Source organism: Olivibacter sitiensis DSM 17696 (assembly GCF_000427965.1).
Lineage (GTDB): Bacteria > Bacteroidota > Bacteroidia > Sphingobacteriales > Sphingobacteriaceae > Olivibacter > Olivibacter sitiensis.
The window spans coordinates 1-115343 of record NZ_ATZA01000008.1; the positions used below are offsets into that span (position 1 = coordinate 1).

The 115343-nt window shown below is 45.9% G+C and carries 101 protein-coding genes, 1 tRNA gene and 3 pseudogenes (1 of these 105 running past the window's edge); 63 read left to right on the forward strand and 42 right to left on the reverse strand.

Translation table 11 applies throughout. The annotated features are described in order from the left end of the window. From A37S_RS0105910 to A37S_RS0105940, 7 genes and pseudogenes are all read right to left on the reverse strand, one after another. Nucleotides 1–220 (reverse strand): annotated as a pseudogene (locus A37S_RS0105910) (IS256 family transposase); the annotation flags it as partial. A gap of 53 nt (nucleotides 221–273) precedes the next feature. Continuing rightward, nucleotides 274–546, reverse strand: a complete 273-nt coding sequence (locus tag A37S_RS0105915) for a trypsin-like serine protease (protein ID WP_028296187.1) — start codon at nucleotides 544–546, stop codon at nucleotides 274–276. Beyond that, on the reverse strand, nucleotides 536–1606 hold the full coding sequence (locus tag A37S_RS0105920) for a ComEC/Rec2 family competence protein (protein ID WP_028296188.1): 1071 nt from the start codon (nucleotides 1604–1606) through the stop codon (nucleotides 536–538). Before A37S_RS0105920 ends, A37S_RS0105915 begins: the two co-directional genes overlap by 11 nt. A gap of 263 nt (nucleotides 1607–1869) precedes the next feature. Beyond that, entirely contained in the window at nucleotides 1870–2469 is a 600-nt protein-coding gene (locus tag A37S_RS0105925) for an ORF6N domain-containing protein (RefSeq protein WP_036601568.1), read from the reverse strand. A 188-nt stretch (nucleotides 2470–2657) separates the two neighbouring features. Then, nucleotides 2658–3224: an ORF6N domain-containing protein gene (locus A37S_RS0105930; RefSeq protein ID WP_036601571.1), complete on the reverse strand. Its 567-nt coding sequence runs from the start codon at nucleotides 3222–3224 to the stop codon at nucleotides 2658–2660. A gap of 112 nt (nucleotides 3225–3336) precedes the next feature. Then, complete coding sequence (locus A37S_RS0105935) at nucleotides 3337–3588, reverse strand: helix-turn-helix domain-containing protein (protein ID WP_028296191.1); 252 nt, start codon at nucleotides 3586–3588, stop codon at nucleotides 3337–3339. Nucleotides 3589–3635: 47 nt separating this feature from the next. Then, nucleotides 3636–4085 carry a helix-turn-helix domain-containing protein gene (locus A37S_RS0105940; RefSeq protein WP_028296192.1) on the reverse strand — a complete coding sequence of 150 codons (450 nt, stop codon included), beginning with the start codon at nucleotides 4083–4085 and terminating at the stop codon, nucleotides 3636–3638. Between the two features lie 730 nt (nucleotides 4086–4815). Between A37S_RS0105940 and A37S_RS26130 the strand changes: the two genes are divergently transcribed. Genes A37S_RS26130 through A37S_RS0105955 form a run of 3 tightly spaced genes read left to right on the forward strand, consistent with a single transcriptional unit; the run spans nucleotide 4816 to nucleotide 10913 of the window. After that, the gene (locus A37S_RS26130; RefSeq protein WP_028296193.1) at nucleotides 4816–6312 is read left to right on the forward strand and encodes a TlpA family protein disulfide reductase; all 1497 of its coding nucleotides are present in this window, start codon (nucleotides 4816–4818) and stop codon (nucleotides 6310–6312) included. Nucleotides 6313–6335: 23 nt separating this feature from the next. Next, entirely contained in the window at nucleotides 6336–9527 is a 3192-nt protein-coding gene (locus A37S_RS0105950) for a SusC/RagA family TonB-linked outer membrane protein (RefSeq protein WP_051292768.1), read from the forward strand. 12 nt (nucleotides 9528–9539) lie between these two features. Beyond that, nucleotides 9540–10913, forward strand: coding sequence for a RagB/SusD family nutrient uptake outer membrane protein (locus A37S_RS0105955; protein ID WP_169719447.1), 1374 nt, complete (start codon nucleotides 9540–9542; stop codon nucleotides 10911–10913). A 57-nt stretch (nucleotides 10914–10970) separates the two neighbouring features. On the opposite strand, the gene A37S_RS0105960 is transcribed toward A37S_RS0105955, so the two are convergent. From A37S_RS0105960 to A37S_RS27430, 4 genes are read right to left on the reverse strand one after another with little or no spacing between them, the layout of a single operon-like run. Continuing rightward, nucleotides 10971–11303 (reverse strand): hypothetical protein, encoded by a 333-nt coding sequence (locus A37S_RS0105960; RefSeq protein WP_157278447.1) that lies wholly within the window; start codon nucleotides 11301–11303, stop codon nucleotides 10971–10973. After that, entirely contained in the window at nucleotides 11284–11466 is a 183-nt protein-coding gene (locus A37S_RS27425) for a hypothetical protein (protein WP_028296197.1), read from the reverse strand. The genes A37S_RS0105960 and A37S_RS27425 overlap by 20 nt, the downstream gene beginning before the upstream one ends. Then, on the reverse strand, nucleotides 11466–11972 hold the full coding sequence (locus A37S_RS26570) for a MauE/DoxX family redox-associated membrane protein (RefSeq protein ID WP_028296198.1): 507 nt from the start codon (nucleotides 11970–11972) through the stop codon (nucleotides 11466–11468). The genes A37S_RS27425 and A37S_RS26570 overlap by 1 nt, the downstream gene beginning before the upstream one ends. 58 nt (nucleotides 11973–12030) lie before the next feature. After that, a complete protein-coding gene (locus tag A37S_RS27430) occupies nucleotides 12031–12435 on the reverse strand; it encodes a hypothetical protein (protein WP_028296199.1) in 405 nt (134 codons plus the stop codon). Between the two features lie 185 nt (nucleotides 12436–12620). Between A37S_RS27430 and A37S_RS0105980 the strand changes: the two genes are divergently transcribed. From A37S_RS0105980 to A37S_RS0106010, 6 genes are all read left to right on the forward strand, one after another. Further along, nucleotides 12621–12851 carry a hypothetical protein gene (locus A37S_RS0105980; protein ID WP_157278450.1) on the forward strand — a complete coding sequence of 77 codons (231 nt, stop codon included), beginning with the start codon at nucleotides 12621–12623 and terminating at the stop codon, nucleotides 12849–12851. A 939-nt stretch (nucleotides 12852–13790) separates the two neighbouring features. Next, nucleotides 13791–13994 carry a hypothetical protein gene (locus A37S_RS27025; protein WP_157278456.1) on the forward strand — a complete coding sequence of 68 codons (204 nt, stop codon included), beginning with the start codon at nucleotides 13791–13793 and terminating at the stop codon, nucleotides 13992–13994. Between the two features lie 225 nt (nucleotides 13995–14219). Then, nucleotides 14220–14393: a hypothetical protein gene (locus tag A37S_RS27030; protein ID WP_157278459.1), complete on the forward strand. Its 174-nt coding sequence runs from the start codon at nucleotides 14220–14222 to the stop codon at nucleotides 14391–14393. A 326-nt stretch (nucleotides 14394–14719) separates the two neighbouring features. Continuing rightward, a complete protein-coding gene (gene floA / locus A37S_RS0106000) occupies nucleotides 14720–15715 on the forward strand; it encodes a flotillin-like protein FloA (protein ID WP_028296203.1) in 996 nt (331 codons plus the stop codon). A 14-nt stretch (nucleotides 15716–15729) separates the two neighbouring features. Next, a complete protein-coding gene (locus A37S_RS0106005; protein ID WP_425414396.1) occupies nucleotides 15730–16437 on the forward strand; it encodes an RluA family pseudouridine synthase in 708 nt (235 codons plus the stop codon). Between the two features lie 51 nt (nucleotides 16438–16488). Next, nucleotides 16489–16950: an ABC transporter ATPase gene (locus A37S_RS0106010; protein WP_028296205.1), complete on the forward strand. Its 462-nt coding sequence runs from the start codon at nucleotides 16489–16491 to the stop codon at nucleotides 16948–16950. Nucleotides 16951–16963: 13 nt separating this feature from the next. On the opposite strand, the gene mtgA is transcribed toward A37S_RS0106010, so the two are convergent. The 4 genes from mtgA to rpsF all read right to left on the reverse strand — a co-directional run bounded on the left by mtgA (nucleotide 16964) and on the right by rpsF (nucleotide 19002). Next, a complete protein-coding gene (mtgA, locus tag A37S_RS0106015) occupies nucleotides 16964–17758 on the reverse strand; it encodes a monofunctional biosynthetic peptidoglycan transglycosylase (RefSeq protein WP_028296206.1) in 795 nt (264 codons plus the stop codon). A gap of 149 nt (nucleotides 17759–17907) precedes the next feature. Beyond that, nucleotides 17908–18351, reverse strand: a complete 444-nt coding sequence (gene rplI, locus A37S_RS0106020) for a 50S ribosomal protein L9 (protein WP_028296207.1) — start codon at nucleotides 18349–18351, stop codon at nucleotides 17908–17910. A 19-nt stretch (nucleotides 18352–18370) separates the two neighbouring features. Further along, nucleotides 18371–18634, reverse strand: coding sequence for a 30S ribosomal protein S18 (rpsR, locus tag A37S_RS0106025; protein ID WP_028296208.1), 264 nt, complete (start codon nucleotides 18632–18634; stop codon nucleotides 18371–18373). Beyond that, complete coding sequence (rpsF, locus tag A37S_RS0106030; protein ID WP_028296209.1) at nucleotides 18634–19002, reverse strand: 30S ribosomal protein S6; 369 nt, start codon at nucleotides 19000–19002, stop codon at nucleotides 18634–18636. The genes rpsR and rpsF overlap by 1 nt, the downstream gene beginning before the upstream one ends. 196 nt (nucleotides 19003–19198) lie before the next feature. Here rpsF and A37S_RS0106035 point away from each other — a divergent pair, with 196 nt between their 5' ends. Continuing rightward, nucleotides 19199–20998 (forward strand): DNA polymerase III subunit gamma/tau, encoded by a 1800-nt coding sequence (locus A37S_RS0106035; RefSeq protein ID WP_028296210.1) that lies wholly within the window; start codon nucleotides 19199–19201, stop codon nucleotides 20996–20998. Nucleotides 20999–21078: 80 nt separating this feature from the next. On the opposite strand, the gene A37S_RS0106040 is transcribed toward A37S_RS0106035, so the two are convergent. Next, the gene (locus A37S_RS0106040) at nucleotides 21079–21507 is read right to left on the reverse strand and encodes a hypothetical protein (RefSeq protein WP_028296211.1); all 429 of its coding nucleotides are present in this window, start codon (nucleotides 21505–21507) and stop codon (nucleotides 21079–21081) included. Nucleotides 21508–21595: 88 nt separating this feature from the next. Here A37S_RS0106040 and A37S_RS0106045 point away from each other — a divergent pair, with 88 nt between their 5' ends. From A37S_RS0106045 to A37S_RS23750, 7 genes are all read left to right on the forward strand, one after another. After that, complete coding sequence (locus A37S_RS0106045) at nucleotides 21596–23482, forward strand: 7TM diverse intracellular signaling domain-containing protein (RefSeq protein WP_036601543.1); 1887 nt, start codon at nucleotides 21596–21598, stop codon at nucleotides 23480–23482. A 343-nt stretch (nucleotides 23483–23825) separates the two neighbouring features. After that, nucleotides 23826–26753 (forward strand): SusC/RagA family TonB-linked outer membrane protein, encoded by a 2928-nt coding sequence (locus tag A37S_RS0106050; RefSeq protein WP_028296213.1) that lies wholly within the window; start codon nucleotides 23826–23828, stop codon nucleotides 26751–26753. 11 nt (nucleotides 26754–26764) lie between these two features. Beyond that, nucleotides 26765–28243, forward strand: coding sequence for a RagB/SusD family nutrient uptake outer membrane protein (locus tag A37S_RS0106055; protein ID WP_028296214.1), 1479 nt, complete (start codon nucleotides 26765–26767; stop codon nucleotides 28241–28243). Between the two features lie 40 nt (nucleotides 28244–28283). Then, nucleotides 28284–29729, forward strand: coding sequence for a glycoside hydrolase family 30 protein (locus tag A37S_RS0106060; protein ID WP_036601578.1), 1446 nt, complete (start codon nucleotides 28284–28286; stop codon nucleotides 29727–29729). Between the two features lie 21 nt (nucleotides 29730–29750). Further along, nucleotides 29751–31481 carry a SusE domain-containing protein gene (locus A37S_RS0106065; RefSeq protein ID WP_028296216.1) on the forward strand — a complete coding sequence of 577 codons (1731 nt, stop codon included), beginning with the start codon at nucleotides 29751–29753 and terminating at the stop codon, nucleotides 31479–31481. 71 nt (nucleotides 31482–31552) lie between these two features. Then, entirely contained in the window at nucleotides 31553–32950 is a 1398-nt protein-coding gene (locus A37S_RS0106070; RefSeq protein ID WP_028296217.1) for a glycoside hydrolase family 30 protein, read from the forward strand. Nucleotides 32951–32970: 20 nt separating this feature from the next. Then, nucleotides 32971–34434 carry a glycoside hydrolase family 30 protein gene (locus tag A37S_RS23750; RefSeq protein WP_051292770.1) on the forward strand — a complete coding sequence of 488 codons (1464 nt, stop codon included), beginning with the start codon at nucleotides 32971–32973 and terminating at the stop codon, nucleotides 34432–34434. A 27-nt stretch (nucleotides 34435–34461) separates the two neighbouring features. On the opposite strand, the gene A37S_RS0106080 is transcribed toward A37S_RS23750, so the two are convergent. Further along, nucleotides 34462–35556 (reverse strand): XAC2610-related protein, encoded by a 1095-nt coding sequence (locus A37S_RS0106080; RefSeq protein ID WP_028296218.1) that lies wholly within the window; start codon nucleotides 35554–35556, stop codon nucleotides 34462–34464. Between the two features lie 77 nt (nucleotides 35557–35633). Further along, nucleotides 35634–36656 carry a GlxA family transcriptional regulator gene (locus A37S_RS0106085; RefSeq protein ID WP_425414399.1) on the reverse strand — a complete coding sequence of 341 codons (1023 nt, stop codon included), beginning with the start codon at nucleotides 36654–36656 and terminating at the stop codon, nucleotides 35634–35636. 94 nt (nucleotides 36657–36750) lie between these two features. On the opposite strand from A37S_RS0106085, the gene A37S_RS0106090 reads away from it, so the two are divergent. The 4 genes from A37S_RS0106090 to A37S_RS0106105 all read left to right on the forward strand — a co-directional run bounded on the left by A37S_RS0106090 (nucleotide 36751) and on the right by A37S_RS0106105 (nucleotide 38484). Next, nucleotides 36751–37176 carry an SRPBCC family protein gene (locus A37S_RS0106090; RefSeq protein WP_028296220.1) on the forward strand — a complete coding sequence of 142 codons (426 nt, stop codon included), beginning with the start codon at nucleotides 36751–36753 and terminating at the stop codon, nucleotides 37174–37176. Between the two features lie 92 nt (nucleotides 37177–37268). Continuing rightward, nucleotides 37269–37643, forward strand: coding sequence for a DoxX family protein (locus A37S_RS0106095; RefSeq protein ID WP_028296221.1), 375 nt, complete (start codon nucleotides 37269–37271; stop codon nucleotides 37641–37643). After that, complete coding sequence (locus A37S_RS0106100) at nucleotides 37636–38004, forward strand: iron chaperone (RefSeq protein ID WP_028296222.1); 369 nt, start codon at nucleotides 37636–37638, stop codon at nucleotides 38002–38004. The genes A37S_RS0106095 and A37S_RS0106100 overlap by 8 nt, the downstream gene beginning before the upstream one ends. Before the next feature lie 78 nt (nucleotides 38005–38082). Then, the gene (locus A37S_RS0106105; protein ID WP_028296223.1) at nucleotides 38083–38484 is read left to right on the forward strand and encodes a VOC family protein; all 402 of its coding nucleotides are present in this window, start codon (nucleotides 38083–38085) and stop codon (nucleotides 38482–38484) included. A 197-nt stretch (nucleotides 38485–38681) separates the two neighbouring features. On the opposite strand, the gene A37S_RS0106110 is transcribed toward A37S_RS0106105, so the two are convergent. From A37S_RS0106110 to A37S_RS0106125, 4 genes are all read right to left on the reverse strand, one after another. After that, nucleotides 38682–38996, reverse strand: a complete 315-nt coding sequence (locus tag A37S_RS0106110) for a helix-turn-helix domain-containing protein (protein WP_028296224.1) — start codon at nucleotides 38994–38996, stop codon at nucleotides 38682–38684. Between the two features lie 42 nt (nucleotides 38997–39038). Further along, nucleotides 39039–39413 carry a type II toxin-antitoxin system RelE/ParE family toxin gene (locus A37S_RS0106115; protein ID WP_245586326.1) on the reverse strand — a complete coding sequence of 125 codons (375 nt, stop codon included), beginning with the start codon at nucleotides 39411–39413 and terminating at the stop codon, nucleotides 39039–39041. Between the two features lie 373 nt (nucleotides 39414–39786). After that, a tRNA-Ser gene (locus tag A37S_RS0106120) sits at nucleotides 39787–39874 on the reverse strand. A 110-nt stretch (nucleotides 39875–39984) separates the two neighbouring features. Further along, complete coding sequence (locus A37S_RS0106125; RefSeq protein ID WP_084163773.1) at nucleotides 39985–42753, reverse strand: substrate-binding domain-containing protein; 2769 nt, start codon at nucleotides 42751–42753, stop codon at nucleotides 39985–39987. Nucleotides 42754–43050: 297 nt separating this feature from the next. Between A37S_RS0106125 and A37S_RS0106130 the strand changes: the two genes are divergently transcribed. Genes A37S_RS0106130 through A37S_RS0106155 form a run of 8 tightly spaced genes read left to right on the forward strand, consistent with a single transcriptional unit; the run spans nucleotide 43051 to nucleotide 53798 of the window. Beyond that, entirely contained in the window at nucleotides 43051–44397 is a 1347-nt protein-coding gene (locus A37S_RS0106130; RefSeq protein WP_084163774.1) for a sugar porter family MFS transporter, read from the forward strand. Between the two features lie 56 nt (nucleotides 44398–44453). Beyond that, nucleotides 44454–45686 carry a TonB-dependent receptor plug domain-containing protein gene (locus A37S_RS27950; RefSeq protein WP_245586327.1) on the forward strand — a complete coding sequence of 411 codons (1233 nt, stop codon included), beginning with the start codon at nucleotides 44454–44456 and terminating at the stop codon, nucleotides 45684–45686. Beyond that, nucleotides 45674–47524: a SusC/RagA family TonB-linked outer membrane protein gene (locus A37S_RS27955; protein WP_245586328.1), complete on the forward strand. Its 1851-nt coding sequence runs from the start codon at nucleotides 45674–45676 to the stop codon at nucleotides 47522–47524. The genes A37S_RS27950 and A37S_RS27955 overlap by 13 nt, the downstream gene beginning before the upstream one ends. Nucleotides 47525–47552: 28 nt before the next feature. Continuing rightward, nucleotides 47553–49289 (forward strand): RagB/SusD family nutrient uptake outer membrane protein, encoded by a 1737-nt coding sequence (locus A37S_RS0106140; protein WP_028296228.1) that lies wholly within the window; start codon nucleotides 47553–47555, stop codon nucleotides 49287–49289. Nucleotides 49290–49303: 14 nt separating this feature from the next. Further along, complete coding sequence (locus A37S_RS27715) at nucleotides 49304–49618, forward strand: hypothetical protein (RefSeq protein WP_211229731.1); 315 nt, start codon at nucleotides 49304–49306, stop codon at nucleotides 49616–49618. Next, entirely contained in the window at nucleotides 49572–50684 is a 1113-nt protein-coding gene (locus A37S_RS0106145; RefSeq protein WP_051292773.1) for a DUF4960 domain-containing protein, read from the forward strand. Before A37S_RS27715 ends, A37S_RS0106145 begins: the two co-directional genes overlap by 47 nt. Before the next feature lie 20 nt (nucleotides 50685–50704). Next, nucleotides 50705–52234 (forward strand): glycoside hydrolase family 32 protein, encoded by a 1530-nt coding sequence (locus tag A37S_RS0106150; RefSeq protein ID WP_084163776.1) that lies wholly within the window; start codon nucleotides 50705–50707, stop codon nucleotides 52232–52234. Nucleotides 52235–52277: 43 nt separating this feature from the next. Next, the gene (locus tag A37S_RS0106155) at nucleotides 52278–53798 is read left to right on the forward strand and encodes a glycoside hydrolase family 32 protein (protein WP_028296231.1); all 1521 of its coding nucleotides are present in this window, start codon (nucleotides 52278–52280) and stop codon (nucleotides 53796–53798) included. Between the two features lie 54 nt (nucleotides 53799–53852). On the opposite strand, the gene A37S_RS0106160 is transcribed toward A37S_RS0106155, so the two are convergent. Continuing rightward, the gene (locus A37S_RS0106160) at nucleotides 53853–54749 is read right to left on the reverse strand and encodes a LysR substrate-binding domain-containing protein (RefSeq protein WP_028296232.1); all 897 of its coding nucleotides are present in this window, start codon (nucleotides 54747–54749) and stop codon (nucleotides 53853–53855) included. 165 nt (nucleotides 54750–54914) lie between these two features. On the opposite strand from A37S_RS0106160, the gene prpB reads away from it, so the two are divergent. From prpB to A37S_RS0106190, 6 genes are all read left to right on the forward strand, one after another. Then, the gene (prpB, locus tag A37S_RS0106165; RefSeq protein WP_028296233.1) at nucleotides 54915–55802 is read left to right on the forward strand and encodes a methylisocitrate lyase; all 888 of its coding nucleotides are present in this window, start codon (nucleotides 54915–54917) and stop codon (nucleotides 55800–55802) included. Between the two features lie 45 nt (nucleotides 55803–55847). Then, nucleotides 55848–56996 (forward strand): bifunctional 2-methylcitrate synthase/citrate synthase, encoded by a 1149-nt coding sequence (prpC, locus tag A37S_RS0106170; protein WP_028296234.1) that lies wholly within the window; start codon nucleotides 55848–55850, stop codon nucleotides 56994–56996. Nucleotides 56997–57032: 36 nt separating this feature from the next. Continuing rightward, entirely contained in the window at nucleotides 57033–58487 is a 1455-nt protein-coding gene (locus tag A37S_RS0106175) for a bifunctional 2-methylcitrate dehydratase/aconitate hydratase (RefSeq protein ID WP_028296235.1), read from the forward strand. A 346-nt stretch (nucleotides 58488–58833) separates the two neighbouring features. Beyond that, nucleotides 58834–60408 carry a phosphoenolpyruvate carboxykinase (ATP) gene (pckA, locus tag A37S_RS0106180; protein WP_028296236.1) on the forward strand — a complete coding sequence of 525 codons (1575 nt, stop codon included), beginning with the start codon at nucleotides 58834–58836 and terminating at the stop codon, nucleotides 60406–60408. 61 nt (nucleotides 60409–60469) lie between these two features. Then, entirely contained in the window at nucleotides 60470–62392 is a 1923-nt protein-coding gene (acs, locus tag A37S_RS0106185) for an acetate--CoA ligase (protein ID WP_028296237.1), read from the forward strand. A 44-nt stretch (nucleotides 62393–62436) separates the two neighbouring features. Then, nucleotides 62437–65880 (forward strand): pyruvate carboxylase, encoded by a 3444-nt coding sequence (locus A37S_RS0106190; protein ID WP_028296238.1) that lies wholly within the window; start codon nucleotides 62437–62439, stop codon nucleotides 65878–65880. Nucleotides 65881–65948: 68 nt separating this feature from the next. On the opposite strand, the gene A37S_RS0106195 is transcribed toward A37S_RS0106190, so the two are convergent. The 7 genes from A37S_RS0106195 to rpmB form a co-directional block, all read right to left on the reverse strand. Further along, nucleotides 65949–67199, reverse strand: coding sequence for an MFS transporter (locus A37S_RS0106195; protein WP_028296239.1), 1251 nt, complete (start codon nucleotides 67197–67199; stop codon nucleotides 65949–65951). Between the two features lie 246 nt (nucleotides 67200–67445). Then, nucleotides 67446–69041, reverse strand: a complete 1596-nt coding sequence (gene bshC, locus A37S_RS0106200) for a bacillithiol biosynthesis cysteine-adding enzyme BshC (protein ID WP_028296240.1) — start codon at nucleotides 69039–69041, stop codon at nucleotides 67446–67448. A 70-nt stretch (nucleotides 69042–69111) separates the two neighbouring features. Further along, a complete protein-coding gene (rimO, locus tag A37S_RS0106205) occupies nucleotides 69112–70443 on the reverse strand; it encodes a 30S ribosomal protein S12 methylthiotransferase RimO (protein ID WP_028296241.1) in 1332 nt (443 codons plus the stop codon). Between the two features lie 36 nt (nucleotides 70444–70479). Then, nucleotides 70480–71454 carry a signal recognition particle-docking protein FtsY gene (gene ftsY / locus A37S_RS0106210; RefSeq protein WP_028296242.1) on the reverse strand — a complete coding sequence of 325 codons (975 nt, stop codon included), beginning with the start codon at nucleotides 71452–71454 and terminating at the stop codon, nucleotides 70480–70482. A gap of 230 nt (nucleotides 71455–71684) precedes the next feature. Next, a complete protein-coding gene (locus A37S_RS0106215) occupies nucleotides 71685–71864 on the reverse strand; it encodes a DUF4295 domain-containing protein (RefSeq protein WP_028296243.1) in 180 nt (59 codons plus the stop codon). Nucleotides 71865–71911: 47 nt separating this feature from the next. Beyond that, nucleotides 71912–72094, reverse strand: coding sequence for a 50S ribosomal protein L33 (gene rpmG / locus A37S_RS26575; protein ID WP_002998409.1), 183 nt, complete (start codon nucleotides 72092–72094; stop codon nucleotides 71912–71914). Nucleotides 72095–72183: 89 nt separating this feature from the next. Next, entirely contained in the window at nucleotides 72184–72417 is a 234-nt protein-coding gene (gene rpmB / locus A37S_RS0106220; RefSeq protein WP_028296244.1) for a 50S ribosomal protein L28, read from the reverse strand. 252 nt (nucleotides 72418–72669) lie between these two features. Here rpmB and A37S_RS0106225 point away from each other — a divergent pair, with 252 nt between their 5' ends. The 8 genes from A37S_RS0106225 to acs (A37S_RS0106260) all read left to right on the forward strand — a co-directional run bounded on the left by A37S_RS0106225 (nucleotide 72670) and on the right by acs (A37S_RS0106260) (nucleotide 82105). Beyond that, nucleotides 72670–73089: a transposase-like zinc-binding domain-containing protein gene (locus A37S_RS0106225; RefSeq protein ID WP_028296245.1), complete on the forward strand. Its 420-nt coding sequence runs from the start codon at nucleotides 72670–72672 to the stop codon at nucleotides 73087–73089. Nucleotides 73090–73304: 215 nt separating this feature from the next. Further along, the gene (locus A37S_RS0106230) at nucleotides 73305–74702 is read left to right on the forward strand and encodes a hypothetical protein (RefSeq protein ID WP_028296246.1); all 1398 of its coding nucleotides are present in this window, start codon (nucleotides 73305–73307) and stop codon (nucleotides 74700–74702) included. Between the two features lie 112 nt (nucleotides 74703–74814). Then, nucleotides 74815–76392 (forward strand): MFS transporter, encoded by a 1578-nt coding sequence (locus A37S_RS0106235; protein ID WP_036601549.1) that lies wholly within the window; start codon nucleotides 74815–74817, stop codon nucleotides 76390–76392. A gap of 135 nt (nucleotides 76393–76527) precedes the next feature. Then, nucleotides 76528–76761, forward strand: coding sequence for a DUF6814 family protein (locus A37S_RS0106240; protein ID WP_028296248.1), 234 nt, complete (start codon nucleotides 76528–76530; stop codon nucleotides 76759–76761). A gap of 6 nt (nucleotides 76762–76767) precedes the next feature. Further along, nucleotides 76768–76971 carry a hypothetical protein gene (locus A37S_RS0106245; protein WP_028296249.1) on the forward strand — a complete coding sequence of 68 codons (204 nt, stop codon included), beginning with the start codon at nucleotides 76768–76770 and terminating at the stop codon, nucleotides 76969–76971. Beyond that, nucleotides 76968–79712: a sensor histidine kinase gene (locus A37S_RS23760; protein WP_051292774.1), complete on the forward strand. Its 2745-nt coding sequence runs from the start codon at nucleotides 76968–76970 to the stop codon at nucleotides 79710–79712. The genes A37S_RS0106245 and A37S_RS23760 overlap by 4 nt, the downstream gene beginning before the upstream one ends. Continuing rightward, nucleotides 79687–80085 carry a response regulator transcription factor gene (locus A37S_RS23765; protein WP_036601584.1) on the forward strand — a complete coding sequence of 133 codons (399 nt, stop codon included), beginning with the start codon at nucleotides 79687–79689 and terminating at the stop codon, nucleotides 80083–80085. The genes A37S_RS23760 and A37S_RS23765 overlap by 26 nt, the downstream gene beginning before the upstream one ends. Nucleotides 80086–80176: 91 nt before the next feature. Beyond that, nucleotides 80177–82105 carry an acetate--CoA ligase gene (gene acs, locus A37S_RS0106260; protein WP_051292775.1) on the forward strand — a complete coding sequence of 643 codons (1929 nt, stop codon included), beginning with the start codon at nucleotides 80177–80179 and terminating at the stop codon, nucleotides 82103–82105. Nucleotides 82106–82207: 102 nt separating this feature from the next. On the opposite strand, the gene A37S_RS27960 is transcribed toward acs (A37S_RS0106260), so the two are convergent. Next, complete coding sequence (locus A37S_RS27960; protein WP_245586329.1) at nucleotides 82208–82999, reverse strand: GNAT family N-acetyltransferase; 792 nt, start codon at nucleotides 82997–82999, stop codon at nucleotides 82208–82210. A 59-nt stretch (nucleotides 83000–83058) separates the two neighbouring features. Here A37S_RS27960 and A37S_RS0106270 point away from each other — a divergent pair, with 59 nt between their 5' ends. The 13 genes from A37S_RS0106270 (at nucleotide 83059) to A37S_RS0106330 (ending at nucleotide 97738) form a co-directional block, all read left to right on the forward strand. Then, complete coding sequence (locus tag A37S_RS0106270) at nucleotides 83059–83322, forward strand: hypothetical protein (protein WP_157278462.1); 264 nt, start codon at nucleotides 83059–83061, stop codon at nucleotides 83320–83322. A gap of 206 nt (nucleotides 83323–83528) precedes the next feature. After that, complete coding sequence (locus tag A37S_RS26140) at nucleotides 83529–84164, forward strand: DUF6266 family protein (protein WP_028296253.1); 636 nt, start codon at nucleotides 83529–83531, stop codon at nucleotides 84162–84164. Continuing rightward, complete coding sequence (locus A37S_RS0106280; protein ID WP_028296254.1) at nucleotides 84161–84805, forward strand: M949_RS01915 family surface polysaccharide biosynthesis protein; 645 nt, start codon at nucleotides 84161–84163, stop codon at nucleotides 84803–84805. Before A37S_RS26140 ends, A37S_RS0106280 begins: the two co-directional genes overlap by 4 nt. A gap of 156 nt (nucleotides 84806–84961) precedes the next feature. Continuing rightward, nucleotides 84962–88267 (forward strand): preprotein translocase subunit SecA, encoded by a 3306-nt coding sequence (gene secA, locus A37S_RS0106285; protein WP_028296255.1) that lies wholly within the window; start codon nucleotides 84962–84964, stop codon nucleotides 88265–88267. 13 nt (nucleotides 88268–88280) lie between these two features. Further along, entirely contained in the window at nucleotides 88281–88721 is a 441-nt protein-coding gene (locus A37S_RS0106290; RefSeq protein WP_028296256.1) for an SPOR domain-containing protein, read from the forward strand. Nucleotides 88722–88724: 3 nt separating this feature from the next. After that, complete coding sequence (locus tag A37S_RS0106295) at nucleotides 88725–89912, forward strand: M20 metallopeptidase family protein (protein ID WP_036601552.1); 1188 nt, start codon at nucleotides 88725–88727, stop codon at nucleotides 89910–89912. Nucleotides 89913–89969: 57 nt separating this feature from the next. Continuing rightward, nucleotides 89970–91304, forward strand: a complete 1335-nt coding sequence (locus A37S_RS23775; protein WP_051292776.1) for a mechanosensitive ion channel family protein — start codon at nucleotides 89970–89972, stop codon at nucleotides 91302–91304. Further along, nucleotides 91301–93301: a DNA primase gene (dnaG, locus tag A37S_RS0106305; RefSeq protein WP_028296258.1), complete on the forward strand. Its 2001-nt coding sequence runs from the start codon at nucleotides 91301–91303 to the stop codon at nucleotides 93299–93301. The genes A37S_RS23775 and dnaG overlap by 4 nt, the downstream gene beginning before the upstream one ends. A 4-nt stretch (nucleotides 93302–93305) precedes the next feature. Beyond that, the gene (locus A37S_RS0106310) at nucleotides 93306–93671 is read left to right on the forward strand and encodes a YraN family protein (protein ID WP_028296259.1); all 366 of its coding nucleotides are present in this window, start codon (nucleotides 93306–93308) and stop codon (nucleotides 93669–93671) included. Nucleotides 93672–93705: 34 nt separating this feature from the next. Next, entirely contained in the window at nucleotides 93706–94761 is a 1056-nt protein-coding gene (locus A37S_RS0106315; RefSeq protein ID WP_245586330.1) for a glutaminyl-peptide cyclotransferase, read from the forward strand. 378 nt (nucleotides 94762–95139) lie between these two features. Beyond that, nucleotides 95140–95661, forward strand: a complete 522-nt coding sequence (locus A37S_RS0106320) for an OmpA family protein (protein WP_028296261.1) — start codon at nucleotides 95140–95142, stop codon at nucleotides 95659–95661. A gap of 85 nt (nucleotides 95662–95746) precedes the next feature. Beyond that, a complete protein-coding gene (locus A37S_RS0106325) occupies nucleotides 95747–97105 on the forward strand; it encodes an APC family permease (RefSeq protein ID WP_028296262.1) in 1359 nt (452 codons plus the stop codon). Nucleotides 97106–97204: 99 nt separating this feature from the next. Next, nucleotides 97205–97738, forward strand: a complete 534-nt coding sequence (locus A37S_RS0106330; RefSeq protein ID WP_028296263.1) for a RidA family protein — start codon at nucleotides 97205–97207, stop codon at nucleotides 97736–97738. A gap of 59 nt (nucleotides 97739–97797) precedes the next feature. Here A37S_RS0106330 and A37S_RS0106335 read toward each other — a convergent pair whose 3' ends face one another. The 4 genes from A37S_RS0106335 to A37S_RS23785 all read right to left on the reverse strand — a co-directional run bounded on the left by A37S_RS0106335 (nucleotide 97798) and on the right by A37S_RS23785 (nucleotide 104949). Further along, nucleotides 97798–99288 (reverse strand): RagB/SusD family nutrient uptake outer membrane protein, encoded by a 1491-nt coding sequence (locus A37S_RS0106335; RefSeq protein WP_028296264.1) that lies wholly within the window; start codon nucleotides 99286–99288, stop codon nucleotides 97798–97800. Between the two features lie 32 nt (nucleotides 99289–99320). Next, entirely contained in the window at nucleotides 99321–102755 is a 3435-nt protein-coding gene (locus tag A37S_RS0106340) for a SusC/RagA family TonB-linked outer membrane protein (RefSeq protein ID WP_169719449.1), read from the reverse strand. Between the two features lie 295 nt (nucleotides 102756–103050). After that, entirely contained in the window at nucleotides 103051–104259 is a 1209-nt protein-coding gene (locus tag A37S_RS23780) for a FecR family protein (protein ID WP_051292777.1), read from the reverse strand. A gap of 57 nt (nucleotides 104260–104316) precedes the next feature. After that, a complete protein-coding gene (locus A37S_RS23785) occupies nucleotides 104317–104949 on the reverse strand; it encodes an RNA polymerase sigma-70 factor (RefSeq protein ID WP_084163777.1) in 633 nt (210 codons plus the stop codon). Between the two features lie 353 nt (nucleotides 104950–105302). On the opposite strand from A37S_RS23785, the gene A37S_RS0106355 reads away from it, so the two are divergent. Then, nucleotides 105303–106190, forward strand: coding sequence for a lysophospholipid acyltransferase family protein (locus A37S_RS0106355; protein WP_036601558.1), 888 nt, complete (start codon nucleotides 105303–105305; stop codon nucleotides 106188–106190). Between the two features lie 101 nt (nucleotides 106191–106291). Here the strand turns inward: A37S_RS0106355 and A37S_RS0106360 are convergent, their stop codons facing one another. Next, on the reverse strand, nucleotides 106292–107014 hold the full coding sequence (locus A37S_RS0106360) for a 3-ketoacyl-ACP reductase (RefSeq protein ID WP_028296267.1): 723 nt from the start codon (nucleotides 107012–107014) through the stop codon (nucleotides 106292–106294). A gap of 93 nt (nucleotides 107015–107107) precedes the next feature. On the opposite strand from A37S_RS0106360, the gene A37S_RS0106365 reads away from it, so the two are divergent. The 5 genes and pseudogenes from A37S_RS0106365 (at nucleotide 107108) to A37S_RS0106380 (ending at nucleotide 110724) form a co-directional block, all read left to right on the forward strand. Continuing rightward, on the forward strand, nucleotides 107108–107683 hold the full coding sequence (locus tag A37S_RS0106365) for a hypothetical protein (protein WP_036601561.1): 576 nt from the start codon (nucleotides 107108–107110) through the stop codon (nucleotides 107681–107683). An 11-nt stretch (nucleotides 107684–107694) separates the two neighbouring features. Then, nucleotides 107695–108375 (forward strand): DUF2490 domain-containing protein, encoded by a 681-nt coding sequence (locus tag A37S_RS26145; protein WP_084163778.1) that lies wholly within the window; start codon nucleotides 107695–107697, stop codon nucleotides 108373–108375. Between the two features lie 140 nt (nucleotides 108376–108515). Next, nucleotides 108516–109712, forward strand: a pseudogene (locus A37S_RS23795) (catalase); the annotation flags it as partial. Between the two features lie 24 nt (nucleotides 109713–109736). Further along, the gene (locus A37S_RS28130; protein ID WP_281169857.1) at nucleotides 109737–110030 is read left to right on the forward strand and encodes a catalase-related domain-containing protein; all 294 of its coding nucleotides are present in this window, start codon (nucleotides 109737–109739) and stop codon (nucleotides 110028–110030) included. Nucleotides 110031–110199: 169 nt separating this feature from the next. Beyond that, nucleotides 110200–110724, forward strand: coding sequence for an ankyrin repeat domain-containing protein (locus tag A37S_RS0106380; protein WP_028296269.1), 525 nt, complete (start codon nucleotides 110200–110202; stop codon nucleotides 110722–110724). Nucleotides 110725–110730: 6 nt separating this feature from the next. Here A37S_RS0106380 and A37S_RS27035 read toward each other — a convergent pair. After that, a pseudogene (locus A37S_RS27035) lies at nucleotides 110731–110868 on the reverse strand ((Fe-S)-binding protein); the annotation flags it as partial. Nucleotides 110869–110914: 46 nt separating this feature from the next. Between A37S_RS27035 and A37S_RS0106390 the strand changes: the two are divergent. Beyond that, nucleotides 110915–111910 carry a helix-turn-helix transcriptional regulator gene (locus A37S_RS0106390; RefSeq protein WP_028296270.1) on the forward strand — a complete coding sequence of 332 codons (996 nt, stop codon included), beginning with the start codon at nucleotides 110915–110917 and terminating at the stop codon, nucleotides 111908–111910. Nucleotides 111911–111939: 29 nt separating this feature from the next. On the opposite strand, the gene A37S_RS0106395 is transcribed toward A37S_RS0106390, so the two are convergent. The 5 genes from A37S_RS0106395 to A37S_RS0106420 all read right to left on the reverse strand — a co-directional run. Continuing rightward, nucleotides 111940–112326 carry a helix-turn-helix domain-containing protein gene (locus tag A37S_RS0106395; protein WP_028296271.1) on the reverse strand — a complete coding sequence of 129 codons (387 nt, stop codon included), beginning with the start codon at nucleotides 112324–112326 and terminating at the stop codon, nucleotides 111940–111942. Between the two features lie 9 nt (nucleotides 112327–112335). Beyond that, nucleotides 112336–112629 carry a type II toxin-antitoxin system HigB family toxin gene (locus A37S_RS0106400; RefSeq protein ID WP_028296272.1) on the reverse strand — a complete coding sequence of 98 codons (294 nt, stop codon included), beginning with the start codon at nucleotides 112627–112629 and terminating at the stop codon, nucleotides 112336–112338. Between the two features lie 193 nt (nucleotides 112630–112822). Beyond that, nucleotides 112823–113416 carry a hypothetical protein gene (locus tag A37S_RS0106410; RefSeq protein WP_028296273.1) on the reverse strand — a complete coding sequence of 198 codons (594 nt, stop codon included), beginning with the start codon at nucleotides 113414–113416 and terminating at the stop codon, nucleotides 112823–112825. 494 nt (nucleotides 113417–113910) lie between these two features. Next, nucleotides 113911–114051 carry a hypothetical protein gene (locus A37S_RS27040; RefSeq protein WP_157278466.1) on the reverse strand — a complete coding sequence of 47 codons (141 nt, stop codon included), beginning with the start codon at nucleotides 114049–114051 and terminating at the stop codon, nucleotides 113911–113913. Between the two features lie 38 nt (nucleotides 114052–114089). Further along, nucleotides 114090–115343: the 3' portion of a PDDEXK-like family protein gene (locus tag A37S_RS0106420; RefSeq protein ID WP_028296274.1), read on the reverse strand. Its footprint extends 30 nt past the window's final position; the window shows 1254 of its 1284 coding nt (coding positions 31–1284); its start codon lies beyond the right edge, outside the window; it ends in the stop codon at nucleotides 114090–114092.

Consider the following 115343-nt stretch of genomic DNA (forward strand, 5'->3'; position numbering starts at 1 on the left):
GAATCTGCTTGTTGGACTTGCCGTTACGCCGATTGCCACTGGTGCGCTGGGCTTCGTCCATATGGCTCTCCATCTCAGCTTCTAACGCTGCTTCTAAAAACTTCTTCATTAAAGGAGCAAAAGCTCCGTTCTTGCCATAAAGTGATTCACCGCTGCGTAACTGTTCCAGCGCTTTGTCCTTCATGGATTCAAAATCAAAATCGTTTTCCTTAATACTCATAATTACTATGTCAAAAATAATACTTCTATTTATTATCCTTGACACAGTTTATTTTACAGTCTCTCTTCAAAATTAATTTCTAAAAGCGCGTAGTCTTTTTCAGAATCAAATTCTTTAATAGCGGAGACTTTTATATCTTTGAATTCTGACTTGAAATCAGATTGCTTTTGAATTTTAATATCCTCAATATTTGGCTTTGCTTTTCCTAAACAGTGAGCTGCGGTGAAAACATAAAAAGTTGTTTTTCCCGCAATTAGCACACCACTACCAGTTTCTCCATTGCATTTTATTCTAACACAATATTTTTCAGCAGTATTAAAAGTCATTATTAGTGAATGTATTTTTATGTTCTATTTTCCAGTTACCAATTTTAAAATCATCAGCTGTTATAAATTCACCTATTTTTGATTTTAAGCTTTCTAAACTATAATTTGTGTAAATATTCGAAATTTTATCATTTCGATTTTTTTTACAAACTATTCTTGCAATAGTTTCTCTAGATGGATGTTTATGGTTTGAAGTGCCTCCATTTGTTGAAATTAAAAAATTGTTAGATTTAATTAATGATAATAATTCTTGGGAAGTGTTATTTAAACTTCCGTGGTGAGAAACTTTCACAAAATCCACTTCAAGTGGGTTCGTTTCATTATAATCTAGACCTTTCAAATTATCACAAATAACTTCCGCTCTTGAATCTGCTAAAAGCAGAAAGCTTAAATCAGGGCATTTTAATAAAAATGCAATAGAAGAAGAATTGTAAATATCATTATTAATTGATTTTTCTGGTTTAAAATCAATGTTATTAAGTTCTTCAAGTGACTTAGAGTAATTTGGTGTGTCCTTAGAAATTAGTACTTTAAGCTCTTTTTCCTTATGCTTAGTTCTTTTTTTTAGCCAGACTTCATACAATTTGTTTTTGATTTCAGGTGTGGGTGAAAGTATCGTAAGCTCTAAGCCCTTAATATTTCTTATTTGATTTTCTGTAGTAATTTCTTTAATAACTACATCCGTTTTTTTCTGTTTTATTAAGGCTTTCCAATCTTCTGCTTGAGGTACACTAATTAGAGCTTTGTCAGGCTTGGGCTCATAGAATTCTATATCGGGCTGATTATACCAAATTTCACCAATTTCTATTTTCTCTATTAAACTATTTTTAAAAAAATTAATTAATCCACCAATATGATCGTTGTCAATGTGTGTTAAAACAAGTAGATCTATTTTGGAGATTTCTTTTAATTGTTTTTTTAAAGAATATTCAAATGTTGACGGAGTTCCTCCATCTATAAGAATGATAATCTCGACGTTATCTTTATCGTACGTTTTAATTAATATAGAATCACCATTATAGGCTGGTAGAATGTTTAATTCAGTGTGAGTCCTTTTCATTGATAAATGGATATTTAGAATTACACATAACAACTCTTTTAATGCAACGCTATTCTAATAAATGTTTTTATCACCCAAATCTAACCAGCCTCCCTCAAACTGCCTTCCGGTTTCCCGTATTTAGCGGCTCCAGCGCTAATTTTCAGGTACTATTTATTTATAGAGGTATAGATTATAGGTCGGTTCATTGGCCCTTGGCTGTCCTGTTGACTCGGTTTATAATTGTTTACTCCATCCGGTCACAATCTGTGACCAGTTTATTTTTAATTCTCTTTTTTGCTCTTTTCAATCTTAAACCCGATCTCACCTTTTGACCTCGGTTTTGCCACGGTATTGTGCTCCTTTTCCTGCAAGCGGTCGATGTATTCGAAGAGCAGTTCGATATTCTGGTCGTGTCCTTTCTGTTTCTTGGCGATTTGTTCTACGGTGTATCTGATTTCAGCTATTTCTAGTTTGACTTCTGCATTATCGGCAAGTAGCTGTCTCATGCGAGTGAATATCCGCATAATCTGGATGTTGATCTGAATGGCGAGCTTGCTGTTTAGTATCGATGATAGCATGGCTACTCCTTGTTCCGTAAAACAAAAAGGAGCGTATCTTAAACCCTGCCTGTCGGAATTGGAGGTCACAATTTGTGACCTCCAATCTTCAAACTCATCATTAGACATTTCGAACATAAAATCCTCTGGAAACCTATCTATATTCCTATTCACAGCTTGATTCAACACACGTGTTTCGATACTATACGACTCGGCTAACTTACTGTGTATCATAAAATTTATGTTGCGAATATGGTATGTCTTATCTGGCACATCGGTCTCGAGTACTACGATTTCTTTATTGCTTTTGTCGATCTTCGCCATAGGCATCGGTTTGATCTTGAAGTCACAATTTGTGACTTCAAGTTTAGTTAACGATTAGTGATTTTACTGTTTACAAATTCAGCACTACTTCAACCTATAAATCTTCTCCCTACCCCTTTTCCTATCCGTATCTTCCACTTTGTCCTTCAGTTCTCCCTTCTTGGATAAATCCGTTATCTTGAACGGGCTTAATTTTTTTCTTCACTTTTTCTTCCTATCTCATATCCGATCTTTTTCCTTGGCTTGTCTTCCTTTTCGATAAACTTACTAAGGTAACTGAATAGTACCTCGATTTTTTGATCATGCTTTATCATCTGTTTTTCCACTTGTTCTACCCGAAGGGACACGTCCTTGTGTGCCAGAAGCATTTCCCTGATCTTTGTATAGACGCGCATGATCTGTATATTCACCTGTATTGCCTGCTCGCTGTTAAGTACACTGGATAACATCAATACACCATGTTCCGTAAAAACATAAGGAAGTGTTCTTCTACCTCCTCTCCCAATCTTTGAGGTCGCAATTTGCGACCTCAAAGATTGCCATTCGCTTTCTTTCAACTGAAACATAAAGTCTTCCGGAAAGCGGGTCATATTACGTCTTACTTGTTCATTTAGACGTTTGGTTGTGACATTATAAAGCTCTGCCAAATCACTATCTAACATCACTTTTTGCTCCCGGATGAGATAAATCTTATTGACCACCACCTCATCTGGTATTATTGATTTCTCAAGCGTATTATTTGGTTGTTTAGCCATCTCTGTTGGCGATTTTTTCATTGTTTGATATCGCAATCTGCGATATTAAGCATATTCAGTAAAGTGTTTCACTTATGATTTCACTCCGTGGTCGCACTTGTGACCAATTATTTCATTCCTCTAGGGGCTCTTCTGGCATAAAATCTTTAAGGCTACATTTTAAGTATATGGCTAATTTATTCAATTGATCATATGTATACATACTTCCAGACGTTTCCATTTCGATCTGTCCAATATACCCCGGAGTTACATCAAATTGATTCGCAATTTTTGCTTGGCTAATTTTTAGCGCTTCTCTTCTTTTCCTTACCAATTTTACTATCTCCCATTCGCTTCTTGATTTTGGTGTCGTTGCTTTAGCCATAAGCTTGTATTTACGTTTGATATCGCAGATTGTAACGTCAAAATCAATTATTTTCCATAAATCTCCTCAAACAGCTCCCCTTGATTCTTATCTACGGCTTTCTCGATTAACAGTAACTCGTAAGCTTCCAACGACCCTTTACGGAAGTAAAGGTCTTTAAGTCTGTTTTCGTCAATTCCAGTTTTGACAGATATTTCCTCGATAGAGTTTTTGCTTACTTCAAATTGTAACATAAATTTCCCAAAGGGAGTCCTTCCTTGCGTTTTATAGCCTTTCAGTCTAATGTTTCCAAAAACTATTTTTGTTGCGTTTAAACAGGAATCTCCGAAGGCGGTGTATATCTTATAGTATGTCTCTGCTGTCAATCTATCAACCTGTCCCTTTTTCAATTTACTTACTTGGCTTTTAGACACGCCTGATTTATTAGCTAGCATTTTATCTAACCATTTAAGTTCGTCTAATTTCTTGTTTATATAGTTGTTGATATTATGTTTCATAACTTTTTTAAGTTTCTTTGTTTGTGTATTTTGAAATGAAGAAACTTATCATTATATTTGCACTACTAATTGATACTATTCTGTCTTCAAGGAAGACAGCTAAATATATTACGAGACTCGAAGCTTGAGTAACGACCACCTTCGAGACGGTAAGCATCGCCCTTTCCGGGTAAAGTGCTATATTTGCACTTATCCTTAAGGGAGGGCATGCCTTACTGGAAAGCTGTGGTGGTGGTCGTTTCAAGCACTGTAGCAAGTACGGTGAGGCATTGCCTTTCCTTTAAAACCTGTTCAGTGTGTAGCTCGTTCATATCATAACCAAAAGAGATTATGAGAACGACAGTATTAACCACCATCCATTCCATAGACTCGATCCAAGATCGGCGGTCGTACTATTCTCGTAAACAATCCTTAAAGAACATCATTGCTTCGCCCGAATAAATCCACCGAAGTATTAAACAGAAAGGGGCGTAATGGGATAGGGCCACATAAAAGCCACACCCACACAGGCCATAAAAAATGGTCACTATCCATTCTGTTTGCCACCCCATGCCATCAGGAAACGTCACGTTTGCTTAGGTTGGAGATAGGCTATTTTTTCGGTTACTGCAATTACCTATAAAAGTAAAACTTATTTCCTTTCATTGCAAGCAAAAAGGGTGCTTTCTAGGGGCATGGCGGTTGGTTTTTGATAATTTATATTCTTAAATAACTCAAAATCAATCTAAAAATGAAGCATTTTTATGCTAAGGGGAATGCTATGCCTTTTGTAAAGCATAAAGCCCAAAGCAGAAAGACTAAAGCGCCCACGCGCAAAGGCCTTTCGCACTATTTAAAACTTACCACTTATAACATAAAACTCACCCCGTTCCTTACGGCCTTCGGCCTTATAACGCTCTTGTTTGTGTGTCCGGCCAAGGCGCAGACTCCCGAGAACTCGGGAGCCGGCCAAGGCCAAAAGGCCGTAGACCTCACTTCCCTGGGCATACAGATAGGGGAGGAGGTGCCCGATATCACCATCACTAATCTGCACAATTACAAGGATAAGGATGGTAGGCCCGCCACAACGGCCAAGCTATCCGACTTCCGCGGTAAGCTGCTCATACTGGACTTCTGGGCCACTTGGTGCAGTCCTTGCGTGGCCATGATACCCCGCATGGACAGCCTGCAAAAGGCCTTTGGCGACAAGGTGCAGTTTCTCTCTGTTACTTACCAAAAAGATGAAGAGGTGCTGCCGTTTCTGGAAAAGTTCGAGCAGCAGAAAGGAAAACACCACGACTTGCCGGTCGCTACGGCAGATAGTGCCCTGCGTAGGCTTTTCCCGCACCGTACTTTGCCGCACTACGTGTGGATAGATGGGGATGGGAAGGTAGCGGCCATCAGTTCCCATGAAGAGGTGAAGGGAGAGAATATAGCCAAGTTGTTTTACAATGGTAAACCAGAAATTGCCAGAAAACAGGACATGCAGGTGGCCTACGACGCAGAGAAACCCTTGTTCATAAATGGAAACGGAGGCGACGGAAGGGAGCTGCTGTTTTATACCTATTTTTCAGGTTATGTGGAAGGGCTTCCGGGAGGTTATGCAATACATAACAAAAAAGAAGAAGCCAGTAGAAAAATCAATGCCATCAATCTGCCTCTGAGGTGGCTTTACGCCTTGGCGTATGGAGGCAGAAAGGCATATTACGGCAAGAATAGGATTGTGTTTGAGGTGAAAGATATTGCACGGTTGGATACTGAGCTAATAGGGGAGGAATATAAGGACTGGATGCGCGCGGGCAATGGTTACTGTTATGAGGCCAATTTCCCCGATCATTTGGCAGACAGCGCCTTTCAGATTATGCAGGCAGACCTGAGGAGATATATTCCGCAATATCGTGCCCAAGTGGAAAGACGAATTGTGAAATGCTGGGCACTATCCAGAATAAAAGGGAGTGCCGCGCCAATAAGCCGCGGCGGTCAGCCCAAAGCAGAATATGGGGCATATGGCTGCACGCTCGTCAATGCCAGCCTTGCAAACCTCGTCATGAGGCTCAACGTGCTCTACCAACAGCACTCCCCCTATCCCTTGATAGACGATACGGGTATAAAGGAAATGGTTGACCTGAGGATAGAGGGCAACCTTTCCAAGATGGAGGAAATCAATAAGAGCCTGCATGCATACGGCTTGGCCTTTATCCTCACGGAAACACCAATAGATGTACTGGTCATTGCAGACAATCAATAAATCGACCCAACCTAAAACGAGAAATGAAAAAATCGATACTATGTATATTGCTAGGCCTTGTCTGTGCCTGGTCATATGGCCAGCAACGCAGACTGGAGGGCCAGTTGCTTGACAGATTGGACAACACGCCTATTGCCGGAGCCAGTATCATGACCAATGGCGGCCGCACTACGCAGTCAGACGAGAATGGCCGATTCCTACTGGTACTGAATAGCCAGGATAGCTTGATAACGGTACGCATGGTGGGTTATAGGAATGCCCGCATACGAGTTCCGGAAAATGGGGTGACCGTATTGAAAATGGAAAGGGACAACCTGCAACTCGGCGAAGTGGTGGTCAATACGGGCTATCAGTCCATTCCGCGCGAGCGGGCCACGGGTTCTTTTGTGCACCTGGATAGTGCGTTGCTCAACCGTAGTGTGAGTACCAATATCCTCAATAGGCTGGAAGACGTTACGTCTGGCCTGATAGTCAACCGCAACGGAAGCAATGCCAATCAGACGGCCGGCGCCGTGCCTGACATCAGCGTGAGGGGGGAGAGTACCATCTACTCCGAGACCCAGCCGCTCATCGTAGTGGACAACTTCCCGTATTCGGGAGACCTCAGTTCCATCAATCCCAATGACGTGGAGAGCATCACGGTGCTGAAGGATGCTGCAGCGGCATCCATCTGGGGCGCACGGGCGGGCAATGGCGTCATCGTCATCACCACAAGGAAAGGCCGGCAAGGACAGCCCACGCGTGTGTCCTTCAATACGAATCTGACCATAGGTGATAGGCCCGATCTGTTGTACCAGTCGCGTATGTCCTCTTCCGATTTTATAGATGTGGAGCGCATGCTCTTCGAGCGGGGCTTTTACAATGCCCGCGAGCAGAGTACCAACCACCAGCCCATCACCCCCGCGGTAGAGATCATGATAGCAGAACGTGATGGAATGATCGATCCGGCAACCGCCGCCCTACAGTTGGATGCCATGAGGGGCAACGATGTGTGGGCCGATGTGCAGCGCTATTTCTACAGGCCCATGGCCAACCAGCAGTATGCGCTTTCCCTAAGCGGTGCTTCAGGAGCGAACAGCTATCTGCTATCGGCGGGCTATGACAGAAACCTCGAGAACCTGGAGCGCAATAGTTTTGACCGTATTACGCTTAATGCTTCGCATAGCTTCTATTCGCGCGACAGTAAATTACAGTTGCACACCCTCATGTACCTGGCACAGGGCACCACCCTGACCAATAACAACGTGTACAACCTCACTTCCAATACGCTTACCTTTGTTTATCCCTACGGTAGTTTGCTCGATGAGCAGGGCAGGCCAGCTAACTTCTACACCTATTACCGAAAGAACTTCTTGGATAATCCGGGCCATGCCGATCTTTTGGATTGGAACTATGCGCCCCTTATTGATCTGGAGGCCCAGAACAATCGTACACGGCGGTTGGACTATAGGCTGAATGCCAACCTCAGCTATAAATTGCTCCCATTCCTGAAGGCCGAGCTGTTCTATCAATACAATGGCCTGGTGAATAGGCAACGCCAGCTTCAGGACGTGGATACGTATTTTGCACGCAATCTGATAAACGACTATAGCTACATTGACGCAAGCGGAGTATTGCAGCGGCATATACCGCTGGGAGGGATATTGGACCTCACCAATACTACCACTACCAGTCATAATGTACGTGGTATGCTGCATGTAGATCACAGTTGGGCCGAACACCATGCCTTGACGGCAATTGCCGGGTATGAGCTCATGGACAGTTATACCCTTGCCAATGTGCACAGGCAGTATGGTTATGATAGCCAGCATGCCACCGTGCAGGTTGTGGACTACAGTAGCCTTTTCGGGCGTTACAGCTATCCGGGCTCAACGGCACGCGTCCCTTTCAATGATTCGGAGCGCGACCTGACAGACCGCTACCTGAGCTATTTTGCCAATGCGGGCTATAGCTATAGGGAGCGCTACACGGCCACGACCAGTTACCGTAGGGACGAATCGAACATCTTCGGCGTCAATACCAATCAAAAGGGCGTGCCGCTCTACTCCCTGGGCCTGGGCTGGAACGCGAGTAACGAAACCTTTTACAATAGTGCCTGGTTGCCCTACCTGAAGCTGCGTGCCACCTATGGCCATAGCGGCAACGTGAACAAAAGCCTTTCGGCACTGATCGCGGCGCGCTATTGGGGTACGGATGCACTCACCGGATTGCCCTATGCACAGATTACCAATCCGCCCAATCCCGAACTGCGCTGGGAAAAGGTACGTACCATCAACCTAGGAGTGGATTTTGCCCTGAAAGGCGATAAGCTGGCCGGAACCTTGGAATATTACGACAAAAGGTCTACGGACCTCATCGGCGTTACTTCCTTCCCGCCCTCTTCCGGTATTACGTCCTTTACGGGCAACTATGCTTCCATGCAGGGAAGAGGGCTGGATCTCACGCTCAATAGCAGGAACCTGGATGGCACGTTGAAATGGACCACCAATCTGCTCTTTAGCTACAATACCGATAAGGTGACGGATTATGACTTCGATTATAGGACTGTATATGCCCTGAACGGTACCGATCCCGTAGTGGGAAAACCTATTCACCATGTGTTCAGCTTGGCCTGGGGCGGGCTGGATCCCCAAAATGGCGATCCTTTGGGCTATTGGGGCGGCGAAGAGAGCAAGGATTACGCCTCCATGATCAACAGCACGGCACTGGAAGACCTGATATACCATGGCCCGGCAAGGCCGCGGTACTTTGGGGCGCTCAGGAACAACTTCCAATGGAAAGACGTAAGCCTATCGTTCAATGTCAGTTACCGCTTGGGCTATTATATCAGGAAATCTACCGTACAGTATTATCAGGTGCTTAGAGGTGAACCTACGCATGGCGACTATGCGCTCAGGTGGCAACGACCCGGGGACGAGGAACATACGCAAATCCCATCATTGCCTGCGGTAAGCAACAGCTATCGGGACGATTTCCTGACTAGGTCAAGTGCCATGATAGACAAAGGCGACCATATCCGCTTGCAGGATATCAACCTCGCTTATGCGCTAAAGGGCAGACTGTTACAAAAGCTATCTCTTAAGCAAGCGCAGCTTTATGTCTATGCCAATAACCTGGCCCTGCTCTGGAAGGCAAGTAATTTTGACTTTGACCCCGATTACCAAAACCTGCCACCGGTACGGATCTATGCGCTGGGGCTTAAATTGGATTTTTAACTCGATATGCAAATGAACATGAAAAAAATACTATTACTGGCGGTTTTGAGTTTCCTGATGCTCTCATGCCGAAAAGAATTTCTGGATAAAAAGCCAGATAAATCTATAATTACACCTACTACTTTGGAGGAGCTTGAAGCTTTATTGAATAACAGAAGTAATTTATTCAATGGCAATACACCAAGGCTGCCTTTGGTCGCAACCGACAATATATGGACAACGCAAGAGAATCTGTTATCAGCAAATACCGAAGTTAGAAACAGTTTTTTATGGCGAACGGATATATATGAAGGGGAGAGTTCTGGTGATTGGATGTACCAGTACCAACGAATATTTTATTGTAATGTCATTCTTGAGCAATTACTTGTAGTCGATGCTGTAGATGATATGGAAAAATTTAACCAAATTAAGGGAGCTGCTTTATTTTTTAGGGCGTGGTCGCATTATGAACTTTCTCAGCAATTCGCATCACCATATAACGTGAATACGGCGAATGAGATGCTGGGTATACCTATAAGGACACAGGCTGACGTGAACATAAGAAACCACCGTGCTTCTGTACAAGAAACTTACAATGCAGTTATTGCAGATTTGTTGGAAGCAGAAATATATTTGCCATTAGAAGTCAGCAATAAAACAAGACCGTCTAAGATAGCAATATGGATTCTATTGGCTAGAATTTATTTGACGATGCATGATTACGGAAATGCACTTGGCTATGCAAAAAAGGCTCTGAGTGAGAAAAGTGAAGTGATAGACTATAATGATTACAATGTTGATAATGCTCTTTCGTTCCCGAGTTTTGCAAATGGTCTTAATGAAGAAGTGATATTGCACATGGCATCGTCTACCAATATTTTCGTCCATTACTTGATCGCCACATCTTATGTAGATACTGTGCTTGTAAGTCAGTATGCATCAAAGGATTTAAGGAAGCAACTTTTTTTTACTGATAGGGTAGCAAACAGGTATACATTTAAGGGTAGTTACGCAGGCAATGTCAACTTTACGGGTTTAGCAATAGATGAACTTTATCTAATTGCTGCGGAATGTCTCATTAGGCAAGGGAATTGGTTAGAAGGTATCTCCACGCTAAACCAATTGTTAGAGAAGAGATGGGCAAATGGCTTTTTTGAACCTATAAACGTCGATACTGGCGAGGAGGCATTGAGTGTGGTATTACAGGAACGCAGAAAGGAGTTGATCTTTAGGGGGCTTAGGTGGTCTGATTTGAGACGTTTGAATCAAGATCCAATGACAGCTGTTACATTGGTCAGAAAAATTGGGAACGAGGAATATTACCTCGAACCCAATTCCATTCGGTATACGTTTCCTATACCAGATCAGGAGATTAATAATAGCCAAATAGAGCAGAATCCAAGATAAGACTGGGAAAAGTGTCCCAGTCCTATATTCCCTCTATCAATATTGGCACTTAAGGATTTAGAGAGCTATGTACTGACCGATTCGGGCATTTTCTGGTGCTGCCTCCCCAGAAGAAGGTACATGATCGAAATATGCCGTACATATATTGCTTGCAACGTCACATACATAGTCTTGATTTTCTTGACCCGTTAATGGCTGCCAATTTGGACTAGAAGCGGTTCCCGCATTGTAATAATTATGCGCTTGCCGGCTTTCTTTTTTAGCTTGCGCAAATGCATATCCACCCATCAAGGAGCCACCCATCAACGCTACAAAAGTGTAGCTTGCCATGGCCTTTGCCGCTCTCCTAGCGGCAAGGGCCATTTTTTGTTTAATTGCTGTCTTGGACATAACAAATAAGTGTTGTGGAACGACCACCTTCTTTTCCTGGCCGCTCCAGGTTGCCTTCCAGATGCCTTGGAGCCCCCCATCCTTCAGGACATTTCAATAACTTTAACTTGGCTGTATGTTGCAGGGCAGACCCATAGCCCTGCTTACTGGGTTCTTCTTCCACTAAACGACTATTGCCTCCTTTCCTTTAGATTTGTGAAACCATCCGTTGATATATACGCTCCCGTAATGGAGATACAATGCGAGGTAGACTATGCCTAAATAGGCTATGTTGAAACAGGCATGCAGCCAATACGGCATATTGCTGATGATGCCACCGCAGGAGCAGGGCACACGCCCAAAAACCTTGGTGGCCGTAATAGCAATGTACAGGGTGAAGGCAAGCAGCAAACCGCCAGATGCCCAGAGTGCCAAAATGCGCGTTTGGGGTGCCATCAGCCCAATTGCCAGTAGGATTTCCATGCTGGGCACAATCCACACGAGCTGGTCAGCTAGGGGATCGGGAAAGACCTGGTTGCGCATTTCCCATTGGCTCTGGTCATAGTTGCCCAGCTTGCTGGCCGAGGCGTATATCCAGAGTAGCATGAGCAAAAAGCTGCAGGCGTTGATGACCAGTTGCCGCCAATGGGTACCGACGTATGTTTTTACTTTTCTCCAAATGCCTTTCATGCGCTTCGTGTTTTTCTTTTCCTCGGCTTCTGCATTTTTCCCTTTTGGGAATCCCTGTCTAGGAATCGATGTATTCCGTGCGAAACTCGAAATAGCCCGTGGGGTTTGCTGCCATCTTTGTCTCCTCTGGCGTGTCGTGCTCGGTATGGTCACTGCCTTTGATAATCTTGCCCCGCCTTTCATCGCGGGTAGCAAGTGCATCGGGAGGAACGGTGTAGTGTATGGGGAGTCTGTGCACCAGTACATAGGGTACATGAGTCGCTACATAGCCCAGAAATCCTACGGTCATTTTGGTGTCTATGAATAGGCCTTGCTCTGCCGTCAGCTCAAAATGCGTATGTAGCCATCCCTGAAAGTCAGCTGCAAGCGTGTCGGCCTCTGTTTGCAGGGCAGCATCGGGCAAGGCGTAGAGCGCAGCCAATACCTGCTGCACGCCATTTGGGTCTAGTGTGGGTTTTTCCATGATCGTTGCGTTTTAGTTATGCTTGATTTGATTAATTGCACTGGTAAAGCTATATTAGCCTAACCAAATCTTCAAGTCGAGCTTCTGGAAACAACAGATTGGGGAATAGTTTGTACATATTAGGGATAACGTGCTTAGGCAGCTCCATGTACCTTGTCCTTGTCCCTTTTAATATATCGTTGCCTATGGAGAAAAAGATACTTTTCGCTTTTGTGCGATATTCTTGGCTATTGGATGCCCTAGTATTGATACAGCTCGTTCCTTTCTCGCATTATCTCGTGTCGTTGAACGAATACGATACCTTGGGCGAACGCCTGCACAATCCCTACTATTGGCTGGCCTTTGGCTTCACCTATGTCTGTGGGGTAGGGGTAATGGGTTATATGAAGTGGCAGAACAAAAAGTTAAATGACTGATATGGAATAGATGACGATTGGGCGCAGCGCCTCTACCAACAACTGAAATGGAATCTTTGTGTGCCACTATTGCTGGTGGTATTGGCAGTGGCCGCCTACTTCGTTGCCTTTGGAGAGAATATTTTCGATCGCGAGTATTTTTCTCATGAATTCCCGATCGTGGTCGGCGCCGTTTTTCTCTTGGCAATGCTTTACCTTGGGCTGGACCTACTGCGCTATTTTTATGATAAGAAGAGCGAACGGAACGATTTCATGGATCTCGAGGCTGAAAGGCAAAGGGAGGTGATAGCTAGGGGGAGCCATGTGGCGAATACCCAAGGCTCTGACGCCCTGGCAGTGATGGACAAGCATGGCCAGCGGCACCATATTCCAGAACAAAACGTAGGGCTCTTGCAAAGGCACAACCGAAAGACATATGCCTACACGCTGGATGGCAAGCTATATAGGGTGTCCTTGCCCAAGCAAGAACTGGTGCAATGGACATCTGCCCATGGTGCGTTTCAGGCCAGCCAATGGTTTTATGTGATGCCGGCCGCCATCGGCGGCCATCCCCTGAGCACTAAGAAAGGACTCAATATCCCCATTGTTTCTTCCCTTCACATCGGAAGGGAACAAGGGGTGGAACANGGCACTGGAGCAGCGCAGGGCCAAGCCTGGATATGCGTGAGCAAGGGCAAAGCTGCCGCTGCCCGCAAATGGTACGAAAAGCTAAGGCAGCTTTGATATATGGGCTATAGCTTGCTCGAAGTTTTTTTGATATGCGATACCAAGCCATGAAAGCCGATCTCCATTCCCCTCCATTCCATCCCTATTCCTCCCTCATTCGACCCATATTGCCTAATGGTTCGGTAAAAAGCCGCAAAAGCGGCACTATAGGCTACTAATACCGAACTAATATANGCAAAGAGCGTACTCTATATCAGATGTGAGATATGAGATATGAGATTAGACCATCATGCGGCGCTTGAAAGGCCTTCTGAAAGGAACAACAGTCATAGCAGCAAGGATAGCACGCTACACTATCCCCCTTTTGGAGGGGGGCGCGGCGGCATTGAGCATTGGGAGGGGGAGGTGGTACATGCAACCGTCTCTATGCTCTTCGTTATTTTCCGAAAGGCAATGGCGAAGCATAGATCAAGGTAGGTCTGAGACCTGCAATATCTACAGGTTCGAGATGCGCTTTGCTAACATCTCGAACAGCATGGGGCAATGCCAAAGTAACGGAAAAGAAGTAAAAGCCTTGGCCCGGCTTGAGGGCCCTGACTAGTCCTTAGTCTCCTGCACACGATCAGCGCTACAGACCTACGGACAGTTAGGGCAAGTTGAAAACTTGCTTTTATTGGACAGCCCGAGTTAACCAGCTCGCACGTGGCCATTACCCCGAAACTCGCGCTAGCTGAGGAGAGCTTGCGGACGGTAGAAATTGCGGCGCAGGCAGGCGGAACTATGCAGGGCGGCCTTGGAAAGTTTGCGTCTCGGGATTTTGGTGGCTTGTGGATCAGAGGGATGGATGCAGCGAAGCCTAGCGTCCATCTGGTATAGGCCGCCAAAATCCAGCAAACTTTCCCCAGCCGCAAAAGCAGTTTTTGCCTACTTTTTTCTGCTTTGGCAAAAAAGTAGGTGCCCAGTCGCGGCAAGAGCGACGGAAAGGAAAGAGCGAAAGGAAAAACCCGTAGAGACGTAACATCTTACGTCTCTACTAAACCATCATCATAACACCTTACACCTGTACTAGACCCTGTTTTAGCCAATAATAATCTTCCATTTGCAATTCATAGGGAAAAAGCGTAGTTTTAAGAGATTTTTAGATAGCATGGATGCTGCCAATTTTTTGTCTTTTAATTTTTTACTTTATTACTTAATATATTATGGATCCCAATTTTACACCTATATTTATCGTGGTTGGCGCCGTCATCGCGCTGTTTTTTTTCTTGTACCTGCTGCCAGTAAATCTGTGGTTTACGGCACAGCTCTCGGGTGTGAAAGTTAATCTGCTCAATTTGTTGTTGATGCGCTTAAGGAAAGTATCGCCTTCTCTGGTGGTCAATGCCATGATCATCTCCACAAAGGCGGGCCTTAACCTCACCTCAAACGAAATCGAGACCCATTACTTGGCGGGGGGCAATGTAAACAACGTAATCAAAGCGCTCATTTCTGCGGATAAGGCAAACATCCCCTTGGATTTTAAGCTGGCTACGGCCATCGACTTGGCGGGACGTGATGTGTTCGATGCCGTGCAGATTTCGGTCAACCCCCGCGTTATCAATACGCCTCCCGTTGCGGCCGTGGCCAAGGACGGCATACAGCTCATTGCCAAGGCTAGGGTTACCGTTAGGGCCAATATCAACCAATTGGTAGGGGGCGCTGGAGAGGAAACCATATTGGCTAGGGTGGGCGAAGGTATTGTTACTACGATAGGTTCTGCCGGCAACCACAAGGAGGTGTTGGAGAATCCGGATAAGATATCCAAGACCGTGCTTTCAAAGGGGCTGGACAGCGGTACGGCCTTCGAGATCCTCTCGATAGATATTGCCGATATCGACATCGGCGAAAACGTAGGTGCCAAGCTGCAGACGGATCAGGCCGAGGCAGACCTTAAGGTAGCCAACGCACGTGCCGAAGAGCGCAGGGCAATGGCCGTAGCCGCCGAGCAGGAGATGCGTGCCAAGGCGCAAGATGCACGTGCCAAGGTGATAGAGGCCGAGGCACAGGTACCCATGGCCATGGCCGAGGCGTTTCGCAGTGGAAACTTGGGCATCATGGACTACTATAAGATGAAAAACATACAGGCCGATACGGATATGCGCGAGTCTATAGCGAAGCCGGGTACCGGTACTACAGACAAAGGGAAAAATCAAAAATAAGTATCTTTGCCCCGATGTTCATGAATGTAGCCGATAAGCCCATTGTCGATAAGGACATATTGTTCGAAGACAACCACCTCATAGCGGTCAATAAGCGGTCGGGCGATATTGTACAGGTAGACAATACCGGAGACGAACCTTTGGATGAAAAGGTGAAGACCTATATCGCAAAGAAATACCAAAAGCCAAATGGCGCATTTCTCGGTGTGGTGCATCGTTTGGACAGGCCGGTGAGTGGCGTCATCCTTTTTGCCAAGACCAGCAAGGCCTTGGACAGGATAAACAAGATGTTCCAAAGCAGGGATATGCACAAAACCTATTGGGCCGTAGTGCGCAATAGACCGGCACAGACCGAGGGGACATTGATTAACTGGCTGGTGAAAAATAGCCAAAAGAACGTGGTAAAAGCTTATGACCACGAGGTGAAGGGGAGCCAGCGTGCGGAGTTGAGCTACCGGCTCATTGGCCAATTGGAAGGGTACTACCTGCTGGAGGTCAATCCGGTCACGGGAAGGCCCCATCAGATCAGGGTACAACTTTCCACCATGGGATGCCCCATTGTGGGAGACAACAAATACGGGTATCCTAGGGGAAGCCTCAAGAGGAGTATCTGTTTGCATGCCAGGAGACTGGAGTTTGAGCATCCTATAAAAAAGGAGCAGGTGCGCATTTTTGCGCCACTTCCCCTAGACGGCTTCTGGGAGCGGTTTGAGCAGTTTTAGACTTGGGATTGCCGTTTTTACTTTTAAATTTTTACTTTTTACTTTTTCAATATGGAAAGAGTTTGGATATATCAAGCAGATAGAGTGCTGGATGCACGGGAGTCCGATAGCGTATTGAACGCGCTGACGGATTTTGCCAGCCAGTGGAAAGTGCATGGCAAGCCGCTGGCGGCTAGGGCCGAACTGCGCTATAACCTCTTCGCTATTTTGATGATCGATGAGTCGGTAGCAATGGCCTCTGGCTGTTCCATTGACAAGTCGGTGCATCTGATGAAAGAGTTGGGGCAGGAGCTGGGCATAGATTTCTTTGACAGGATGCGGATAGCTTACCGCAACGGAAGCACGATAAAGGTAGTTTCGCGAGATCAGTTTGAGGATAAGATCTCCAATGGCGAGATAACGGCAGACACCATCGTTTTCAATAACCTGGTGAAAAATGCAGCGGAACTGCAAGATGAATGGGAAGTGCCCTTTCAGCGTAGTTGGCACGCCAAGGTTTTTCAGCTAGCCTAGTAGTTACCCGTTTTCAGGGTATCTTGGTGTACTTCATATACCTCACTATGGTAGAGGCTTTTCTGTTGATAAAGGCCGTGGGTTTCTCCGGCGACCAACGTCTTGGATTGGGCAGTACGGCAATGATGAGCGCGGCCTGCCTTTGCGTTAGGGATTTGCCGCTTTTGTTGAAATAGTTTTTTGCGGCAGCCTCGGCACCATATAGGCCATCGCCCATCTCTATTACGTTAAGGTATACCTCCAAGATTCGCTGCTTGCTCCACAGCAGTTCTATCAGGACAGTAAAGTAAACTTCAAAGCCTTTGCGAAACCAGGAACGTCCCGGCCAGAGAAACACGTTTTTGGCCGTCTGTTGGCTGATGGTGCTCCCTCCGCGAACGCTTTTGCCTTGCTGATTACGTTTATAGGCATCTTGGATAGCCTTGGTGTCAAAGCCATGGTGCACCAAAAAGCGGGCGTCCTCGCCGGCAATGGCAGCTCTTTTTAGGTTGTCCGACAGTTCCCCGTAGTTTAACCAGCTTTTTTCTATCTTAAACGTTTTTCCTTCCGCCTTGCGTTCAAAGGCCCGGTGTATCATGAGGTAAGTGATGGGCGGATTGATGAAGCGGAGCGCGAGTACCCAGGTGAAGGTAGCTACGAAATAATACAAAAAAAACAGGGCTATGCTGCGTTTGTAATCCTTTTGTCTTAAGGCCTCGAGGAGGTTGTACCTCTGCAGCCTATCCTTTTTCCCCTTTTTGGTGCTGTTGGTGCTAGGAGATTTCTTGCCTTTGAAAGAGTTTTTCTTTTTCGTACGCCTGATAGCCATGATGCGGAATTGTCGGATGCAAATCTATGGTGAAGTTTGCCATATAAGCAATAGGGAAAGCTTATTTTGGGAAAGAAAAGGGGAATAAAAAAAACGCAGTGCTGAAGATGGGTACAGCACTGCGCTTTGCGTTTTTATAAGCTTGTCGACTACTCGGCAATAACGTTGAAAGTTACTTTTACCTTTACCTCTTTGTGGAGGTTAAGGTTTGCCGTGTATTCACCTAATTCCTTAGGATCTACGTCGAAAGTAATGCGACGGCGATCTACATCAAAGCCTTCTTTCTTCAACGCGTCGGCAATCTGGATAGAATTGACAGATCCGAAGATCTTGCCGCTCTCGCCTGCCTTTGCGCCAATGCTCAAGGTGATCTTTTCCAATTTGGATGCTAGATCCAATGCATCTTGCTTGATTTTCTCTTGCTTGAACTGAGCTTGCTTAACGTTCTCAGCCAATACTTTCTTGGCAGAGGGAGTAGCCATGATGGCTAGTCCTTGAGGGATAAGGTAATTGCGGCCGTAACCGTTTTTTACTGTGACGATATCGTCTTTCTCCCCAAGATTCTTAATGTCTTGTTTCAGTATGATTTCCATGTCGTTTCTTACCTCCTGATTATTTTAATGAATCGGTTACATAAGGTAGTAAACCAATATGGCGCGCCCTTTTTACCGCCTGGGCCACTTTGCGTTGGAACTTCAGTGAAGTACCGGTAAGGCGGCGAGGCAAAATTTTACCTTGGTCATTGACAAACTTCAACAGGAAGTTAGCGTCCTTATAATCGATGTATTTGATGCCATTTTTCTTGAAACGGCAGTATTTTTTACGTGTGTCCTCTACTTTAGGGGCAGTTACGTATTGGATTTGTTCCCTTGCCATTAGCTTGCTACCTCCTCGGTTTTAGTTTCCGCTTTCTTGTTGAAAGCACCGCTGCGTTTCTTCTCGTTATAAGCTATTGCATGCTTGTCCAAAGAAATGGTCAAGAAGCGCATCACTCGCTCATCACGTTTGTACTCAAGTTCCAATTTGGCAATCAATTCACCCGGAGCCTTGAATTCAGTTAGGTGATAATATCCAGTTGTTTTCTTTTCAATTGGATACGCTAGTTTTTTCAAACCCCAATTGTCTTCTGCGACAATTTCGGCTCCGCCTTCGGTAAGGATGTTTTTGAATTTGGCGATGGCCTCTTTCGCAATTTCTTCCGATAGCAACGGGGTAAGAATTAATACGGTTTCGTACTGTTGCATGTTAATAATTAATTTTTATTAATAATGTAATCCGCAAAAGCGGAGTGCAAAGGTATAGCAAAAAATAGAGAAATGCAAGTCGTTTTTCCGATAGTCGTGCACTGAAGGTATTGATAGTGAAATGTTTTCCATCAACCCGGGGCTAAATGGATTTCCGCTTGTCAAAAATCCCTGCAAAATACGTATCTTCGCAACGATGGATAACTTCATTGTCTCTGCCAGAAAATATAGGCCTACGACCTTTGAAACCGTAGTAGGGCAGCAGCATATAACCGGCACGCTGAAAAACGCAATCAAGAACAACCAACTGGCTCAGGCCTTCCTGTTCTGTGGTCCGCGTGGGGTGGGCAAAACTACCTGTGCCCGTATTTTGGCGAAAACGATAAACTGCCAGCATATAACGGCGGATATAGAAGCCTGTGGCCAATGCGAGAGCTGCAGGTCCTTTTCGAACGGCAATTCCTTTAGCATCCACGAATTGGATGCCGCTTCCAACAATTCCGTCGATGATATACGGAGCCTAATAGAGCAGGTGCGCATACCGCCACAATCCGGCAAGTATAAAATCTATATCATCGATGAGGTGCATATGCTCTCGCAGCAAGCTTTCAATGCCTTTCTGAAAACATTGGAAGAACCGCCCAGCTATGCCATCTTTATTCTGGCTACTACCGAAAAGCATAAGATATTGCCTACCATCCTGTCGCGATGCCAGATTTTCGACTTCAACCGCATCAAGGTGGAGCATATTGCGGCACACTTGGGCAGTATAGCCCAGCGCGAAGGGGTGGCATATGATAAGGATGGCCTATACCTGATAGCGCAGAAGGCAGATGGCGGACTTAGGGATGCCCTGTCCATGTTTGATCAAATTGTCAGCTTTTCCAATAAGAATGTTTCCTACCAGGCGGTAATAGATAATCTGAATATCCTGGATTATGACTATTACTTTAAGGTCACCGACGCTATATTGGCAGAGGATGCCGCGGCTTGTCTTGTCCTGTTTAATGAAATACTTGAAAATGGATTTGACGGCAACCACTTTATTTCTGGCTTGGCCTCCCATTTCAGGGATTTGCTGGTAGGGAAGGATAAGGTGACGGTGAAATTGCTGGAAGTGAGCGACAGCATCCGCGAGAGGTATATCCAGCAGGCCGAAAAGACGGCTGTGGGGCTGCTGCTCTCGGCACTCAACATCGCAAACCAGTGCGAAATCAATTACAGGACAAGCAAAAACCAACGCTTGCAGGTAGAACTTGCCTTGCTGAAGATGTGCCACATAGCAACGGCAGTGCAAGTGGGCAAGACAAAAGTCCCTACCGGTACAGCCCCAGAGGCTGAAAAAAAAAACGACAATAAGTTAGCGGGTAACGCATCGCCCGTGGCGCCCTCCGCTCCGCCCGTGGGCGCGCAAATTCGTCCGCCCCTGCCCGATAAGCCCACCACGGCTGAGGTAAAGGCAGTAGAGCCAAAGCAGGTGCAGGTGGTCGAAGAGCAAACGAAGCTTCGGGTGCCAAAGTTAAAAGGCATTAACCTGTCACCTTCTGCACCTAGCCTACACGATGTCTTTAGTGACAAAAAAGAGAATGGAGCAAAAGATGAGCTGGAATATATCAAGGGAGACGAACGCAATCCGTTCAACTATGATCAGTTTCTGCAACTATGGCATGCCTATGCCGATAAACTAAAAGCAGCCAATAAGATCAGCTTGTTTACCTTGATGACTGCTAATGCACCTAAGTTACGTGATGACTTTAAGATAGAGGTCATCGTGGAGAATACGATCCAAGAAGAACTATTGGTCGAATCAAAGATTGATATATTGAATGACATCAGGGTGAAGCTGCACAATTTCGATATAGATCTTATCCCGCTACACATGGAGGTGAACACGGTAAGAACACCTTACACGACCCAAGAGAAATACCAAGCACTGGTAGCCAAAAACCCAGTACTTGATAAATTGCGCCAAACGTTCCACTTAGGCTTGGATTAACGGACTTAAAACTTATAAACTATTACTTGAGACTAGTTCTTGGCGGTCAGCCATTAGCTTTGGTCTCTAGTTTTTAAGCTTTAGTCTCTTCTCGGGTATCCCTCTTCGTCCAGGTCACCCCTTTCGTCCTCGGGCGTGTCGGCCAGTTTTTCATCTTCCTTGCTCAGCCGGGTGATCTTCCCATTGTCCACATGCATACCCAGGTCGTCCAAGTCGGTTTCCAGCGATTTGTTTTCATCATATTCATCGCCTACCAATGGATTGGCTTCGTCCCAATCCGAATTGTCATCCTTGCCATGGGGCGCGGCCGTGTCGTAAGGATCTTCATGTTGGTATTCGGGGTCCTCGCTCGGGTAGTCTACGCTTTCCTCGTCAATATCCAACTCAAAACTGTCTTCGGCTTCATCGTACTTGAGGTTTTCTATATCGCCCATGCTGGCTTGCTCATTCGGCATTTCGCCGTTTTCTTGGATGTTGGGCTTGTCGTTATATTTTTCTTGCTTTTTCATTTTCTTCCTTATTGATGTTATACTTAACAAGCATCTTTAGAATAAGTTTTGAGTGCTTTTAAAGTAAATAAGTATGTATTTTTGCCGCATGCCTAAAATATGTGCGTACCTATTTGCCTTGCTTGCTCCGCTGTTTTTCTGCCATGGGCTATTTGCCCAGCGTGCGGTTAGGCTGGTAGACAGCCTGAACCAGCATATTTTTACCTATGGTGAAATAGAGCAACTGTACGATAAGGAAGGCAAGTGGACTTTGAGCGATATACGATCGAAGCGTTTGGCGACGGCTTTTAAGGCCAGTAAGACCAGTACCCCCCAAAATAAGGTCATCAATGGTGTTTATTGGTATAAGGTCAACATCGATTTTCAGCCCAAGGACAACAATTATTTGCTGGAGTTTTTTGACCAAACGATAGATCTGCTAGAGGTCTATTTGCCCGATTCAGCGGGGCGATACAAGGTATACAAGCTAGGCGACGAGCAGGCCTTCTTTGCAAGGAAGGTGAAGCACAAGAATTTTATCGTTCCCCTTTCTCCTGAACTGAAGGGGCCTACGGAACTGTTCTTCAAGGTGAGGTCCAGGCAGGTAGCCGATATCATTGTGGTACTACGCTCGGCAGATTTTTTCATTAACTATAGCAATGGCGAGTACTTCAGCTTTGGATTGTTCTATGGCATGATAGCCATTTTCTGTTTCTATAATTTGCTGATGTTCTTTGCCGTGCGCCAGCCTGCCTATCTCTACTACGTGGGCTATATGCTCAGCGTGGCCATGTACGAGTTATGTACGGATGGGGTTGCCTTTCAGTACTTGTGGCCCAGTTGGCCCGAGTGGAATCAATACGCCTTTGCCGTCGTACTGTGCAGCATGAGTGTTTTTGCCATGCTGTTTGCCCAGCGGCAGCTATTGCTCCGGCGCAAGGCTCCCAAGCTGCATCGCTTTATCAACTACGTCATTGCACTGCGCATTTCCTTCTTGGTCTTTGCGTTTCTTTTTGATCGCTCCCTGTTGAACTATAAGTTCCTGGAGGCCGTACCATTGCTGGTCACCTTTGGTGCGGGTATCTATAGCTATGCTCGCGGTTACCAGCCGGCACGCTATTTCGTACTGGGCTATGGCATCCTGTTTTTTGGCTATAGCTATAAGTTCCTGATCATGCTGGGAGCAGATTGGCTCAATGTCGGTATCATTACCTACTACATCATGAGTTTCAGTTTTATCCTGGAGATGACTTTTCTTTCCCTGGCCGTGGGCGATAGGGTGCGGATGATGAAAGAAGGCAGGGAAAGGGCACAACGAAGGGTCATTGAGCAAATGAAAATCAATGAGCGGCTGAAAGATAAGGTCAATAGGGAGCTGGAAGCGAAAGTGATACAGCGTACCAGGGAGTTGATAGAGAAGAATGCCATCATTGAAAAGCAAAACCTGGAGCTCACGGATATAAATAAGGAGCTGGCTTTGCAAAAGGAGCAAATAGCACAAATGAACCAACTGCTGAGCTTGGATAACGAGGAATTGAAAGTCAATGTCGAGCAAGTCACAAAGGCGAGGGCAATGTCTACCAATTTGAGTTTTGATGAATTTAGCAAGGTCTATCCAGATCAGGATGCCTGTCTCCGCTTTCTGGCCGAACTGAAGTGGCGGGATGGCTATCGCTGTAAAAAATGTGGGCATGACCAATACTACGTAGGTAATACGCCCTACGCAAGAAGGTGTGCCCTATGCAAATATGACGAGTCCGCCACGGTGAATACCGTTATCCAAAACGTGAAAATCCCCATTGCCAAGTGCTTTTATCTCATCTATCTCATTTATAGCACTAAAGGTAAAATTTCTTCACATAAACTCTCGGAGATTTTGAATATCCGACAGGCAACTTGCTGGGCCTATAGCAATAAGATTCGAGAGAAAATGGATGCCAAAAAGCGAGAGCTGAAAGGATTAAAGGGCCAGGGATGGGACGATTTGTTAATTTGATAATACGCGAACCAAAGAAATAGCGAAAATTATTATATTGATAATTAGTGCGTTGTCTTTTTCTTTCAATGTTGTTATTCCGTCTCGAAGTGTACATTTTACACCTATCTATTTCCGATTCCTAAAAAAATGATTATCAGTGCTTTATGCTAAATGTGTCCTAGGTTGTTATTACGTATTAAATTTAATATAATATATTGATTTACAGTTATTTGTGATTAAATAACTCTTGTTTTACACCTTTCTTTGTGTTTATCTTTGCCTCGTGATCTGTTGGTTGCTTGCACGGTATCGATCACACCTAACAATTATATATTTCAATTTATTAACCAATTTATAATCTATGAAACGGAAATTTTTACTGTTCATTTCCTGTTGGTTGATGGCTTTTTGGGCCTATGGCCAAAGCAGATCAATTAAAGGAGTGGTAAAGGACGAAAACGGAAATACCTTGCCAGGTGTCTCCGTACTGGTCAAAGGGACTTCTTCTGGTACATCGACCGATATTAATGGGGCCTATGCAATTGATGCATCGCCCGACGCTATTTTGGTTTACAGCCTTATTGGCTATAGATCCATAGAGGAGCCGGTAAATAACAGGGAGACAATCAATGTACAGTTTGTCCAAATGGACAATGTGCTGGATGAAGTGGTCGTGGTGGGTTACGGCACCCAGCGCAAGGGAGATATAACGGGCTCGGTGTCCACCGTCTCTCAAAAGGAATTTGACAATAGGCCCAATACGCAGTTCGGCAGTATCATACAAGGCAAAATGGCCGGTGTGCAAGTACTGTCTACCTCGGGAAAGCCATCTGCCGGTCTGGATATCCGTATTCGCGGTACCAGTTCCATAGCCGCGAGTTCCAGTCCGCTGTACGTGGTGGATGGTGTGCCCACCTCCGATACGCGATCGATAAACCCATCGGATATTGAAAGCATGTCTGTCTTGAAGGATGCCTCATCGGCGGCCATTTACGGCGCACAAGGGGCCAATGGGGTGGTGCTCATCACAACCAAGAAAGGGAAATCGGGCGAGCCCGTATTTGACCTGAATGTCTACAACGGTTTCACGCAGCCTTGGCGTACCCTCAAAGTGCTCAATGCCGAGCAATACCGCGACCTGATGACGGAGCTGGGGCAGAATACGAATTGGGATTTGTATACCGCCAATACGGACTGGCAAAGGGAGGTCTTTCAAAACGGTTCCTCGCAGAACTACCAGCTGTCTGTTTCGGGCAAAACCGAAAAGACCAGTTACTTTTTGGGAGGAGGCTATGTGAAGCAGGTAGGTTCTGTAAGAAGCTCGGAAATGGAACGATTCAACTTTCGCATCAATTTGGAGCAAGAGCTGAAGAGCTGGTTGCGCGTAGGGACAAATGTGGCCTATACGCAATATAAAGATGTAGATGTCAGCGATAATCAAGCCGTCAACCAAGGTGGGGTGATCTTAGGCATGTTGAGTACGCCTCCGGTCATCGGTACTTATAAAGAAGACGGAACCTTTACGTCCAATCCCTTTCAAGATTGGGAAAACCCAATTGCCTTTACCGATGGAACCGATAGGGGCTATAAGAATCAACGGCTGATAGGTAATTTCTATACGGATGTGACCTTGTTGGAAGGATTGACCTTTAGGACCAATTTTGGCCTTGACGCCAATAGCGCCATGTACGATTTCTTTCAGGATCCGTTCCGCACCAGTTACGGAAGGGCACGGAAAGGCATAAGCAGAAACACGACGGATATGAACCAGTTCTACATATGGGACAATACCGTGAAATACCAAAAAGAAATTGGCGAGCATAAGCTGGACGCCTTGGCCGGCACGGTGATTCAGAAAAACCGCTGGGAAAACAATGCCGTAGAGACCCAGGGCTTTGCCAGTTCATCTATTCCAACTCCAAATGCGGGTTCTGTCTTGCAGACTGCAACGGCATCAAAATCAGAGAAAGCCAATGCCTCCTTCATCAGCAGGGTGAACTATAGCTTTCAGGACAAGTACTTGCTGACCGTAAATTTCCGGGTTGATGGTTCGTCCAATTTTGGCCCATCCAATCGCTGGGGCTATTTCCCTTCGCTATCCGCGGGATGGCGTCTGTCCGAAGAGGATTTCGTGAAAAACTGGGACCTGTTTTCGGATTTCAAGCTACGCGCCGGATGGGGATTGGTAGGGAATGACAATGTGGGGTCTTACGCCTATCTGGGCCGCGTGGGCATAGGGGCCAACTATCCCATAGGCGGCGAGGCCTTGCCGGGCTCTTACCCCTCTACCATACAAAACGACCTGCTGAAGTGGGAGTCCACCGAGCAGACTAATGTAGCGGTCGATATGGGTTTCTTCAACAACAGATTGACCGTGACGGCCGAAGCCTATTATAAAAACACGACCGACCTGTTGCAATACGTCTTGGTACCCAAAACAACGGGATTTGATAGCGGCCTGCAAAATGTGGGCAGCCTTCAAAATAAGGGATTGGAATTTCAGGTGAGCTCCATCAACACCAATGGCCCCCTGCAGTGGAGCACCGACGCCAATATTTCCTTCAATAGAAACAAGGTCGTTAAAGTGATTGGCGGAGAGCTCTTCAGTGGCAACATTAATGGTAGGGGAGAAATCAGCCTTAGCAGGGAGGGCAAGCCGCTTGGCATGTTCTACGGCTATGTAGCTGGTGGCGTGGATCCCAATAGTGGCGATATGTACTATTTAGCGGCCGATGGACAAACGACCTTCACGCCGGTGGCTGCCGATAGGCAATTCATTGGTAACCCCAACCCCGATTTCACCTATGGTATTACCAATAATCTGTCCTACAAAGGATTTGGTTTGAACGTTTTCCTTCAAGGCGTTTACGGCAATGACATCTTCAATGCTACCCGGGTAGATACCGAGGGGATGCTCGACCCCAAGAACCAGACCATTGCCGTAATAGATCGATGGAGAGAGGTAGGGGATATTACCGATATACCACGTGCGCGTTTTGCCAACATCAACAATTCATTGGCATCCACTCGTTTCATTGAAGACGGATCCTTTCTGCGCTTGCGAGCGGTTACCTTGAGCTATAGCCTGTCGCAAGCATTGCTCAGCAAAATTAAAGTGAAAAATCTTCGGGTTTACGCAACGGGCGAGAACCTATTTACGATCACGAAATATACTGGCTTCGATCCGGAAGTCAATGCGTTTGGAGGTAGTAATACGGCCTTGGGAGTCGATTACGGTACCTACCCGCAAGCTCGTAACTTGATTTTTGGACTGAACATGTCATTTTAACCAATTAAGCCATGAAAAAGAAAGATATATATCTATACTGTACGCTTACCCTCCTGTTCACAGGAACGGCATGCAATAAATTCTTGGATTTAAATCCTATTTCCGTTGCCACAAGCAGCAATGCCTATGTCAGTGCCGGAGATGCCGAGGCAGCATTGACGGGAGTTTACAATTCCTTTACCGCCATGGAATATTATGTCTGGGACAACATCAACTTCAGCGATGTCATGTCCGACAACTATTACGCAGGGGGAGACGATGCCGAGATATACGCCATCGATAACCTGGAATTGACACCGGTGAATAGCCGGATCTACCAAAATTGGGGAGAGATGTATGACGCCATCAAGAAAGCAAACGTGGTCATACAGCAGACGCCCGAAATAGCTGATCCAAAATTGGACATTGATAATAGGAGGAACCAGATTATTGGCGAAGCATCCTTCTTGCGTGCCTTGCATTATTATCAGCTGGTCAAGGCTTTTGGAGGAGTGCCTATCGTGACAGAACCGGTAAGTAGCTTGGATCCCGGCGAGACACAGATTCCCAAATCGACCGAAGAAGAGGTCTATGAGCAGATCGTGTCCGATTTGACCGTCGCCATGGAAAACCTGCCCGACAGTTATGGCAATGCCGCCAACGTGAACAAGGCCAGGGCTACCAAAGGTGCCGCCAATGCCCTGATGGCTAAAGTGAGCGCCCAGCGGCCAAACAGGGATTACAATAAGGTCTTGGAACACGCCAATGCCGTCATTTCCAGTCCGGCCAACTATAGCCTCATTCCTTTTCCGGATTTGTTTGACGGGGCACATTACAACAATGCCGAATCGATCATGGAGGTACAATACCTTGGAGGAAACTACGCCAACTGGGGGCCGCAGATGTTGCTCCCGCCATCCATCAGTGGCGATTCCTGGCGCAAGTTTGTGACCCCATCCAAGGACTTGGTAAAGGCTTTTGACGACGAGGGGGACGAGATCAGGAAAAACGCCAGTATCCTATTCGAGAACGTGGAATGGACGGACGAGTTTTGGTCCATCAATACCGGTGGCAGCGTCCCCTTTGCCTATAAATGGAAAAGTGCCAACGGATGGGCGAGTACCAATAGGCAGTATATCCTCCGTCTGGGCGATATCGTGCTCCTGAAAGCCGAGGCCCTGAACGAGCTGGATAGGCCCGCCGAAGCCTTGGAGGCCCTGAACGAAATCAGGCAGCGGGTCAGTTTGGATCCCGTGACGACCACCGATAAGGCTGCCCTGCGCCTGGCCATTGAAAAGGAAAGACGGCTGGAGCTTTGCCAGGAGGCGCAGCGCTGGGACGACCTCAAGCGTTACGGGCGTGCCCTTGCCGTCATGAACGGCCTCAACGAGATAGACCTGCGTACCAATAGGCGAAAGGAATACAATATGCAGGAGTATAAGCTGTTGCTGCCTTTCCCGCAGAACGAATTGAACCGTAATCCAAATCTTGTTCAAAACCCCGGATACTAAAGATAGATTGTCAAACGCAATAGAAGGAATGATGAAAAAAATGATTTTTGCCATAATGGCCATAGTTTTGACCTCTCTGGGACTCTCGTCCTGTAGGGATGTGGGCATGAGCCTACTGCCCCCACCCCCACGCTTGGAAGGTGACGGGGATGTGTTGATGTGGCTCACCAAGGGGGACCGCAGCGCACAGCTGGAAAAGCAAAATGCGCTGCTCAATTTTGGTACGGCTACCAACAGTTTGCCGACCATTACGATTAATGACCAGGCCTCGTACCAGCGAATGGATGGCTTTGGCTATACGCTCACCGGAGGCAGTGCGGACCTGATCAATGCCTTGCCCGCCAGTACGAGGGATGCCCTGTTGCAGGAACTTTTTTCCGACGACTCCTTGGCCATCCGCGTCAATTACCTACGGCTCAGTATAGGTGCTTCCGACCTCAGTGCCGAGCCGTTTACCTATAACGAGATGCCCTCCGGACAGACCGACCCCGATCTGGTCAATTTTTCCATACAGAAAGAGCAGGAGAGCCTGATACCCGTGCTCAAGCGGATATTGGCCATCAACCCCGATATCAAGATATTGGGATCGCCCTGGACGGCACCACGTTGGATGAAGACCACCTTCAACTATGTTGGGGGTAAGTTGCGCCCGGAATATTACACCGTCTATGCCGGCTATTTGGTAAAGTACATCCAGGCCATGCAAAGCGAGGGCATCACCATCGATGCCATTACGCCGCAGAACGAGCCCTTGCACGGGGGCAACAATCCCAGCATGGTGATGGAAGCGGCAGAACAGGCAGATTTCATCAAAAATGCCCTGGGACCTGCCTTTGAGTCCGCCGGTTTGGCTACCAAGATCATCATCTACGACCACAATGCCGATAGACCGGACTATCCCATCAGCATCCTGGAGGATGCCGATGCCAATAGGTTCGTAGATGGCTCGGCCTTTCACCTCTATGCCGGCAATATGTCGGCCCTCAGCCAGGTGCACCAGGCCTTTCCGGACAAAAATGTGTACTTCACCGAGCAATGGGTGGGCGGGCCCAGCAATTTTGCCGAGGACCTGCGGTGGCATATCTCCACCATATTGATGGGGGCCACTAGGAACTGGAGCAAGAACGTGCTCGAATGGAATCTGGCTGCCGACGCCAATTACGGGCCCGCCACCGACGGGGGATGTACCAATTGCCTGGGCGCGCTGACCATACAGGGTGCCGCTGTGGAACGGAACGTGGCCTATTATGTCATTGGCCATGCATCCAAGTTCGTGCCCGATGGATCCCTGCGCATCCAGTCGGACATCGTCAGCAATTTGCAGAACGTGGCTTTCAGGACCCCGGAGGGAAAAATCGTGTTGATCGTCATCAATATGAACGGGTCCGAGCAAAGCTTCAATATTGCCTATGGTGACGAGCAGGTGGAGACCACGCTGGAGGCCGGCGCAGTGGCCACCTACGTGTGGGATGGAGCGGAGTCATAATCAATTTAAATCGCAGATGTTATGAAAAGATATTTAAAATCATGGCTGGCCCTTTTATTCCTCCTGGTAGGTTTGGGTGCCTGTAAGAAAGATAATTTGGATGCGCTGGGGCAATGGGAGTTTACAGGGCCCGTCCTGTCGTCACCGGCGGCCGATACATCCATCGTACTGGACAACGAGAACCCCCTGGCTAACGTACGGTTCCAATGGGAGAAGGCCGCCACTAGCCAACGCTTCAACATTACCTACAAGGTAGTGCTGGTACATCCCGACAGTACGACGGTCAACGACCCCTGGCTATCCGTCAGTGCGGCCAACAACGGGGCGGCACGCTATGCAAACATTACCAATAAGGTCATTGATGAGGCCTTGGCGGCCCAAGGCTATGAAGTAAATGACGAGGTGCCACTCAAGTGGGGCGTGGTGGCCGAGGCCTTGGGTAGGCAGGTGTTTGGCTTCCTGCCCTTGACCATCACCCGACTGGAAAGGGAGGAAATACCGGAAAACCTTTACATAGCCGGGGCGGCGACCGAGGTCAATACCGATGTCAGCAACGCCATCCGGATGAAGCCTATCCGGAAACAGGACGGGTCCGGTACGGGTATTTTCGAAATCTATACCTCCCTGCAAACAGGAGGAGGATTCCGTTTCTATGCCCAGCGAAGCGCCCAAGGCAGGGTCATTGGCGGAAGCAATGGCACCATCAGGAACAATGGTGAGGCCATCACCGTCAGTGAGAGTGCCACGTACCGCATCCGTATAGACCTGGAGGCCAATACCTATTCGCTGCTCAAGATAGACAAATGGAGCATCGTGGGCAGTGTGATTGCCGATGGTTGGGGAGGCGATGAACCTTTGGAATACCAGGGAGGCGGTATATGGAGAAGCTCGGTCAATCTGCTCGATCCTGCTGGCGAGGATGCCCGTTTTATATTCAGGGCCAACGGCGATTGGGACCTGGGGATGAAAAGGGTAGAGTCTACGGCCAACACGGTGCTGATGGAAAATGCGGCCGAAGAGCTTGGCTTTGCGTTGGAGGACATTCCCCTTACGAGCTTTGGCAGGCATATCGTCACCTTGGATCTATCTGCCGAAGGTTACACCTACCAGATAGAGCAGGACAATAGCGTGGAAACGCCCACTACCACACCTGACAGGCTGTTCCTGATTGCCGATGGGGAAGCAGCCGTGGAATTTACAAAGGATGGCAATCGTTTTACCAGCCCCAATTTCATACCCTTGCAGGCCGGAAAGCCGTATTATTTCAGCGGCAGCGAAAATGGCTCCGGCCAACGGTACACACTGAGCGGCACGCTTGGCCTGGCCGACGATTTGAGTGCCGATAACGTACGCGGTAACGTGGAATTTGGTGTCAGCGACAATCCGTTCCAGGTGAACCAGGACCAGGCATATAACATAACGGTCGATTTTGGTGAGGCTAGTTTGGCGTGGAGGTTCTACAATATCAAGTTGTTCCATTGGGACGATTGGGAGGCCCGTAGGGAGTTGCGGATGAACTATGTTCACCCCCTGCAGTTTGCGCTGACGGCCGATCTGAACGCAGGGTACAACTCCAAGTTCATATCGCCCTGGGATGTAGAATTGAGCAGTCCTACGCCTACGGCCATGGAGGGGCAGTTGACCTCCGACGGACAGGATATCAAGGCAACGGCCGAATCTGGTAGTTATGTGGTTCGTATTGTCGTCAACGCAGACTTTAACGGAGGAACGTATCAATTTGAAAAGCAATAATGTATAATAAGAAATATAGAACCAGGTTTTTGGGAAGGTGTTTGATCGCCTCCTCAAGAGCTTGCCATCGCATGATAAGCGGTTTGGCTTTATTTTCCATAATTGGATTCTTGGTAGCCTGTCAAGCGACTTCGGAGCAGCAAATCCAAGCCTACTACACCAAGGGCGATAGGAGCGCCCTTTTGGAACCGATGGGCGAGGTGGCCGTATTCGGTCAAGAGAGAGAGGCCCATGCCGTGACCATTACCGTAGATAGCGATAGCACGTTCCAGGCCATGGATGGCTTTGGTTATACGCTCACCGGCGGCAGTGCCGATCTGATCCATGCCCTGCCCGAAGACATGCAGGACAGTCTTTTGCACGAACTGTTTTCAGACGGGGAAAATGCCATCCGTGTCAATTACCTGCGCATCAGTATAGGTGCCTCCGACCTGAGTGCCTCCGTCTTTACCTATGACGAAATGCCCGCCGGGGAAACGGATCCCGAGCTGCGGCATTTTACCATGGATAAGGAAAGGGAGTCCTTGATACCCGTCCTGAAAAAGATCGTGGCTATCAACCCCGCCATCAAGATCCTCGGCTCCCCCTGGACGGCCCCTACCTGGATGAAGACCAATCAATCGTTCAAGGGCGGAAGCCTCAAAGAGGCCTATTACCAGGCCTATGCGGATTATTTCGTGAAATATATCCGGGCAATGGCCGATGAGGGGATTTCCCTGGATGCCATTACCATACAAAATGAGCCCCTGCACCCCGGCAACAACCCAAGCATGTACATGGAGGCACAAGAGCAGGCAGACTTTATTAAGACAGCTCTGGGCCCTACGTTTGAGCGGGCTGCAATCCGTACCAAGATCATCGTGTACGATCATAATGCCGATCGGCCAGATTACCCCCTGCACATCCTGCAAGATCCGGAGGCGGCCAAGTATGTGGATGGATCTGCCTTTCATCTCTATGGGGGGCAGATATCGGCCCTTTCCACCGTGCATGAGCAGTTTCCCGAAAAGCATATCTATTTCACGGAGCAATGGGTGGGCGGCCCGGGCAATTTTGCCCAAGACTTGCAATGGCATATATCCACCTTGATCATTGGAGCAACCAGAAACTGGAGTCGCAATGTGCTGGAATGGAACCTGGCTGCCGATGCGCAATACGGGCCGCATACCGATCAAGGGGGCTGCACTTCCTGCCTGGGTGCCATCACCATTCAGGATGGGGAGGTACAGCGCAACGTGGCCTATTATGTCATCGGCCATGCATCCAAGTTTGTGCCGGATGGCTCCAGGCGCATTGCCTCCAACCTGGTGGAAGCTTTGCCCAATGTGGCATTCTTGACCCCCGAAGGCAAAAAAGTGTTGATTGTCATCAATACGGGCAAGGAGGATCAAGCATTTCAAATTGCCCATGCGGGCAAAGCGACAGCTGTCCAGCTTAACGCTGGCGCAGTCGCTACTTATATTTGGTAATCTATTGATATCGAAAGACCATGGATAATAAAATATTTCTTTCATTTGCCTTTTTGGCGGTTGCTTGTACGCCATCCGTTAAGCAATCGGAGCAAAAACAGGCGGCGAAAATAGCTATAAGCAAAAGACAGGTGGAGCTCATCGTGACTGCCAAGGATAGTAACTGGCGGCTGACCACCGTAGATACCCTGCAGTTCCGACCATTGGCTCAACCGGTGGAGACCGATGTCGTGGTGTTCGTAGATCCCGCAAAGACCTTTCAGGAAATGGTGGGCATAGGCGGTGCCATTACCGACGCCTCGGCAGAGGTATTTGCCGAACTGCCCGAAGCGAAAAAGCAGGAATTTCTTCGGGCTTATTATGACAAAGAGCGGGGTATCGGCTACAGCTTGGCTAGGACAAACATCAACAGCTGTGATTTTTCCAGTGGCAGCTACACCTATGTGTCCGATGGCGACAGCACATTGAGCAGTTTTGATATTGCGCACGACAAAGCTTTCAAAATTCCGCTCATAGAGGCGGCTAGGAACGCGGCGGGAAACGACCTGCCCTTGTTCGTCAGCCCTTGGTCTCCGCCCGCCTGGATGAAAGACAATAAGAACATGCTTCAGGGAGGAAAGCTGCTGCCACAATATAGGGGGGCATGGGCAGCCTACTACATCAAGTTTATACAGGCTTATGAGCAACTTGGGATTCCCGTTTGGGGCCTTACCGTACAAAATGAGCCCATGGCCACGCAGACTTGGGAATCGTGCCTCTACACAGCAGAAGAAGAAAGGGATTTTATTAAGGAATACCTCGGGCCAGCCTTGCACAAGGCGGGTATGCAGGACAAGAAACTGATAGCTTGGGATCACAACAGGGATTTGCTATATCAAAGGGCCAGTACCGTACTCCATGATCCGGAAGCGGCCAAGTATGTGTGGGGCATCGGTTACCACTGGTATGAAACGTGGACTGGTGCGGGCAACAACTTTGAAAGCATGCAACGCGTGAAAGAGGCATTTCCCGATAAGCAATTGATCTTTACGGAAGGGTGTATCGAGAAGTTTGATCTGACAGAAGTAAACAGCTGGCGATTGGGCGAGCACTATGGCAAGAACATGATACACGATTTCAACAACGGTACCGCTGCTTGGTGCGATTGGAATATCCTATTGGACGAAAAAGGCGGACCAAACCATGTGGGCAACTTTTGCTTTGCTCCCGTCCATGCCGATCTACGTAGCAAGGAGCTCATCTATACCAGCGCCTATTATTACATCGGTCATTTCTCTAAATACATCAAATCGGGAGCCAAGCGCATCGTGAGTTCGCCCAGTCAGGATCGCCTGTTGAGCACTGCGTTTATCAATCCAGATGGAGGCATCGTGGTGGTGGTCATGAACCCTACGGATGATCCTATTGATTACAAATTATGGATAGATGGGGCGGCAACGGACGTGAAGGCGGCGGCGCACTCCATCGGCACATTGTTGCTGTAGCTGCTTGATAGAGGGACTCGATCCCTGTTAGAAATTATCAATCAGCACGTTTTTGAGCGAAGATTGGGCCAGAGCGTCAAGCGATCCATTTTTGGACTCCTTTACCCCCTTGAGGTCATAGGTTTTACCCTTTGACCTCACTTTAATCCCCACGGTTCCATCGGTTTCGTAGATACAGTAAGATGCATCTTGATTCGTAAATGTCACGGTGTTTAGGTCTCTGTCATAGGTGATTTTTCCATAGGTCATCTCTTGTTTTTCCTCGTCATAAAAAGGCTGCGGATAATAGAACTCAATACTTTCGTCAGGACGTTGGAGGGCATAGTATATCACTTCAGATTCGGCAAATAAGAGCACTTTCTTTTTACTTTTTTCCAGATCGAATGAAAAAAGCACTTCCATGGCATCATTATAGGGAAGAAAAAGCTGTTCGCTTACGGTAGCTTTGTCATTCTCCCATTCTGTATTTGTCACTTCCACAAAATACGGTTCGCGATTGGAAGCCCCTTCTTCAACGACCTTTATCACCCTCGGTTCGTTATTGACGACTTTAAATTCCGAAAATTGATGCCAACAACAGCCGCTTTTGGTCATGGTATGGATAGTTTTGGTCGTATAATCCACTTGAAACAGTCCGCAATATTCATTTGAAAGCACCGAAAAGCTTTCACTGAAATGGAATTTGCCATTTCCGTCCGCTAGGTAAATGTCGAAAGATGGCCCACCATAGCAACTAGCATAGCCGTTCATCAAAGCAAAGTCTTCCTCCTCGTCAAAGTTGAAATCTGCATAGATCAGCACACTTTGACTGCCATAGGGCAATTCGTGAATATTGGGAATGGCTTCATTTTTATCATTGATCAGGTAATCGGGAAAATCGAAAGTGCCTGCTTCTAGCACGATATTATTCGTGCTTTTGTCGTATATCCTGATCAGGTAATCTGGAACGCTTCCCTCTTCTTCATAAACCGAAGGGGTACTGCTAGGGATTTGTTCCTTGTTTAGATCAATGAGTGCATAGTATTTATCCGAAAAATCATGAATTTTAATCGGAAATTCCAATTGTGCATACAGATTGCCAGAAGTACACAGAGCGATAATATAAAACACAAAAAATTTCATTCGTAAAATCATTAATTGATTTTACGAATCTACAAATCTTTACCTAGCATAAATTCCCTGCTTTCAGGGATTTTTACCTATATCTCATATGCCACCCTTGCAAACTTGTTCCTGTACTCAATGGGCGTAAGCCCCGTAATCTTTTTAAATAGATCCCTAAAGGCTTTTGTATCCGTATAACCCACATCCAACATGATTTCAGTTACATTCTTCCTCGATGCTTCAAAGAACTTTTTGGCGGCTTCTACTCTTACTCTTTGTATATAGTCTATAGGGGTATTGTTGGTGGCTTCTTTAAATTTCCGTTCAAAAGTCCGACGGCCTGTATTAATTAGATTTGCTAAAGTTGCTATGGATATTTTATTATGATAGTGCTTTTCGATGTAATCCTGTACTTTTTGAATGTCATCATCACCGTGATTCCGTTGACCTTTGAATATCGCGAATTGAGATTGACTATCCCTTCCAATATCTAATGCAAAATATTTTGAAATCATGATTGCTGTTTCTCTATCCGCAAACTTTTCAACCAGGTACAATATTAAATTCCATAAACTGCTTGCCCCACCGCTGCTGTAAATATTATCGTGTTCTGTGATGATCGCCCCATCTTCTACCTGCACATCGGGGTATCTTTCTTTAAATTCGCTAACATGGGCCCAATGTGTCGAGCATTTCTTACCATGGAGTAAACCCGTTTCGGCCAAAAGAAAGGCGCCGACACACAAACTGGCGAGACTTGAACCTTTCTCGTGCAATTTTTTAAAATACGGTATCGCTTCTGCATTGGCCTCAATCCCTTTGGCAATATCGCCAAACGTGGGAGGTATGATCAACAAGTCCGTTTCGGTCACCTCTTTAAGCAACCTATTGGTTTTTATCATGTATTCGCCATTGTTGGCAGGTACATATTCTTGCAGGCCCACGTACTCCACTTCAAAGATGGGCTTTTTGCCAAATGTGGTTAAAAACTCATTGGCGGTATGAAAGGTTCTGAATGGTGGTGTAACGGCTTCAATTACCCCATACTCTGGTACAAAGACAGAAATCTGCATAGCAACGAAAGTATTAGGCCGCAAGGTAAAAAATAGTTTTGTCATAATTCACCCCTAATTTGTCGTTTTCACAACAGCTACGATCTTGTATCCTATCGTAATTTTGAATTGTAAATTTAATGCACAAAAAATAAAAACAATGGCACCAGTAACAAGAATTATGGTAGAAGCAACAGCAAATGCTCCCGTAGCAAAAGTTTGGAAGACTTGGAATACACCAAGCGACATTATGCAGTGGAATACCGCTGATCCCAGTTGGCATACCCCAAGCAGTGAAAATGACCTGCGCGTAGGCGGTAAGTTTAAGAATCGGATGGAGGCGAAAGATGGCAGTTTTTGCTTTGACTTCGAAGGCATTTATGATAAGGTAGAGCTGCATAAGGAAATTACTTATATCATGCCTGACGGGAGAAAAGCTACTACCTTGTTTACGGCGCAAAATGGTAAAACCGACATAAAAACCACCTTTGATGCTGAAACGGAAAATGATCCTGAATTTCAGAAACAAGGATGGCAAGCTATCTTGGACAACTTTGCAAAATATGTTGAATCAACTAATTTATAATATTACTAAAATGAAACCTGCCATGTCAGCGCCTGGACCAAGGCGATGAATTGCAGGTTCCATGAGGCCGTTAAAAAACAAATTATTTTCGAATGAAAAAGAAAAGAACAATCTTCTGGGTGGCAACGACCATCATCATCCTTTGGGAAGGTGTCATGCCACTTAGCACCCTGCTGTTTGCACCGCAGCAGGCGACCGTCGGTACAAAGCCTTTGGGCTATCCCGATTATTTTGCCTATACGCTTATCATCTGTAAAGTACTCGGCGTAATAGCGATCTCCTTTCCAAAAATACCGGCTAAGTTAACCGAATGGGCATATGCGGGGCTTACCTTTAATTTGATCTTTGCATTCATCAGTCATGCCTATGTAGATAAAAACATCGGCTTTATGCTCATGCCACTGGTGGTGTTGGGCATCCTGGCCGTTTCTTACATTTATAACCGTAAAATCCAGACCAATGGCTAAGACAAATTATCAAACCATTGATGAGTATCATCAGGCATTTAGCGATGAGTCATTGGCGCGGATGCAGACCATCCGAAAAATCATTCACGAAGTGGTGCCGGATGCCGCGGAAAGCATCAGTTATCAAATACCTTGTTTTAGATACCATGGCTATCTGCTATACTACTGCGCATTTCCCAAACATATCTCGTTATCGCATCCCTATAGTGCGGCATTTTGGGAACACTTCAAGGGTGATCTGGAGGGATATAAAACAAGCAAATCTATTATCCAGTTTCCAATGGATAAACCGCTGCCCGAGGCGCTTATCAGGAAAATCATCGCATTCCGGAAAAAGGAGAATGAGGAAAAGGCTAAATGAAATAATTAATTGATCACCACGTAAACTTTGACACAATGGAATTTGCAGTAGGAGGAAAGTGGCAAGCTTAAATCGGTTATGAATGTCTCCAATTATGGCAAATTGGTGAGCGCGGTTTTCATTACATTTTCCGGTAATTGCAGGAAAGCGCTCACCTATTACCATACCTGCTTTGGTGGTACATTGCAATTTGAAACTTTTGAAAAAGAACTACAAGGTTACACAGAAATGCCGGTCGTTAGTGGGGCGCTGGTTTCCGATCGCGTCTTGATCTACGGTTCGGACTTGGTACACAACGAAGGAAGAACACTTGGGAATTACATGTCTATTTTTCTACTTTGCGAAAACACGGACGACAGGCAGGCGCTGATTGAACAACTGAAACCTAATAAAAAGGATCTTTTTGCAGGATATTACGATGACCAAAAACTAGTTGAAATAACCGATGCGTTTGACGTGAGGTGGGTATTGGGTGTTTAACAATAGTTTGGCATCATCATCCCGCAAGAAGCTATAGGCTTTGCATATGCCCCCTTAGCTTGCCCTTTAAACGGAAAAACTCGCTAATTGTGGAATCTCGTTCTTGATGGGGGGATGAAATGAACCCATTGAACCCCTTTAAGGAGATTTTGAAGATAATTCGGAGCGTTTACAAGATCAGAAGTTGATAATTGATATTACTGTCCAACATGAATACTTAAATTAGGTAACTCGACTTGAAGTTTTACTTTTGCTTGCAATGCAGTAAAAACTCTCAATAATGTGTCCATGGTTACATTACTTGCATTGTTTTCAAGTCTGGAGATCTGAGCTTTCTGAACACCGATCAGTTTTCCCAATTCTTCCTGAGTCAAGTTACGTTCTTGTCGGGTTTGTCTAATTGCCTTACCTATTAAGTCCATTTGAAGTTCGTATTCAAATAAATCTCTTTCTACAGTCCCTATCTTTCCGATAAGTTCGTCCTGCACTTCATCTAACGTATGTGTTTTCATAATATTCTTGCCGACTTTATCCTCCTGCCAGGGAGTTTATGTTTATTTTTCGTTGAAGTACTTCGTCCTTAATTGTATCGCCCTTATAACTTGTGTATCTGGTACTTTACTTTGTTTCTTAATAAAACCGTGCGTTGAAACAACTAATGTATCAGACGAGGAAGTTTTGTCCCAAAATGCCAAAAGTCTATATTGAATCCCTTGATATAAAGTTCTAAATTCCCATATGTCATTATTTAGCTTTTTGAATAATTCGGGATCGTGTTCCGTTTGGGCCTTACGAATATTGTAAAGTATTTTCTCATAGTGTTTGCGTTCCAGTCCTCTTAAAAACGCGAAAGCCTCATCCAAAAATACAATTTCAAAACGTTTGTTCATTGATTTCACATCCTGAAACAAAGATAGCGAAAGTTTCATTATAACGAAACTTTTGGTTTTGTGTTTTTGATTTGCTAGAAACAGGATGCAAATTTCCGAAGAGATGCTATAAGTCAACCTATCAGCGAGAGGAAAAAGAACGATATTTCGCTGATTCAACGTAAAATTGTTCTAAACTTCTTAGTAAGATATGCCAAAATGTACCTTGAATGCTAGTAGCGGGAGGGCGAATCTCTTAATATAGTTAAAAACAGGGGCAATTTTTTAGCGTTGGTATATTAAATTGGCTTCAATCAAAATCAAAGATTCGCTACGCTCATCGTTCTTTTTCCGTTTAATTCTTTTGCCTGAGCACGCTCACAAAAGTCTTAAAACGAAAAAAAGCGACTTTTTACAGTCGCTCTTCAATCGGCGGAGAGTGAGAGATTCGAACTCTCGATACCCTTTTGAGGTATACACACTTTCCAGGCGTGCTCCTTAAACCACTCGGACAACTCTCCTTGAGTTCTTTTTTGAGGACTGCAAACATAGGAAAAATAGGATGTATATGCAAACACATTTTTTCTTGCCTGTTCCTGCATACCATACCATACCTGCCATCCGGCCGGTCTCAGGAATAGTCGCCCTGCTGCTTTTTGAAAGCCGATGGGCTAATGCCATATTTGTTTTTGAAGAGCGTGGCGAAGTAAGTGGGTGAAGAAAAGCCGGTTTGGAGAGCAACTTCGTTGATCGGAATATCCATTTTCAGCAAGTGCTTGGATTTCTTCAACCTACGGTTCACAATATAATCGTTCACGCTGCAGTCCAAGAGGACTTTTACTTTACGATAAAGCTGTACACGTGATATACCTATCTGTTTGCAGATGGCATCCACGCCAAATTTTGAATCGCCCAAATGCTGTTCCACCAGTGCCGACAAGTTGTTGAGGAAACGCCTATCGGTAGTGCTAATGCTTGCCCCGTCGGTATCGTTGCTTGGCACTATCTCACTTACAAAACGTTGTTTCAGCCCTTGCCTGTTAGCAATCAGGTTGTGAATGATGGTCTTGAGGTGATTCACATTGAATGGTTTGGTCAGATAGGTATCGGCCATAGACATCAATCCCTCATTGATCTGCTCTTCGGTGTCCATAGCAGAGAGCAAGATGATGGGAGTCGACGAAGTTCGGGTATCGTTTTTCAAACTTTTTACCAGTTCGATGCCGCTTTTGCCGGGCATTACCACGTCGCTGATGATGAGGTCAGGCACCTTACTAAATGCAAGACGCATCCCGTCTTCGGCGTTGGTAGCCGAATAGATTTGATAGGAACTTCCCAGGGTAGCGTGTAGAAACCGTAAAATTTCCTCATTGTCGTCAATGATCAGCAGTGCATGTTCTCTAGGCACGCCACCGTCGTCAATGCCTTGGTCAGCTGAGTTCAACGATGTGTGAAATAAGTTGGCCTCCGAAATGCCTTTTTCCTGCTTGTCTTTCTCTGGTGTAGATTTTTCCAGTTCACTTAGGTGAGCATCACCTACGGGGAGGCGCAGAGCAAAAGAAGTACCTTCATTCTCCTTACTGCTCACCGTAACGTTGCCATGATGCAGCTCAATGATATCTTTCACGAGTGCCAGCCCGATCCCAGAGCCACCCGTACTATATTCTCCTTGATAGAAGGGATCAAAAATATGCTCTATATGGGCTTTGTTAATGCCTTTTCCATTGTCTATCACGCGAATCACAAGATAATCTCCAAAGGTATTTTGTTGTATTCGTATGGTGATCTTACCATTCTTGGGCGTGAATTTAAACGCATTGGAGAGCAGGTTGTACATTACTTTCTCCATTAGGTCGGCATCGAACCAAAGATGGGTGATAGCACTTCTGTTCTCTATCTGTATGGGTATGTTCTTTTGCATGGAGAGCGGCTTGAACGACTGGGCGATTTGGTGCATAAATTTATACACATTCTGCGAAGAAGCCCTTAGCTTGAGCTTTTCGTTCTCCAGTCTTTGCAGGTCTATCAATTCCGACACGAGGTTGAGCAATCGCAAGGCATTGCGCTTTATCAATAGCAATTGATCCTTGGCACTTACGTTGAGCTCGCTAGTCCTTAGTAGCTCCTCAATAGGAGCCAGGATCAAGGTAAGAGGTGTTTTGAATTCGTGCGAGATATTGGTGAAGAAATTTATTTTTGCTTGCGATGCCTCTTTCACCCGATCGTTCATTTCAATAAGCTGTTGTTGCTGATTCCGAATTTCGGCATTCTGATGTTCCAAATGCTTGTTCTTGTCCCAATTGCTTTTCAATAGGTAAAAAGAGACCCCTGCGAATACGATGGCTAAGACCAGGCTCAGCACCAAGATATTGAGTACACTTTGTTGGTTTCTGTAGACTTTGGCTTGCTCATCTAGGAGTTTTTGCTGCTCATCAATATCTTTTTGCTGATTGTCGATGCGGTCCGCCTGCATCTTCATCAACTCCACGTTGCTAGAGTCTATCACCAGGGTATGAAGCATGTTGTCCCGCTGATAGGGCGTTTTTTGCAATATGGCGACAGCAGTCTGCACAGCTTCCTTCCCGCCAGTAGCATAAAGCATAGACGCACTGACGAGCTTTTTGGATATGTTGTCTAAACCATTTCCCTCGCCAGGAAGCGCATCCACCCCCACGATCGTGAGGTTTTTGGCCACTCCTTTTTCTTGCAGCGCTAGCCTCGTTCCAAGTGCCATTTGGTCATTGAAGGCAAATATGGCATCTGTATTGGCTAGTTTCTGCATATTCAGCGCTACCATTTTGCTTGCCGTATCCTTGAGCCACTGTCCGTTCAGCGAGGCGATTACCTGCATCTGGAGATGTGGTTTCAGCGCTTCGCGAAATCCCTTTTGACGCTCTATGGTTGCCGATGAGCCCGGCAGGCCGGTCACTTCTGCAACGCTGCCTTTTCCCCCCATTTTATGTGCTAGGTACTGACCGGCAAGGAAGCCTATGTTGTAATTGTCCGCTCCCACATAGGCATTATACAGGCCAGAAGAGGTCTTTCTATCGGTGACGATAACGGGTATGCCCTGTTGAAATACGGAATCGACTATGGGCGTTAGCGGCTGCGCTTCATTGGGAGAGATGATCAAGAGATCTATCCCCTCTTTTAGCAAGGCATTGACTTGTTCAATTTGCATCTCGTTACTTCCCCCGGCATCCATGTATATAAATTCTACTTCTGGATGAAAGGACAGTTCGCGTTTCATCTCCTTCAACATGGTCTCCCGCCAGGCATCATTGCCGATACATTGCGAAAATGCTATCCTGTACTTCTTTTCCCCCTTGTTTTGGGAGCATGAAGGAAAGAAAATACAACATATGGCGCAAAGTACTATAAGAGAAAAAAAACGATGCATAGATAGCCTGCCTTTAAAGTTTATTGGTGAAAGGTACAAATTTTTCTTTTTTTGAGCGGTCAGGCTCGGTGAAGTGTGTTGAAAATACACTATTCATCAAACTGCTCTTTATGGTTCAATATTTAAGGTTTATAATACAAAATTAAATTATCAAAAACTAATTGTTAAATTAAAGTTTTGTTTTACAGTGATTTATGGTTATGTAATATTTAGGTACATTTTTTAAATAATTTGAAACTATAGACCCTATAAAAAGTACGCGATCTGTCTACTTTAGCATCTATAAACCTAAAGAAGATAGTTGTGACTAAAAATTTGGCATTAGCATGGTCATTTGTGGTGGCCTTAGGCGGTTTCCTTTTTGGATTTGATACCGCGGTCATCTCTGGTGCAGAGCAGTCCGTTCAAAACTATTGGAAGCTCAATGATTTCGAGCATGGGCTAACTATGGCTATCGCATTAATCGGTACTATAGTAGGCGCGGTAATGGGCGCTTATCCTTCCGATAAACTTGGCCGGCGCAATACCTTGTTCCTCGTTGCATTGCTTTATCTCTTTTCTGCTTTGGGGACAGCGCTAGCCCAAGAATGGACAATATTCGTTTTATTTAGACTTCTAGGTGGTATAGGGGTAGGGATAAGCTCGGTGACGGCACCTATCTATATTGCTGAAATTTCTCCCGCCAGCTCTAGGGATAAACTTGTAGGCCTGTTTCAATTCAATATAGTCTTGGGGATCCTTATCGCTTATCTTTCCAATTATTATTTGGATCAGTTGGGCGTACAGTCCTGGCGTTGGATGCTGGGCGTGCAGGCCGTTCCCTCGCTTGTTTTCTTCTTTCTCATCTTTTTGGTTCCCGAAAGCCCTACGTGGCTACTGCTATATAAGCAAGATAAAGAAGGTGCCGAAAAGGTTTTGAGAAAAATGAATCCAGAAAACCATGAGCAAGAATTGGAACGGATAAAACAGCAAAATACACAAAGGGTTGGAACAGCCAAAGATTGGGCAATTCTTTGGGATAGAAAATACCGTTTTCCCGTGGTACTTGCCGTGCTGTTCGTCTTATTCAATCAGGCATCGGGTATCAATACCATTATTTATTATGCGCCACGGGTATTTGAAATGGCAGGTTTGGGCACGCAGGGCTCCTTATTATCAACGGTAGCTATTGGGTTGGTCAATTTTGCCTTTACCCTGATAGCCATCAATTTCATTGACCGGATAGGCCGCCGCAAACTCATGCTGATAGGTTCATTGGGCCTTATAGTTACCTTGCTTATGGTATCTTCCGCATTTTATAGCAAAGATACCGATGGAATGAATATTACCCTATATCTCATGATGTATGTGGCTTTCTTTGCCTTGTCGCAAGGAGCGGTAATTTGGGTTTTTATAGCTGAAATATTTCCCGAAGAGATACGTGCGAAAGGGAAGGCCTTAGGCAGCCTTAGCCTTTGGGTATTAGCGGCACTCGTGACATTCTTTTTCCCTACGGTTACGGCTTTTTTGGGAGGGGGCAATACCTTTTTGTTGTTTGCTATTTGCATGGTACTGCAGTTGGTATTTGTTTGGAAATGGATGCCCGAAACTATGGATAAATCGTTGGAGCGAATGGAGAAAAATATGATAACGCAAACAAGATAATAACGCAATTAAACAGAGTAAACCAATAAAATAAACTGATAAACCAATATGAAGCTATGAAGAAAAGACTATTGTTTCTATTATTTACGATGTCACTTGTTTTTAACGTACGAGGCCAAACGCCGCAAGTTTCGGGCAAAGTGACAGACTTGGGCGGAAAGCCGTTAGATGGGGTAACGGTTACCCTGGAAGGGACTACCACCATTGTGGTTTCCAATAGCGATGGGACCTATTCCATTGCTGCCAAGCCCGGACAAACGCTAATTTTCTCGATAGTAGGTGCTGACGCCGTAAGGCGGACCATTGAGGGCACAGACCAGCCAATAAACGTACAGTTAGACCTCAATTACAACCTCGATGAGGTCGTGGTAACTGGCTACCAAACAGAGAGAAAAAAAGACCTTACCGGTGCGGTAGCCATTGTTGATGTGGAAGAAATGCGCAAACAGGCCGTGGCCAACCCCATGAAGGCTTTGCAAGGACAGGTACCGGGCATGTATATCACGGGCAATGGCGCTCCAAGTTCGCCCGCTACCGTCCGTATACGTGGTGTCGGCACGCTTAATAACAACGATCCATTGTATATCATCGATGGGGTACCTACCAAAGCAGGCATGCATGAGATCAATCAAGCAGATATCGAGTCCATGCAAGTGTTGAAAGACGCTTCCGCGGCCAGTATCTATGGCTCACGTGCCGCCAATGGTGTCATCGTCATTACCACCAAGCATGGCAAGCAGGGTAGCACACAACTCAATGCCAACGTCTATTCTTCCTTGTCTTCCTATGTCAATAGGGTGAAAATGCTGGATACAGAAGGATACGGCAGGGCTTTGTGGCAGGCAAGCGTCAACAGTGGCAGCGATCCCAATGCCAGCGGACTTCCATACCGCTACGATTGGCAGGTCGATCCCAATACTAACTTGCCGGTCCTAAATAACATCTATGTGCCAGAATATTTGGACGAAGCCCATACCATGCGTTCGGCCAATACGGATTGGTTTGACGAGATATCGCAGATCGGTGTAGTGCAAAACTACGACGTGCAATTGTCCAATGGTACAGAAAACGGCAATTACCTGCTTTCACTGGGCTATTTTGACAACAAAGGCGTAGTAAGGACAACAGGGTTCAATCGTATTTCTGCACGATTCAACTCAGACTATAAACTGTTCGACGGCAGGCTAACCATCGGAGAGAACATGAGTTTAACGAAGACGAGGGAGGTGGCCACTACGCCGCTCAACGAGTCTACGCAGGCACTGCCCATTATCCCGTGCACACGGTAGACGGCATAGGCTGGGGCGGTCCTGTCGATGGCATGAACGACAGACAAAATCCCGTTCGTGTCCTCGAAGACAATAAGCAGAACGGTTATCATTATTTGCGCCTATTCGGGAACTTCTTTGCCGATGTGAAGATTTTGCAAAACCTCACCTTCCGCTCCAATGTAGGTATCGACTATGGAAGCAATACATCCAGAAATTGGCAGAAAAAATACCAGTCCGGTTATTTGGTGAACGACGTGAATCGCGTCATCAATCGGCAAAGCAATAGTGTAAAGACTACTTGGTCCAATACACTTAACTACAACCTGGTAATGGATAAGCATCGATTGGATGTATTGGGGGGTACGGAATATTACGTGGAGGATTTCAGTGAGTTCATGGCCTCGCGGGAAGGTTATATCCTGGAGGATCCAGATTACATGTACCTCGATGCAGGCACCGGACTCAAGGACAACGAAGGCTTTGGTGCCAAGCATGTGCTACTATCCTATTTTGCCAAGGCCAACTATTCTTATTTGGACAGGTACTTGCTTTCCGCCACCTTGCGCTATGACGGTTCCTCCCGTTTTGGTGAGAACAACCGCTTTGGTACCTTCCCTGCATTTTCGGCCGGTTGGCGTATCAGTGAAGAGGCCTTTATCAAAAATGCTACCTCCCTATTCGACGATTTGAAATTGCGATTTGGATGGGGGATGACCGGCAATCAGGAAATAAACAACAACGCCATCTATAATATTTACTTGGCTAACTATGATTTTACTTCCTATGACATCAACGGCAATAAAAGTGGTGTCTTGCCCTCCGGTGTGTTCTTGTCCCAAAATGCCAATCCCGATCTGCGGTGGGAAGCCACCAGCATGAGCAATGCAGGTATTGACTTCTCTTTCCTGAACCAAAAGCTATATGGTAGCGTAGACGCCTACTTGAAGAAGACCTCAGATATCCTTTTGCTACCGCCTTATATTGGCACGCTGGGAGAAGGAGGGAATAAATGGGTGAACGGTGCTTCCATGGAAAACAAAGGTCTGGAAATCGTTCTAGGCCATCGGGGCAATATCAACGAAGACCTGAAGTTGGACATTACGGCCAATTTGGATATCGTGAGGAACAAGGTGACGCACCTGCCGGATGAAGTGGTCAATGCATATGGGGGCGACGGCAGGGGGCAAAATATCCTTGGACGTACTTTGGACTCGTATTTTGGATACGTAGCCGACGGCATTTTCAGGACACAGCAAGAAGTAGACGAACATGCCAATCAGCCGGGCAAAGGGATGGGACGTATCCGTTTTGTCGATTTGAACGGCGACGGGGTCATTAACGACTTCGACCGAACTTGGATAGGAGTCCCCATACCCAAATTTACCTATGGCTTTAATGCGGCTGTGAACTATAAAAATTTCGACCTGTCGTTCTTCCTGCAGGGAATAGGTCCCGTAGACGTAAACAATGAATTTAAGATATATACCGACTTCTGGAGTGCCATCGAATCTTCTTCCAATAAAGGAGCTCGTCTCCTGGACGCCTGGTCACCCAGCAATCCCAATTCGGACATCCCTGCGGCATCCTTGACGGACGATAACTGGGAAGCGCGGCTTTCTACCTACCACATCGAGAATGGCACTTATCTGAAATTAAGGAATGCGCAGATTGGCTATACGTTTAGTAAGGAACTGCTGAACAAGCTGAAAATGCAGTCCTTGCGTATTTACGTGGGAGGTGACAACCTGGGGATCTTATACAAATCAGGGTCTTATACGGGCTTGGATCCGGAAAATCCCGGTTTTGGATACCCCAACCCCCTGGTCGTCACGGCAGGTGTTAACGTACGGTTTTAAGTCAATGTGCAATAAAACGATATAGGCAATGAAAAAGATAGTTGAAAATAGATATAAAATTATACTGATGATATGGGCTATGGCTATGGTCAGTAGCTGTAGCAATGTGCTCGATGTAGGGCCAAGGGGCGCCCTCAATGAAGATCAGGTGTCCAATCCAGAGCAGGCAGAAGGTTTCGTGATTGCCGCTTATTCCCAGTTGGGAAATGACGAAATGAACCGCTCTTTTAGCATGTATCAGTACGGTAATGTGCGGGCAGACGATGCCTACAAAGGTGGTGGCGGCATCAATGACGGGGATGTATTCCATTTTATGGAAACATTCACTACCTCGCGTCCCGACCAATGGAATTACGATGTCATGTGGTACAATATATATGTAGGTATAAGAAGGTGCAATGAAGGACTTAGAATCCTCGACAAATTTACCGAGGATGAATATCCTTTGGTGGCAGTACGTAAGGGCGAACTGCGTTTTTTGCGTGGCTATTGGTACCTCATGCTGGAAAACCTGTTTAAGAATATCCCTTATATAGATGAACATGTCGCCGTAGACGACTACAAGCTGGTGCTGAACAACGAATTTACCCGGGATGAGATTCTGGAGAAAATCGCTGCCGATTTTGAATATGCAGTGGAGGTCTTGCCCGCCACGCAACCACAGGTCGGTAGGGCAAACCGTATAGCAGCTTATGCATTTCTTGCCAAAACCAGGCTTTTCCAGGCTTACGAGCAGAGTGCTTCCCACGCGGTAAGCAACATCAATCCTACTCGGCTGGAACAAGTGGTGGCTGCTGCCGATCAGGTGGTCGCCTCTGGCTATAGCCTGCAGCCCGACTTTGCCAATAATTTCTTGCCCGGATCATATGAGAATGGCATGGAGGCACTTATTTCCGTGCAGTATTCTGCCAATGACGGTGTTACCAGCAGTGGCGGTGGCGATACCCGCGGCCGCGTTAACTTTGGCGATATCCTTACCGTACCGCAAGGCATTGGCTGTTGCGATTTCCAAAAGCCATCGCAAACCTTGGTCAATGCCTTTCGTACCAACGCAAATGGAATCCCCTTGTTGGACAATTACAACCAGCAAAACGTAGACTTTGCCATCCACACCGTAGATCCACGTATAGACCATACGGTTTCGAGGCCGGGCGCCCCATGGAAATATGAGCCAAATCGCGTGGTAACTACCTCATGGAGCAGGGCAACAGCCATATATGGCACCTATAACTCCATGAAAGAAAACGTATCGCCAGATTGCGATTGCTTTATAAATATTGCTCCTTTCTTTGGCAATACCAAGGCAAGGATTATGATGCGCTATGCCAACGTGCTCTTGTTTAAGGCCGAAGCCCTGATTGAGCTGGGAAGGCAGGACGAAGCATTGCCACTCATCAATGAAGTGCGCAGCAGGGCAGCGGCGAGTACCGAGAGACTGGTACAAGCAAACGGACAACCAACGTCCAACTATGCCATTGACCAGTACGTGCCCGGAGAAAACATCGTATGGAATCAGGAAAATGCACGCAAGGCAATGCGGTTTGAACGCAGGCTGGAGCTGGCATTGGAGGGCGAACGTTTCTTTGATCTGATGCGTTGGGGCATTGCCGATCAAACGCTCAATGCCTTCTTTAACGCAGAGAGAGGTACAAGGAGTATTTATCAAGGTGCCAATTTCACCAAGGGAAGGGATGAATTCTTGCCCATACCGCAAAATCAGATCTTTTGGAGCGAAAATCGATACGTTCAAAATCCAGGCTATTAAAATTATAAACAATTATGAGGACAATCCATCTATTTCGTAATAACAGTTTATTGCTACTGTTGCTATGCGTGCTCTTTGGGACTTCCTGCTCGAAAGAGGAAAATTCTTCTTTCAATCTGAACGCAGAAGTACAACTAAATGCATTCGCCATTGATGGCATCGAAGGCGACATCAATCAAAATACCGGTGAAATAACTATTGATGTCCCTTTTGGGACCGATATCACCACTTTGGCGCCAGCGTTTACCCTGCGGAGCCCAGAGCGATCCAGCTGCCGGTACTGTGCTCAATTTTACCGGCACCGTAGCCTACCGCATTACCAATGGTAATCTATATAAGGACTATGAGGTCATTGTCAGGATTGTTCCTCCCCTGAACTCATTTGCCATTGAAGGCGTTGAGGGGAACATCGACCACGGTAATAAGAGCGTTTCCCTGTTACTGCCGGACGGCATGGACCTAAGCGCCCTTTCACCGCAGGTAGAAGTGCAAAATGGTATATCCGTGAGTCCAGCCAGTGGTGCGGTGCAAGACTTTACCGAGCCCGTAACCTACACTTTTACCGCTGCTTCATCCAGTGTGGAATATACCGTTACGGTCATCAGCAATTCCATATATGAGTATGCATTCCTCGGTACGGCTGCCAGCAGGGATGCCATTGCCGATGACGACGAAAAGGCCGCTGCCGATTGGTTCTTTGCCAATTATCCGGAATCCGATTACATCTCCTTCCAAAGCATTGGGGCAGGACGTAGGCTGAGCAATTACAAGGTCATCTGGTGGCATCACGATGCATCGCAAGACCTGCCAGCCGCTGCAACCAATGCCACCGTGGTCAATGCCTTGAAGGCCTATCGTGCACAAGGTGGCGGATTGTTGCTTACTACCTATGCGGCTCTCTATCTGGAGACTCTAGGCGTAGTGCCAGCAGGTAAAGGCCCGAACAATGTGTTTGGCGATTTTGGCGATGGCGGTTTCATTGAGTATAATGACGATTGGGGTATTTCATTCCGTGGTAGGGAAAGCCATCCGATATTCCAAGGCATAGAAACATACGATACCGGCAAAGCCAATCTGCTGAGCAAGGGAACCTTTAGAAAGAATCATACCGCCTGGTGGTTCCTGCCCGAGTGGGGCGGATATGGCAATGCGGCCACCTGGCGCGAACAGACCGGTGGCATCAACTTGGCTTCCGAAGCGTGGGACGATTACCTCGATGGTCGTGTAGGTATTGCCGAGTGGCCTAGTGCAGGTCTGCAGGGCAACGTGGTGGTCATTACTTTCGGGGCCTATGACTGGTATTCCGAGCCAAGGAACGGCGGTAGTGACAATGCTTATATTGGCAATATACAGCGACTGACGAAGAATGCCATCGACTATATTAAAAACGATTAGTACAAGCGTAATCTAGAGAAATGATGATGTATTTAAAAGAAATGTTATTGGCAGGGGCCATCATGATGGGATTGAGTGCCTGTAGCAAAGATAATGATACCATTACTTGGCAACCCGAGGAAAGGGAGCGTTTTCTCCTATACCACGAGCCTACAAAAGGTTGGGTAGGCGACGTGATGCCCTATTACATAAACGGGCGCTTTGAAATTTTCTACCTGAACGATGCCACCGACGTGGAGAAACAGAGTAGTACGGGACAGCATCCCATATTCAAACTCTCTACCGACAACTTGGTGGATGTAACGGATGACGGAGAGGTAATCCCATATGGTACCGCCAATACGCAAGATCACTTGATTGGGACGGGATCCATGATACAGGTAGGGGATACGTATTACTTTTACTATACAGGACACAATGGTAGCGCCAGCTGGCTACAGAACAACAATACTGGCTGGGTATCTCCCAATAACCGCGAAGCCGTCATGTATGCCACCAGTAGTGATATGGTCAATTGGACAAAGCAAACCGACTTTATCCTAAAAGCACCATCGGGCTATGCCCGGAATGACTTTAGGGATCCCTATGTATTTTACAATGAAGAATTTGGAGAGTACTGGATGTTGGTGAGTACACAGCAGAACGGTAGGGGGGTATTGTTGCTTTATACCTCCGACAACCCGGGCAATAACGATTGGAAGCTGGATGGGCCCTTAACCATCCCTGATCATGATTACCTCATGTTGGAATGTGCCGATATATTCAAGGTCGGAGACAAGTATTACCTGCTTTTTGGTGAGGACTGGACAGGTACGCCAGGCACGCACTACCGTGTTGCCACTTCAACAAGAGGGCCGTGGCTGAAGCCGGAAAGTGGTAGGGACATGCTTGATGGGCACCAGTTCTATGCAGGTAAAACGGCATCCGACGGCAGTAATCGCTATGCCTTTGCTTGGGCGCATAGACGCAATCCAGAAAACGACAACGGTGCCAGAACCTGGGCAGGAAACTTGATTACGCATGAGATTTATGCTTTATCAAATGGAGAGCTGGCCGTGAGGATCCCTGAAGCTTTTAGCTCAAAGATCAATACGGCCTCTGAATGGAGCGTGGTGAATAAGGAGGGAACTGTGAATGAAAGTAATAACGGATTGGTATTGGCTGATGCCGCATCGGCCACGTTGAATGAATTGGGCGGGACCAATCGCATAACGGCCACCCTTTCGCTGGGTAGTGCAGAGTCCCTTTCCTTGTTCTTTGGCACAGGTGAATCTACGGGTAGCACCTATGAAATTCGGTTCGAGAAAAACAATAATAGAATTGCCGGGTATAATCTAGGCAATGAGGTGACACGTGTACCATTTGATTTTTCCGGTGACGATAGCTATGATATTACCTTGGTAGTGGATGGATCTATCGTAGTCGTTTATGTGAACGATCAAGTAGCACTGACCAACAGAAGCTATGGGCTACAGCATAAAAATTGGAGACTGACGGCGCATGGGGGGCAGGTTTCACTCACGAATTTCAGTACATTTAAGGCCGAATAGCACGGTGGTATATATTAAAGCCATTTTACAAATACGACATATAATGAAGAAAGTAAGCATTGCATTTTACTGTATAGCGGTGGCCATAATGGCTTCTTGTGGCAATCAACAGAACAAAAAGGAAGAGATTATGGACGAGCGGGAGCAATATAGACCCCAATACCACTTTTCGCCCAAAAGTGGATGGATGAACGATCCGAATGGCATGGTTTACCTAAACGGAACTTATCATTTCTTTTTCCAGCATAACCCCGATAGCACCGTTTGGGGGCCCATGCATTGGGGGCACGCCACGAGTACCGATCTGGTACACTGGGAAGAGCAGCCCATCGCCCTGTTCCCCGATAGCTTGGGTACTATCTTTTCCGGTAGTGCCGTAGTAGATAAGGACAATACGGCTGGTTTTGGCGAAAATGCCATCGTAGCCATTTTCACACATCATAATGACGCCATAGAGAAAGAAAGGACCGGCTTGCACCAATACCAAAGTTTGGCTTATAGCACAGACGAGGGAAAGACATGGACAAAATATGAAGGCAATCCTGTACTGCCCAACCCGGGTATCTGGGACTTTCGCGATCCCAAGGTGATGTGGCACGAGGCGTCCAAGCAATGGGTCATGACACTGGCTACCAAGCAAAGCGTTACCTTCTATGCATCTCCCAATTTGAAAGAATGGAATAGGCTCAGCGAGTTTGGCGAAGGGATCGGTGCACACGGCGGCGTTTGGGAATGCCCGGATTTGATCGAGCTGGATAGCGACAAAGGGAAAAAATGGGTGCTGCTTGTCAGCATCAATCCCGGAGGCCCCAACACAGGCTCGGCCACGCAATATTTCATTGGCCAGTTTGATGGCACGCACTTCAAGTCCGACCATACCGACACCCGTTGGATCGATTACGGGCCGGAGGACTATGCCGGTGTCACGTTCTTCAATACGGGCGATAGAAAAATCTTTATTGGATGGATGAACAACTGGGAATATGCCAACGAAATACCGGCGACTACCTGGAGGGGCGGGGCTACCATCGCACGCGATTTGAAGCTGAAGGATGTGGATGGACAACTGTTCGTCGTATCGGAGCCGGTGAAAGAATTGGAGACCATTTACGGAGAGGCGGGCGAAGAGGCAGAAGTAACGGTAACGGATGCCTACGACCTTACCGACAAGGTGAAGCGTTTCAAAGGGCAGTACAGCCTTGAATTTGAGCTGGATGCAGCAAAGGATTTCACGATTCATTTGGTTAATAGTAAGCAGGAAGAGGTGGTGATAGGCTACGATGCCAAGGATAATAATTATTACGTAGATCGCAGCAAATCGGGCAATACCGATTTTAAGGACAACTTCGTGTTGAAGGCAACGGCACCTCGCATTGCCAAGGGCAAGCTATCCTTACGTCTTTTGGTCGATGTCAATTCCGTAGAGCTATTTGCAGATGGAGGCCTTTCCGTACTGTCCAACTTATTCTTCCCCAGTGAAGTGTTAGATGGCTTGCGCATAGCTGCCCCGGAACAATTGACCCTAAAAAACTTGAAGTATCAGGGGATAAATAGTATTCTGTGATGGTGTATAACCGTTGAAGAAAAAGGCCTTTGGTAACTATGCCAAAGGCCTTTTTTATGTCTCCTTCGCCTGCTTTATCAATTCCTCAATGAGTATACGGGCTGCCTTTTTCTGGTATATTTCTTTTTGCCAGATGACGTAGGCGTGCTGTATGATCACCTTGCCATCTTCGCCCTTTATGGGGATGCCCATTAGGTGTGGCCAATTTCTCGCTAAGGACTGCTCGGTCACAATGGTGGCCCAATTGCTGGAGACTACCAGCTCCAGGGTAGATCGTACATCGTTCAGTTCCATGCGTATCCGAGGCTTCAGTCCTTTTTGCTTGAACAGCTTGTCGATGAACCTTCGCGTCCTGAATTCATTTCCAGGTAACACCATTTCCTGTTCCGCAAGTTCTTCGATGCTCACCTCCTTGCGGCCTGCAAGGGCGTTTTGGTCGGATACCGCCATCATCAACCTCGATGTCAGTAGAAATTGTTTGATCAGCTCATCATCGTCGCTCTCGATATGAAAGGTGAGAATAAGGTCGAGCTGGGAGGCGCGCAACTTCTGCTCTAGTACGGCCGAGGTACCATATTCCATATAAGTATGTATTTTGGGGTAACGGGCTGTAAACGAAGCCAGCGCTTTGATAAGTGCGTGAGAGAGCGCATAGGTCACTCCAATGCGCAACTCCCCGGTAGCCAATTGTTGAAGTTCGTTCAAGGCCATTTTGGCCTCATCAGCCTGCTGTAGAATACGTTGTGCATAGCGCAGCAATATGGCACCTGCTTCAGTCAGGTTTTCTATGCGCTTACCTATCCGATTGAATAAAGGAACACCCATCTCGTCTTCCATAAGCTTGATTTGTTGGGATAGGGTAGATTGCGTGATAAAACAAGATTTGGCCGCTTCGGTAAAGTTCATCTTTTCTGCCGCAGCTACAAAATAAGTCAATTGTCGGAGTTCCATACCTGGTCTATATCGGTTTTATCAATAACAACAGTAAGAATAATTCATTAAGCAAATTTACTAAAATACCATACATTTGTAGCAAAGGAATAATCCAATGGGTGCTTGATCCATTTTAGATCCTTCTTAGTCTCTGGGAATGAGACAGTAACAAATTTACCAATTATGACAAAGACACTTTCACCCGGTGCCCGATTCAGGGAAGCCATATTACAGGAAAAGCCACTTCAAATAGTGGGAACTATTAATGCCAACCATGCACTCTTGGCCACACAGGCCGGTTTTAAGGCCATTTATCTATCGGGTGGTGGTGTTGCTGCGGGTTCCTTGGGTATTCCGGACCTAGGTATTACCACATTGGATGACGTGCTCACCGATGTGTCGCGTATTACTTATATATGTGATACGCCCCTGCTGGTAGATGTAGACACGGGATTTGGACCATCTTCATTCAACGTAGCACGTACGGTGAAATCGCTGATAACGGCTGGTGCCGCCGCCTTGCATATTGAGGATCAGGCAGGAGCCAAACGCTGCGGCCACAGGCCAAACAAAGAACTTGTCAGTAAGGAAGAAATGGTGGACCGCATTCGGTCTGCCGTGGATGCCCGTACCGATGAAACCTTTGTAATTGGTGCACGCACGGATGCCTTGGCCGGCGAAGGTTTGGAAGCCGCATTGGACAGGGCCGCGGCCTATGCCGAGGCAGGGGCCGATTTCATATTTGCCGAAGCTGTGCATGACCTGCCCTATTATCTCAAATTCAAGGAAGCAACAGGACTACCCGTACTGGCCAATATCACCGAGTTCGGAATGACCCCTTTGTGGACAACGGACGAACTTAGGGAGGCAGCGGTCGATTTGGTTCTTTATCCCCTGTCGGCATTTAGGGCCGCTAATAAGGCGGCATTGAACGTATTCGAGCATTTGCGAAAAGAAGGAACGCAGAAAAACGTAATTGACACAATGCAGACTCGCCAAGAACTTTATGAGAGCATAGGCTATTATGATTATGAAACAAAGCTGGATGAACTTTTTGCTGCCAAACAGTAATAGCAGCAGCCATTAGATGCTTTCTGAATAAAAAAACGACTAACCATGGAACAAACTATTCAAACTCCAAAACCTAAAAAATCGGTAGCCCTTTCTGGTGTGGCAGCTGGTAGCACCGCCTTATGCACCGTAGGGAAAAGTGGAAACGACCTACATTACCGAGGCTATGATATACACGATTTGGCCGAAAAGGCCAGCTTTGAGGAAGTAGCCTACCTGCTCATACACGAAAAACTACCTACCCACGCGCAATTAAGGGCGTATAAAACCAAGCTGAAGGCATTGAGGGGATTACCACAGATTGCCAAGAAAGTATTGGAAGAGATACCCGCAGCAGCGCATCCCATGGATGTGTTGCGAACCTATACCTCCGTTTTAGGTACCTTATACCCGGAAAAGGATGACCACAATAAACCCGATGCCAGGAACATAGCGGACCATCTGTTGGCCTCTTACCCATCGGCCTTGCTCTATTGGTACCATTTCACGCACAATGGACGAAAGATAGAGACCGAGACTGACGATGACAGCATCGGAGCACATATCCTCCATTTGTTACATGGACAGAAGCCTTCCAAACTTTGGGAAGAGGCCATGCAGATCTCTCTTGTACTCTATGCCGAACACGAGTTCAATGCCTCCACCTTTACAGCTAGGGTGATAGCCGGTACCGGCTCCGACTTCTATTCCTGCATTACCGGTGCCATTGGTGCCTTGCGCGGACCCAAGCATGGCGGCGCAAACGAGGTGGCTTTTGAAATTCAGAGTCGCTATGCTTCGCCTGAGGAGGCCGAGGAAGATATTATAGCGCGTTTGCAGCGTAAGGAGGTGGTCATTGGCTTTGGCCATCCCGTCTATACCATTTCGGATCCCCGGAACGAGATCATCAAGCAAGTGGCCAAGCGCCTGTCAGATAGCGTGGGCGATACGCTGCTTTACGACATAGCCGAAAGGTTGGAATCCGTGATGCAACGGGAAAAGAAGATGTTCCCCAATCTGGACTGGTTCTCGGCGGTTTCCTATCACCTGATGGGTATACCTACCTACTTTTTTACGCCATTGTTTATCATGTCTCGCATTACCGGATGGAGCGCGCATGTCATCGAACAACGCATAGACGGGAAGATCATACGCCCGAGCGCCAATTACATCGGCCCGGATAACCTGGACTTTGTTCCAATTGACCAACGTTAACATTTTTAAAACCATAAAAAACAACAATATACATTTATGTCTTCAGCTATCAGCAACAATATCCGTCCCGATGCCGATCAAGTCTTGATTGATATCGTCGATTATGCCTTAAATTATGAAATCACCAGCGATTTGGCGTGGTCTACCGCCCATTATGACCTGTTGGATACCCTTGGCTGCGGCTTCAATGCCTTGCGTTTCCCTGCCTGTACCAAACTGTTGGGCCCGGTAGTGCCAGGTACCGTCGTGCCCCATGGCACCAAGGTGCCCGGTACTTCCTATCAGTTGGATCCCGTGCTGGGTGCATTCAATATAGGTACCATCATCCGCTGGCTGGATTTTAACGATACGTTCCTGGCAGCAGAATGGGGACATCCGTCGGATAACCTCGGAGGCATATTGGCCGTGGCCGACTGGCTCTCCCGCAAGGCAATTGCCGAGGGAAAAGAGCCTCTGACTGTCAAGACCGTGTTGGAAGGCATGATCAAGGCACATGAGATACAGGGATGCATTGCTTTGGAAAATTCGTTCAACAAGGTCGGATTGGACCACGTTATCTTAGTGAAAATCGCTTCTACGGCAGTAGTAGGTAAAATTCTTGGCTTAAGTCGCGATGAACTCATCAATGCCGTATCATTGGCCTTTGTAGACGGACAGTCCTTACGTACCTACCGCCACGCACCCAATACGGGCAGTCGCAAGTCTTGGGCTGCCGGCGATGCTACTTCCAGGGCGGTGAAATTGGCCCTGATGGCCCAAAAGGGCGAGATGGGCTACCCTTCTGTATTGACAGCACCCGTATGGGGCTTCTATGATGTCTCTTTCAAGGGAAAAAGCTTCCAGTTCCAGCGGGCTTATGGTTCTTATATCATGGAAAATGTGCTGTTCAAGATATCGTTCCCGGCCGAGTTCCACGCACAGACAGCTGCCGAGGCGGCCATGACTATCCATAAGCAGTTGCAGGAAGCAGGCAAGACCGTGGAAGACATTAAGACCATCAAGATACGTTCCCACGAAGCGGCCATTAGGATTATTTCCAAGACGGGACCGCTCTACAACCCGGCAGACAGGGATCACTGCCTGCAATACATGATCGCCGTACCACTCATTTTTGGTCGCTTGACGGCCGAGGATTATGAAGATAAGATCGCATCTGATCCGAGGATCGACGCCCTGCGCGATAAAATGGTGGTGGAAGAAGATCCTCAGTTTACGACAGATTATCACGATCCCGAGAAGCGTTCCATTGCCAATGCGCTCACCGTCATATTCAACGACGATTCTTCACTTCCCGAGGTGGTTGTGGAATATCCCATCGGGCACAAACGCCGCCGTGAAGAAGGTATTCCGCTGTTGATCGATAAATATAAATCCAATCTCGGACTGCTGTTTGCTCAAAAGCAAAAGGAAACCATTCTGGAGCTGTCGCTGGATTATGATAAGCTAGTGGACACTCCCGTGCACGAATTCGTGGATCTATTGGTATTATAGGGGACCTCTGTGCTGCGCGCCCTAGCATGACTAGAGCCGCGCGGTAATAGAGTGAAGAAATAAAAGTATAGAAGGAATTAACTGGCTATGATGAAAAATAAGATTTTTTCGGCCATCAGAATATATTAGAGCAGGTTACATTAATACGAAAGAGACTAACTTAATAAGCGTTATCGTATAAGGGCATCCTAATTATGCATGTTTTGCCAATGCCCCTATACGATACGTGATTTTATTTTTTATCGCAATTATTCAGTTTTAAACACTAGCAATATTTTTTCGATGGTACATCACTATCGGTATCGCTAGCTATTTTATTTTTTTTAACCATAATACCCCTAAGTTAATGAAAAAGCAATTGCCCAATTTATTAACCAATCCCATCATTCATTACAACCTGGATGCGGATAGATTGACAAGCCAAACCCTGGCATTGGGTCAAGGAACGTTAAGTGACACTGGAGCATTAGTAGTTTGTACAGGTGCATTTACTGGAAGAAGTCCCAACGATAAGTTTGTGGTCAAAGATGAAATCACTGTCGACACCGTCGATTGGAATGCGTACAACAAACCCATAGAAGAGCGTTATTTTCATGCCCTAAAAACGGATTTGCTCGCTTTTTTGAACAACCAAAAGGAGGTATGGGTGCGCGATGTATATGCCTGTGCTAGCCCTGCCTTTCGGCAAGGTGTAAGGGTTATCAATGAGACACCGTGGTGCAATCTTTTTGTCGCCAATATGTTCATTGCCCCTACAGTAAGCGAACTGGAAACATTCGAACCGGATTGGCTTATTATCCAAGCCCCCAGTTTTAAGGCTACGGTCGAAAAGCATGGAACCAGACAGGAAAATTTTGCGGTGATTTCGTTTCAGCACAAAACTATACTGATAGGTGGTACGGGCTACACGGGAGAGATAAAGAAAGGCGTGTTTTATGTCCTCAATTTTCTGTTGCCTTATGAGAAGAATGTGCTGAGCATGCACTGCAGCGCCAATGTGGGAGAGCAAGGAGACACGGCCATTTTCTTTGGACTGAGTGGTACGGGCAAAACCACCTTGAGTGCCGATCCCCACCGTCGGTTGGTGGGCGATGATGAACATGGCTGGTCGAATGAGGAGGTGTTCAATTTCGAGGGTGGCTGTTATGCCAAGGCTATTAACTTGACCCAAGAGAGCGAACCGGAAATATATGGAGCCATTAGGCATGGGGCACTGGTGGAAAATGTTGTTTTCTGTCCCGGGACGAAGCAGGTGGATTTTTCGGATATTTCCATCACGGAAAACACCCGCGTAAGCTATCCCTTATCCTATATAGAAAATGCGCTTATTCCGTCCATAGCAGGGCTGCCGCAAAATATTTTCTTTCTCACCTGTGATGCCTATGGGGTATTCCCACCGCTGAGCAGGCTCAGTCCCGAGCAGGCCATGTATTATTTCATCAGCGGCTATACGGCCAAGATTGCGGGTACCGAAGAAGGTATAACAGAGCCACAGGTGACCTTTAGCGCTTGTTTTGGTGCGCCTTTTCTGCCTTTGCACCCAGGCTTTTATGCTAAGATGCTGGGAGAGAAAATCGAGAAATATAAAGTGAACGTCTGGATGGTCAATACCGGTTGGACAGGGGGGAGTTATGGCGTAGGAAGTCGTATCAAACTATCCTATACCCGAGCGATGATCAATGCGGTACTGGACGGAAAGATGGACGATGCGGTCTATGAACCACATGCGGTATTCGGTGTGCAGGTACCCCACTCCGTGCCCGATGTGCCCAGCGAACTTTTAAATCCCATAAATACTTGGGGAGATAAGCGACTTTATGAACAAACGGCGCTGAAACTGGTTCAGAAGTTCAGGACGAATTTCGATTGCTACGCATCGGAAGTATCACCGGAGATATTGGCCGCTGGCCCCAAAAGCTGAAGGACACGAAAATGATGATAGTAAAGACACCTAATTTTATGTACCTTAAAACTAACCAACTATGTTTTATGCTTATCAAATTAAGTCATTAGAGGCCTATCGGGAGCTTTATAAAAAGAGTGTCACGCATCCCGAAAACTTTTGGAGTGATGTCGCTACCCATTTTCAGTGGCATCGAAAGTGGGACAAAGTGCTGGACTGGAGCTTTGCGGAGGACGATCTTCATATTGAATGGTTTAAGGGGGCTAAACTCAACATCACGGAGAATTGCCTAGACAGGCATTTGCCCGTCAACGGCAATAAGAATGCCATTGTCTGGGTGCCCAACAATCCCGATGATCGCTGTCGGATATTGACCTACAACGTGCTGTTCAAGAAAGTATGCCAGTTTGCCAACGTGCTGAAGAACAATGGCGTGAAAAAAGGCGATTCCGTATGTGTTTACATGGGCATGATCCCCGAACTGGCCATTGCCATGTTGGCCTGTGCCCGTATCGGGGCCGTTCATTCCGTTGTCTTTGGCGGCTTTTCTGCCAAGAGCATTGCCGAGCGTATACACGACTGCCAGGCGCGGCACGTCATCACCTGTGATGGCTCCTATCATGGCGCCAAGATTGTTCCTCTAAAAGACATCATAGATGATGCCGTGATTACCTGTCCGGAAGTGGAACGGGTGATCGTGCGTACGCGCACCCATACCCCGGTCTCCATGATCAAGGGACGCGATGTATGGTGGGAGGACGAGATTGCGGAGGTAGAATCTCTGGGTATGGAAAACTGTGCTGCAGAAGACATGGATGCCGAAGATCCGCTTTTTACCCTATACACATCGGGCTCTACGGGCAAGCCCAAAGGGGTGGTGCATGCCACGGCCGGCTATATGGTGTACACGGCCTATGCCTTTGTCAATGTACTGCAGTTCGATCCCCGCGATGTCCATTTTGCCACCGCCGATATCGGCTGGATTACAGGGCATAGCTTTGTGGTGTATGGTCCTTTGCTGGCCGGTGGCACTACCATTATTTATGAGGGCATACCGGTATATCCGGATGCGTCCAGCCTATGGAAGATTGTCGAACGCTTTCACGTCAACTCGCTCTATACGGCCCCTACGGTCGTCCGCAGCCTGATGAGCTATGGCGATGAACCGGTAGACAAGCACGACACCTCTTCCTTGAAAGTACTTGGAAGTGCGGGGGAGCCGCTGAACGACGAGGCATGGCACTGGTACCACCAGAAAATAGGTAAGGGCAAAGCGCCGGTGGTCGATTCCTGGTGGCAAACGGAAACGGCCGCTCCGATGATATCCAGCCTGGCAGGGGTGACCCCGGGCGTGCCCGGATGGGCGACCTTGCCATTGCCCGGAGTGCAGCCGGTACTGGTGGATTCCGAAGGCAAGGAAATCAACGAACAGGTGGCATCGGGCAATCTGTGCATCCGCTTTCCATGGCCGTCCATCATCAGGACTACCTTTGGCGATCACGAGCGCTTTAAGCAGGCCTACTTTACGACTTTCCCGGGCTATTACTTTACCGGTGACGGGGCCAGCAGGGACGAGGCCGGAAATTACAAACTGACGGGGCGCGTAGACGATGTGCTCAATGTAAGTGGCCACCGTATCGGTACGGCAGAATTGGAAAATGCCATCAACATGCACAATGGAGTGGTAGAAAGTGCCGTGGTAGGTTATCCACATGCCCTGAAAGGGCAAGGAATATATGCCTATGTCATTTTCAAGTCGGGCCATCAGATAGACGAAAAAGAGGTACGGCAGAATATTGCCGCTACGGTCAGTAGGATTATCGGAGCGATAGCCAAGCCGGAGAAAATCCAGTTTGTGCCTGCACTTCCCAAGACACGCAGCGGGAAGATCGTCAGGCGTATCTTGCGAAAGATAGCCGAAAATGACCTGGAGAACTTTGGAGATATAAGTACGCTGCAGGATACCGAGATCATCGACACCATCGTGCAAGGTAGGCTTTGAAATTTAATGCGGATTGTAATGCGTTCATACAAAATTATCTATATATGGAAATCAAGAAATTGCTCATCGCCAATAGAGGTGAAATCGCCATTCGCATAGCGCGCGCAGCTACGGAGCTCGGCATAGCTACGGTGGCCATTTATACGTATGAAGATCGGTTCTCCCTGCATCGCTACAAGGCAGACGAAGCTTATCAGATAGGGGACGACAATGATCCGCTGAAACCCTACCTGAACATCGAGGAGATCATTCGGATAGCGCAGGAAAGTGGCTCCAATGCCATTCATCCCGGCTACGGATTTCTTTCGGAAAATGCCGACTTTGCACAGCAGGTCACCGAGGCCGGTCTACTGTTCATAGGGCCATCTGCCCAGGCCATGCGCGCATTGGGCGATAAGGTCTCGGCCAAGGAGGCAGCCATAGCTGCAAAGATTCCCATCATCGAAAGCAACATAAAGGCGTTGACCAGCGAAGAGATCGCGTTGGAAGAGGCAAATCGGATAGGCTATCCCTTGATGATCAAGGCCGCCGCCGGCGGAGGTGGCCGTGGCATGCGCGTGGTGCGCAATGACGAGGACCTAAAAAAGGCTTTCCGCGAAGCCCGTAGCGAGGCCAAGAACGCCTTTGGCAATGATACCGTATTCATCGAAAAATATGTGGAAAATCCCAAGCATATCGAGGTACAGATAGTGGGCGATAAGCACGGCCACCTGGTGCATCTCTATGAGCGGGACTGCTCCGTGCAAAGGCGATTTCAGAAAGTGGTGGAGTTTGCCCCATCCGTCACGTTGAAGGACGAGACCCTGCAAAAGCTCTATCAATATGCGTTGGACATTGCTGCCGAGGTGGACTACAACAATGTCGGTACCGTGGAGTTTCTCGTGGATGCCGAGGAAAACATTTACTTCATAGAGGTCAATACACGCATTCAGGTAGAGCATACCGTGACCGAATTGATCACGGGCGTCGACCTGATCCGTACGCAGCTGTATATTGCGCAGGACTACCCTTTGTCTTCTCCGGAAATAGGGCTGGGCGACCAGCAGGCCATTCCCAAGACGGGCGTGGCCATACAGTGCCGCATCACCACGGAAGACCCCCAGAACGATTTCAAGCCCGACTATGGCACCTTGGTAACCTATCGCAATGCCGGTGGCTTCGGTATACGACTGGATGAGGGCAGTACCTATGTGGGCATGAAGATCAGCCCGTTTTTCGATTCCATGTTGGTGAAGGTATGTGCACATGGCACCACGCTGGCCGATGCATCGGCTAAGATGATGCGGGCATTGAAAGAAATGCGTATCCGTGGCGTGAAAAACAATATTCTTTTCTTGGAAAACCTCATTGGTCATCCTATTTTTCAGTCGGGCGATACCAATGTGGGTTTCATTGCCGAGCATCCAGAACTGTTCAGCTTCAGTCCCATGCAGGACCGTGCCACCAAGCTGATGAAGTACATTGCGGATGTCATCGTCAACGGTAATCCCGAGGTGAGCGACAAAAAGCCCAGCATCCGGTTTGAGAAACCCATTGTACCTCCTTTTTCCAAAGGAGAGCATTTTCCTGAAGGTAGCAAACAGTTGCTGGACAGCATGGGACCCGAGCGTTTCAGCGAGTGGATCCGCCAGGAGAACAAGGTATTCTATACCGATACAACCTTTCGTGATGCCCATCAGTCCATATTGGCTACGCGTGTACGTACCTACGACATGCTGAACGTGGCCGAGGGCTTTGCCAAGGATTTTCCCAGCCTCTTCAGTATGGAGGTATGGGGCGGAGCTACCTTCGATGTATGCATGCGTTTTCTCAAGGAAGACCCCTGGCAACGGCTGATTGACTTTCGCAAGGCCATCCCGAACATCCTGCTACAGATGCTCATACGGGGTACCAATGGTTTGGGCTATGCGGCCTATCCCGATAACCTGATCGAAACGTTTGTGGAGAAAAGCTGGGAAAGTGGGATAGACGTGTTCCGTATCTTCGATTCGCTCAACTGGATGAAGAACATGGCCCCCTGCATCGAGATGGTGCGCAAGCGTACTAATGGTATTGCCGAGGGGACCATCTGCTATACGGGCGATATCGTAGATCCCAAACGTACCAAGTATACCTTGGAGTACTACCTGAAACTGGCCAAGGAGCTGGAAGATGCCGGAGCGCACATGTTGGGGATCAAGGATATGGCCGGCCTGTTGAAGCCGGCAGCTGCCAAGTTGCTGGTCTCGGCACTGAAAGAGACGGTGAAGCTACCTATCCATTTGCATACGCACGATACCTCGTCGCTGCAATGCGCCACTTACCTGGAGGCCATCAATGTGGGGGTGGACATCGTGGACTGTGCATTGGGGTCCGTCTCTGGGCAGACATCGCAACCCAGCCTGAACTCCGTGGCCGAGATGATGCGCTTTCATCCGCGCGAAAACCCCATCAATATCGCTTCGCTGAACGACTATTCCGATTATTGGGAGTCCGTACGTAAATATTATTATTCTTTCGAGGCCGATTTCAAGGGAAGTCGGGCGCAGGTATTCGAGGACGAAATACCGGGCGGCCAGTTTTCCAACCTCAAGCGGCAGGCCGATGCGCTGGGATTGGGCACGCAGTTCTACGAGGTGACAAAAATGTACACCCGCGTGAACCGGATGTTTGGCGACATTATCAAGGTAACCCCCAGCTCCAAGGTGGTGGGCGACATGGCGCAATTCATGGTGTCCAATAAATTGGACCCGGAAGATATTTACTCCAAAGGCGATACCCTCAATTTTCCGGAATCGGTGAAAGACTTTTTTCTAGGAAAGATCGGACAGCCGGTAGGTGGATTTCCGGAGGATTTGCAAAAGATCATCCTGCGCGATGAACAGCCTTTTACGGACAGGCCCAACCAACATCTCGAACCGGTCGATTTCGATAGGGAATTGGCCGATTTCCAGGACGAGTATGGCAAGGAGCTGACGCTCTTGGATTTCCTTTCCTATAAATTCTATCCCAAGGTGTTCAAGGATTACCTAGAACACAAGAATCTATATGGCGATGTCTCCGTGCTGCCCACGCCGTTGTTCCTCTATGGCATGCAGCCGGGAGAAGACGCCTCCATCAAGATCGCCACGGGAAAGACCTTGTTGGTACAGTTCTCGGGCTATGGACCCACCAATGAGGAAAAGGGCACGCGGACATTGTTCTTCAAGCTGAACGGGCAGACCCGCCCGCTGGAGGTGCTGGACAAGAGCATCAAGGTGACGGTAGTAGAGAACAGAAAGGCCGATGCCGGCAATCCCAAGGAAATAGCGGTTCCCTTACGTGGCATGATTTCCAAGATATCCGTCAAGGCAGGACAAGAGGTGAAGAAGAACCAGCCCTTGTTTGTCATAGAGGCCATGAAGATGGAAACGACTATCACGGCCATGGAAGATGCGGTCATCGATGCGGTAGTGCTATCGGAAGGCACCTTGGTCAATGTCAATGATTTAGTGCTGGTTTTGCGTTGAGCATAGGTTCGAAAGAACCCCGATACTTGTTCTATCGGGGCTGATTTCATGCTGGACTTCTCTTAATGTTATATATGGGAAGTATCCGTATTGTCCTTTGTGTCTTTGCTACCCAGTTTCATCAGATCTGGAACCAAAAACGATATAAGGCCAATGACACTTATAGCACTTCCAAGTATTACGAAAGTACGGGCAATGCCAATATGGTCTGCCAAAAAGCCAGTGCTCAGCAATCCGATGATGGACGGTAAGATGGCTATGCTGAAGAACATAGAAAACACCCTGCCCAACATGGATGGGTCTATCTCTTCTTGAAGAATGGTGGTAAAGCTGGCATTGTAAATGGATGCTGCCATACCACCTATGGCCGTGAGTCCAACAAAGATGACAAAAGCCCAGGAAGGTAATACGCCCGATATGGCCAGGGTAGCACCCAGCAGTAGATGCATGCTATTGATGAGCACGACTTTGCTGATGTTGGGTTTAAAGACACCCAAAAAGGCGCCACCTATTAGCATCCCTACTCCCCATATGATTTCAATAACGCTCATATGAAAGGTGCCACCTTCAAAATGCTGCAGCGTGAGCAAGGGGAAAAGCACGGCCACCGGCATGATGCAGAAAGTGGCCAATATGGAGAACAAGAAGAGGTAGGACAAGCCCCTTTTCTTGGATATAGCCTGGATGCCGATGGCGAGGTCTTGTATGACCTGACGTACGCCGTTGGATAGTGACTTGTTGGGTTCCGGCCTTGGGATCTTGACAAACAGCAGCGTGCTAATGGCTACAATGGCTCCAATGACATCCGCCAGCAATACATAGCCAATTTCGAACAAACCGATAAGCAGTGCGCCCAGCGCGGGCCCCGCAATATTGGATACCGACTGGATGGATTGGTTGATGCCTGCAATGCGAAGCAATTCGGACTCGGGGGCCAGCAGTGGAATAGAGGCCTGCATCGCCGGCATATGGAATGCCGAACCGACAGAGCGTAATCCAAGCAGCAGGTAGATAAACCACAATTGGAATTGCCCCATGTAAAATGTGATAGACATGGCCAGGGTGCATAGCGCTATGAATCCATCGGCCAGCATCATGGTCTTCTTGCGGTCCCAGCGGTCGATATAAACTCCCGCCAATGGCCCCAGTAGTGCTTGTGGTAGCAAACCGGCGATAGCGGCCGCCGCTAGCACTTCTGCCGATTCCGTCTCCAGGCTTAACCATATAATGACGGCAAAATTGACCGCCGAGCTGCTAAGCAATGATATAAATTGTCCACCCCAGATAATGGCGAAGGTTTTTTTCCACGTATTTTGCATGGTAATAAAAAGGTATTTGTGTTTTTCCCCATCCTGTGTTAATGATAACGTAATGGAAAAAAATGTTGAAATAAAAAATCTATGAATAAATACGGTTTTCGGAATGAAATCCCGAAAAAATAAAATGCCAAAAAGAGGGAAGTCCTTTGGCGCTTAGACCCAGCCCCTGTAGTGCATGTCTATGATATTACTAATTGGCTTCATGGATGAAACATGTTTAGGAAGCAAATATAATTTTTTTGCTAACTAATACAAAATGGTGAACTTCATGTCCAGCGGGCGAAAGACATGTATCAATTCACGGATTAGCTGATCGCCGTACTTTACATATAGGAGACCAAAGTTCTGGTTTCTTTCTTGCAGTACACCGTTCGGGAAAAGAGCTTCTTTTATATGGTCAATTTGATGAATAGCATTATCGAAATTTTGTTTATCCGCCTTCACCATTTTCTTTTCCAGGTTTTGGATGGCACGGTGAAGGTTTGTCTTAATGGCCTCCGTACTAGGTTTCAGGGTGGCGTCTATCTTTCCTATCCGATCCTTAATACGCTCAAATATGTCATTCAGGTCGTTCCACTCATCAAGTAGGTTGAGCCGGTTTTTGGAATGTATGCGAACGTATTCTTTCTTAAGCTCGTCGGTGTTTTTGAAAATGCTCTTGAATGACAGGTTGAGCTTAAACACTTTGTAGTCTAGGTTCTCGTTGGATATAACGGCCGAGTTTCTGGGCAGTAGCATAGGAAAGGGAATGCCGTAGTGTTGGAAATTCGACTTTAGCTGTAGCCAATAGGCAACCTCAGCACCGCCACCAATATAACAGAGGTTTGGAAGGAGCACCTCTTGGTACAAGGGGCGCATCACCACATTGGGGCTGAATCTTTCTGGGTGTTGGTCAATTTCCTCTTGCAATGCCGACGCAGAGAAAGTGATATCGGTGTTCAGCACTTGGTATTCATCTTTTTCGCCGTCCTTGATGATACGCTCTCTATATTCATCAGTCAGGTAGAAGAAATTGATCTCGCGGGCATGGACTTGCGGTTCGTAGCCCAATTTTTCCAATTGCTTTGTCGTTTTGGCAATTTCTTCAAAGGAATGCTGTTCTAGGATGTCTTTTTTCATGATGTCCTTGAAAGTATCCTTAAACACTTTACGGTCCGCATCGACGATGACGAGACCAAACTCCTTGAAGAGCCCATGGACCAGGTACCTGGTGGCGTCCGACAGGCATTTATGTTCCAAATAAGCCTTTTCGGTCAAATAAGCCAGCTTATCGGCATTGGGCGATACCCCCAGCATACGCTGGTATTTCCGTACGGTCCTGGCCATGGAAGCCGTATTCATACGTCCAGTGGCCGATACGGGGTTAGTGTCCCATTTTATGTTTTCATTCAATAATGTTGTATGGTTTATTTCCGGAAAATCGTGATCTTCCGTGGCCATCCAATAGACGGGTACAAAATGGCAATCTGGGTATTGGGCCGCCAGGTCCTGGCAAAGTTTGATCGTAGAAGCGATTTTGAAAATGAAATAAAGGGGGCCGGTGAATATGTTGAGCTGATGCCCGGTGGTGATGGTAAACGTATTTTCCGACTTCAATTTTTCGATGTTGGCCTTAACAAGCTCACCATCATGTAGCGTCTGTCCATATTGTTTCAGCAGCTCACTTGCCAGCAGCCCGCGGTCTACCTTAACCTTTTTTCTATCAGTTATCTGCTTGCCAAAATTTTCCAGCGCGGGATAATGCCCATAAAAAGGGCTAAGCTTTTTGTCTTTCGCTATATAATCTATTAAAGTCTTGGAAAAACTGTTGGTATCGCTATAATTGATGTAAGTAGCCTTCACGTATTTTTCTGTTTTCAGATCAAACGGAACAAAATTAATACTTGTTAATAAAAAGCGGTGCCAAACCTGTTTATTTTACAATAGTACCATAAAGATCAAAATCTTCTGCACGATTTATCCGGGCTTCTACAAATCGGCCTATAGAAGCATATTGCTCATCAGCGGCTAATATAACCTCATTATCTACTTCGGGAGAGTCATATTCCGTACGGCCTATGAATTGCTTGTCTTCCAATCGGTCTATCATCACCTTGAAAGTTTGGCCAACCTTGCTTTGGTTTATGTCGTAGGATATGGACTGTTGCAACTCCATGATGGAAGCTACGCGTTCTTCCTTGACATTGTCTGGAATATTGTCTTCCAGTTGGTAGGCGTGTGTCTTTTCCTCGTGGGAATAAGTGAAACATCCAAGCCTGTCAAAGCGCGTTTCCTCTACCCAATTGTACAATTCCTGAAAATCTTGTTCCGTCTCACCCGGATAGCCGCAAATCAGTGTAGTGCGTAGAGCAATTTCGGGCACCTTATCACGGATAGCGTGAACCAAATCGATGGTCTTCTGCTTGGTGATGCCGCGGCGCATGGATTTCAGCATCGCGTCCGAGACATGTTGTAAGGGCATATCCAGGTAATTGCAGATGTTTTCGCGTTCGTTCATGGCGTCCAGTATATCCATTGGGAAGCCCGATGGATAGGCATATTGAAGCCTGATCCATTCTATGCCGTCTACATCAGAAAGACGGCGCAATAGGTCGGCAAGGTTGCGTTTGCCATAGATATCCAAACCATAGTAGGTGAGGTCCTGCGCAATCAATATGAGTTCCTTGGTGCCGTTTTTGGCCAAGAATTTTGCCTCTTTGACCAGCTCATCCATGGATTTGGAGACATGCTTGCCACGCATAAGTGGGATAGCACAAAAGGAGCAGGGTCTATTACAGCCCTCGGCGATTTTGAAATAGCTGAAATGTGCCGGCGTGGTAAGCATTCTTTCCCCCACAAGCTCGTACTTGTAGTCGGCACCTACGGTCTGCAGCAGGTCTTGCAGGTCATTGGTGCCAAAATAGGCATCCACGTTGGGTATTTCCGCTTGTAATTCTGGCTTATACCTTTCAGATAGACATCCGGTTACGATTACCTTGTTTACCTTTCCCTGGTCTTTAAGGGAGCTGTATTGCAATATGGTGTCAATGGATTCCTGCTTGGCATTATCTATAAAGCCACAGGTGTTGATGACCACGATGTCGTCTTCCCCTATGTGTGCAGCTTCATGTACCACGTCCAGGTGGTTGCCGCGCAGCTGGCCCATGAGAACCTCACTGTCATGAATATTTTTTGAACAACCCAAGGTGACCACATTGATTCTCGGTTTTTTGGGTGTTTCAATGTTACTTGTCTTCGTCTTCATCTTTTTATTTTAAACTTCCCTCCTTTGGAAAGCTTATCAACCATTATCTTGCTTGAAGAGAGACTCCACAAAAGCCTTTTTATTGAATAGTTGAAGGGCATCCATGCTTTCGCCCACTCCGATGTATTTTACGGGAATCTTAAATTGATCGGATATACCTATCACCACGCCGCCTTTGGCCGTACCATCCAGTTTGGTCAATGCCAAGGCATTGACATCGGTGGCTTGGGTAAACTGTTTGCATTGCTCAATGGCGTTTTGGCCCGTAGAAGCATCCAATACCAATAAGATTTCGTGTGGAGCACCCGGCACCAGTTTGGACATGCTGTTCTTGATCTTGGTAAGCTCGTTCATCAGCGCTACCTTGTTGTGCAGGCGCCCTGCGGTATCGATGATCGCTACGTCCTCTCGGTTGGCAATAGCAGATTGTACGGTATCGAAGGCTACGGAAGCAGGGTCCGAACCCATAGCTTGCGATACCACGCGTACTCCCACGCGCTCTCCCCAAAGTTTTATTTGGTCCACAGCCGCCGCCCTGAAGGTATCGGCAGCACCTAGCACCACTTTGTTGCCCGCTTCTTTAAGCTTATGGGCTAGTTTGCCAATAGTGGTGGTCTTACCAACGCCGTTTACGCCCACCACCATGATGACATAGGGTTTGTGCTGGCTGTAGTTTAGTTGTTCGAAATCTTCACTGTTGTTTTCCGCCAGCAACGACTGAATTTCCTCTCGCAGTATGTCATTCAACTCGGAGGTATTGACATACTTATCTCTGGCTACACGGTTTTCTATGCGTTCTATGATTTTTAGCGTGGTGGAGACTCCCACATCGGATGTGACCAGAATTTCCTCTAGTTCATCCAACACTTCGTCATCTACCGTCGACTTGCCCACCATGACCTTGGCCATCTTGGAAAAAAAACCATCCTTGGTCTTTTCAAGGCTTTTATCTAATGCTTCTTTGGTCTCCGCTGTTTGTTCTTTCTTTTTGAAAAAATCAAATAATCCCATGTTACAAAATCGTGTTAAGTCAAATATTTTTGTTGCCGTTTGTCTATGACAACCTAAATGATACATACTCAGGAACACAAAGCTAATAAATTGGCCTTAATATACTAGCAGATGCATTTCGAATTGTCGTAAGTACTATTACAAACCCTTATTGCACCAAAGCAAATATAAAAAAAGCCCCTCCGAGAATACGGAACGGCTTAAACTCTTCTTCAAGAAGACCAATACACTTACTGATTATCAGTAACGGCTTCTTTAGCAGCTTCTACAGCTTCTTTGATATGGTCGTTATGCGCAATCAATTCCTTGAATGTATAAGCACCAGTTTTGGGCGATTTTACAGCAGTAATTACCTTGGTATAGTCTTTACCCTTGCCAGTCTTAAGCGCCGCTACGGTTTTCTTTGCCATCTTATTTTATTTATATGCCCTTTTCAAGGGGCTTGTTGCAAAACAGATTATTTAATTTCTTTGTGAACAGTTACTTTCCTAAGTACTGGATTGAATTTCTTCAATTCCAAGCGCTCTGTTGTGTTTTTCTTGTTCTTAGTGGTAATGTAACGAGACATGCCCGGCAAGCCACTTTCCTTATGTTCAGTACATTCTAGAATTACTTGAACTCTGTTACCTTTTTTAGCCATTGTTATGTTGTCTTTTAATGCTGCTGTACAGCAGTATCTTTGTCTTAAGAGATAAATTCAGCCTTAAACTATACGAGAAAGCCTATTTACTAAACGTAACCCTTTTTTAGAAACTTATTGATCACTGCGGTAATACCATTCTTGTTAATGGTCTTGATAGCCGAAGTGGATACCTTTAATGTTATCCAACGGTTTTCTTCCGGGATAAAGAACCTCTTAGTATGCAGGTTGGGGTAAAACTTACGTTTGGTTTTTGCGTTTGAGTGCGAAACGTTATTTCCAGTAATGACTGTTTTACCTGTTAAATCACAAATTCTTGACATGACTATATATTCGTTTTGTTGTAAAACTCATTTTCTCAAAAGAGTTTGCAAATATCTGTAAAAAATATGTTTTATGCAAACAATGAATTTTTAAAATTTTAGATATTTATTCGTCAGCCTATAGGGATCACTTCCAAGTTCCCTTCTTATTCCTCATTTTTTGCCTCATGACAGATCACTTTTTGCTCCGATTACTTGCTTTATTGCTAATTTGCTATATATTTGCTAACTTGATATATATAAAATTTGTCTATGGATGAGCTCATTTGCCCTAGATGTTTCTCGGGAAATTGCGTGAAAGGAGGCATTGTCAATGACCGGCAGCGCTATAAATGTAAGTCATGCAATTACTATTTCACGGTAAACAAGCTTGGCAAACGTATAGATGGGTACTATATCATCAAGGCTTTGCAGCTTTACCTGGAAGGGATCAGCTATCGCGAAATCGAGCGTATATTGGGTATAAGCCACGTTTCAGTCATGAATTGGGTGAAACAGTACGGTGTTAGCCGGCCTAGTCATACCGATTATAGACCTACCTACCGAATTATGAAGCACGAAGACGTTAAGGCTTTTTATTCCGACCCGAATAATTTGAAAGGAAGCGGAATGATTTTGACCGAGCTTGGCGATAAGTTTATGCTCATCAAGTGGGAACGCTTTAAAGAGTAGCTTTCTTTTAATTATTTGATTTCGCCTTTATTTTATTTGTTTTTATACTATTTCGCATAATAGTAAACGATATATTTTAGCAATAATATATATCATTTTTGCACCGAAGATAACACTATTGCAACTTAGCTCCATGTTCGTGCATAGCGAACACGCTTTTAGGCCATAAAGCACAATACGTTTTTTTACCAATTATAAGATTAAACTTTTTAATTATGAAAAATATACGTAAAGGTTTATTGCTCCTTGTTGTGGGCGTTTGGAGCGGGGCTTGGATGGAGGCCAATGCACAAGGCTCTGACATATATGGCCCAGGCCTTAAGGTAAACATTGATAGTACAGGGCAGAAGTACGTACGATTTCTCATCTGGAATCAGATTTGGGCAAGAACGGGAGCCAATAACCCTGGGACCATGGAAAACGATGTCCCAGCAGATAATACCTGGGACATCGGGGCAAGGCGCTTGCGTTTTCTTGCCTACGCGCAAATTTCACCGCGATACCTCATCCTCACACATTTTGGCATAAATAATCAATCGTTCGTGAGCGGTGGGGCATCTGGTAGTACAGGAACTGGGGGATATGGGCAAGGGAAAAAGCCGGGGATGTTTTTCCATGATGTGTGGAACGAGTATGCCCTCATTCCCGATCTCAATCCCTTAAGTGGCACCCAGAACAAATATACCCTATATATTGGTGGCGGCTTGCACTATTGGTGGGGCTTGTCGCGCATGACATCGGCTTCTACGCTCAACTTTTTGGCCATAGATGCACCTATATTCAACTGGCCATTGATAGAGAATTCCGATCAGTTCGCCCGTCAGTTTGGTATCTATGCCAAAGGAAAACTGTCAAAACTGTGGTACCAGTTTAACGTGAACAAGCCTTTCGCTACCAATGCTGTGCCCAGTGCTGCCGATGTGGCTGTAGATCATAATACGGGAAAGGCATCCTATGGCGGATATGTAGACTGGGAATTTTTGGAAGGTGAATCGCAGCTATTGCCTTTCCGCGTGGGGAGTTACCTTGGGAGCAAAAAAGTCTTCAATTTGGGAGCGGGTTACTACATCAACTCGGAAGGAACACAAAGTGTGGATGCTGGTGGCGTGACCAGGCAACACGATATCAAGCTATTTGCAGTGGATGCCTTTGCCGATATCCCCTTTGGCGACCCAAGCAATAAAATGGCCGTTACCGCATACAGTGTTTTTTATGATTATGATTTCGGACCCAACTACCTTAGGAACATCGGTATCATGAATACCGGCGTAGCCGATCCCAACTTTACGGGGCAAAGGGCCATGGAAGGCCCCGGGAATGCCAGGGCCATGATGGGAACCGGACAGATATGGTACACCCAGGCGGGGTTGGTACTGCCCAGGTTTGTACCGCATTCCAAAACAAGGTTACAACCTTTTGCCGCCTATACCTACAAGAAATTCGAAGCACACGAGCAAAGTGGAAACTTTTGGGATATAGGAGCCAATCTTTTGCTCGATGGGCAGAATGCCAAGATTACGGCACAGTACTCTTCACGTCCCCTGTTCGATCAAGCAGGATACAGATTTGATAGGAAGGGTGAATTTGTGATCCAATTGCAAGTATACCTGTGATGTACGATTTTAGATTTGCAATTTTAAATTTAATTTAGACAACGAAAAACCTCTTGTAAAAAGTACAGACGTAATGTATTACGTCGCTATACCAATAAATAAAAACTAAATTATGGAAACAACAACAGCAAAAGCCGTCGATAGCAAAACCCTGTGGAAGGTCATCGGCGCATCTTCATTAGGTACATTGATAGAATGGTACGACTTTTACATTTTTGGTAGCCTGGCCATTGTAATATCGACCAAGTTCTTTCCTGCCGACAACCCTACGGCGGCTTTTCTATCTACCTTGGCCACCTTTGCCGCGGGTTTCGTGGTGCGACCCTTTGGTGCCTTGTTCTTTGGGCGTTTGGGCGATATCATCGGACGGAAGTACACCTTTATGGTCACCTTGTTGATCATGGGGCTTTCTACCTTTGCCATAGGTTTGGTACCCGGCTACGAGACCATTGGCTTTGCTGCCCCCATCTTGGTGCTCACTTTTCGCCTCTTGCAAGGACTGGCATTGGGAGGCGAATACGGAGGAGCGGCTACTTATGTGGCCGAATATTCCGAACCTGAAAAGCGTGGTTTTCGCACATCATGGATACAAACCACGGCTACCTTCGGTCTTTTTATCTCGCTAGGGGTTATTATGGTTACAAAGAACAGCATGTCCGAGGAAACATTTCAGGACTGGGGATGGCGTGTGCCTTTCCTCATATCTGTCGTGATGGTAGTGGTTTCTTATTTCATACGTAAAAATATGGAGGAATCGCCCCTCTTCAAGAAAGCAAAGGTTGCGGGCAAGACGTCGAGCAATCCATTGAAAGAATCTTTCGGCAATCGTTACAACTTCAAGTTCGTGTTGCTGGCCCTCTTCGGAGCTGCCATGGGACAGGGCGTGGTGTGGTATGCCGGCCAGTTCTATGCCTTGTCTTTCTTGCAAAATGTGTGTAAGGTAGATTTCGATCAAACTAATTACATCATAGGAGCAGGGCTATTGGGCGGAACGGGCTTCTTTGTCTTCTTTGGTTGGCTATCAGATAAAATAGGACGCAAAACGGTGATGTTGGCAGGCATGCTGATAGCCATACTGACCTATAGGCCCATATTTGACAAGATTTATCAAACCGCCGATGCGGCAAATAAAGAAGTGGTGGAAGGTAGCCAAAAGGTGGACGTGCATGAAGTGCCAGCAGAAGGTAGTGCCGATATCGTCAAAACTACCGTTACTACAACAGCTTATACGGATGGTAGCCTACTGAAGGAGACGGTCAAGGAGCGCTTGGCCAATGGCGATGCCAGTGCAACGGCATTGGTATCGAAAGGCAAGAGCATGCATGTGGGGAGTAGCAGCTTTTGGACCTTGGCGCTGCTTTCCTTTATACTGGTGCTATATGTGACCATGGTATACGGACCTATTGCTGCCTTTTTGGTAGAGATGTTCCCGGTAAAGATTCGGTATACGTCCATGTCCCTGCCCTATCATATAGGCAATGGTATTTTTGGCGGCCTCTTGCCGGCAATTGCTACCTACCTAGTAGCCAAGTCGCAGCACATCAATGAAGCAGCCATAGCGGCCGGCCAGGCCGCCCCGGTAGATAAGCCCTATCTCGAAGGACTGTGGTATCCTATTATCATTGCAGGTACCAGCTTCATCATCGGTGTATTGTACGTGAGCAATAAGAAGAGGAATATTATTGAATAGATGTGAGATATGAGACGTGAGATATGAGATATCTGACTGAAGTCTTGATACTCATGTCTTGATACTCATGTCTTGATACTTGATACTCATGTCTTGATACTTAAAATAAATTGAAAAATCTAAAATAAAAATACCATGGATGGATTAAGAAGAATTTTGGGATTTGTATGGATATTGTTGGGACTGGCAGCGGGTTACTATTTTTTGGTGAGTCAGGCCATTCCTCAATTCCAAAGTGACAATTCGGAAGATTTAGTTCCGGCAATTATATATACATTTGTTTTGACCCCTATCATTACGGGTGGGCTTATTGTATTCGGGGTATATGCATTGCAGGGTGAGTACGATCGAAGAAAGATAGATGAGTAGTAATATATGGACAAAAAAACACGCATAGGTTATAGAATGGTGCTCATATGTGCCATGGGCATGCTTCTGCTCAACTATCCTATCCTAAGTGGGCCCAATAGCAATGAATTGCTGTTGGGCATACCTGTGTTATATTTATATGTATTTATCGTCTGGTTCGTCTTGGTACTACTTATCTATATAGGCGTTAATCGCATTAAGGGAAAATGAACATTTTTGTCATCACTATCTGTGCATTTATCTACCTGCTTTTGCTCTTTCTCATCGCCCAATGGGCAGAAAAAGCAAAAGCTAGAAAGTTTCTGTACGGTCCCTATGTATATGCGCTTTCCCTAGCGGTCTACTGTTCTGCATGGACTTTTTATGGCAGTATAGGCAGAGCCAGTATACATGGCCTTGATTTTCTTACTACCTATATTGGTCCCACTTTGATGGCTCCTATCTCTTGGTTGGTGTTGCGGAAGATGATTCGTATATCCAAGGCCCAACGTGTCACCACGGTGGCCGATTTTGTGTCGGCACGCTATGGCAAAAGTACGGCGTTGGGAGCCCTGGTCACCGTAATTTGCATAGTGGGTGTTACGCCCTATATTTCCTTGCAGATAAAGGCCATAGGCAATAGCTTGGGAATATTGATGGGGCAAAGTTCGCAGGCTAATTTCCCCATAGGGACCGACTTGGGGAATCTACCCCTGTATATTACTGTCCTCCTAGCCATATTTATCATCATTTACGGCAATCGTCATATCGATTCGGCCAAAAGGCATACCGGTATGGTAGCTGCGGTGGCCTTTGAGTCATTTGTAAAGCTATTCGCATTTTTAGCGGCAGGTATCGTCATTACTTTTTTTATCTTCAACGGCTTTGGCGATATTTTTGGACAAATGGCAAACCATGTAGCTCCTAAAAATAACTTTGTTCTAGAGGGCAACCAACCTTATGTGAGTTGGTTTTCCTTCAACTTCCTTTCCATGTTTGCCGTCATCTTGCTGCCAAGGCAGTTTCAGTTAGGTGTGGTAGAAAACGTCAACGAGGATCAATTGGACAAGTCTGTGTGGCTTTTCCCACTCTACTTGCTTGTTATCAATATATTTGTGCTGCCAGTGGCAATGGCCGGGGTATTGCATTTTCAGGGCGAGGTTTACGATGCCGATTTTGCTTTATTGAGTATACCCTTAGATACCGGCAGGCCCTTACTGGCCTTATTTGTATTTATAGGCGGGTTTTCGGCTGCCACTGGTATGATTATCGTAGAAACCATTGCTTTGAGCGTCATGCTTAGCAACAACCTGCTGATGCCCATTATCGTGGCTATTAAGCCACTGAAAGAAAAGATTACCAAAAATGCCAATCGAAGTATTTTCATCCTGCGCAGCATTGCTATTTTGAGTATTTTATTTGGGGCCTTTAGCTATTATAAGCTCATTGCACAAAATTTTCACCTGAGTACCATGGGGCATATCTCCTTTGCGGCCATTGCCCAGTTCGGTCCGGCACTTATCTTGGGGATGTACTGGAAAGGCGCTACCCGCACGGGTGCATTGATGGGCCTGTGTATAGGTTTTGCCGTCTGGTTCTATACGCTCATTTTGCCATCCTTGGCAGATATTGGTTGGATTTCACAATCTGTCATCGATAGGGGGCCTTGGAGTATAGCCTGGTTGCGTCCCGATGGGCTTTTTGGAATAGATTTGCCCGATTCCATTACCCATTCCCTCTTTTGGAGCCTGCTAGCCAACCTCTCCTTATTTGGTTTGGGTTCGGTGTATTTTTCGCCATCTCGGCAAGAAGAGAAACAGGCAGAGCTTTTTGTGAATATCTTTAAATACAGCACGGCTTATGAATCGTCTGTTTTTTGGCATGGTGTGGCGCTCTTGAAAGATATTAGGCAGGTGCTAAACGATTTTTTGGGGACGGAAAGAACCACCGTCATGCTTTCCCGTTTTGCACATAAATATGGGGTGGAACTGAAGGAAAACGAAATGTCGGACCCCAAGCTGGTACTTTATGCCGAGAACATGCTGGCAGGTGTCATTGGCAGTTCATCCGCAAAGGTGATGATCTCCTCCATCGTCAAGGAAGAAGATATACAGTTCGATGAGGTCGTCGGCATCATCAAGGAATCGCAAAAGCTCATTTCGTTGAACAAGAAACTGCAGCAGAAAACGGTGGAACTGAAAAGGGCTACGGACGCGCTGGAAAAGGCCAATCAGGAGCTGATTGCCTCTGAAGCCATGAAAGATGAATTTCTTTATACCGTCACACATGAATTGCGTACTCCATTGACGTCCATCAGGACTTTCGCCGAAATTGTGCACGAGCATCCCGATCTTTCGCACGAAGAAAGGCAGCGCTTCCTGTCTATCATGATAGAACAGATAGAGCGCCTTGCCCGCCTCATCACGCAGGTGCTGGACCTGGAGCGCTTTGAAGGGCAAGGCCGTAAATTGGACTATCAAGAAATATCCATGCAACAGCTGGTAAAGGAAGCGGTGCGTTCATTGGAGCACGTGGCCAGCAAGGAACATGTGGCTATCAGCATAGCTGAAAAAGGAGAAGTTGCCCCTTTACTTTTGGACAAAGATCTGATGATGCAGGTAATGGTCAATGTAATTGGAAATGCCATCAAATATTGCGATGAAAAGAATGGACAGATCGAAATAGAAGTGCAGCAACAGCAAAACGAAGTCCTGGTGCATATATCTGATAATGGAAAAGGTATTCAGGTGGAGGACAGGATTCGTGTATTCGAGCGCTTTTATCAAATAGGGCAGCAAAAGAACAAACATGGAAGTGGCCTAGGATTGGCTATTTCAAAGAAAATTATGGATATGCATGGCGGACGGATCTGGTGTTGGCAAAAAGACGGCTTTGCCACTACGTTTTCCGTATCCTTGCCCTTGCATTCTGCAAACAGATTGGTATATGGAGAAGATTTTAATAGTAGATGACGATCCGAATATTTTGCTTTCCTTGGAATTCCTGCTGCGCAAGTCGGGATACCAGGTATTTGTGGCCATTGACGGGGAAGAAGCCATCGCTTTGGTGGAAACAGAAAAGCCAAATCTGGTGTTATTGGATATAATGATGCCCAAAGTAAACGGATACGAGGTATGCGAATTTATTAGGAGCAAAACCGAATGGAATTTCATGAAAATAATTATTTTGTCTGCCAAAAGCAAGCACACCGATATGGATCTGGCCTATGAGAAAGGAGCAGATCGTTATTTGGTAAAACCCTTTTCGACAAAGGACTTGCTGGAAAATATCAAGGACTTATTGGGTGAAAGCAAAGATGCCAAAAATGAAAAGCTGGAAGACTAAAGGCGGATATTAGGTCTTGGTACTTGTATCTTGCTACTCACAACGTACATATGTAACTAAATAAGAATAATAAACTAAACTAATAATAATTATGAGTCTGTTACACGTAAAATCATTCGAAGATTACAAGGAAACCTATAAGAAGAGCGTAGAGCGGCCGGAAGAGTTCTGGTCAGGCATAGCCGAAACATTCAAATGGCGTAAAAAGTGGGACAAGGTCCTATCCTGGGATTTCAAGGATTTGAATGTCAAATGGTTCGAAGGGGCCAAGTTGAACATTACCGAAAACTGCTTGGATAGGCACATCGTGGAACGCGGGGACAAACCCGCCATTATCTGGGAACCGAATGAGCCAGGCGAGGCACACCGCGTGCTTTCCTACAAGCAATTGCTATTCAAGGTAGAGCAGTTTGGCAACGTGTTGAAAAACAATGGAGTAGTGAAGGGAGATCGCGTTTGTATTTACTTGCCCATGGTACCCGAATTGGTGATAGCCGTATTGGCCTGTGCCCGCATTGGGGCGGTGCACTCGGTGGTATTCGGCGGTTTCTCTGCGCAGTCCATTGCCGATAGGATCAACGATGCCAAGGCTAAATTGGTCATTACGGCCGATGGCGGTTTTAGGGGAAAGAAAGTCATTGAGTTGAAAGATATTGTGGACGACGCGCTAGGGCAATGCAAATCGGTAGAAAAGGTCATCGTATTGACTAGGGCCCGCATTCCTGTTTCCATGCTCAAAGGCCGCGATGTATGGTGGGAAGATGAGATTATCAAAGTGGAAACACAAGGGAATCCGCATTGCCCGCCGGAGGAGATGGATGCCGAGGATATGTTGTTTATCCTATACACATCTGGCTCTACCGGAACTCCGAAAGGGGTGGTGCATACCTGTGGGGGCTATATGGTTTTCACTGGCTATACCTTTACCAATACTTTCCAGTACCAATTGGGCGATGTGTATTTCTGTACGGCCGATATAGGCTGGATTACCGGTCATTCCTATATTGTTTATGGACCGTTGTCGCAGGGAGCCACGTCTTTACTTTTCGAAGGCATACCTACCTACCCGGATGCTGGCAGATTCTGGGACATTACGGACAAGCATAAGGTGAATATTTTGTATACCGCACCAACGGCCATCCGTTCACTCATGGGCTTTGGAGACGAATACGTCGAAGGCAAGGATCTCAATTCCATCAAGACATTGGGCTCTGTGGGCGAGCCTATCAATGAGGAAGCCTGGGAATGGTTTCACGAGAAAATCGGTAAAGGCAAAGCACCTATCGTTGATACTTACTGGCAGACCGAAACGGGCGGTTTCTTGATATCGCCCATAGCTGGTATTACGCCAGAAATCCCCAGTTTTGCCATGTTCCCGCAACCAGGTATCCAGTTGGTACTGGTAGACGAGAACGGCAAGGAAATAGAAGGAAACGATGTGAGCGGCAACTTGTGCATCAAATTCCCATGGCCTGGCATGCTGCGCACCACCTATGGCGATCATGAGCGCTGTAAGAAAACTTATTTCTCCACCTATGAGGGGATGTACTTCACGGGCGACGGTGCCTTGCGCGATGAACATGGCTATTATAGGATTACGGGTCGTGTGGACGACGTGCTCAACGTGTCGGGCCACCGTATCGGTACGGCAGAGGTAGAAGATGCCATCAATAAGCACTCGGATGTGGTAGAGTCGGCCGTGGTGGGCTATCCGCACGCTGTCAAAGGGCAAGGCATCTATGCCTTCGTAGTGGGCAATCACCGCCATACCGACGAACCGGACCTGATGCGCGGCGATATCAACAAAACGGTATCCCGTATCATTGGTGCTATTGCCAAACCGGATAAGATCCAGTTTGTCAGTGGCCTGCCTAAGACCCGTTCCGGCAAGATCATGCGCCGCATCCTGCGCAAGATAGCCGAGGGCGATACCTCCAACCTGGGTGATACCACTACTTTGCTAGACCCAGAGGTGGTAGAGGAAATAAAGAGGGGCGCAGAGGAAATGCGTAGTAAGTAAACCTACTATATACGCACTATGATATAGTCAACCGGACAAGTCGCACGAGCTTGTCCGGTTTTTTGTTTTTGGTCAATTTTGTACGCTTGTCTACTGGCAGCATCAGCTGTTTGCGGCAGCCTTGTGGAACGCCAACCTAGGTGTGCCGTCAGCGACATAGATAATGCCACATTCTGTATAACCCAGTTTTCGCAATATATGCTGCATGGCCAGGTTGGTCTGGTACGTGTCCACACGTATGTTGGGATGCTGTTCAAAGCACCAGCGAAAGCAGGCTTCGGCAATGCCCTTGACTTTTCCGTTTGTCGCTATGCGGTGTATGACGCCATAGGGGCGGTCATTCAACCATTGGCCATGCTCGATGTAGGCATAGTTGGGATCGGGGTCCTCGCCTCGGATAAAGCAAAAGGTGCCCACCAGTTCGTCCTCCTCTACAAATACATATTGCTCGCCTTGGGCGATGCTTTGCAGGATCAGCTCCCGCTGTGGATAGCCATTGGTCCATTGCACCGTATTGCCATTGCTTCGCATCAGCTGCCGCGAATGGTCAAAGATGTCCATCAATAAGTCTATTTCTTCTTCTTTTGCCGATCGAATTTCCATTTTTATAAAAACAAGGCGTAAAGATAGTGGATTTTTCGTGGCAGATATTGAAATATACGCTGCTTTCCCCGACAGACTCGGATAGTTAAAAATATCCTGCGCAAGATAGCGGAGGGCGATACCTCTAATCTGGGTGAAAACACTACCTTGTTGAATCCAGAAGTGGTTGAAGAAAAAAGATAGCAAAGCAAACGTGTAGCAAGATAGGCCTACCTTTAGGTCCAAAAAAGTAATCTTGACGAAATAACTTCCCCTGATATCGTTAGAAACAAACTTTACCAAAGTTTGCATGCGTTGTGGTCCTGCGCGCAACTTTGGTAAAGTTTTCAGAAGAAAGTCGGGAAGTTATTTTGTCGGCTTTACAAGGTAGCGTGTACACCGTAGACCTGTCGCAAGATGAGATCCGTATTGACCTGTCTCCTCTTGACTTGGTGCTGAAAGGCGACTATGTAGTGGGCTTGCAATGGGCCGAAACCAAGGAAGGAATAAACAACAAGATAAGCTTCCCTACTAGTACCTTCAAAAAGGGATTCTATTACCGGGACGAAGGACGATGGAAAAAGCTCCCTTTCTTCGGCATAGGCATGGTGGTGCATGGCACAACTGCCGACTAAGATACTCTCCTAGGCAAGTTTGTATCAACTTTATACCAAATTGGCTATTAACAGAGCTTAAACAGTATACTGACAGAGGGTTGACAGGGGGTTAACATAGGTATTATCTATGTCAACCCCCTGTAAAATATATGTAAACCCACTATATATCCTCTTTTAACAGTATATTTATCCCCAAGTTAGTATAACTTAATCCTTAAGTAGCTATGGCGAGGGCAAAAAATGGCATAAACGGATCCTTTAGCGGTAAGGTGGGATCCATTATAGGTTATGAGCTCAACGGGCAGAACGTCATCCGCAGCGTGGGGCGGCGCACACGACCCTTTTCGGAGCTGGAATTGATGAATCAGGCCAAAATGAAGGCTATTTCGCAGTTTTTGGCAAGAATCAAACCGTACGTACGGTTAGGCTTTAGCAAGGCAGCACCTGCCGGGAGTAGGGTGGGCGCTTTTCAGCTGGCCCAGTCCTATGCCTACAAACATGCCATAGCCTATGATGCGGACAACAAGCCCTACCTCGATCCGCAAAAAGTATTGTTCGCAAAAGGCAATAGACCCATACCTCACAACTGCACGGCCCAACTTATCGGAAACCGTTTGGAGATTCGTTGGGAGAACGTAGACAGGAGCTGTGCGGAAGACCAGCTTATGGTGCTCTTGTATGATGGAGAACACTATCTGAATTTTCGCACATTCGGTGCCGCCCGTAGGGCGCAGCTGGATGTATGGGAACTGGACGAGAAAATACAAAAACTGAAAGCCCCTGTTTACGTGTATGCTGCTTTTAAGGATCCTTATTATGGAGATGTGTCTGACAGTGTATGTTGTGCGGTTTTGATATGAAAAAACTTTTTTGCTCCGCTGCCCTGGCCGTGTTTGCCGCTATGGATATCTGCCATGCCCAGTCGGTACGGATGCTCGAAAGTGAGGAACTGGAAGAAGTGCTTTATGGACAAGAAGTTGATATCCCCGCTTTCAAGGGCTATGAATTTACCGATCGTGATGGTACATGGGATGTCGTGCTTTGCGAAAGGCCATATCGCGTAGTGGAAGGAGATACCTTGCGCAATGCTATTGCAGCTTTCTGCTTTGTGCAGGATCATGGCGGATACCTTAAGAAATGGGAATTTTCCGATGTGTTGCTAGGAGCCGGAGAGGAAGATTCTAGGGAAAGGGACCTGCTATTCTGGACGCGCTACGCCCGTTTTGAGGATCTGGACGGCGATGGGCTGGCAGATCCCCTATTGGTCTATGCCTCCTTATCTGGCGATGGTGAAGAGGGGAACATCGCTAGGATAAATATTCACCTGTATCATAAACAAGAGCGCATTACCGTGCAAGCAGTAGAAAGTGTGCTGGACGAGGGGCGCTCCCTGCGTTTTAGCAAAGGCTATACTGTCCTCCCTCCCTCGATAAAACAACAGCTCGATGAATTACTTGAAAAAATCAGGAAGGATCGGGGAGTGTTGTTAAAAGATGGATGACGGGCTGTCGGTTGCGTTCGTCAATAATTAACAATTAACCGCTAACAATTAACCATTAATTTCCTAACTTTGTGTCCCTGTACGAGTGTCATTGTGTCTTGCTTGCCATTTTGGCCTGTTTGTTGACACGATGAGTAATTATTTATTGTTTTTAGCATGTTAGGATTCTTAAGTAAAGTATTTGGCAGTAAGTCAGATCGCGATATAAAACGTATCACCCCCATTGTAGAGCAAATCAAGGAGGAATTTGCAAAGTTGCAGTCTTTGACCAACGATGAGCTGAGGGCGAAAACGGCCGACTTCAAGCAGCGTATAGCTGATTATTTGTCAGGCTTAGATGAGGAGATTGCTGCCCTAAAGGCAGAAGCCGAGGTGCCGGATGCAGACATGGAGGAGAAAAACAGCCTCTATGAGAAGGTCGATAAGCTCACGAAGGAGCGCGATAGCAAGCTGGAAGAGGTATTGATGCAGATCTTGCCAGAAGCATTTGCCGTGGTGAAAGAAACCGCTCGCCGCTTTTCCGAAAATCCATTGTTGGAGGTTACGGCATCCGAATTTGATAGGGACCTTTCTACTAGAAAACCCAATGTGGAGATTAAGGGAGATAAGGCCCTTTGGAGCAATACTTGGGTGGCCGCTGGCAACGAAGTAACATGGAACATGGTGCACTATGACGTGCAGCTGATAGGCGGTATCGTGCTGCATGAAGGTAAGATCGCGGAAATGGCCACGGGCGAAGGTAAGACGCTCGTAGGAACATTGCCTGCCTATCTGAATGCACTTTCCGGCCAAGGGGTTCACATCGTGACGGTCAATGATTACTTGGCACGTCGTGACTCCGAATGGAACGGGCCACTCTTTGAGTTTCACGGCCTACGCGTAGACTGCATAGATAAACATCAACCTAATTCTCCTGCTAGGCGCAACGCCTATAAGGCAGATATCGTTTTTGGTACCAACAACGAATTTGGCTTCGATTACTTGCGCGATAATATGGCGCAGAACCCCGAAGGGCTGGTACAGCGCAAGCTGCACTTCGCCATGGTGGATGAGGTCGACTCGGTATTGATAGATGATGCACGTACACCACTGATCATTTCCGGACCGATACCGCGTGGTGACCAACACGAGTTCTACGAGCTGAAGCCACGCATAGAACGCCTGGTGAATGCGCAGAAAGCCTATATAAACACCGTGCTTAATGAGGCCAAAAAGGGAATTGCCGCAGGCGACACGGATGTGGAAGGGGCTGCTATGTCCCTTTTGAGGGCTTATCGCGGATTGCCCAAAAATAAGGCCTTGATCAAGTTTCTTAGTGAAGGGAGCAACCGCCAGGTACTGACCAAAACAGAGAATTATTACATGCAGGAGCAGAACAAGAATATGCCCAAAGTGGATGCCGAGCTGTTCTTTGTAATAGATGAAAAAAACAACCAGGTAGAACTTACCGAAAAAGGGATAGACTTAATCACCGCCTCTGGCGAAGACCCCAATTTCTTCGTGATGCCAGACGTGGGTTCTGAGGTGGCAGAGATAGAAAAATTGCCTTTATCCAATGAGGAAAAAGCACAGAAGAAAGATGAGCTGATGCGCGATTTTTCCATCAAGTCAGAACGTATCCACTCCATCAACCAGCTGCTTAAAGCGTATACCTTGTTTGAACGCGATGTGGAATATATCCTCGATGAAGGCAAGGTGAAGATCGTAGATGAGCAAACCGGCCGTATCATGGATGGTCGTCGCTATTCGGACGGACTGCATCAGGCCATTGAGGCCAAGGAAAACGTGAAGGTGGAAGATGCTACGCAGACCTATGCCACCATTACACTGCAGAATTATTTTAGGATGTATCACAAGCTTGCCGGTATGACTGGTACCGCCACTACAGAGGCGGGCGAGCTGTGGCAGATATACAAGTTGGACGTGGTGGAGATCCCAACCAACATCTCTACCAAGCGGGATGACCGTGAAGACATGGTATACCGCACGGCACGGGAGAAATACAACGCCGTGGCCGAGGAGATACAGAAGCTGACGGAAGCTGGCCGACCTGTGCTGGTGGGTACCACTTCCGTGGAAATATCCGAGTTGCTGAGCCGTATGCTCAAGCTACGTGGCATCAAGCACAATGTGCTGAACGCCAAATTGCACCAAAGGGAGGCCGATATCGTGGCCGAAGCCGGCAAGTCGGGTACCGTTACTATCGCCACGAACATGGCTGGTCGTGGTACCGACATTAAGCTGGGCGAAGGCGTAAAGGATGCCGGAGGTCTGGCTATCATTGGTACCGAACGGCACGAGTCGCGTCGGGTAGATCGCCAGTTGCGCGGACGTGCGGGACGGCAAGGAGACCCAGGATCTTCGCAGTTCTTCGTTTCCTTGGAAGACAACCTGATGCGCCTGTTTGGCTCCGAGCGTATCGCCAATGTGATGGTACGCATGGGCATTGAAGAGGGAGAGGTAATCCAGCACTCGATGATCACCAAGTCCATAGAAAGGGCACAAAAGAAGGTAGAGGAAAACAATTTTGGTATCCGTAAGCGCTTGCTGGAGTATGATGATGTCATGAACTCGCAGCGTACCGTCATCTATGCAAGGAGAAAGAATGCCTTGTATGGCGAACGCTTGGACGTAGACTTGAACAATGCCATTTTCGATGTAATAGAAGATATCGTGACGGCTTATAAAGAAAGCGGCACTTATGCGGATTTCGAATTGGAATTTATCCGTTTGTTCTCCGTAGATCCGGAACTGGACGAGGCCAAATTTGCCAGCATGGGCGTACCCAAGCTTATCGACGAACTTTTTGCCAAGGTAATGGACTACTACCATCATAAGGGCGAGCGTATAGCGCAGCAAACGCTGCCTGTGCTCAGGGATGTGTACGAAACCCGCGGTGAACAGATAGAAAACATCGTGGTTCCATTTACCGATGGTCTTAGAGGGCTGCAAGTGGCCACCAATCTGCGCAAGGCCGTGGAAAGCAATGGTAAGGAAATATTCAAATCCTTTGAAAAGGGAATCGTATTGGCCTTAATAGATGAGGCATGGAAAGAACACCTTAGGGAGATGGACGATCTGAAGCAGTCGGTACAAAATGCGGTGTACGAACAGAAAGATCCTATCATTATCTATAAAATGGAGGCCTTTAACTTGTTCAAGCAAATGCTCGCAAACATGAACAAGGACATTATATCTTTCTTGTTCAAGGGAGAAATCCCGCAGCAACAGCAGCCGCAGGATTTGAGGGCCGCTGCTGCCGCGCCTAGGCCAGAGCCCCGTGTGAAGGCGTCGAAAGCCGAGTATGCTACTTCTGGTGGCGGACAGGCCGTAGCAGAAGATACGCGCGAGGTGGAAAAGACGCAACCCATAAGAAATGACAACAAAATAGGAAGGAACGATCCTTGTCCTTGCGGTAGTGGTAAGAAGTACAAGAATTGCCATGGCATAGGACAGGCGTAAACCCGCTGTCGATATGGAAAAGCTATTAGTATTAGTCACAACGGCATTGTTTCTCGTGCTTTCAATGGGTTATTCCCTCTATGCACAGGAAAAGATGGAAGTCTTGGAAAGCAAGGACCCCATGATAGAAACCTTGCAGCGCCTGCGATCAGCTTCTAACGGCGCTATAAGACCCGATGGGGGAGCACCTACTTCTGGAACTAAAACAAAAGTATCTGGCTATAGGGTGCAAATCTATTCCGGCAATAGCCGTAACGATGCCTATGCAGCGCAGTCGAGATTTAAACGCATGTACCCCCATATCAATACCTACCTGGGCTATAGCCAACCAAATTACCGGCTGAAGGTGGGCGATTTTACCAATAAATCCCAAGCACAGAGTCTGATGGAAGAGCTGCGTAAAAATTTCAGCAGCGTATTCATCTTCAATGAAGAGGTAACTATTGAATATTAAGTCATGATACTGAAAGAAAGGATAATGAATCTGGCGACCTCTTTGTATGAGGAGGTGGTGGCTCATAGACAACATATCCACGCTCATCCTGAGCTTTCTTTTGAAGAGTACAATACCGCTGCCTATATCCGGCAGCAACTGCACGATATGGGTATAGAGCCTTTGACAATGGCCAATACGGGCGTTGTGGCTTTGATCAAAGGAGCAAAGCCTTCCGAAGAAGTGATAGCCCTTCGTGCCGATATAGATGCCCTGCCCATCCAAGAAGTGGCCGGCAGGGAGTACGGATCTAAAAACACTGGAATCATGCATGCTTGTGGCCATGATGTCCATAGCTCCTCGCTACTGGGTACGGCCAAGATATTGCAAGCACTCAAAAATGAATTTGCCGGAACCGTAAAGCTTATTTTTCAGCCCGGCGAGGAAAAACTTCCCGGAGGGGCTAGCATCCTTATTAAGGAAGGCGTGCTGGAGAATCCCAAGCCGGCGTCCATTCTTGGTCAACATGTGCTGAATATCCTTCCCGTAGGAAAAGTGGGTTTTCGCAGTGGAAAGTACATGGCCTCTACAGACGAGCTCTATGTGACCGTTCGTGGCCGTGGTGGGCATGGCGCACAGCCCCAGCAGAATGTAGACCCCATCGTCATTACGGCAAATATCATCACCGCTTTGCAGCAAATCGTAAGCCGTATGGCCGATCCAAAAATGCCTACGGTGCTGTCATTTGGTAGGATAGAAGGATTGGGGGCCACCAACGTCATCCCTGACGAGGTGAAGCTACAGGGAACCTTCAGGACCTTTGACGAAACCTGGCGTGCCGAGGCACATAGGCGCATGAAAAAGCTGGCCGAAGGGATGGCAGAAAGCATGGGTGCAACCTGTGAGTTTGAAGTTCGCAAGGGCTATCCTTTCCTCACCAATGAACCTGCTCTGACTGCCCAGTGCCGTTCTTTTGCGGAAGAGTATCTTGGAGAAGAAAATATCGTTGACCTGGACTTATGGATGGCAGGAGAGGATTTTGCTTACTATTCACAGGTGGTAGACGCTTGCTTCTATCGCTTGGGTATCCGAAATGAAGAAAGAGGCATTACCTCCCCGGTACATACGCCCAATTTCGATATTGATGAATCTGCCCTCAAGCTAAGTACGGGATTGATGGCCTATATGGCACTCAAAAAATTGGGAAATTAAGCTCCTGTTTCAATCCGATTTTTGTTAACTTCGTTTATATCCTATTACGATTTTATTATGGACAATATAGAAGAGGGCCTGGAAACCTCATCCAACTTCATAAATAAGTATACATATGACTGGCTGATCCATATCGGCGTACCTAGGCAATCGGCAGCTTATGTCAATCTCTTTGTATTGCTGGTATTGCTCATCCTGCTGGTATACCTAGTGCAATGGGTCGTTAGAAAGCTGTTGACCGTCGTCATCGACAAGGTGGCCGATAAAACCAACGTGCCGTTTTTTGATTATTTGAGGAAGAACAGGTTTCCTCACTATTTGGCGCTCATTGCCCCCATTAGCCTGATAAAGAGTTCCATCCATATCGTCTTTGACAATTTTCCGAAACTCATAGCACCATTGGATACGCTGGTAGAGGTGTATATGGTGCTAATGACGATATGGATAATAATGTCTATTTTGAAATCAGGTGCCGACTCCTTGCGTCATCACCCTGTTTTTGAGGGCAAGCCCTTGGATAGCTACTTGCAGGTTATCCGTATGGTGTTATACCTTTTTGCGGCCGTGGCCATCTTTTCCATTGTCACCAAGAAAAACCCTACCGCTTTCTTTGCGGCCATGGGCGCTGCCTCCGCAGTGCTTTTGCTCATGTTCAAAGATACCATTATGGGCTTTGTGGCCAGCATACAGGTTACCACGAACGATATGGTTCGAATAGGCGACTGGATTACCATGCCCAAGTACGGTGCTGATGGGTCAGTGACAGAAATCAATCTCACCACCGTAAAGGTGCAGAACTTTGACAAGACCATCACTACCATTCCCACCTACTCGCTTATCTCAGATTCCTTCCAAAACTGGCGGGGCATGCAGCAATCGGGAGGAAGAAGGATAAAGAGAGCCATCATCATCAAGCAAAACAGTATCCGTTTTGTGAAGGACGATGAGCTGGAGAAGTATAAAAAAATTGAGGGGCTGGCCAATTACATAGAAACCAAAGGGAAAGAAATAGAAAGGCATAACCAAGACAAAGGGCTAACGAACAGGGAATACCTGTTGAACGGGCGCAACTTCACCAACTTCGGTTTGTTTAGGAAGTATGCCGAATGGTACTTGCAGAACCACCCCGGCTTGCACAAGGACATGACCACGATGGTTCGTCAGATGGCCCCAACGGAAACGGGCATCCCCTTAGAGTTGTACGCTTTTACCAATACGGTGGTATGGCTGCAATATGAATACATCATGGCTGATATATTCGATCATTTGATTGCGTCAGTGAAGTACTTTGATCTACTGATATTTGAATCTGCGGCGGGTACGGATATTATTGACGTCCATTTTGACAATGCCATTCCCGCGGCTGATGCCAAGAAGGAAAACAGCTTATGATCAAGCAAGAGACCATAGATAGGATATTGGATGCTGCCCGCATAGAGGAGGTGGTAGGCGACTTTGTAGACTTGAAGAAGCGGGGAAGCAGCCTCATTGGTCTTTGCCCTTTTCATAACGAAAAGACGCCTTCGTTCAATGTCTCTGTCAATAAGGGCATTTTCAAGTGCTTTGGCTGTGGGCAAGGGGGCGATGCAGTTCATTTTATCATGGAGCTGGAAAAATATTCCTATCCAGAAGCGCTGCGCTACTTGGCCAACAAGTACAACATAGAGATAGAGGAGACGGAACAAACGGCAGAACAATATGCCGAGAAGAGCCACCGGGAGAGTTTGTATATTGTGAGTAATTGGGCCGGAAATTTCTTCAGGCAAAGTCTTTGGGAAACCGACGAGGGACAATCCGTGGGGCTGAGTTATTTTAGGGAACGTGGCTACCGAGACGATATCATAAATAAGTTTGAGCTAGGCTACAGCCCGGAGTCGTGGGACGCCCTTTGCCTGAAAGCGGTGGAAGAGGGGCATCAAGTTGATTTTCTGGAAGAAACCGGGCTTGCTATTAAAAGGGACGATGGGAGGGTTTACGACCGTTTCAGGGCGCGCGTTATCTTTCCCATTCACAACTTAACGGGTAGAATATTGGGCTTTGGCGGCCGCACGCTAAAGAGCGACAAAAAAGTTCCTAAATATGTCAACTCCCCCGAAAGTGAAATCTATCATAAAAGCAATGTACTCTATGGATTGTATTTGGCCAAAAAGGCCATCAGCCAAGAAAACATATGCTATCTGGTAGAAGGCTATGCCGATGTGATTGCCATGCATCAAGTAGGGATAGAGAATGTCGTGAGCTCATCGGGAACCAGCCTGACCGAGGGACAGATCCGGCTCATCTCCCGCTATACAAAGAATGTTACCATTCTATATGATGGAGATGAAGCCGGCATCAAGGCATCCTTGCGCGGTACGGATATGCTGCTGAAGGAAGGCATGAACGTGAAGGTGCTGCTCTTTCCGGACGGAGACGATCCCGACTCCTATGCCAAGAAAGTAGGCACCCCTGCATTTCGTGAGTACCTCACGAACAATATTCAGGATTTTATTTTTTATAAGACGAAGATACTCCTTCGCGACGCGGGAAATGACCCGATAAAAAAAGCGGAAGTCATACACGAGGTGCTGGAAAGTATTAGCCTCATTCCCGACGAGATTAAGGTGTCCGTTTTTATTCGCGAATGCAGCACTTTATTGGACGTAGAGGAGAGGGCGCTCATAGTAGAGCTCAATAAGCTGAGGCGATCTGCGCAAAAGAAAACGGCGACGCAAGGCAAAGACGCATCGGCTGGAAATAGGGCCACGAGCCCATCACCCATGGGCGATATGCCTCCCGCCGACCTCTTCGATGACGATGCACCAGCGGCAAGGGTGCCCGAAGAAAAAAAAGAAGGTCAAAGCGTTTCTCTAGCCCTCAAGGCATTGCACGAGCGGGAAGTAGTACGTCTATTGCTGCATTATGGTGAGATGCCCGCCACCTGGTTGGAAGCCGATCAGCAATATCCCATTGCTATCGTATTGCTTGTTGATCTGCAAGACATCGTTTTTGAAGACCCGGTATGCAAGAAAATCGTAGATATCTACCTAGACTATACCGAGAAGGAAAGTTTACCTCCCGTTCGAAGCTTCGTATCCCATGAAGATAGGGCAGTGGCCGATCTGGCTGTCTCCCTCTTGTCTTCGCCTTACAACCTCAGCCCCAATTGGAATGACGATAAACGCAATATTTACGTAGCGCAGGAAACAGATAACCTGAAAAGTGCGGTTTTGGGCGCTGTTTATCGTTTAAAGAAACAACGAGTAGAAAAGGAAATGCAAACCATTAGGGAGGAGATGCGGCAAGTGGCAACGGACGATGATCTGAACCTGTTGCTATACAAGTATCAGAAATTAAAACAAATGGAAAAGGATCTGGCTGCTTATCTCGGAACCGTTGTAGTGAAGTAACAACATGGCAAAGCATCTGCAACTGGGAAAGGATGGCGAGCAAGCCGCACTTCAGTTCTTGCAAAAGAAAGGCTATGAGCTTGTGTGGAAAAACTGGAAGGTCGGTCCTTTGGAAGTCGACCTGATAATGCGCGACGGAGGTGTTTTGGTATTCGTGGAGGTAAAGACAAGAACTAGGATGGATTATGGCCTGCCTTATGAATCCGTCAATAGGCAAAAGCAAGCTAAATTATTGCGTGCTGCCAACAAATATCTTGAAATAAACGCCTACGAAGGAGAGATTAGGTTTGATATAGTTTCTATCTTTGCCCTAAAAGGAAATACATTTGATATAAGACATATTCCAGACGCCTTTTGGCCATATCGCTAATATGGAATGTTTAAACGCAATTTTGATGATCACTATGAATAGGTTTTTGCTGTTCTCCTTAGCAGTAGTTTGCACGGTAGCTGCCTGCAATGAAAATAATAGAAATGACAATACGACAAGTGCCCATACAGCGGTTTTTGCAAGTCCAGAGGCAGGAACTTTAGTGCCCTTGGGAGACAGCGTGCAGCTGCAAGTACGATTGGAGGAGCCGGTAGATTCCATCATTTACCTGGTGGATGACGAGCAGATGGGCAAAAGCGTTAGCGGTGATGCTTTCTGGTTGAAAACGCAGGGCCTGCGCTTAGGTAGCAGATTGGTGACGGCCAATGTTTTTTATCAAGGGAAAGAAGAAACACTCAATACCAATATCGTCGTTATGGCATCCAAAGCTCCTGCGCAGTGGAGCTTTTCCGTGGAAAATGCCTATCCACATGATGTGAATGCCTATACCCAAGGTTTGGAATACCATGATGGCGTGCTATATGAAAGTACGGGGCAAAATGGAAAATCCAGCTTGCGCAAGGTGGAGTTACAGAGTGGTAAGGTGTTACAGCGCTATGACCTGCCCGAAAAATATTTCGGTGAGGGGCTTACGGTAGTGGGCGATAAGATTATTCAGCTTACTTGGGAGCAAGGTGTAGGTTTTGTCTATGATAAGGCGACGTTCACATTGGAAAAGGAATTTCCTTATCAGGCAAGTGCAGAGGGCTGGGGATTGTGCTTTGACGGCACACGTTTTATAAAATCTGATGGTTCCAATAGGCTGTATTTCCTTAACAAAGACTCTTATCGAGAAGAAGGCTATATAGAAGTATTCAACAACAAAGGAGCGGTAAACGAGATTAACGAGTTGGAATATATCAACGGAAAAGTATTCGCCAATATTTATTATTCCGATATCATTGTCGTCATTAACCCCGAGACAGGCGAGGTGGAAGCCGAGCTAGATCTGACAGGCCTGTTGCCTAAGCGCGAATATACCAAAGAGACCAATGTGCTCAATGGCATAGCCTACAATAAAGCAAAAAATACGCTATATGTCACGGGCAAAAACTGGCCTAAGCTATTTGAGATCAAAATGCTCAATTGATAGGGACAAAGAGATATCTGTGGTACGAAGGGTAAATCAAATATCCTAGACACCTAATTTTCGTGTTTGAAAGGAAGATGGGTAAGTAGCGGTCAAAGGGTGCACGACAGATTTCCCACTTGTCGTTTGTCGTCATTGCGAGGAGGCACGACGAAGCAATCTGATAAACAAAAAACGTAGATTGCCGCGTCACTTCGCTCCTCGCAATGACGCGTTTTTTGTGAAAAGGGATTTTTGTCGTGAACCCGTGGTAAAATTAGGCTGAATCTGAATAGAAATATTTTCATAATTTGCTTTTAAATGTGCTTTTCCTTTATATTTACGCTCATTAAAAATTAACCCAAATAAATAATTTAACTGAAAGAACGGGACAAATATATGAATGTTAAGAACAGAGTGCTGTATTTTGTAGTATTGGCGTGGATGTCAATAGCGGTGTTTGGCTGCAAGAGCAAAAAAATGGTTGTCAATGATGGTGCGGAAGTGAGTGGAGAGCATGTGAAGGAGGTGGAAGCCGCTGTTGAAGGAAGCACCGTGACAAAGACGGATAAAGGAATGGTATTGACATTCCAATCAGATGTGCTTTTTGATATCAATTCATCGTATCTTTCAGACAATGCCAAAAGTACCTTGGCCAATATGGTGGCTTATATTAAAAGGAACTATCCGGATTCCAAATTGCAGATTGACGGGCATACCGACGCTACCGGTACACCGGAATATAATATGGAATTGAGTGAGCGTAGGGCCAAGAGGGTGAAGGATTACCTGGTAGAGCGGGGACTTAAGGCGGCAAGCATCAGCACTAAAGGGTATGGGCTGACAAAACCCGTGGCTCCCAACAATACGTCCGAAGGACGGCAAAAGAACCGAAGGGTAGAAATTACCATACTTAAATAGAATGAAATAAAAAGGACAGCTGCTCTACAAAATAAGGCAGCTGTTTTTGTTTTGGTCTTTTGTGTAATGTGAAAAACCATCTCTTATGTCTGTACCAAAACCACCCAAACCGACATTGCAAAGGGCGCTGGGACTTAGGCAAGCTACCGTATTGAGCATGATCGATATGGTGGGTATCGGTCCTTTTACGGCACTGCCCATCATTATGCTCGCTTTTCCGGGCAAATTCAGCCTGATACCCTGGCTCATCGGGGCTGTGGTAAGCTTTGCAGATGGCTTGGTATGGAGCGAGTTGGGATCTGCATGGCCGCAGGCTGGTGGCAGTTACGTTTTTCTTCGCAAGCTCTATAGAGGTGGTTTTGGCCGTTTTATGGCATTCCTCTATGTGGTACAGACTTCTTTTCATCTCCCTTTAGTGATGACCAGCGCCGCCATAGGCTTTGTCAATTATTTCAACTATCTGGTGCCATTGAATTTCTGGGAAGGAAAGGTAGTGATGGTAGCGTTGGTTTCTTTGGTGGTCATACTGCTGTACCGTAAAATAGGCGATGTGGGCAGAATCGGCTTCTTTTTTTCCATCGTGGTGGTGTTCCTTTTATTGTGGACCATAGCTACCGGTGCCTGGGCGTTTGACGCAGCACGTTACGCGCAAAATTCCGTATTGCCCGACTTCCTGACGGATTGGCGCAGCAGTGCTTTTTGGTTGGTGGCGGGCAGCTATTCGTCCAAGACGATTTATGCGTTCTTGGGATACTACAATGTCTGTCATCTGGGTTCGGAGATAAAGAATCCGCAACGGAATATTCCGCTGAGCATTATGATCAGCATTGGCTGCATTGCCGTCTTATACCTACTCATGCAGTGGACCATGGCTGGCGCCGCACCCCAGGAATGGATTCGGAACGAGAATGTACCTTTGATTAGCTTACTCTTCGAATCGGTTTATGGCAAAGGAACTGCTTATCTGGCAACCGGTATTTTACTGTTGGTAGCCCTCAGTTCGCTCTTTGCCCTCATGCTGGGCTATACACGTATCCTATATGCCGCGGCAAAAGAAGGGATGCACTTTCCGATTTTTGCCCATTTACATCCCAAGGGCAATTTCCCAGATTACGCCTTGCTCATCTTCGGTGCTATTGCCGCTTTGTTCTGCTTGTTGTTCGATAAGCCCTCGCAGGTATTTGGATTTATTGTAGTGACGCGGATATTTATCCAGTTCATACCCCAGGCCATTGGAGTGCTGCTGCTTCGGAAAAATGGCAGACAGGGAGAACTGAACTACAAAATGCCCTTTTTCCCCTTTCCCGCCATCTTGTCGGCGCTCATTTGGCTGTTCGTCTTTTTGAGTTCCGGCTATACCTATTTTTGGTCTGGGCTAGCTGTGATTGCCTTGGGATCTATAATCTACTATTTGTTTTTCAAGTGGAAAGAGGTGCAGAGCTAGATAATCTTGCTCTGTTGTTTATAGAGGTTTTTCTTGTCTTGGTTGACTGCATGTATTATATTGACAATGTTTTTATTTTTCCTTTTAATAAGCAATCATATGAAATTGAAATTACGTTTTGGAGTATTTTTAAGCGCTCTTTTTTGTTTTGGTAACCTATATGCTCAGGAAGTAGATGTGGAAAAGCGACTCTCTATGTTGGGAATTCAGTTGGGACAACAGCTCAAGCCAATTGCCAATTATGTCCCAGCGGTGACGGTGGGCAATATGGTATACCTTTCCGGACATGGTCCTGCCAAACCGGAAGGAGATAATGTAGTAGGCAGATTAGGAGACGATCTCACGTTGGAAGAAGGAAAGTTCGCCGCAAGGTTGACAGGGATTGCCTTGTTGTCTTCATTGAAAGCTGAAATAGGGGACCTAAATAAGGTCAAACGTATCGTTAAGGTATTGGGCATGGTCAATGCAGAGCCGAACTTCACGCAGCATCCGATGGTCATCAATGGCTTTTCAGATCTTATGGTAGAGGTTTTTGGAGAATCGGGTAAACATGCGCGTTCGGCCGTAGGCGTAGCGTCGCTTCCCAATAACATCGCTGTAGAAATTGAAATGATCGTGGAATTGAAGGAATAAAAAAAGAGGCCGTCTCATTATTTTTGAGACGGCCTGCTTTATGTCAAAATGAAGTCCTCCTATTGAGGATTTTGTGTTACAATACCATTGGTATTGTTGATTTCATCCTGCGGAATCTGAAATTGCCAACGGGAATCGCCTGCTGGTACAGATAACACTTGTGCATAAGAGGGATTATGGTTGCCTCCGGTACGGTCAAGAGGTAAGTTGTTGCGCTTCAAATCGTAAAAGCGGAATCCTTCGCCCCAAAATTCAACTCGCCGCTGAATCCATATCTCTTCCGTTAGAGCCTGACCGGTATTGCTGGTTCCTTCGTACTCTAAGTCCCTCGCCACGGCAAATTCATTCAAGATACTTGCTGCTCCTACGTTGTCTCCACTCCTAGCTAAAGCTTCTGCTTCAATAAGGTACATTTCGGAGGCACGCATATAAGGTACATCTCCAATACTCAAAGCCTCATCTGCCACCCTAAACTTTCTGCTACCATATTTTGCCCGTAAGCCATTATCTGGTATCGGAAACTCTTCTACGTTCTCTCCAGTAGGATCCCATAGTCCCTTGCGGACGTCAGAGTCGCTTATCTGGTCATATAAACTAGTGAAAATAGACTTTGGATTTACCCGAATGGCAGTGGAATTGTAATTACAGGACATATAGGCAAAGAAAGAGTAGAAATAATTGGTTTGGTCGGACTGTATCCGCGAAGCCCACATCCATTCGGAATTATCATAATTATTGAATCCGCCCAATACGTCATCTTGGCTCATCAAGGAAAAGCCAGTTCTTGCCTCTCTGGCGTATTGAGCTGCGGATGCCCAATTTTCTTGTACTAAAGCAACGCGTGCTTTTATCCCTTTGGCAATGCGGGCATCGAGATGCGATTTATTGGCGCGATTATATCCGTCTAATGCCGCGACGGCTGCGTCCAAATCCGTATTGATCTGGCTATATACTTCTGCCACGGTATTGCGCGGATGTGGTTCTGTAGAGGGCTCTAACACCAGGGGAACTCCCAAATTACTGTTGTCCCCGCCAGCCTCATATCGCTTTCCAAATAATTGCACCATCTGGAAATAGGACCAAGCCCGGTAGGCCAACGCCTGTCCTTTAATGATTCTTTTGTCTGCTTCTGGTCCGGTAGCGGCATCAACATTCGCGATGATCATATTGGCATTGGAAATGATCATGTAATAAAAACCGTAATTATAGGTGTTGCTATATCGAGTTGCATCGGTATGTCCAGTCCATTGGTATTCCCTGGTTAGCCAAGAATTGGAAATACTATTGGCAACTTCGTCTTCTCCCACAATATCCATATATAGCATATTGCCACTTTGGCCACCTTGCGATTGTCGCCCAAAAATTTGGGAATACATCAATCGATGGATCCCGTTTAAGGCTGACCATGCATTTTCGGTTGTACTAAATGCATCGGCGGTAGATACCTGATTGGTAGGTACAGCATCGAGGTAATCCTTGCTGCAAGCGCCTAATGCGAAGGCTATCACACCAAGACATATTACCTTTACTTTAAAAAATATCTTTTTCATCTAGAATATGCGTTAAGTTTTTCAATTATCATTTAGAAGTTTACATTTAAACCTAAAGAAACAATACGGTTAAAATTGTAATTATTTCCTACAGAGCCATCAAATGACCCCATGGAATTCATCCCTTTGCGCTTGGTAAATGAGGCCAAATTTTCGGCGTTGAAGAATATACTAGCGTTTTGTGCCTTGATTCTCCCAAGCCAGAGTTTAGGTAGGCGATAGCTTAAAGAGACCATATTCAACTGCAGGTACGAAGCACTGGTTAAGAACCTGGTGCTTGCACTTGTGAAATCTGTAATCCTTCCATTGTCCAGACGAGGCACGTCTGTAACATCACCTGGGTTCTGCCAGCGATTCAGTGCGTCTACGCTCAATGCTGTGCCGTAGGTACCACCGTGCATCAGTCCTGCATACCCGCTATCGTACACTTTTCCTCCTAACACAAATGTGAACTGTACGCCAAGGGAGAAGTTTTTGTAACTGAAATTGTGATTCATAGAACCAAATAAGTCAGGAATGGAATTTTCTCCCACGTAACGGAGATTTGCTTCTGTATATGATGTGGTCACCGTATCCTGACCGATAATACGTGCATTCGTCAATGAAGCATCGTTTGTTAGATACAAAGCTTCCCCTGTTTGTGGATCTACTCCGTAAAATTCCCGCATATAGAAATCATAAAGAGAATGACCTACGCTATAGGCTTTGTTTCCACTTTGTATTAGTTCTTGCCCAACGGGCATTTTTGTGATTTTATTGGTGTATGTGGTCAAATTTAAAGTGGCGGAATAATTGAAATCGCTAGATCGTACAATATTTCCTGTGAGAGATAATTCAACACCTCTGTTGTACAGGCTGCCAATATTGGTAGGGACGTTGAAATAGTAAGGGCTTCCAGTGGCAGTTGCTCCGTTCGCAAACGCTATCGGCACGTTGAAAATCAAGCCATCGGTCGTACGGTTAAAGTATTCTGCAGAGCCACTTAAACGCCCCTTGAATAAACTAAAGTCAATTCCCACATCGAAGTTCTTGGCCGTTTCCCAAGTAAGTTCATCGTTAGCCAACGCATTTTGTGTAAATCCAGCTTCCCCTTGGTTGTTTCTTCCTAACAAATAGAGTGCTTGATTAGGATAGTATCCGAGCGTACTTCCGCCATCGTTACCTACTGTACCATACGCCGCTCGTAATTTCAATTGATCTATCCAAGATAAGTTGAGGAAACTTTCCTTGTCGATGTTGTAAGCACCGCCCACGGACCAGAAATTTGCCCAACGAACATTAGGTGAAAACTTCGAGTTGCCATCTCGCCGCAAACTGGCGCTGAGTACATACTTTCCGTCATAATCGTAATTTATTCTAGAAAGATAGCCTTCTACACGTACGTTATCCTCGAAGGAACTAACACCTAACACGGTAGCGAAGTTCACCAGTTCGCTATTCCCCCCAACTATTTGGCCGCTACGGCTGCCAGTGAAACTGTTATACTTGTAGCTGTAGTTTTCATGGCCTGCCAATACATTGAAGTTGTGCTTATTGAAGTTTTTCGTGTACTCTAGTATTTGATTTGCCGTAAAACTTGTAGTACGATAGAAGTTGGAATATGCTCTTCCGGTAGGCGCACCATCACCGATAGTGGGATTGTCAAAAGTCCTGTCATGCCGATCATACAAATCCAAACCTAGTTGGACTGTTGCCGTCAAACCGGGCAAAATATAAGCTGTTCCGTAAGTGCGGGCATTTAATTGTCCTATTCCTCTACCTTGCGTGTCGTTTAAGTTCTCAAAAATCGTATGTCTCCCAGGCGCAAAAGGTCGTCCATCACCAAAATCATATTGGGGATTTCCGTTTGCATCTAGCACGATGGCACCCGTTGCGTCATGTTGGTGAACCGGGTAAATTGGCCCCATAAAACGGGAAATATAAAAAGGATTTATAAATGAAGAGCCGCCGGAGTTGTCGAAACTCGAAGTAGAGTAAGTTCCTGCTAAATTTATGCCAGTTTTAAAGAAGTTAACCGGTTGCGTGTCTACGTTCAGACGGCCGGTATACCGCTTTAAATCGGAGTTTATCAGATAGCCCTTTTCATTGGTGTACCCTACTGATCCGAAGTAGTTGGATTTTCCGGAGCCCCCACCATAGCTTATATTGTAATTCTGTCTACTTTTACCTCCTTGCGTCGCCTGGTCAGCCCAGTCTAGATCATCGGGATACAGCAGCTGTGCATTTGGATTTAATAATCCATCTGCGCCTACAATTTCATTGTTGGCCACATTAAAAGGGTTGTAGCCTAACATGTTCCTGATAGAGCTGTTGTAAGCGGTACCGTTATACTCTGTGATAGTGCCCGCGGCAATACCACTCGCGATATCCAGCGGGATTTGCTGACTGCCATAATGCATCGTGTTGCGATATGCTTCCCACATTAGTGGGTAGTACTGATAGGCGTCTACGCGTTCGTACTCGGGTAGGCCTCTGCTCACCCATCCATAAGATGCCTGAGCACGCAAGGTATTGGTGCCCGCCTGTCCTTTTTTCGTCGTAATCATTAATACACCATTTCCTCCTCTTGACCCATACATCGCCGTGGTAGAGGCATCTTTCAATACCGAAATCGATTCGATGTCATCTGGGTTAATACTGGCAATGTTTCCGTCAAATACAATACCATCCACCACAGTTAATGCTGAATTGCTGCCATTAATGGAGCCAGTGCCCCTGATACGTACCGAGGCACCGTCTCCTGGCGCCCCGCCGGCAATACTGGACTGAACACCTGGTGCCGAACCAACTAGTGCATTCATTAAGTTGGTTATTGGTCGTTTTTCTATGTCAGCAGCTTTCACCTGAGCAGACGATCCTACGGCTAGCGCTTTATTCACCGTTCCATATGCCACTACCACAACCTCGTCCAGGGCATTTTCCTTGTCGTTCAATTGGATGGTGAATACACTTTGGCCCACTACAGGGACCTCTTTGGTTTCAAAGCCCAAAAAACTGACAATCAAAATAGCGTTTTCCGGAATGTTATTGAATGAAAAGTCACCGTTATTGTCGCTTTGTGTACGCAATGTTGTGCCCTTGATGGATACATTGGCATTGGCAATCGGCTGATTTCTGCTGTCTAAGATGCGGCCTTTAATGGGTTGCTGCAACAACTTGACTGTACGGTTCTTCTTGCTAACCACTATCGTGTTGTCTTCGATGGCGTAGCTAAGAGCCTTATCTTTTAATAGTTCATCCAAAACCTCTACAACGGTTTTTTCTTTCACGTGGATGTTTATGTTTCCTATGGAAGAAAGAAGTTTGCTGTCATAAAAAAAACGATAGCCGCTTTGCTCTGAAATGCTCTCCAAGATTTTAGAAAGTGAAGTGTTCTCTGCCGATATGGAAACAACTTGCGAGTAACTTTTAGCATTCACTTGCATACAAAGCATGAGGACGATAATAACTGCCAAGTTTAACCTCATGATGATTTTTTTTGCTATAGAACATGTAGCCCATTTGTTTGGGGTGGGGTAAAGCAAAAGATTCCCTGTTCTAGGGGTACTTTTTTTACCTAGATTAAAATTCATACTTTTGTTTGGTTTGATGTTGTTGAAAATCCTATTAAATATTCGTCGCTTTCTGATAGGGACGTGCTTAATCTACACATCAAATTTAAGGCTGTTCCGGGCGCCATCCGGAACGGCTTTTTTATGACGTGAGATAGAGAGGTTTTAGTTTTTCATATTTTCTCCTTTTTTATGTGTTTCATATTTTTATTTAATCCATTGGCATTGATTCTTTGACGTAAACCGTTCTATCCACTACGTTTATTTTGAGACCACTTAGTTCCAATATTTTCAATACTTCTATCAGGTCTGATTTTCTTTCAATCTGTCCTACATATGCATGTTCCATTATTGATCCTTCAAAAACGGTTTTGATGTTATACCATCTTTCCAATTGCCTCATGAGATTACGTAAAGACGTGTTTTCAAAATTGAAATAGCCCTTTTTCCATGATATGGCATTTTGGCTATCGTCTCTATGTATGGATATATGTTCCGAAAAATCATTTTTGACAACGGCTACTTGCCCAGGTTTCAGTATTTTTTGCTCTCCATTATACTGGCCTTTGGTTTTAGTGACCTTTACCGTGCCCTCAAGCAAAGTGGTCCTGCTGTTAGGCTCATCTGCATAGGCATAGATATTGAAATTTGTGCCATAAACCTCTATAGTCTGATTGGTAGTTTTAACTAAAAAAGGATGTGAAGGATCTTTTTTTACTTCAAAATAAGCTTCTCCAGTCAACTCTACCATGCGGGATTGGGATGAAAAATTGGACGGAATGCGCATGGTGGTTGAGGCATTGAGCCATATCTTGGTGCCATCAGGCAATACAATTTGAAATTGACCACCTACGGGAGTAACGATTTCATTATAATGGAAAGCGGAACCTTGAGCAGGGGATGATGCGGTTTCATAACTCACAAAGCCTTCTTCGCTCTTGACAACATGTATTTGATTGGTTACTTTTTCGATTTTTCCGGATTGTAGGATATCTAATTCAATGATGGATCCATTTGAGCTTTTTAATATAGCCTGTTCTCTTCCCGGAACAATGGTTTTGTCCATTTGGCTAATGTCAAGGCCGTCGCTAATAGTGGTAGACGATAGAGCTTCGTTGTTTTCAGGGATAAACTTGAAGAAAAATGAAATACCTATGAGTGATAGCAAGCATGCAGCTACGCCGGTCATTACAAGCAATTTCCTTTTTTTCTTTTGTCTATCTGAAATTGCACCTTTATTTAAAACAGTTGAGAAGCGATGAATGGCGTGTGTCAATTCTTCTTCGGAAGGTTGATAGTTTTCTTCGTTTAACATCTGTAGATGCCAACTTTCTACTAGCTTTCTTTCTTCAATGGAGCAAGTTCCGGCTAAGTAGCTTTTCCAAATACGTTCTATATCCTCTCGAGCGAATTTTTTCATTTGTCTATTGACTATCTGCCTAAAGTAGGTTGAAAATAGCCAAGGTAGTACGTGGAATTATATAAAAAATGAAAAAAATAACGAAAAAAAATGAAAATGGGATGTTAGGATGACGGGTATTGTTGATAATGGGAGTAAAAAAGAATGGTCTAGTTTGGTTTTTATTAATTTAAGGGCTTTGTTTATCTGTTTTTTTGCTGTTTTGTCAGAAATATTCATTGTCTCGGCTATTTCTTTTAGTGACAGTTTGTGCTTTCTGCTTAACTCGAAAACTTCTCTCATTCTAGGAGGCATATTTTCTATTGTACTTTCGACAATACGGTTAAGTTCTTTTTCTAATATATAGTCGTCCGTAAAATTGATTCCAGAATTAGCAAAGTCCAATATGGAATCTATATAGTCCTGCCTTACTTGCTTTTTGTCAATTTGGTTAAAGGAAGCAAAACGAATGGCTCCAAACAGGTAGGAAGACAAGGAACCGTTAATTTGTAGAGAAGCTCCTTTGCTCCATATAGAAAGCAACACTTCTTGTACAATGTCCTCGGCCTCAAGACCATCTTTTATGATTTTTTGCGCATATATATATAGACTGGGCCAGTATTGATTGTAAATATAGGAAAAGGCGTCTTCATCTCCTTTTTTAAGAAGTAATATTAACTCGTAATCATTTGTGTACTTGAACGGAGGCATGTTTGCTTTAAAAACAAAGTTAAGAGAAAATAATATAATAAATGAGACCGTGTTTAGATTTTAGACGCACAATACGTATTTCCAATTGAGTAGACAGACACCGTAAATGAGTTGATTTTAGCGTGGGAATAACCACTGCTTAAGATTCTCTAGGTCACGACCACTTATTTAAAAACAAATACGCTTCAGCCCTTAGCATCCCAAATATAATTTGTACCTTATGGGACTCTATTGATTGGTTTGTTCCGGATTTTTAATGCTTTCTCGTATAAGGGTTATGGCATGCTAAAACGTCATATCTCATCATGATTAAGGGAGAATAGTATAAATGAAGGAAATCAATCATATTTGCGATGCAGTATAAGGAAAGGGCCAAACGCTATGTTGGCAATTGTGTTTACCTATTGGGTTTTGCGCCTATCTATCTGCTAAGTCTGATGCCCTATGGGCTGCTGCATGCAACGGTGGGCAAATCCTGTTATTTCCTTGCCTACAGGCTCTTTAGGTATCGCTACAGCGTGGTGGTACAAAATCTTTCGCGTTCATTGCCAGACAAGCCTTATGCGGAAATCCGCCGTTTGGCGAAGGGATTTTACGCACATTTTGCCTGCTTGGCTGTGGAGATGATCAAATCCTTTTCCATAAGCCGAAAACGTATGCTGGACTTGGTGCAGATTGAAAACCCCGAACTGTTGCTCCATTACCATAAGCAAAACAGGCATATGGTTGCTTTGCTAGGGCACTATGGCAACTGGGAAAGTCTGAATGCCTTGCCCACCCTATTCCCGTTCCAAGTAAATGTGTTGTACAAGCCATTGAGCAATAAAATGATGGATAGAATGATGAGGTGGGTTAGAACGCGTTTTGGTGCAAATCTTATCCCTGCGCAAAGTGCATTGCGGTATTTGCTCAGGCACAAGGGTGAAGCACAGCTTAGCTTATTCATTGCCGATCAGTTTCCCGGTCAAGGTAGCGGCTGTCAGGTAGATTTCCTGCACCAGCGTACTACCATGTTTGATGGTCCCGAGAAGCTGTCAAGGGCAACCAATGCCGTCGTGCTTTATGTGGAGCTGAAAAAGAAAGAGGCAAATAACTGGCGGGTGCGCTTTTCGCTCATTACGGAAGACGCCGTTGCTTGCGACAAGGGGGAGATAACACGGCAATTCAGTAATAGACTTCAGCAAACGATTCGCGAAAACCCGGTCTATTGGCTGTGGTCGCACAAACGATGGAAGTGCTAATAAGGCGCTTTGGGATATGTTAAACCCGCATTCCGCAAGATTATGCGGTCTTTTGGAATGCGGGTTTGAAAGCAGCTAGTAAAATTATCCTAGCCTAAATATTAGGGATTCGTAGAAAAAATAGCGGCACTGGTCAGCATGGCCCGCTTGTTGAACTTCAGCACATCGACGATTAGCTGGGCAAAATCTTCTGGTTGCAGTACCTTTTCTGGGTTTCCGTCGGTGATTTTCAGTACTTTCAGCGTCATGTCGGTAGCGATGGTACTTGGCGTCAAAGTACACACGCGGATGTCCTTCTTGCGCATTTCCTGCATCATTGATTCAGAGAGCGCGATTAGTCCAGCTTTAGAAGCACTGTAGGCCGAGGTATTGGCACTGCCTCTCAGGCCAGCTGTAGAGGATATATTGATCACATCACCGCCTTTCCCTTGTGCTACCATACTTGGCAATATCGCCTTCGCGACATAGTAGGGCCCCAACAGGTTGGTTTGGATAATGTCTTCCCATGCATCGGCCTCCATGTCCAAAATAGAGCCGAATGCGGCAGTACCGGCATTATTTATCAAAATATCGAAAGGACCAAATGCGGCTATCAGTTTGCTCAATGCGTCATTGACCGAACTTTTGTCCGTTACATCAAAGATGGTATAGCTAGCCTTCACGCCTAGGGCTGTTATTTCCTTTACGGTAGCTTTCAAGCTGTCTTCATTGCGCCCGGTTATGGCAATGTCTACTCCTTCAGCGGCTAAGGCTAAGGCAGTTGCCTGACCTAATCCACGGCTTCCACCTGTTACCAAAGCTTTCTTTCCTTTTAGATTTTCCATGAGTTCTGTCTTTTACTAAATTATCGAGTGGCCGAAAATAATAAAAACAAAACAATTACCGACATTAGATGTCTAAAACATAAAAATCTCCAAATGAAATTGAACAAATGCCTATTGATGATCTTATTGGGAATAGGTCAATGCTTGTTTGCACAAGAAAAGGTGGAACGAGAATATGGCATTTCGAAGCGGGAGGTTCCAGAAAAGGCGCTGAAATTTATAGAAGAAAACTATGCTGGAAAAGGCGTGAGGTGGTACCGCGAGGAGAATCTGCAGGGATATAGCATAGAGGCCAAACTGAGATGGAAAGGGTTGTGGCACAGTGTGGAATTTGATACATCTGGGCACCTTCAGGATGTGGAAATAGAAATCAAATACAAGGAAATAGATGCCGATGTGCGGGAGGAGATGGAAGAGGAAATGGGAGACCTCTTTTCTTCCTACAAAATAGATAAGGTGCAGCGCCAATGGAGTGGCAGTGAAGCAATTGTTAGCCAGCTAATCCAGAAAGGCAAGGCAGACGATGGATATGAACAGCGCTATGAAATAGTGGTAAAAGGGAAAAAGGATGGAAGAACGAATTTGTATGAACTGCTGTTTAATGAAGAGGGAGTGATGCTGAAGAAAGCAAAAATTATAGACCGCGGCGTTAATCATCTTATTTTTTAGCTTAGACTTTTATGAGGGGGATATATATTGCACTTTCGCTCGTGTGTTTTTTCCAGATGGCATTGACTCAAGATCGCTACCAACTAGGTGTGATGGGTAGTGTCAATACCAAATTTCGCATGGGGCAAGACTATGAGCTGAACACGAAACTGGAAAGCAGGCATTTTATTTCCGACGGTCCAAAAGGAATATCTCAAGGCAATGGCTTTCAATATGAGCGGACGGATATGGAAATGATATTCAACAGATCACTTGGACCGGTGTCCAGCGTGGGGGCGGGATATCTTTTTAGATTGGTAGGGCATGACAAGGCCGTACACCGCGCCATTCAGCAATTTGCCATCGTGCAACGTCTTCGAGGTGCCAGATTGGCCCATCGCTTTCGTACCGATCAAACTTGGGAAGATGGTTCCTTTCGTTTTCGTTTCCGTTATCGCTGGAGCTTGGAAAAAGCCCTTCAGGGTTTGGAAATAGATCCCAAGGAATTTTATTTGAAGATCAACAACGAATGCTTGCCCACCTTTGAATCGAACAATTCCGATATAGAGATAAGGGCTTTGGCTTCTTTGGGCTATAACTTTTCTGACGATATGAAATTGGAAACGGGTTTGGACTACCGCGCCGAGCAGATTATTTCTCCCGATACCGAACACCAGTGCTGGCTGGCATTGGGATGGTATTATAGTTTTTAGCTTCTTTTTCTCTCTGTATAATTTTGATCAATAGTCTTTTGCCAGGATAATCGTTATTTTCTATAGTGGCATAGAGAATAACGATTTGATGGAACGGTGTTGTAATGACATTTTTGTTGGCGAAATAAAAACTGAACAATATGAGAAAAGAACTATTTGTTATTGCTGCCGCACTTTTACCTGTATTTTCCGAGGCGCAAAATTTAACTACCAATACTGGGGCGCTGGTAGGGGATAACCAAAACTCCAAGACGATTGGTCAAGACGGACAAGTGTTGTTGGAAGACATTCACTTGATAGAAAAACTAGCATCGTTTGATAGGGAGCGCATTCCGTAGCGCGTGGTACATGCTAGGGGCGCTGGTGCATATGGAGAGTTTGTGGCTGCCGCCGATTTTACAGATGTAACGAAAGCCAAATTTTTGAGCCAGGCGGGAAAAAAAACGCCTTTGTTCGTTCGTTTTTCAACGGTGGTGCATCCATCTGGCTCTCCGGAAACGTATCGCGACCCACGTGGATTTGCAACCAAATTCTATACGGAGGAAGGAAATTATGATTTGGTGGGAAATAACCTACCTGTATTCTTTATCCGGGATGCCATTAAATTTCCAGATATGGTGCATGCCTTCAAGATGTCGCCGGTTACTAATGATGTATCAGACCCGAATCGGGTGTTCGACTTTTTCTCCAATTTGCCTGAATCTACGCACATGCTTACTTGGCTGTTCTCTGACTACGGCATTCCTGCCAGTTACCGTGAAATGGATGGCAATGGTGTACATGCTTTCAAATGGGTAAATGAAAAGGGAGAAGTGACTTATGTAAAGTACAACTGGTCTACCAAACAAGGTGAACGCAACCTCACTCAGGAAGAAGCCGACGAGATTCAGTCCAAAAAGATTGAGCATGCTACCTTGGATTTATATAATGCTATCCAAGATGGTAACTATCCGCAATGGGATCTATACGTGCAAATGCTGAAAAAGGAGGATTTCGATCATTTGGATTTTAATCCTTTGGATCCTACTAAGATATGGCCGGAAGCTATAGCAAAGCCCGTATTGGTGGGCACGATGACCTTGAACAAGAATGCCGATAACTACTTTCAGGAAGTCGAGCAGTCGGCCTTCTCGCCTGGTACTTTGGTGTCTGGTATAGAGCCATCCGAAGATAAGCTGTTGCAAGGTCGTTTGTTTTCCTACTTTGACACACAAAGACATAGGATAGGGGGGAATTTCCAACAATTGCCTATCAATGCGCCAAAGGTACAGACAACTACTTACAACCAAGACGGTGCCATGTCTATCCGTAAACAAACTGGTGACGTGAACTATCAGCCCTCTACAAATAAGCCAGAAGTAGTGGACAATGCGAAGTTCAAATACTCAACATCTGCATTTAAGGATGTCAAAGCCGTTCAGGCAAAGATTTCCAAACCCAATGACTTTGCCCAGGCAGGCGATCTGTATCGCTCTTTCTCCCAAAAGGACAAAGACAACCTGATCAAGAACCTTTCGGGAGCCTTAATGGGCGTGAAAAATCCCGTCATTGTAGCTAAGATGATATCCCATTTCTATCAGGCAGATAGGGAGTATGGCATGCGTCTGGCAAAGGAATTGAACTTGAGCCGTGAAGACTTGGAAAAATTGCTATAGCACTGATATTCCTTTAATCTTGACAAAATAACTTCCCTGATTCGAAACTTAAGAACTTTACCAAAGTTTGCCTGCGCTATGGCCTTGTACGCAACTTTGGTAAAGTTTTCGGAAGAAGAGCGGGAAGTTATTCTGTCAGTATATCTTAATTAATTGTAAAAAGAAATACATGAAAAATATACTCTGGATCGTCGCCCTGCTGTGGTTTGGTCGGGCATCTGCACAGGAAGCCACTGTTTTTGAAGCAGCGAGAACGAACGATAGTGTCAGCGTTCAGCATTATATCGCACGAGGACACTCTTTGGATACGCTGGACGATAAGGGCTATACGCCATTAATATTGGCCTGCTATAATGGCAATTTGACAGTGGCTACGCTTTTGCTTAAGGCTGGGGCCAATTCCAACAGCCAGGACAGAAGTGGCAACACGGCCTTGATGGGAGCAGCTTTCAAGGGATATAGGGATGTCGCCGATCTGTTGCTTGCGCATGGTGCCGAAGTAAATCTTCGCAATGCCAATGATGCAACGGCACTTTTTTTTGCCGTGACATTTGGGCAAGAGGGGGTGGTAAGTGCACTGTTGGACAATGGCGCGGATGTTAGCTTAAAAGATCGCTTTGGCAAAACGGTCCTGGACCACGCTCAGATACAGGAAAATGAAACCATTTTGCAAATGCTTACCGATAGCCGATAGCGGTATCTAAAGCCCATTGGCCCTGGCCGTAATCTCGGCAATATCCAGTACTTTCACTTCCTGCTCCTTGTTTTGGCCTTTCACGCCATCTTGTAGCATGGTCATGCAAAAGGGGCATGACGCTGCTACCACTTGTGGGTTGGTAGATAATAGGTTCAATATTATCTACTCATAAATTCTATATTTGCGTATGCCTGTCAATTTAGATGTTCTACTTCGTTTCCATACCATTGATAAATGCCTGCAAAATAGGTATAGAAAATGGACGCTGCGAGATTTGATGGAAGCCTGCTCTGAGACGCTGCAAAAAAACGTGTCCAAGCGCTCCGTTCAAAACGACATTCAAAAAATGCGGAGCGGCGATCTTGGCTATTATGCACCTATTGTCTGCAAAAATGGACTGTACAGTTATGAAGATCCCAGTTATTCTATCAAAAATGCCTCTCTTACCGAAGCGGATATCCAGTCCATAGCCATTGCCAGTAAGATTTTGGGACAATACAAAGGTTTTGAGCTGCATAGTGAGTTGAAAGAGATTGCAAACAAACTGGAATCCAAGGCTCAAAGAGATAGGTTCTTGCAAATCGAAAACATCATCGACTTTGAGCAGGCGGAAAAAATCACTGGAAAAGAATACCTTCAACCGATATTGCAGGCCATCCAGAATAAAGAAGTTTTATGCATTGCATATAAACGGTTTGATGCCTCCCAAACCAACACGCACATCGTCCACCCTTACCTGCTGAAAGAGTACAAAAGCCGTTGGTATTTGCTCGGGCTAAATCATAAACATCAACTCATTACAACATATGCCTTGGATAGGATGATCTCTTTAAAGGAAGATTATCACTACGATTACATAGAAAATGCTACATTCGATCCCAAGGTCTATTTCAAAAACACCATTGGTATCACCTATACCGGAGAGCTTCCGGTCCAACTGACCCTCTTTGTCGAAAAAGCTTTTGTTCCATACTTGCTTAGCCAACCGTTGCACAGCACTCAAAAGTTATTGGAAGAAACGGAACGGGGAGCATATTTCCAGTTGGAAGTTGTCAATAATCCTGAACTTAAAACATTGATTTTAGGTTATTCGGATGCTATGAGTATTGTTGCTCCTGCGGAGTTAAAAAAAGATTTTATCGATAAACTAAAACAGGCGAAAAACAGGTATGAGGGCGTGTAAAACAGTGCCGCTATAATTCGTGACAAGCGCTAAGCTACCACGTTTTTCAACGGATATTCCCGTATGAGTAAGTCGGCAGGAATTTTAAGCAAAGCACTAAACTTCCGTATCATGTTCAGCGACAAAGCTTGTTTATAATTGAGTACTTTGCTGACAGTGCCTTTGTCACCATATACCGATGCCAGTTCCTTGGGATTATATCCAAATTCCTCCATTCTGATCTTAATCAGCTCTATGGGATCTACATCAGGCAGTTCAGACGTACTTCGCTCATATTCAGCGATGAGCTTTACGAGCAATTTTAGCTCTTTGTACTTATCTGTTCCTTTCTCTGCATATTTTATTTGTTCATATCTTTCCAAAGCTTGCAGGTAGTCATTTTCGGATTCGATTAAAAACCAAGCATTTTTTTCCATAACATTATTTCAAACTGTTTGAGCATCAATACCATCATATGCTGCATGTGTGCCAATAAAGCGGACATCTACAAAAGCAAGGTCAAAGTTCACTTCTACTACCAACCTGTACTTGTTTCCTACAATCTTAAAACGAGCACGTTTCCCCTTGATAATTTTAGCTTTAGGAAAACTTTCAAGCACATCCTGGCTATTTCTCCAAATGGCACGTTCTGTAACTGCTTTCCATACAGCAACACTTTTCCCTGCATCGGAATGTTTTTTCACAAATACAGTCAATTTCCGTTCATTAACAATATCCATATGGACATCAATGTGTTTTACAAAGATAAAGACAAGTTGGCGAATAACCAACAAGCCGTTTTTTCAGAATCAAACGGTTAATCCCTCCCGTCCGCAAAAAACACTTTCTATTTACAAAAAAACCACAATGGAGGCACAAAGCAGGTATAACGAGTCGCCATAGTTTCCGTGAGCTTTTCTTAGTGCTTGATCATTAGTCCTTAAGCCATTCAAACCATATTCTTTGGTCAATGAAAGGAATATGGTTTTGTTTGCAAACGTTCATCGTATAACCTGTTCCGCCTGTTTTGGGTTTATGCAAATCGTCATAGAAAATAGCAAAAGTCGCAGGGGATATATTGTCCGTTCCAATGACCATAACCGTATCCCGGATAATAAATGCTGCTTTCATCGAAATGCGGTCTCTCTCACCGGAGACATATTGGTCAACCAATTTTTCGGTTTTCTTATTGCCTTTGGATTGATAGACTACTTCTGGTTCGCTCGCAAGGTTGATGTCGTCCAAAGAGATCGTATCATACGCCACGTTCGTCTTTTTCCGATGTGCGGAATAGGGCGTTATAACCTCCAATCGTGTCTTGTCTACAGCCGAAACACCTAGTGAAAAATAGTAATCAGCACCATCGGCATTTCCACTCCTAAACCGCATTTTTTTGGTTTTTGTAGCCAACACCTTTCCCAAGCGAATAAGTAAGTCTTTGTCTTCAGGTAATACCTTCCGCTTTCCACCAAGTAAATTCACTGCATTTTCTTTATCAAAATCGCTGATGAAATCTTCTAAGGTCATAGTTGTTTTTCGTTGTTCGAACAAATATACCTTAGGGTAATGCAGTGTATTTGCATCTCAATTTTTTTTTCGGTTCTATGACGTTTTGTATGGGTAGTTCTATAGAGAGCGTATAATTGTCCCTCGCTCCATCCCAGCTTTTTACTTTTGTTGCCAAAGCAGAAAAAAAGTAAACAAAAACCGAAGCCCCGATTAAGATCGTGGCGAGCTCATGAGCGCCGTTGAAAACAAACAAAAAGCGAATAAACTGCTTTTGCGGCTTTTGCCAATTTGGCTAAATACAGATGGCAATTACCAGTTGAACGCTAGGCCTTTGGCACTTATATAGTTTGATAGCGGCCAAAGGCTGCATTCAACCTACATAACCGTGGGCCATCTGCATTCTTAACGCCAATTGCCCAAGGCCGCCCCTACTATCATCGCATTGCCCGATTCCTGCTGCTAGGAAGCTATCCCTTACAGAACCTCGAATCCCCACCAACCCACACTACCTGTCATAGCGCCTTTTTATCTCTCTTGTTCTTCTCTCTTTCTGCCTGTATCTTTTGCAGTTCTTCTTTTGTGATTTTTGTGAAAGATACGGGCGACATAAATTTTTCTCTAAATCTATCGTCACTTGTCTTTTTTTTGCTCATAGCTTATTTCGATGTCTTGTCTTATGCCTGTTAATGTGCTACTCAGATTTTAACACTTCAAAAATGTCATTGGCAATTTTTTTATATCCTTCTTTTTGATGCCCTTCTTTTTGATACCCTTCTTTAAAATTTTTCAAAAGTTCTAAGATTTCCTCTTCATTTTCTGTTACTTCCTCTTGCATGGTATAGACTGCAGTGTGTCTTTTAGAGTTTTCAGATTTGATTTTCAACTGTGCTTTTTCCTTTATACAAGTTATTAGTTCTTTCCTCTTTTCCTCATATCCAATCTTATAAGGCTGTACCTGTATTAACACTTTAATAACATCGTTACCCTTAGAATTCCTAAAATGTTCTAATGCAAACATGATAGGGTAGTATTTGCTGTTTTCAAGATATTTCTCGTGCTCTTTAAATATAAGAGTGTTTATCCAATTTTTTGGGACAAAATACATCCATTTATTTCCTCTTTGGGATAAAAGAATATATTCGTTTTTCTCGCAAAACGTCGTCGCCGCATCTCTCAAAGCAGAACTCTTTCCGTGCCTTTCAATAAAGTCGAACAATTGCTTATGATCTTTATATATGCTTTTTGCATAATTAACAAGTTTGTCTTCTCCCATTACTTCTCTATTTAAAATTACCAAATAATCATTTATATACTGTTTAACATGAACACTTAAACTATCATCCAAAAGCTCGATAATGTCTTTCAAAAACTCGACGATTGAACTGTATGATAGAGAAACCCATTCATTTTCTGATGCATCCATGCCTTCGGGAGTTAAATAAGCAAAAAAGCGATGTTTGGTTTTCTCCTTAGGGAAACATTCCCGAACCATTTCTTGGTATCTCGATAGTTGCTTTTCCCCCTCTCCCGACCAGAATTTGTTTTCTATTGCAATGATAAACTCTTCTTCATATTTAATTAAGATATCTATTGAATCTAACTTTTTTGAAGAAATATTCTTCCATTCCCTAAAAATTTGTACTTTGTTGTAGTTGATATCATCAGCCATTAATTCAGGGTACTTGACTTCTGATTCTAATGGCTTATTTTCAATAATAATCTCTTTTTCAATAAAAATCTCTCTCAAAATTTTTTGTATGAAAATTGAGCCTAAACCATGGCCTTCATTGGGGTCAAGTAACCATGCCAAGAAATTTGAATGTCTTATTTCATGCCCCGCAATGCCTAGTATCTGAAATATATTTGGGTCTTTCAGCCCTAACCTTAATTTGTCAACGGTTTTATCATTGATAAAATCTTTAAACTTGTTCCTGTAATCCTTTAA

Bases quoted from the DNA above. Each gene is read 5' to 3' on its own strand.
- A37S_RS0105915 (WP_028296187.1), bottom strand. From the start codon at position 546: ATGACTTTTAATACTGCTGAAAAATATTGTGTTAGAATAAAATGCAAT.
- A37S_RS0105920 (WP_028296188.1), bottom strand. From the start codon at position 1,606: ATGAAAAGGACTCACACTGAATTAAACATTCTACCAGCCTATAATGGT.
- A37S_RS0105925 (WP_036601568.1), bottom strand. From the start codon at position 2,469: ATGGCGAAGATCGACAAAAGCAATAAAGAAATCGTAGTACTCGAGACC.
- A37S_RS0105930 (WP_036601571.1), bottom strand. From the start codon at position 3,224: ATGGCTAAACAACCAAATAATACGCTTGAGAAATCAATAATACCAGAT.
- A37S_RS0105935 (WP_028296191.1), bottom strand. From the start codon at position 3,588: ATGGCTAAAGCAACGACACCAAAATCAAGAAGCGAATGGGAGATAGTA.
- A37S_RS0105940 (WP_028296192.1), bottom strand. From the start codon at position 4,085: ATGAAACATAATATCAACAACTATATAAACAAGAAATTAGACGAACTT.
- A37S_RS26130 (WP_028296193.1), top strand. From the start codon at position 4,816: ATGAAGCATTTTTATGCTAAGGGGAATGCTATGCCTTTTGTAAAGCAT.
- A37S_RS0105950 (WP_051292768.1), top strand. From the start codon at position 6,336: ATGAAAAAATCGATACTATGTATATTGCTAGGCCTTGTCTGTGCCTGG.
- A37S_RS0105955 (WP_169719447.1), top strand. From the start codon at position 9,540: ATGAACATGAAAAAAATACTATTACTGGCGGTTTTGAGTTTCCTGATG.
- A37S_RS0105960 (WP_157278447.1), bottom strand. From the start codon at position 11,303: ATGTCCAAGACAGCAATTAAACAAAAAATGGCCCTTGCCGCTAGGAGA.
- A37S_RS26570 (WP_028296198.1), bottom strand. From the start codon at position 11,972: ATGAAAGGCATTTGGAGAAAAGTAAAAACATACGTCGGTACCCATTGG.
- A37S_RS27430 (WP_028296199.1), bottom strand. From the start codon at position 12,435: ATGGAAAAACCCACACTAGACCCAAATGGCGTGCAGCAGGTATTGGCT.
- A37S_RS0105980 (WP_157278450.1), top strand. From the start codon at position 12,621: ATGGAGAAAAAGATACTTTTCGCTTTTGTGCGATATTCTTGGCTATTG.
- A37S_RS27025 (WP_157278456.1), top strand. From the start codon at position 13,791: ATGAGATTAGACCATCATGCGGCGCTTGAAAGGCCTTCTGAAAGGAAC.
- floA (WP_028296203.1), top strand. From the start codon at position 14,720: ATGGATCCCAATTTTACACCTATATTTATCGTGGTTGGCGCCGTCATC.
- A37S_RS0106005 (WP_425414396.1), top strand. From the start codon at position 15,730: ATGTTCATGAATGTAGCCGATAAGCCCATTGTCGATAAGGACATATTG.
- A37S_RS0106010 (WP_028296205.1), top strand. From the start codon at position 16,489: ATGGAAAGAGTTTGGATATATCAAGCAGATAGAGTGCTGGATGCACGG.
- mtgA (WP_028296206.1), bottom strand. From the start codon at position 17,758: ATGGCTATCAGGCGTACGAAAAAGAAAAACTCTTTCAAAGGCAAGAAA.
- rplI (WP_028296207.1), bottom strand. From the start codon at position 18,351: ATGGAAATCATACTGAAACAAGACATTAAGAATCTTGGGGAGAAAGAC.
- rpsR (WP_028296208.1), bottom strand. From the start codon at position 18,634: ATGGCAAGGGAACAAATCCAATACGTAACTGCCCCTAAAGTAGAGGAC.
- rpsF (WP_028296209.1), bottom strand. From the start codon at position 19,002: ATGCAACAGTACGAAACCGTATTAATTCTTACCCCGTTGCTATCGGAA.
- A37S_RS0106035 (WP_028296210.1), top strand. From the start codon at position 19,199: ATGGATAACTTCATTGTCTCTGCCAGAAAATATAGGCCTACGACCTTT.
- A37S_RS0106040 (WP_028296211.1), bottom strand. From the start codon at position 21,507: ATGAAAAAGCAAGAAAAATATAACGACAAGCCCAACATCCAAGAAAAC.
- A37S_RS0106045 (WP_036601543.1), top strand. From the start codon at position 21,596: ATGCCTAAAATATGTGCGTACCTATTTGCCTTGCTTGCTCCGCTGTTT.
- A37S_RS0106050 (WP_028296213.1), top strand. From the start codon at position 23,826: ATGAAACGGAAATTTTTACTGTTCATTTCCTGTTGGTTGATGGCTTTT.
- A37S_RS0106055 (WP_028296214.1), top strand. From the start codon at position 26,765: ATGAAAAAGAAAGATATATATCTATACTGTACGCTTACCCTCCTGTTC.
- A37S_RS0106060 (WP_036601578.1), top strand. From the start codon at position 28,284: ATGATTTTTGCCATAATGGCCATAGTTTTGACCTCTCTGGGACTCTCG.
- A37S_RS0106065 (WP_028296216.1), top strand. From the start codon at position 29,751: ATGAAAAGATATTTAAAATCATGGCTGGCCCTTTTATTCCTCCTGGTA.
- A37S_RS0106070 (WP_028296217.1), top strand. From the start codon at position 31,553: ATGATAAGCGGTTTGGCTTTATTTTCCATAATTGGATTCTTGGTAGCC.
- A37S_RS23750 (WP_051292770.1), top strand. From the start codon at position 32,971: ATGGATAATAAAATATTTCTTTCATTTGCCTTTTTGGCGGTTGCTTGT.
- A37S_RS0106080 (WP_028296218.1), bottom strand. From the start codon at position 35,556: ATGAAATTTTTTGTGTTTTATATTATCGCTCTGTGTACTTCTGGCAAT.
- A37S_RS0106085 (WP_425414399.1), bottom strand. From the start codon at position 36,656: ATGACAAAACTATTTTTTACCTTGCGGCCTAATACTTTCGTTGCTATG.
- A37S_RS0106090 (WP_028296220.1), top strand. From the start codon at position 36,751: ATGGCACCAGTAACAAGAATTATGGTAGAAGCAACAGCAAATGCTCCC.
- A37S_RS0106095 (WP_028296221.1), top strand. From the start codon at position 37,269: ATGAAAAAGAAAAGAACAATCTTCTGGGTGGCAACGACCATCATCATC.
- A37S_RS0106100 (WP_028296222.1), top strand. From the start codon at position 37,636: ATGGCTAAGACAAATTATCAAACCATTGATGAGTATCATCAGGCATTT.
- A37S_RS0106105 (WP_028296223.1), top strand. From the start codon at position 38,083: ATGAATGTCTCCAATTATGGCAAATTGGTGAGCGCGGTTTTCATTACA.
- A37S_RS0106110 (WP_028296224.1), bottom strand. From the start codon at position 38,996: ATGAAAACACATACGTTAGATGAAGTGCAGGACGAACTTATCGGAAAG.
- A37S_RS0106115 (WP_245586326.1), bottom strand. From the start codon at position 39,413: ATGAAACTTTCGCTATCTTTGTTTCAGGATGTGAAATCAATGAACAAA.
- A37S_RS0106125 (WP_084163773.1), bottom strand. From the start codon at position 42,753: ATGCATCGTTTTTTTTCTCTTATAGTACTTTGCGCCATATGTTGTATT.
- A37S_RS27950 (WP_245586327.1), top strand. From the start codon at position 44,454: ATGAAGAAAAGACTATTGTTTCTATTATTTACGATGTCACTTGTTTTT.
- A37S_RS0106140 (WP_028296228.1), top strand. From the start codon at position 47,553: ATGAAAAAGATAGTTGAAAATAGATATAAAATTATACTGATGATATGG.
- A37S_RS27715 (WP_211229731.1), top strand. From the start codon at position 49,304: ATGAGGACAATCCATCTATTTCGTAATAACAGTTTATTGCTACTGTTG.
- A37S_RS0106150 (WP_084163776.1), top strand. From the start codon at position 50,705: ATGATGATGTATTTAAAAGAAATGTTATTGGCAGGGGCCATCATGATG.
- A37S_RS0106155 (WP_028296231.1), top strand. From the start codon at position 52,278: ATGAAGAAAGTAAGCATTGCATTTTACTGTATAGCGGTGGCCATAATG.
- A37S_RS0106160 (WP_028296232.1), bottom strand. From the start codon at position 54,749: ATGGAACTCCGACAATTGACTTATTTTGTAGCTGCGGCAGAAAAGATG.
- prpB (WP_028296233.1), top strand. From the start codon at position 54,915: ATGACAAAGACACTTTCACCCGGTGCCCGATTCAGGGAAGCCATATTA.
- prpC (WP_028296234.1), top strand. From the start codon at position 55,848: ATGGAACAAACTATTCAAACTCCAAAACCTAAAAAATCGGTAGCCCTT.
- A37S_RS0106175 (WP_028296235.1), top strand. From the start codon at position 57,033: ATGTCTTCAGCTATCAGCAACAATATCCGTCCCGATGCCGATCAAGTC.
- pckA (WP_028296236.1), top strand. From the start codon at position 58,834: ATGAAAAAGCAATTGCCCAATTTATTAACCAATCCCATCATTCATTAC.
- acs (WP_028296237.1), top strand. From the start codon at position 60,470: ATGTTTTATGCTTATCAAATTAAGTCATTAGAGGCCTATCGGGAGCTT.
- A37S_RS0106190 (WP_028296238.1), top strand. From the start codon at position 62,437: ATGGAAATCAAGAAATTGCTCATCGCCAATAGAGGTGAAATCGCCATT.
- A37S_RS0106195 (WP_028296239.1), bottom strand. From the start codon at position 67,199: ATGCAAAATACGTGGAAAAAAACCTTCGCCATTATCTGGGGTGGACAA.
- rimO (WP_028296241.1), bottom strand. From the start codon at position 70,443: ATGAAGACGAAGACAAGTAACATTGAAACACCCAAAAAACCGAGAATC.
- ftsY (WP_028296242.1), bottom strand. From the start codon at position 71,454: ATGGGATTATTTGATTTTTTCAAAAAGAAAGAACAAACAGCGGAGACC.
- A37S_RS0106215 (WP_028296243.1), bottom strand. From the start codon at position 71,864: ATGGCAAAGAAAACCGTAGCGGCGCTTAAGACTGGCAAGGGTAAAGAC.
- rpmG (WP_002998409.1), bottom strand. From the start codon at position 72,094: ATGGCTAAAAAAGGTAACAGAGTTCAAGTAATTCTAGAATGTACTGAA.
- rpmB (WP_028296244.1), bottom strand. From the start codon at position 72,417: ATGTCAAGAATTTGTGATTTAACAGGTAAAACAGTCATTACTGGAAAT.
- A37S_RS0106225 (WP_028296245.1), top strand. From the start codon at position 72,670: ATGGATGAGCTCATTTGCCCTAGATGTTTCTCGGGAAATTGCGTGAAA.
- A37S_RS0106230 (WP_028296246.1), top strand. From the start codon at position 73,305: ATGAAAAATATACGTAAAGGTTTATTGCTCCTTGTTGTGGGCGTTTGG.
- A37S_RS0106235 (WP_036601549.1), top strand. From the start codon at position 74,815: ATGGAAACAACAACAGCAAAAGCCGTCGATAGCAAAACCCTGTGGAAG.
- A37S_RS0106240 (WP_028296248.1), top strand. From the start codon at position 76,528: ATGGATGGATTAAGAAGAATTTTGGGATTTGTATGGATATTGTTGGGA.
- A37S_RS0106245 (WP_028296249.1), top strand. From the start codon at position 76,768: ATGGACAAAAAAACACGCATAGGTTATAGAATGGTGCTCATATGTGCC.
- A37S_RS23760 (WP_051292774.1), top strand. From the start codon at position 76,968: ATGAACATTTTTGTCATCACTATCTGTGCATTTATCTACCTGCTTTTG.
- A37S_RS23765 (WP_036601584.1), top strand. From the start codon at position 79,687: ATGGAGAAGATTTTAATAGTAGATGACGATCCGAATATTTTGCTTTCC.
- acs (WP_051292775.1), top strand. From the start codon at position 80,177: ATGAGTCTGTTACACGTAAAATCATTCGAAGATTACAAGGAAACCTAT.
- A37S_RS27960 (WP_245586329.1), bottom strand. From the start codon at position 82,999: ATGCAAACTTTGGTAAAGTTTGTTTCTAACGATATCAGGGGAAGTTAT.
- A37S_RS26140 (WP_028296253.1), top strand. From the start codon at position 83,529: ATGGCGAGGGCAAAAAATGGCATAAACGGATCCTTTAGCGGTAAGGTG.
- A37S_RS0106280 (WP_028296254.1), top strand. From the start codon at position 84,161: ATGAAAAAACTTTTTTGCTCCGCTGCCCTGGCCGTGTTTGCCGCTATG.
- secA (WP_028296255.1), top strand. From the start codon at position 84,962: ATGTTAGGATTCTTAAGTAAAGTATTTGGCAGTAAGTCAGATCGCGAT.
- A37S_RS0106290 (WP_028296256.1), top strand. From the start codon at position 88,281: ATGGAAAAGCTATTAGTATTAGTCACAACGGCATTGTTTCTCGTGCTT.
- A37S_RS0106295 (WP_036601552.1), top strand. From the start codon at position 88,725: ATGATACTGAAAGAAAGGATAATGAATCTGGCGACCTCTTTGTATGAG.
- A37S_RS23775 (WP_051292776.1), top strand. From the start codon at position 89,970: ATGGACAATATAGAAGAGGGCCTGGAAACCTCATCCAACTTCATAAAT.
- dnaG (WP_028296258.1), top strand. From the start codon at position 91,301: ATGATCAAGCAAGAGACCATAGATAGGATATTGGATGCTGCCCGCATA.
- A37S_RS0106310 (WP_028296259.1), top strand. From the start codon at position 93,306: ATGGCAAAGCATCTGCAACTGGGAAAGGATGGCGAGCAAGCCGCACTT.
- A37S_RS0106315 (WP_245586330.1), top strand. From the start codon at position 93,706: ATGAATAGGTTTTTGCTGTTCTCCTTAGCAGTAGTTTGCACGGTAGCT.
- A37S_RS0106320 (WP_028296261.1), top strand. From the start codon at position 95,140: ATGAATGTTAAGAACAGAGTGCTGTATTTTGTAGTATTGGCGTGGATG.
- A37S_RS0106325 (WP_028296262.1), top strand. From the start codon at position 95,747: ATGTCTGTACCAAAACCACCCAAACCGACATTGCAAAGGGCGCTGGGA.
- A37S_RS0106330 (WP_028296263.1), top strand. From the start codon at position 97,205: ATGAAATTGAAATTACGTTTTGGAGTATTTTTAAGCGCTCTTTTTTGT.
- A37S_RS0106335 (WP_028296264.1), bottom strand. From the start codon at position 99,288: ATGAAAAAGATATTTTTTAAAGTAAAGGTAATATGTCTTGGTGTGATA.
- A37S_RS0106340 (WP_169719449.1), bottom strand. From the start codon at position 102,755: ATGAGGTTAAACTTGGCAGTTATTATCGTCCTCATGCTTTGTATGCAA.
- A37S_RS23780 (WP_051292777.1), bottom strand. From the start codon at position 104,259: ATGAAAAAATTCGCTCGAGAGGATATAGAACGTATTTGGAAAAGCTAC.
- A37S_RS23785 (WP_084163777.1), bottom strand. From the start codon at position 104,949: ATGCCTCCGTTCAAGTACACAAATGATTACGAGTTAATATTACTTCTT.
- A37S_RS0106355 (WP_036601558.1), top strand. From the start codon at position 105,303: ATGCAGTATAAGGAAAGGGCCAAACGCTATGTTGGCAATTGTGTTTAC.
- A37S_RS0106360 (WP_028296267.1), bottom strand. From the start codon at position 107,014: ATGGAAAATCTAAAAGGAAAGAAAGCTTTGGTAACAGGTGGAAGCCGT.
- A37S_RS0106365 (WP_036601561.1), top strand. From the start codon at position 107,108: ATGAAATTGAACAAATGCCTATTGATGATCTTATTGGGAATAGGTCAA.
- A37S_RS26145 (WP_084163778.1), top strand. From the start codon at position 107,695: ATGAGGGGGATATATATTGCACTTTCGCTCGTGTGTTTTTTCCAGATG.
- A37S_RS0106380 (WP_028296269.1), top strand. From the start codon at position 110,200: ATGAAAAATATACTCTGGATCGTCGCCCTGCTGTGGTTTGGTCGGGCA.
- A37S_RS0106390 (WP_028296270.1), top strand. From the start codon at position 110,915: ATGCCTGTCAATTTAGATGTTCTACTTCGTTTCCATACCATTGATAAA.
- A37S_RS0106395 (WP_028296271.1), bottom strand. From the start codon at position 112,326: ATGGAAAAAAATGCTTGGTTTTTAATCGAATCCGAAAATGACTACCTG.
- A37S_RS0106400 (WP_028296272.1), bottom strand. From the start codon at position 112,629: ATGGATATTGTTAATGAACGGAAATTGACTGTATTTGTGAAAAAACAT.
- A37S_RS0106410 (WP_028296273.1), bottom strand. From the start codon at position 113,416: ATGACCTTAGAAGATTTCATCAGCGATTTTGATAAAGAAAATGCAGTG.
- A37S_RS27040 (WP_157278466.1), bottom strand. From the start codon at position 114,051: ATGAGCAAAAAAAAGACAAGTGACGATAGATTTAGAGAAAAATTTATG.